The following is a 111,345-nucleotide window of genomic DNA, read 5'->3' as shown; positions in this document are numbered from 1 at the left end:
TCCCTGGCGACTACATCCAGACTGTGACTGCTCTGCTCGATCAGCAAACGCGCCGCTTCCAGGCGCAGGCTCTCTATCGCCTTGGCTGGAGACTGGCCGGTTTCGGCGGTGAACACGCGGGTGAATTGCCGCGGACTCAGGTGCACCACTTCGGCCAGTTCTTCGACGCTCAGCGGGCGATTGAGGTGCTTGCGCGCGTAATCCAGCGCACTCTGAATGCGGTCGGATTTGGGCGACAGCGACAGCAATTCCGAATGCTGCGACTGGCCTCCGGACCTACGCTGATGCATCACCAGTCGATGGGCGACCGAGCGGGCGATTTCGCTGCCCAGGTCCTTCTCGACCATACCCAGCGCCATGTCGACACCAGCGGTCATGCCCGCCGATGTCCACACCGGGCCGTCGATGATGAAGATTCGGTCGTCCTCGACATTCACCGACGGATGCATCCTGCGCAGCGCCGGGGCGAACGCCCAGTGCGTGGTCACGCGGCGGTTATCCAGCACACCGGCCTGCGCCAGTAAGAACGAGCCGGTGCAGATGCCGGCCACGCGGCGTGCGCCGTCGGCGAGCCCGCGCACGCTTTGCAGCACGTCAGCATCGGGCGACGTCAGCGGAGTCAGCGTGCCAGCCACCAGCCAACTGTCGGCCAGCCCCGCCTGCGTCAGTGGCAACGTATCGACGTGCAAGCCCAGCGAGGAGCTGACGATGCCGCCGGCCTGGGAAAAGTTCTGCACCTTGTACACGGCTTTGCCGGTAACGATGTTGGCGAACTCGAACACCGACTGGGTCGCCAGCGCCATGACCTGAAAACCTTCCGTGAGCAGATAGCCGACTCGATGCATGGTCGCGCTCCGGTTGTTGAATGTCCTGAAACACTACCACATACGTCATTCAGGTCGGAGCAGGTTTTCTCCATCATGGCCCACATACCAATCAATCCACTTGCGGGACGCAGCTCATGAAACTTGAAGCCAACACGATCTTCATCACCGGCGGCACTTCCGGCATCGGCCGCGCACTGGCCGAGGCCCTGCATCAGCGCGGCAACAAGGTCATCATCGCTGGTCGTCGCCAGACCCTGCTGGCAGAGATTGCCCAAGCGAATCCGGGCATCGACACCGTGCAGCTGGACATCAACGATGCGCAGCAGATCAAGGACGTCGCCGCCGAAGTTATCCGCCGCCATCCGTCGTTGAACGTAATCATCAACAACGCCGGAATCATGCCCTTCGACAACGCGGGTTCCGGCGACTACGACGATGAGCAGGCAGTAGGTCTGTTGCAGACCAACCTGCTCGGCCCGGTGCGCGTCAGCGCGGCGTTCGTCGAACACCTCAAGCGCCAGTCCGAGGCCTACATCATCAACAACAGCTCGGTGCTGGCCTACCTGCCGCTGGCGACCACGGCGCTGTATTCGGCGACCAAAGCGGCGATCCATTCCTACTCGCTGTCGCAACGTTTCATGCTGCGCGACACCAGCGTCAAGGTCCTGGAAATCGCGCCACCTTGGGTCGATACCGATCTGATTCACAAGAGCGGCGACGAGCGCGCCATGCCGCTGGGCGAGTTTATCGAGGAAACCCTGATCAAGCTGGAAACCGCCACTACCGAAGTGCTGGTTGACCGAGTCTTGCCGCTGCGAGCCAACCAGGGCGCGAACGAGCACGGGTTGATCGAGCAGTTCAACCTGTCGCTGCTGGAAAATCCAATTCCGGTGGCCTGAACTCACCGACAGAAACACCCGGGCTCAATGCCCGGGCAGCCTGGCTGTTGATCATGTTCATTCACAACGCGGCAAGCCAAACACCACCCGCGCCCCGCTCGGCTCATTGCGCTCGGCCCACAATTTGCCGCCGTGTCCTTCAATGATCGTGCGGCAAATCGACAGGCCCATGCCCAGCCCGGTGGATTTGGTCGTGTAGAACGCCGTGAACACTTGCTCCGCCCGCTCGCAGGCAAAGCCCGGCCCTGAATCGCTGACACTGATGTGCACGTTATCACCCAGCGCCTCACTGCGAATCAGCAGACGTCGCTGCCCCTCTGCCATGATCGTCATGGCTTCGAGGCTGTTGATGATCAGGTTAAGCAGCACCTGTTGCAGTTCGACCCGGTCCGCCACTACGAAAGGCAAATCTGCCGCCAGCTCAACGCTGACTTCGGCGCCGTGCTTGAGCGCTTCGCCACGGCTGAAACCGACCATTTCTTCAATCAGCAGATTGAGGCTGACAGGCTGACGCTGCGGTGGCGTTTTGTGAATCAGCGCGCGGATGCGCCCGAGTACGTCGGCGGCGCGGTTGCCGTCGAGAATGATATGCCGCAGGCCCTGCTCGACTTCGTTGATATTTGGTGGCTTTGCACCGAGCCAGCGCAACGCGGCATTGGCATGGGTCACCGTGGCGGCGATCGGCTGATTGACTTCGTGGGCAATCGATGCGGCCAACTGGCCCATGGTTGCCACACGATTGGCGTGGGCCAGTTCCGTTTGCACCTGACGATAACGACGCTCGCCTTCGCGCACTTGCTCTTCAGCCAGCTTGCGTTCGCTGATATCCAGCACAAAGGCAAGGCCCTGTTGCTGACTCGCTTCGAAGGCGGCCAGACCGACAATCACCGGCAGCCGACTGCCGTCCTTGCGGATGTACTCCTTTTCGGATGGCTGGGCCCGGCCGGTGTGGATCGCCGTTGCCAGTGCAATATCGCTGTTAGCGCGCATCGCCGGCGGGGTCATGTCACGCCAATGGACATTGCCCGAAAGCAACTCATCACGGGTGTAACCGACCATGCGCAGGAACGCGTCGTTGGCCTCGATGATTTCCCCTTCCACGCCCCAGACGATGATGCCGATGATGTTGGCGTCGACCAGCCGACGGATCTTCGCTTCTCGCTCGGCGAGGTCGCGGTACAGGCGCGCGTTGTCCAGCGAGATCGCTGCCTGCGACGCCACCAGGCGCAACACGGCGAGACGCGTCGGGCTGAACACCCCGGCGGACAGGTTGTTTTCCAGATACAGCGCCCCGGCGACCCGCGCTTGATTCATCAATGCCAGGCAAAGGATCGAGCGCGCGCCTCGTTGCTGAACGTATGGATCAGCGGCGAACAGCGGATCGGCAACCGCGTCGTCCAGGCACAGGTTTTCGCCGGTGCGCAGCGTCTGGTAGAGCACCGACTCTGCCAGCGCCACCGTGTGCAGCGGCGCGTTGCACAACTGCGTGGCACCGTCGCCGATACGGGTTCGCGCAGCGACATAGGGAACGTCGGCGTTCAACAAAATAAGCAGGCCATGCTCGGCCCCGGCCTGTTCGATCGCGGTGCGCATCACCGTTTCGATCAAACGGTCCAGGACGATCTCGCCGGAGACTGCTTGAGAGACCTTGAGCACCGTTGCCAGGTCGAGATGTTCAACTGGCGTAATGAGCGTGGTGACCGGATTCGGTTGCGCCTCTTCGGCACGCAGAAAACGATGACGTCGCTCCAGCTCCCGCACCTTGCCAGCAGCCCCCCAACGCAGATAGGCATAACGTGCGTCGCGCAGGTAGACGCGGGATATCCTGGCCAGACCGCGAGCGCTGTAGAACCGTGCGGCCAGTTCGTTGGCCAGCGCTTCGATATGGAGCAAACCATTGTCCTGAGCCAATTGAATGGCTTGCTCGTACTGCAATTCGGCTTCGAGCAACTGCCCGGTGACGCGCGCCATTTCCGCGCCGACCAGCGCCACCTGACTGGCGAAGGTCTCTGCACACAAGCGCGCCCACGTCTGCAACTGTTCATGATGTTGACCCAGACGCTGCAAAGCTCCGGCGTCAGTTTCGCCGTGGGCCGCCAAGGTCAACGCCGCGTAGAAATGGTATTCGGCCTCCTCGAAAAACGCCGAAACCACCCACAAAAGTCCCTGCGCCTTGGCCGCGCACTCAGCGGCCGCCGCGTAATCCCCGGCCAGATAGCGCGCCTGCAACTTGCGTACCCAGTACTTGCCGCGCGCCAGCGCCAGATCCGCCGAACCGGCCAGATGTGCCTCGACAGCTGTTTCATCGAACCCCTCATCGTCGAAACAGCCGAACGTCGGCGTCTGCCCGCGCAGCATGCGGATCAGCGTCAACTGGCAGCGCATGAAATCCGCCACCAGACCGAAACCGACCTTTTGTGCATAGACCAGCCCTGATTCCGCTTGCGCCTGCACCTCGGCCAGCGGCTCGCCGATGAATAACAGATCGGAAATCAGGCTGTTTCCAGCGAACGCCGCATACGGCAGATCGCCGCTGCGATGGGCCGCGTTGAGCGCACGGCGCAACAGTTCGCGGCACTCGCGCACTGGCCGCATCCAGCGCACCACGAAGATCGAGAAGCACAGCCAGGTGCTCGCCTCATAACGCGTGAGCCCGCGCCGATCAACCAGATCGCAGCCCAGACGGCCAAATCGATAACCAGCGGCATAGTCGCCAAAACGCGGCCCCGACACGCGCCCGAAGTTGGCATAGAGCAGGCAGGAGGCGTCGCAGTTGCCATATTGCAGGCTCAGGCTGATCGCTTTGCAAATGGTCAGGCTGGCGAGGTTCAGATCCGACTGCACCGCCGGCGCGAAGAGTTTGCCCAGCGCATCGAGGGTGGCCCGCGCGGCAGGATCCTCCATCAGCGGCAAGTCGATCATCTGCTCGATACTGCGCCCGCGCAGGTTGGTCCAGACCTGCTGGTATTCGTCGCGCACCTGGCTATCGTCCGGACGCGCTGGCCAATCGATGCCGACCTGACGCAGAAAGGCCAGACACACCGTCACCGCCCGGTCACTGCGATCAAGCAGCAAGTAGACATCCATCTGCAGGCACGCCACCGCCGCGCGCTCGACGGTGGTCACGGCGCGCTCGGCCAATGTCGCCAGGCGCGAGTCGGCAAGCTGCAGTTGGCCGGTGAGAAATTCGCACTCGGCACGGTTCAGCTCCAGAGCGAAACCCAGTTCATGCCGACTGTCATAACCCTGCTCGCCCAACAGTTCTGCGCCGGCGCCCAGATAGGTCAGTGCTGAGGTATAAGCGGTCGAGGCCTTCGCTCGCTGGCCGGCGAGCAGGTTGAACTCGGCCAGCTGCTCGCGCTCGGCACGCAGGCTGATCAGATGCGCACCGCGATTGAGCTGGCCGACAATCTCGAAGATCGCCTCCTCGCGCCGCTCCCCCTGGGTTTGCAGTGCCAGCAGCCGGCCGATGCGCAGGTGCATTTGCGCCCGTTCGGTTTCAGTGATCAGCGAATACGCCGCCTCATGGATGCGATCATGCACAAACCTGTAGGCACCGTCCTGACGCTCGACCAACTCCAGCCGCACCGCCGGCCACAATGCGGAGTGAGCGTGAGGCACCGGCACATCAAGGACTGTGGCCAGCGTGTCGAGACGTGCGACGTTGCCCAGGCAGGCCAGTTGTTGCAGCGCCTGGCGGGTTTCCTGGGGCAGCCGCGCCAGTTTGCCGACCATCAAATCGACGACATTGTCGGTGTAGTCCTTGCCGTTGATCAGGTGCACATCCCAACGCCAGCGCTGGCGCGCAGGCTCGTATGTCAGCAGCTTCTCCTCGGCCAGGGCGTGCAGAAACTGGATGACGAAGAACGGATTGCCAGCGGTCTTGTCCAGTACCAGCCGCGCCAGCCCGACAATGCTCGCCGGCGGGCAGCGCAGTGATTCGCTGATCAGTTGTTCGATGTGCGCGCCAGCCAGTGGAGCCAGACGAATTTCGTCAATGTGTACGCCGGCGTGACGCAGGGTCTTGAGTGTGCGGCTGAGTGGGTGATCGCCATCTACCTCGTTGTCGCGATAAGCACCGACCAGCAGCAGATGAGGAGTCTCTGCGCGACTGAGCAAATCTTCGAGCAGATCAAGGGTGGCCGCGTCGAGCCATTGCAGGTCGTCAAGAAACAGCGCCAACGGATGCTCGGCCTGAGCGAACACGCCGATAAAACGCTGCAAGACCTGAAGGAACCGCTGCTGCGCCTGTTGCGGCTCCAACTCAGGCACGGGCGGCGGCTCGCCGATGATCAGCTTGAGTTCGGGGATCAGATCGGTGATCAACCGCGCATTCGCTTCCAGTGCCCGCAACAGTGCTTCGCGCCAGCCCGCCAGTACGTCGGTGCGCTTGCCCAACAGCGTCCGCACCAGCCCCTGAAATGCTTGAACCAGGGTCGAATAAGGCACGTCGCGCTGGTACTGGTCGAACTTGCCGGCGGCGAACAAGCCACGCGACGGCACCAGCACCTTGTGCAGTTCACTGACCACCGACGATTTGCCGATGCCGGAATAGCCGGATACCAGCACCAGTGTCGGCGCGCCTGTCTGCACCACATTGGCGAAGGCATCGATCAACGTTTGCACTTCGTGTTCGCGGCCGTAGAGTTTTTCCGGAATCAGCAAGCGCTCGCAGGCGCCCTGCTCGTTCAACGTGAACGTCTCGATCTGCCGCATACGGCGCCAGTCATCGAGGCAACGGCGCAAGTCATGCTCGACACCGGCTGCGCTCTGATAGCGTTCCTCGGCCGTTTTCGCCAGCAGTTTCATGACCAGTCGCGAGAACATCGGCGGCACCGTCGCCACCCGTTCACACACGGGCATTGGCAGCCGCGCGATATGGCAATGCACCCACTCCGTCGGGTCATTTGCACTGAACGGCAGCGAGCCGGTGAGCATCTGGTAAAGCGTCACGCCAAAGGCATACAGATCACTACGCGAATCGATCGAACGATTCATCCGCCCGGTTTGTTCCGGCGCCATGTAAGCCAGCGTCCCGGCGATAGATTCCGGTGGCGTGGGCGCTTGCCGCTCCCGTGGCAAACGCGTGGCCAGGCCGAAGCCGGTCAGCCGCGCCTGCCCATCATGGCAATGGACAAAGACATGCTGCGGTCTCAGGTCTTTGTGCACCAGGCCACGCTGATGCATATGGCCCAGTGCCTTGGCGATGTTCGTGGCCAATTCCAGGCAGGTTTCGATATCCAGCGGGGCGACCAGCAACCGCGACAACGGCTCGCCGCCCGGATCGTCGAACAGCAGACGAACTCGGGTGCCCGTACGCTCCAAAGCTGTCGGCTGCAACGCCCAGGCAGGATTGAGGTCGTCCCTGAGGCTGTATTCATGCGCAAGACGCTCCAGGGTGCTCGGCAATGGCTGGCCCAGCGCCGGACGCACCGCCAGTAAGCTGCCATCATTCGAACCGCGCTCACGGGACAGCACCCGCTCGCCGTCGTCCCACAAAATCTGTTTTCTGCTGGCCATCTGCGTCGACACTGCTCAGGTTTTTGCCGCACGGTGAGTTGCACTTCGCCAGCGCTCAGGGGTTGCGCTGGACAGGCTCGATGCCCAGCGCTTCTGCGATACGCACCAGATCGGCCACTGAACGTGCGGCCATTTTGCGCATGACCTGGCCACGGTGGACCTTGACCGTGACCTCGCTGAGGTTGAGCTGTCCGGCAATCTGCTTGTTCATCAGCCCGGCAATGACGAAGCCGAGCACTTCGCGCTCACGTGCGGTCAGGGTTTGGTAAGCCCGACACAAAACGGCGCCGGAGTGTTCGGCTGCCAGCCGCGTACGGTCGCGAGCCAACGCATTGGCCACGGCGTCGAGCATGTCCTGATCACGGAACGGCTTGGCCAGAAAATCCACCGCGCCGGCCTTCATCGCCTTGACGCTCATGGCGATGTCGCCGTGGCCGGTCATGAACACCACGGGGATGCGCAAGCCGTTTTTTTCCATCTGTTCCTGAAACGTCAGGCCACTTTCGCCGCGCAGGCGCACGTCGAGTACCAGGCAACCGGGTACGTCACGTTGCGCTTGCGCGAGAAAATCTCCGGCGCTGTCGAAGGTTTGCACCTGCAGGCCGATCGAGCGCAGCAAGCTGTCGAGGGCCTGGCGCATCGAGGCATCGTCATCGACCACGTACACCACTGGCTCGCCCAGCACGCCGGGACTTTGCGCAGGGCTGGAATGCGACCACAAGGTCATTGTGTCTCCTCGGCGAGATCGCAGCACGCATTGGGCTGGTCAATAAATCTAGTTCAGGATGGCCACCGCATCCAGCAACCGGCCGGCCGGACGTTCAGCGATCAGGCTAACAGTCAGCGCCATTGCCGGCCGGCCAGAAACCCCTGAAAATCGGCCAGGCCGAGGCAGTCCCGCCTTTAGCGATGCAAACAGGCAGGCCCGCGATGTCCAACCATTCCTCTTTTCCATCGGCCCCGCGCGACGTGGTGTTTATCGCCTACCCACGCCTGAGCCTGCTCGATCTCAGCGGTGCGCAGACCGTGTTCTGGGCCGCGAGCAAAGCCATGGCCGAGCGCGGGCAGCCCGGTTATCAACTGCACACCGCCAGCCTCAGCGGCGGCTTGATCCAGACCGTCGAAGGGCTGGCCATCGACACCCAAGCGCTAACCACGCTCGACACCGCCGCGCTGGACACGCTGGTCGTGCCCGGCGCCCCTGACATCTGCCAGACCCTTGAGGAGCACCGCGAACTGAGCGACTGGCTGCAGGACCATGCTCACCTCGCCCGCCGCGTGGTCTCGGTGTGCAGTGGTGCGTTTCTGCTGGCTCAGGCCGGATTGCTCGACGCCCGCCGCGCTGCCACTCACTGGGCGATGTGCGACGCTTTGCGCGATCGCTTTCCAGCGGTCGAGGTAGATGCCGACGCGATCTTCATTCAGCAAGGCAAGGTCTGGACCTCGGCCGGAGTCACCGCCGGGATCGATCTGGCGCTGGCGCTCGTCGAGGCCGATTACGGCCGTGAAGTGACGTTGCAAGTCGCGCGGGAATTGGTGGTGTACATCAAACGCCCCGGCGGCCAGGCGCAATACAGCACGCTGCTGCAATCGCAGGCGCAGGACGCTGCGATGTTCGATGATCTGCACCTTTGGCTCATGGAGCGCCTCGGCGATCCGAATCTGACGGTGGAGCGCCTCGCCGAGCAAGCCGCAATGAGCCTGCGCAACTTCACGCGGGTCTATAAAGCGCGCACCGGGCGCACACCGTCGAAAGCGCTCGAGCTGTTCCGACTCGAAGCGGCCAAACGCCTACTGGAAAACTCCCCGCACAAAATCGAACGAATCGCCCGCATCTGCGGCTTCAACGATGAAGAACGCCTGCGCGCCTGCTTCCAGCGCCACCTGTCGATCTCCCCGCGCGACTACCGCAGTCGCTTCAGCCGCAATGGCTGAACCGCTATACCTACGTATAGTTTTGCCCGCTGGCCATCAGCGTATGGTGCAAGAACGACAGGAGTCACCAAGCTCGGCCGCCCGGCCCGGGAGCGTTATGTACAAGACGCATGTCATTGCGGTAGTGGACGACGACGAGGCAATGCGCACATCGCTGAGCAGCCTGCTGCGAGCGTCGGGGTATCAGGTGTTCTGCTATGCGGCGCCAGCGGACTACCTTGACTCGGACGGGCCGGCGCAGACTGATTGTCTGATTTCCGATATGCAGATGCCGGGCATGAGTGGTTTGCAGATGCTGGATGCACTGCGGGCGCAAGGCTGGAGGATGCCGGTGATTTTCGTGTCGGCGCATCACGGAGATTTGCCTTGCGACAAGTCCCGAGCGACTGATGTCGTTGCCTGCCTGCGTAAACCCTTTGCGGCGGACGAGTTAGTTGCCTGGGTTGAGGTTGCACTGCGTAGATCCGGAAATACTTGATGAGGCCGTCAGCGGATTGAATTGCGTGTCGCCTGGATTTATCCCATTGACCCACCACAACCCTATGCAGGAGTGAGCCTGCTCGCGATTGCCCAAGCCGCAGCACCGTTTTCATCAAGCCCAACGCAAAGGTGTGTTCAATGATTCACCCCAAAAAACATGACATTGCAAAGGAATCAGTTGTTAGCGCGAACGTGCGGGATGATCGACAAATTGGATATGCTTTTCTTGAATAACGCTTCGAATGAAAACGACTTAAAAACTAGTAGTTATTACAGTTCCAGAGTTACCGGTTCTTCACCATACTCAAAAACAGCCACGCTGCAATTCGAACGGAGTCGACCTCATGCCTAATCCAGATCTTTTGCCGAGCCTACTTTTTAAAATCAACGAAAACCAGTTAGCGCTAGAAGCGGCGATACTGGAGCTTTCAAAATGGGTAGAGCAACGCGGTAGTGCAGAAGTAGCTAATAACGTTAGGGATGTATTGGACACGTGTGATAGGAATGAAGGGTTTATCAAAATAACTCTGGCCTTACTGATGGCACCCGATTGATGGTTCCAATACGAATATCAATGGCATCGGTAAGGCTCGGTGACGTTCAGCATCAAGGCCCTTACCGAGTTGCCAATTTCCAAGCACGCTCCCCATGGCTGCATCCGAAATGCAAGTTCAGGACCTCCATCCTCACGGTCGAAATTAAGCAACAAACCCTCCACCAATTCGAAGACGCCATCGGGGATCTAACCCGCACGCGCATTGATATGATGGGCCGCGATGCGGACGGCAACATCTCCTGCGTCGAATGCAAATCTTCGGAAACAGCGCCACTGACGCGCAATCAGAAATTGGGCTTTCCAGAAATAGAAAAGACCGGCGCAACCGTCGTCGGCAAAGGTAAACCCGGCTTCACCGGAGGCACCCGAATCCCACCTACCAGAGTCGACATCATTCGACCTGACCCGACCCTCTGAGGGAGCAGACATGTCCATCACCGAAACAAAAGTCGTCGACATCATCGCAGTGCCCGAGTGGGAACCCGACAATGTCGTACTCGTCATCACTGATCACTTGGAATGGGGCGACAAAGCCCAACAGGGTGAACACCTGTTGTTGCTACAGGAGAAGATCAATACCTACATCGCCTTCATCGAGAGCGGCGAACTGCTGGAAAGCTATCCGCCAGCCAAGGGCAAGAATCCGAAAATTCGCATCAATGGTTTATATGAGCTACCTGAGCAAGGTGAAACCTTTGTCGACCGCGTGACCGAGGTACTCAAAGGCGTAGGCATCGGAATGGAATTTGTGCTTAAGGACGACTTTGCTGTTCGACACTAGGCGTGTGAGCTAGTAGAGCTAAAGCAAAGCAAAGGGCGGCAAGCCACAGAGCTGTAGCTCGGTTCCCTCAGAGGGATTGAACAAACCGGCTGGAGGCCAAGGATCCGCAGTGTCCTTAACAGACCCGAACATTATCGATATGTGGGGAATCCCCAAATCGGACAGTGGCGCCATCATCCTGGGCATCGCTGACCACCTAGAATGGGGCAATAAGACCCTACAAGCCGAGCACCTGCTCGCGCTACAACGGAAGATAAACGGCTACATCGCTTTCATCGAAAGCGGTGAGATCTATAACAAGATTCCCGCTGCACTCGGCAAGTCACTTGTAATCCGTACGGCGCAACGGCCTTGAGATCGGCCTAAACAGATTCGGGTCTCCGATATTTTGAAAAGGTGAGATGAGCAGGCACGTACAGCGCATAAACACGACTTGGCAAGCACGTTTAAATTACACCGATTTCTCCTCCAAAAAGCCTACAACGCCTTGCGCCGCTGCCTACGGGTACTTCAGAATCCGCCGGCTTGTGCGTCTAGGCTGCGGGTCCTATCGTTTGTCGGTCACTGAAATAGGTGATCGGGTTTGGTAGCCCGCAGTGTTAGATATACAAATCTGCCGTCGAGATTTCTGTCTCGGATTTGCGGTGGCCATGTATAGGGCGTCCTAGGGCGCGCCGGATCCTAACACCCGGTCTACCAACCTGTGCATGGCCGCCACCCTTCGTTTGGTAGCGAAAGGGTGAAGCCTCCCTTAAATGTGTTAGGAGCTTCATCAATGTTCAAAGTAACCCCAAACCCGCCGGAAGCCGATTCAATCCCGTACGACCCTGCTCTGGAACCTCAGCGGATAAAAGATGCGGCCGCTCGCGCCATCAACTTTTACCTCGACCCTCAGACGCTCAAAACCACCATTCCCAAGCGCCAGCCAGGCAGGATCTTTCTCATTGACCCGACGGTGGATAAGGAAACGCTGCTCGTCGAAGCCTCTGAATCGCTGACAGCCGCCAATGACATGGCCCGCGAAATCGGCGGCGTGATTGATCACCCACAGCGTCGATCGCTGCTGATGTTGCAACAGGTGATCATGTTGAGTGAGCTGATCGTCAATCGCGTGCTCGACAGCCGACGCGTGTCGAACTAGCTGGCAACCCAGGCACGAGGGGGCATGCTCCCTCACTGCCAGCGGACGCGCCACTGCTGTGGCGCGGCATCCTCTTATCCAGACGCTCAAGCCGCTCTCATCGGAGTTTCAGCTGATGTCACAGACACCGCCCCATCCGCCGGTCACCGACCCGGTATCGCCTTACGAATCCTTCCATTCAAAAAAACTTCATGACGCCGCCGAGCGCGCGCTCGACCATTACCTCGCGCCGGCCAAGGTCAACGCCACGCCTTACAGTCCCAACACGCTGTTTATGGTCAACCCGGAATCCGACACCGAATCCTTGCTGGTCAATGCGTGCGAATCCCTGGCGTCCGCCACGGTGATGCTCGGTGATTTCGCCGGGATGCTGGAAGGCTCACGGCGCAATACGCTGTTAGGCATTGCACAGGTGGTCATGCTGGGGGAATTGGCCGTCAACAAAGCGTTGGATAACGTAGTGCCCACCGACTGAACAACGGCATCGGCCGTGCAGGCGTGCTGGCGCCCTGCGCGGCGATGTTCGTTTCGAACAACACCTCGCCCGGTATTCCCACCTCGCCCCCCCATACCTTCGTATACCCCTCTTCCACCCATGCGTACCCCACGCACACCGATGGACAACTGCGCCCGCATCCTCCCCGCCCTAGCATGACTCTCGACGGCGAACGATTGAGCGCCAGGTAGTACGGCAAGCAGTTGCGGCGGCCACTGATCGTCACGCCAGAGTCCGCGCCGGGCTCGGGTGTCATCCATCCATCAGCGTCAGGGAGCACATTATGAAACAGCAATTATTGGTGATCGGTGCAGGGTTCGGCGGGCTGTGGAGCGCGCTGAGCGCTGCGCGTTTGCTGGATATGCATGCCCGTCAGGATGTCGAGATCACGCTGCTCGCCCCGCAAGCCGAATTGCGTATTCGCCCGCGCTTCTACGAGCCGGACGTGCACAGCATGTACGCGCCGCTCGACGCGCTGTTCGATGCGGTGGGTGTGCGCTTCGTCAAAGGCACCGCTGAAAGCATCGACGCCCGGGCGCGCCGAGTCGGTTACCGCGACGAGGCCGGGCGTCCGGGTGAACTGGCCTACGATCGGCTGGTTCTCGCCAGCGGCAGCCAGCTCGCTCGGCCTCCGGTGCCTGGCCTCAAGGAGCATGCGTTCGATGTCGATCAGATCGAATCCTCGGCGCGTCTGGAACGCCATCTCATCGCCCTCGGCAACCAACCGCCCAGTGTTGCGCGCAACACCGTGGTGGTCGCCGGTGGCGGTTTCACCGGGATTGAAACTGCGACGGAAATGCCGGCGCGCCTGCGTGCGATCATCGGTGAGGATCAAGACCTGCGCGTGATCATTGTCGATCGCAGCAAGGACATCGCCGCGACCATGGGTGATGGCATTCGCCCGTCGATCATCGAGGCGTCCAATGACCTGGGTATCGAATGGATCGTCGATGCCAGCGTTGCCGCTGTGGATGCCAATGGCGTCACCCTCGCCGATGGCCGCCACATCGAAAGCCACACCGTGATCTGGACCGTAGGTTTCCGCGCCAGCCCGCTCACCGAACAACTCGACGCCGAACGCGATGGCCAGGGCCGCCTGCACGTCGATGGCAACCTCAAGGTGCAAGGCATCGATCACGTCTTTGCCGCTGGTGATGTCGCTCGCGCCGCCACAGACGACCTCGGCAACTATGCCGCGATGTCTTGCCAGCACGCGATCAGCTTGGGTCGCTACGCCGGCAACAACGCCGCCGCCGATCTCCTCGGCGTCGCTCCGACAATGTATCGCCAGCCCAAGTACGTGACTTGCCTGGATCTGGGCGCCTGGGGCGCGGTGTACACGGAAGGCTGGGATCGTCAGCTGAAACTGGTGAAGGCCGAAGCCAAAGAGCTGAAGACGCAGATCAACACGGTGTGGATCTACCCGCCCGCCGCCGATCGTCGCGCTGCCCTCGCGGCCGCCGATCCGCTGATCCCTGTAGCCTGATTTCACCCTCCGCTTTAGCCCTGAAAACAAGGAGAACACCATGACCCTGCATCTGGATTCCTTCACCGCCAACCGCGCGGTGGCCCTGCAAACCCAAAGCGAAGAACTGGTGCCGTCGCGCTACGCCCTGCGCCTGGGCGACATTGACGTGATGGTGATCAGCGACGGCGTGTTGCCGTTGCCGACCCAGACCATGTCAACCAATGCCGACCCCGCCGACCGTGCCGCCTGGTTCAAGGAAATGTATCTGGGCCCTGACGCCTTTGACTGGGCGCTCAACGTGCTGGTGGTGCGTAGCGGCGAACAAGTCATCCTCGTCGACGCCGGCCTCGGTGGCCAATTCCCCGGTTTCCCGCGTGCCGGGCAGTTCCCCAAGCGCCTGGCCGCTGCCGGGGTGGATCTCGCCGACATCACTGATATCGTCATCACGCACATGCACATGGACCATATCGGCGGCCTGCTGGTCGACTCGGTGAAGAGCCGTCTGCGTCAAGACGTACGCATCCACGTCACCGCTGCCGAAGTGAATTTCTGGTCCACGCCAGACTTCACCAGCACCGACATGCCCGCACCAGTACCAGACGTCCTGCGCAGCACCGCCAACGCGTTCATCGACCACTATGAAAGCAAATTGCACATCTTCGAAGACGAATGCCAGGTTGCACCTGGCGTAGTTGCAAAACTCACCGGTGGTCATACGCCAGGGCACTGCGTGGTCTACGTCAACTCCGGTGGCGAGCGCCTGACCTTTGCCGGTGACGCATTGTTCCCGGTGGCGTTCGATCACCCCGACTGGCACAACGGTTTCGAACACGATCCGGCCAAATCGGTGGAAGTGCGCGTGCGCATGCTCAAGGAAGCCGCCGCCAGCGGCGAGCTGTTCGTCGCCACGCATCTGGCCTTCCCTTCGGTGGGTAGGGTCGCGATCAATGGTGCTGCTTTCCGTTGGATACCTGCGATTTGGGATTACTGATTGCGCGCCTGAAATCTTCGCCCGGCTTCTGCCGGGCGAAACCTTTTTCACCGCCATTGCTACGCAGAGCCGTGCGGGCGGTGACCATCCTTCGGTTGCTGTGTACCCTTTCCGTATCAAAAAATCTGTGCAGAGGACAGAGCGTTGGCATATCTGGATTGGGTGCAATGGCCGGCGATGCTGGTCACCGTTCTGGCCGCCTGGCTGATCGGTTCGCAACGACCGCAACGGCGCATGAGCGGTTTCGTTTGTTTCAGTCTGAGCAATTTGCTGTGGGTGATCTGGGGCGTCCATGCCGGGGCTTACGCGCTGATCGTTCTGCAGCTTTGCCTGTTCCTGATGAACCTGCGCGGTTTCATGAAGAACCGCGTTTTAGAGCGCTGAATGACGCTGATCATCCGGCCAGAAAATCCTTTGAATTTTTCTTGTCGGACAAAATCATTTACGTATGAGCGTAAGGAGGAACTCATGCGTAGCACCGATATTTTCGTCATCGAATACAAACATCACGACCAGCCAAAATCATTCGTCATCCGCGCCAAGAGTATGCGCAACGCCGACGCTTGGCATTGGGCGAGCTGTGACGCCGGTATTGCGCCGATTCCGAAACCGGGTAAACCACCGTTGAAAGTGGTTTCCAAACCCCAGGCCGAGCGCTATGGGATTACTGAGGTGAAGTGGCGCGAGACGGCAGCGCTGGACTGGACGGAGGCTTAGGCAAATCGGGTCGCCTGGCTGAGCTTGCACGTCAGCCAGGCGCCCCAGAACAGACTGCTGAAAAACCGTGTTGCATCGCCGAATCCGGCACCATGTAACAAGGCCTGCACCGCCGCCTCCGAGTGCGGCGGATCAGCGCCCTGCAAAATCTTCCCGAGTTTCGCCTGCACCTCGTCAGCGGTTGCGCCCTGCTGTCGCCAGCGCTGGCTCCAGGCTTGCAGCAGCAACGGCTGACTGGCGTAAGCGTAATGATTGCCGGCCACGATCAATGGCGCGCCGGGTTTGAGGCGGACCTGAATGGAGCGCAGTATCTGTTGCTTGGCCTCATCACCGCCCAGGTGATGGAGTACACCGATCAGGGTGGCGGCATCGAAAGATGCGTCGGCCGGCAAGTCTTCGACATGACCGAGATGCACATGGGTTCTGTTCAGCAGATCATTGGCGCGCAGATGTTCGGTCGCAGCATCGAGCATCGGCCCGGAAGGATCGACCGCAGTGAAGTGCCAATCCGGCTCCAGCGCGGCCATGGCGATGATTTCCTGCGCGGTGCCCCCCGCGCCCACCACCAGCACGTTTGCCGGACGCGACTGCCCAAGGCTGGCGGCGAGCATGCAGGCCGACAGGTCGTGACAGGCATCGTAGCCAGCGAGGGCAATGCGGCTTTGCCGGGCATATTCATTGGCGCGGGAGGTGTCGAATTTGCCGGCGGCGTCAGTGGCGGGTTGGGTCATGGCGATTCTCCTTGTCTTTGCGACACGCTACGCGGTGAGCGTGGAGAAGAAAAATCCAATGATTTCATGGGGGGCATTCCGCTGGGGAATGTGTGGATGTCATCCCGGCGAAGTAGAAGTGATGCAGAGCGTCAGCGGATGCGTCCCCATGCAGGAGCGTGGGAACGACCCATAACAACTAAGACCAGAACCCTTTATGCGGTTCAGCCGCCTCTTCCTCCAGCATCGGCCCGAAAACGCTCACCGTGCGCTGCCCTCTGGCAAACACTTCTCGACACGGCAACGAGAACGTCGGGTTCTCCGGATGATCGCCGGTCAGCCCGAGCAAAGCATGTTCCGACAACGCATACACCACTCGCCCGACACCGGTCCAATACACCGCGCCCGCGCACATGCAGCAAGGTTCGGCGCTGGTGTACAGCGTGCACGCCTCGAGCTCCGTGGGTGACAACCGCTTCGCCGCCGCAGCGACCGCGACCAGTTCGGCGTGCTGGGTGGGATCACCTTCCGGCGGCATCGAATTGTTGCCCGCTTCGGCAATGACCTTGCCGTCGCGGTCCGCCACCAGCGCCGCGAACGGGTGCCGGCCACGTTGTTTCGACGCCTGCGACAGGGCGATGGTCTGGCGCAGCAATGCCAGGTCCAGATCGCTGACGCCGGCCGGAACAAGCTGAGTGAATTGATTCATGGGTAACTCCTGGGCAGTGGGAAAAGATAAGGTCAGTCAGCCAGTCCGGCCGCGGATGCGCCGACGGCGTCGGTCGATGGTTTTTGTTTGTTGAGCAGTACATTGAGCAGAATGGCGGTGATCGCACCGAGGAAAATGCCGCTGTCGAGCACCAGTTTCAGCGTCGGGCCGACATGTTCGAACAGGGCCGGAAACGACATTGGCAGGACGCCGACGCTGACCGACACCGCAACAATAATGGCGTTGCGTGTGCCTTCGAACTGCACCCGTGACAGTTCCTGAATGCCCGCCACCGTGGTCATGCCGAACATGACGATCGCGCAGCCGCCCAGCACTGGAGTGGGCACCGCCGCAATCAACGCGCCGAGCTTGGGGAACAAGCCCATCAGCACCATGATCGCGCCAGCGGCCGCGACGACGAAGCGGCTCTTGATGCTCGAAAGTGCAATCAGGCCGGTGTTTTGCGTGAAGGCGTTATAGGGAAAACTGTTGAACAGGCCACCGAGCATGGTCGACAAGCCGTCGGCGCGGAAGGCGTTGCCGAGGGTCTGCTGCGTAGTCGATTTGCCGACCAGTTTGCCGATGGCCAGGCAGTTGCCAGTGGTCTCGGCCATGATCACCAGCATCGCCAGGGTCATGATCAGAATCGGTACCAGAGAAAATTCCGGCGGACCAAACGCCATTGGCGCGCTCAACTCGAACCACGCCGCCTCGCTGACCCGATTGAAGTGCGTCATGCCACAGGCGGCAGCGATCAGGCTGCCGACAAACAAGCCGATGAGCACGCTGAGGTTGCCGATGAAACCGCTGAATTTCGCATAAATCACCAGCGTCACACTGACCGTGGCCAGGCCCAGCAGCAGATTGGCCGGGCGACCGAAGTCAGGCGAATCGGGATTACCACCACCCAGCCAGATTGCCGCCGCCGGCATCAGTGAAATACCGATGATGGTGATCAGGCTGCCAATCACTACGGGCGGAAAGAATCGCAGCAAGCGGCTGAACACCGGCGCCAGTGCGATGGTCAGGAAGCCGGCGGCGATCACCGCCCCAAAGATCTGGCTGAGGCCGAACTCCTTGCCGATCATGATCATCGGCGCCAGCGCAATGAACGAGCAGCCCTGAATCAACGGTAAACGCGCGCCGAACTTCCAGAAACCGAGGGTCTGAATCAGCGTCGCCACACCGGACGTCAGCAGGTTGGCGTTGATCAGTAAAACCACCTGAGCCGACGTCAGCCCCATCGCACTGCCGAGAATCAGCGGCACCGCCACCGCTCCCGCATACATCACCAGAACATGCTGCAGACCGAAGGTGAAAAGCTGCCGCAGGGGCAACACCTCATCGACCGGGTGAACGCGTTGTGTAGTCATGGCACAAGCTCCTGAAGGGGCAGCGTTGGTTGTAATCGCGGGCGCTCAGGGACAGATGCACAGAAAGAATCGGCCCCGGCGTTCGAAGACGCGGGGTCATCCTTGAATGTTTTTAACGATGAAACAAATTGGCAACCATCGCTTTTTTCGATGGCAAAGACGCGGCACAATCGCCGTCTCGCTCAACCTCGGAGTACACCGTGTGCGCTTCTCACTCGATCAGTTGCTGATGTTCGTCCAGGTGGTGAAAAGCGGCTCGTTCTCCGCCGCCGGGCGCAAGCTGGGCAAGACGCAATCGACCATCAGCGCAGCGATCGCCAATCTGGAAACCGACCTTGGCGTCGAGCTGTTCGACCGCCGCAATCGCAGCCCTGCCCTCACCGCCAGCGGCCATAAATTGCTGGTCCAGGCAGAGGCGGTACTGGAGCGCTGCATGACCTTCGAGGCCCACGCCGATTGCCTTTCCGATAGCGTCGAACCGAGCCTGACCCTGGCGATTGAAACGCCGTACGGCCCGATCATGCCGGTGCTGCAAGCGTTCGAGCAAGCCTTCCCGTTTGTCGATCTGATCATTCGCCACCCGGTCTACGGCGATGTCAGCGAACTGGTCAGCAGTGGCGAGGCGGTGCTGGGCGTGGCGTTTTCGCAGCCGGGCTATCCTCGGGAACTGGCGTTCCAGCAGCTGGGCAAACTGATCATGCTGCACGTCTGTCATCCCGATCATCCGCTGGCGCAACTGGACAACGTCACCTTCGACGATTTGCACGTGCATCGGCGCCTGGCGTTCAGTGCGCACGCCAGCAAACTGCCGAGCAGTGAATACCTGCGCTCGACGCAACTGTGGCAAGCGGAAAGCTATCTGGCCCTGCTGGAAATGGTCCGCGCCGGCCTCGGCTGGGCGACCTTGCCGCGCCAACTGATCCAGCGTGAACTGGGCAATGGCGAACTGGTCGAGTTGCAGCTGTCGGCGTACCCGCATACCGACTGGCAAATCGGCGTCGACCTGTTATGGGCACGCCAACGGCCGCTGGGCACCGCCGAGCGCTGGCTGAAGGAAAAGCTGCAGGCCACCAAGGTTTATGAACGCGATCGCAACGGCCAGATCACTACGCTGTGATCATTTGGCAAACACCTGACTCATGTCCTTGAACGCCTTGAATTCCAGCGCATTGCCGCAGGGATCGAGCAGAAACATGGTCGCCTGCTCGCCGACCTGACCCTTGAATCGAATGTAGGGCTCGATCACGAATTGCGTGCCGAATGACTTCAGTCGCTCGGCCAGTGCTTCCCATTGCTCCCACTGCAAAATGATGCCGAAGTGCGGGACCGGTACGTCGTGACCGTCTACCGGGTTGCTGTTGACGCTTCGCTGGGCAGCCGTTTTCGGCTGTTCGTGGATGACCAATTGGTGGCCGTAGAAGTTGAAGTCGACCCATTGCGCGCTGGATCGGCCCTCCTCCAGGCCGAACACTTCACCGTAAAAACGCCGGCAAGCGGCAAGATCGTAGACCGGGATGGCGAGGTGGAAAGGTGAAAGGCTCATCAGGCACTCCCGTAGTCGCGTTGCTGGAAATATGGCAACGGCGCACCGCTGCTGATCGAGGATCGAAAACAGCCTAGATCAAAAACCCGGCGGTTGCCGACTCGACTTTTCATGCCATGGAGATAGCGCGGCTGTGAATACACGCCACGGCTAAATGCCCGGCTTCATTGCCGGCGCGTCACCACTTTTCGGTGACAGTCCGCCGGGGCCAGCACCGCGCCCGCTCTGGAGCGCACGACGATTGTCTCAACGGGCTCGGCCCGTTCGTTGTCGAGCAGAATCGAGTGCTCCTCGCCTTCCGCAAACAGAAAGCGCTCGCCCCACTGCCGCAGGCTGACGACGATGGGGAATACCGCGCGGCCCATGTCGGTGAGCACGTATTCCTTGTAGGCACTGCCGTCTGACGCGGGCCGAAGCTCCAGCACGCCCAACTCGACGAGCATTTTCAGTTTGACCGTGAGGATGTTCTTGGCCAGGCCCAGACGCTTCTGGAATTCACTGAAACGGCGCACGTCATCGAACGCGTCGCGAATGATCATCAAGGCCCAGCGATCGCCAATGGCTTCGAGGGTTCGGGCCACCGGGCATTCGCTCTGCGCCAATGTTTGTTGTCGGGCCATTTGGTTCCTGATGGATCGGTTATTGAATGTGGTTGCATTTAACAACCCGAATGAATAAAGATCAACGTATCGGTTTCAATTCAAAACCACACTACGAGGAAGCAAGGATGCCCTGCCAGACGCAAACCCTGGTCAATGCGCAAGCCGCAGCTGACAGCGCAACGACCGGGCTGAGTCGTTTGCAGACTTTTCTCTTTGCGATCACCTGCGCCATGGCGGTGGCCAATGTTTACTTCGCGCAGCCATTGCTGGAATCGATGGCCGCCAGCCTCGGGGTTTCACCCGGTGCAATCGGCGTTGTGGTCACGGCCACGCAAGCCGGATATGCCGTGGGGCTGCTGTTAATTGTGCCGCTGGGTGATCTGCTCGATCGCAAGAAACTCATCGTCAGCCAACTGCTGTTGTCTGCAACGGCGCTATGCGCCGTGGGCCTGTCCGAGAGCTGGGGAGTGTTGCTCGGCGCCATGATGCTGGTGGGATTGCTGGCAGTGGTGGTGCAAGTGGTGGTCGCCTGCACCGCCAGCCTTGCTCGCCCGGAAGAGCGCGGCGCCGCTGTGGGCACCGTCACCAGTGGCGTGGTGCTGGGCATTTTGCTGGCGCGCTTCGTTTCCGGCGTAGTGGCTGATCTGGCCGGATGGCGCGGCGTGTATTTTGTTTCGGCTGTCATGATGGTCGGCATGGCTCTGGTGCTTTGGCGCACCCTGCCCGCCTCGGCAAAACCGCCCGCACAAGGCAGCTACTGGCGACTGCTGCGCTCGGTAATGGAATTGTTTTTGACTGAGCGGGTACTGCGCGTCCGCGGCATCTTCGCCCTGCTGATCTTCGCCGCCTTCAGTGTGTTGTGGACGTCGATGGTGCTGCCGCTCAGCGCCCCGCCCCTGTCGTTGTCCCACACGCAGATCGGCCTGTTTGGTCTGGCCGGAGTGGCGGGCGCGCTCGCCGCCGCACGGGCTGGGCGCCTGGCCGATCGCGGCTTGGGCAATCGCACCACCGGCATCGCCCTGGCGCTGCTGACGCTGTCCTGGCTGCCCATCGCATTTGTCGACAGTTCGCTGCTGGCGATGGCCGTCGGGGTGATCTTGCTCGACTTCGCCGTGCAAGCAGTGCACGTGACCAATCAAAGCCTGATCTTCGCCGCACGGCCCGATGCGCAGAGTCGACTGGTCGGTGCGTATATGTGCTTTTACTCGGTGGGCAGTGGTTTGGGCGCTATCGCGGCGACGTATACCTATGCGCAATCTGGCTGGGTGGCGGTGTGTTTTCTCGGAGGCGGGATCAGTGCTGTGGCTTTACTGTATTGGGCATGGCTGGAATACCGCTACTCGAACTGAACCAGTGCGGGAGCGAGCCTGCTCGCGAAGACGGAGCATCAGTCAGCACAGAGTTGTCTGACCTGACGCCTTGGCGAGCAGGCTCGCTCCCACAGGGATTACTTGCCAGCAGTTACTTGCCCTCCTCAGGCTTCTCGGTCTGCATCTGCACCGACGGTTTGCTTTTGTCACCGTCCTTGTTGGGTGCATCGTTGGAATCGAAGCAGCCGCTCAACAGAAACATCGAGCAGAACCCCAGACATACGCAGATTTTTTTCATGACGATCTCCTGTCAGCAGTGGTATCGCTACCCGGTTCCAGCTTGACCTTGATCCAGCCGGATTGATGTTGATCAAACGCCTTGAACGCCGAAATCGCGTCGGTCAAAGGCTCGTCCTGCGTCAGCACTTTCGCCGGATCGACGCGCCCGGCGAGGGTCATTTCGATCAGCTTGGGAATGTATTTGCGGTGATGACAGTTGCCCATGTTGATACGCACGTTCTTGTTCATCGCTTCGCCGATCGGGAAGCTGTCGAACCCGGCGGGATAGACACCGATGATGGAAATCGTGCCGGCCTTGGCCACGGTCTTGACCGCCCACTCCAGCGCTTGCGAAGGCGCATCGCCCGGTTGCCACTGCGCAGGATGATGATGGCCGTGATGGGAATGGTTGGCGTCGATGCCCACGGCCTCGATCACCCGATCCACGCCAATTTCCGCAGTCAGGCGCGCAATGATTTCAACTGGATCTTCCTTCTCGAAGTTGATGCACTCGGCACCCAAAGCCTGCGCGCGAGCGAGGCGATCTTCCAGGCCATCGATGGCGAACACCCGGCCGGCGCCCATCAGCTTCGCGCTGATAATCGCAAACAGTCCGACCGGTCCGCAGCCGAACACCGCCACCGTGTCGCCGTCCTTGATCCGGGCCATGTCGGCGCCGAACCAGGCAGTGGGAAAGATATCCGACATGGCAATCGCCTGATCGTCGGTGATGGCGTCCGGCAGCTTGATCAGACCAATGTTGGCGAAAGGGATGCGCGCTTTCTCGGCTTGCAGGCCATCGAACGGCCCGGTGGTTTTCGGCCCGCCAAAAAATGACGTGCCAGCGGTTTTGCCGTTGGGGTTGGCCACGTCGCACTGGGCGAAATAGCCGGCGCGGCAGTATGAGCAGTTGCCGCAGGCAATGGTCGAGGGAATGAGCACGCGATCGCCTACCTTGAGGTTGCGCACGTCTTCACCCAGCGCTTCGACAATCCCCACGCCCTCGTGCCCAAGGATCGTGCCGGGCTGCATGTCCGGCGCACTGCCGCGAATGAAATGCAGATCGGTGCCGCAAATGGCCGACGCGGTCAGCCTGACGATGGCATCGGTCGGCGCTTGAATGGTTGGCTCGGGAACATCGTCCAGGCGGATATCGCCGACGCCATGAAATACAACAGCTTTCATCGTTCACCTCCAATTTTCCGGATGTGCGCAAATCAGGGTTCTTAACCCTTACTGTGCTCCGGCGACGAAGGCCCTTCCTTGACGCCGCGCGGGCCGGCGATGCCCCACACGATCAGGCCGAGCACCGGGAATACGATCAGACCGATCGCCCAGGCGGCTTTGACGCCGACGCTTTTGTTGCTGCGAAACACACTGACAATCGCCCACAGGTCGACCAGCAGAATGATCACCGCCACGGCGATGGAAAAATAACTCGCTGCCTCGTTCATTTCGCAATCCTCCGATGACTTGTAAGCATTGGGCTGTGGAGCTTTTTCAGCGTTCAAAAAAATTGCGATCGCGCAGCATTAAAGGCTCAGCCGCCTTCCGGATCCTGACGGATCACAGAGATCTTGCCGTTGCGTTCGATGATTGCGAATTTGATCTGGTCGATGGTTTCTATGCCCTGACTGGAGCGTGCCGCCTCCATGACATCCGCCTCGACCAGCCGCGCATGACGCAGGCGTCGGTGCAACAGCTTGCCATTCTCGACAATGATCGTCGGCTCGCCATCGATCAGCCGCGACACCCAACTGGAACGCTGTTTGAGCAGGGAAAAACCGACATCCACAGCGATCAGCGTAATGATCACCAGAAACGCATTGGTCAGAGAAAAATCATCACCGAGCAGCGCTTGCTGGGTGGCTTCACCGATGATCATCAGCAGGACGAAATCAAACGTCGTCAGCTCGGCCAGCGAACGCCGGCCGGCAATTTTGAACAGCACCATCAGTGCCAGATACATCGCGAGTGCGCGCAACACCGAGTCCATGGGTCACCTATGGATAAATAAATTGAGTGAGCTTCACTTCGCTCGAGCCCGGCACGCGGATATGGCTGCGAAACAGGCCCAATCCGTCACCGCGCAGCGTCACATAGAGCGTCGCCTGGCCCTGGGCATCCGCCTGCAACCACAAGCGCATGCCCTGTTTTGAGCTGCGCATACGCACCGGGGCCGGTTGCATGGTTTCGACGCTGAAGCCATCGAGCATCTCGCCACCGATGTCGAGTTCGACAGTGGCTTCAGGCGCCGCGTGCACGCTGAGTTTCAGCGGATTGGTCGAGCCGTTGCGGTGGAACATCTCGTAGCCGACCTGGACTTTGCCGTCGTCGCTGCGGGCGTCCTGCGAACTGAGCACGCCCCGGGAAAACAGCCCCAACAGACCGAGCAGCATGCACAGCACCAGCAGGTACCAACCAATGTGCTCGAAGCGCCAGACCTTCAACTGATAGGCCATGTCCTCCTGCACCGGGAATCGTCGGCTTTGCAGATCGGGATGGTCAGCGTCGTGCTTCATCGGTGCCATCCTCCTTCGCCGCGCAAGGCGCGACGGTGATAGTCCGGCAACTGCTGCAGGGCGAATTCAGAAGCGATGGTCTGCACTTCACTGCGCGATCCGGGAAACCATTGCTGGCTGCTGAAAAGAAAATGTCGGTCATCGAACTGAAACGCCCAGGCGAAGCACACCGTACCGGCCTTGATGCCATCCATATCGTCGGGTCCGAGAATGCCGGTGGTGGCGACGGCGACGTTGGCGGTGCTGTCGCGCAATGCACCGATGGCCATTTCACTGGCCACTTCCACGCTGGTCAGATTGAAGGTTTCCATGGTCGCCGGGCTGACGTGCAGCAGGCGCTGCTTGGCTTGCGGCGAATAGACCACATAGCCGCACTCGATCAACTCGCCGCTGCCGGGCACCTCCGACAGCAACATGACGATTTCCCCGGCCGTGCAGGATTCGGCGGTGGTGATGATCAGTGAATGTTGGCGCAGGTATTCAATCGTTTCCTTGGCAATGGACATGGCATGCTCTCGAAGCTGTTATTGCCGGTTGACCGCTCGCCGCGCGGATCATTCCGCCGGATTTGATGAGCGTGTAAGCGCCTCTTGCAGAGAAAGTTTTCCGCCCCGTTCGGCGCGATCACCTACCCTCATAGACTGTGTGATCCACTCGAGCTCGCCGCCCCCATGTGCTGTTCATTCAAGTCGTTGTTTTTCATTCTGTTCCTACTGCTGATGCCGGGCAGCGCTGCACTGTGGGCGGCGGACCTTGGCGCGCCGGCAAACTCCGGCGCAGCGCCAATGCCGGTGATTTCGCAAAGCGATCTGCAAGCCCTGCAACAACGCCTGGACGGGCTCAAGCAGCAGATTTCGGCGGCAAACAATTACAACCAGCTCGAAGGCCCGCAGGATCGGGTGCAGGCGTTCATTCTCGATATCGATCGGTTGTCGGCAGCGCTTTTGCCGCAACAGGCGCAACTGGCAGTGCAACTGGGCGTGCTCGGCACCGCTCCAGACGCCGAGGTGGCCGCCGAGCAAGCCGATATCGTCGCGCAGCGGGCGGCGCTGGCGGAGCAGAAAAGCAAGATCGATGGCACCCTGAAAAGCCTCGCCGCACTGAAACAGAACGCCGCCGATCTGATCACGCAAATCGCCGGCATCCGCCGCACCCTGCTGGAAAGCGAACTGACCCTGAGCACGCGCAGCGTATTGAGCCCGTATTTCTGGGCACCGCTGGTCAATCCAAGCGAAGACGACCGCCAGCGCCTGCGACTGTTCGTCGAGCAGGTGGCTGACGTATGGGCGACGGTCTGGGCGCCGGGCGAACGTTTTTATACTTGCGTACTGGTGCTGTTGGCACTGCTGATCTGGACCTTTGGCCGACGTCTGGCTGAGCGCGGGCTGACCTGGTTCTGCATTCATCGCGTGGCGGAGGGCCGCTTGCGCCGCAGTGCCTTGGCCTTCGCCTCAGCTATCGCGACCTTCATCACCACCGCCATCGCCCTGAGGCTGTTGTTCTACGCCTGCACCCGCCACGACGCACTGCCTCCGGTGCTGGAAACCTTCTCCGAAGAATTCGAGAAAGTCGTCTATGCCTGCGTGCTGATCACCGGGCTCAGCCGCGCATTGCTCTCCACCGCGCACCCGTCCTGGCGCCTGCCGGCGATTGCCGATCCAGTGGCGCTGGCCCTCAAGCCTTATCCGCGGATTCTCGCCTGCTCGTTGCTGGTGTTGGTGACGCTGGTGCAAGTCGCCAATGCCACAGGCATGAGCAGCCACATCGTGATGGCCGGGCGCGGCGTGATTTCCATGGTGGTGCTGGCGATCATCGGCACGATGCTTCTGCGTGTGGGCAAAGTGCGCAAGGCATTGATCGCGGCCAATGACGCGTCGGCTGCCAACAGCGTGTTCGCCGGGCTGATCTACAGCGTCGCCAGTCTCTCGATGTTGGTGACGGCCATCGCCCTGCTGGCCGGCTATGTTTCGCTGGCGCGATTCATCAGTTATGAATTGGTGTGGGGCTATGTCGTGCTGTCGGGCTTCTACTTGCTGATTCAGTTGGTCAAGGACGCCTGTGAGCACCTGTTTTCGCCGAAACACGCGAGCGGCCAGGCGCTCAAGCAATTGCTCGGCGTCAGCGATCGGCGCCTCGAGCAGACGTCGATCCTGTTGTCCGGCGTCAGCCGCGCCGGCCTGATGCTGATGGCGCTGATTTCGTTGTTTGTCGGCGGCATCGGCACCACCCTCGGCCAACTGGTCACCAACATCATGTCGATCCTCGGCGGCGCCGGTTTGCGCAAGCTGAATATCGTCCCGGCGCATCTGCTCAACGCGCTGCTGGCACTGCTGATCGGTATCTGGCTGATCCGTGCATTGAGCCGCTGGCTCGACAACGAGTTCCTGCCCAAGACCGACATGGACCCGGGCATGTGCGCGTCACTAAGCACGCTGTTTTCCAACATCGGCTACGCCTTTGTGATTCTGCTGACGCTATCGTCGTTGGGCGTGCAGTGGACCAATCTGGCGTGGATCGTCAGTGCGCTATCCGTAGGTATCGGCTTTGGCTTGCAGGAGATCGTCAAGAACTTCGTCTCCGGCCTGATCCTGCTCACCGAGCGCCCGGTGAAAGTCGGCGATCTGATCAGCATCAGCGGCGTCGAGGGCGACATCCGCAGGATTAACGTGCGTGCTACGGAAATCCAGCTCAGCGACCGCTCGATCGTGATCGTGCCCAACTCGCAGCTGATCTCGCAGAACCTGCGCAACGTTACCCTCGGCGGCAGTGCTCAGGGCGTGGCATCCCTGGAGCTGGTGTTTCCGCTTGATATCGACCCTGAAGAGGTCAAACAACTGCTGCTGGATGCTTATCACGAGAACGAAACCATCCTCGATAAACCAGCGCCGTTCGTGCGTTTCAGCAAATTGTCGCCGGACGGCATAACCCTCACGGTCACCGGCTATGTGGGCAGCCCGAGGATTGTCGGGCTGACCAAGAGCGATTTGTTGTTTGAGGTGTTGAAGCGGTTGGGTGCGGCGGGGATTGCGCTGGCGAAACCGCCAGCGGCGTGATTTGGTTAGCGCTTGCCCGTGTTGTCGATGCGGGCCGTGCTGCTGCGTGGCGTCAGCTCGAACGGCAAGACGACATGTCGCTCTGTCAGCGGCTGCTTTTCGATCAGCGCAATCAGCATCTCGACCGCCCTGGCCCCGAAGGCTTCGGCTGGTTGCGAGATGGTGGTCAGCGGCGGATCGCAGTACGCAGCCATGGGAATGTCATCGAAACCCACCAGGGAAATGTCCTCGGGCACACGCAGCCCGGCCTGCCGGATGCGCTTGAGCGCACCAATGGCCATTTCATCGTTTTCGCAGAATAGCGCGCTCGGCCGCTCGGCCAAGCCGAGCATCTTTTGCGCGCCTGCATAACCGGCCTCGAGGCTGAAATTGCCATGGCAGATCAGCGCTTCATCGAAGGCAATCCCGGCCTCGCGCAATGCGGCTTCGTAGCCTGCCAGTCGATCACGGGTCAGCGGGCTGTTTTTCGAGCCTTTGATCAGGCCGATGCGTCGGTGTCCCAATCCGATCAGGTGTTCGGTCATGGCTTTGGCGGCGGCGACGTTGTCGAGACTGATGGTTGGATAACGCCCGGCCTTGAGCACTTCGCAGGCGTTGACGATCGGCGGCACATCGGCATCGGCCGGGGCATTTTCGAACGGATCGTAGGCGCGCAACTGGATCACCCCGTCGGCCTGATAGGCGTACACCAGCTCGGCGAATTGTCGCTCCAGTTCTTCCCGGCCCTGGGTGTCGCACAGCAGCAGGCGATAACCGGCCGCCTGCGCCGCTTGCTGCGCGCCGCTGATGACGCGGGCGAAGAAGGTATTGGCGATGGTCGGCACCAGAATCACCAGATTGCCGGTGCGCCGCGAACGAAACTGCACGGCCATCAGGTTCGGCCGATAGCCGGCCTGCTCCACCGCAGCCATCACCCGCTCACGGGTTGGCGCGAGCACGCGCTCGGGCGATTTCAAAGTCCTCGAAACCGTCGCCACGGAAACCCCGGCCAGCCGAGCCACTTCGCGAATATTGGACAAAAACACCTCGTTGATTCATGCCGATCAGGCGCGGAGCTTACCGCAGGCGACGAGCGATCGAAACGCTGTCGATCATCCGCTGGCATTTGACACTCGGCTAATTCAAGCCTAGATTTCGCCCATGATGTAACCGGTTACATCGCTCATCAACATTGCATCCAGCTACCGAGACGACTGCCATGTACGCTGCCGCAAAAATAAGAATGGGTTTTGTTGGAGGCGGTGAAGGTTCATTCATTGCCCGTGCCCACCGGCAAGCCGCCGGCCTCGACGGACGCTTCGACCTGGTCTGTGGCGCGTTCAGCCGCGACCCGGAGAATAATCAGCGCACCGCTGCGTCCTTGGGTGTCGCGGCTGAGCGTTGTTACGGCGACTGGCAAACCCTGCTCGCCCGCGAGGCCGCCCTGCCCGCCGAGCAGCGCATGCAACTGCTGGTCATCGTCACTCCCAATCATCTGCACGCACCAATTGCCCGTGAGGCATTGAGCGCCGGTTTTCATGTGTTCAGCGAGAAACCCGCGGCGCTGAACCTCGCCGAGGTGCAGGCGCTGCGCTCGGTGGTCATCAACAGCCAGCGAATTTACGGGCTGGCGCACACCTACCTCGGTTACGCGATGGTCTGGCAGGCCCGCGAAATGGTCGCCAGCGGCGTGCTCGGGCGCGTGCGCAAAGTCCTCGTCGAGTACCCGCAAGGCTGGCTCAGCACCGATGTCGCCGGGCAAGGCAACAAGCAGGCCGGCTGGCGCGACGACCCGACGCAATCCGGGATCGGCGGCTGCATCGGCGACATCGGCACCCATGCGTTTTCCCTCGCCGAGTTCGTCACCGGCCAGTCGATTCAGTTCATCAGCGCAATGCTCGGCTCGCATGTCGAGGGTCGGCAACTGGATGACGATGTGGCGATGCTGTTCAAAATGCGCGACGGCGCCAGTGGTGTATTGCTCGCCAGTCAGGTCTGCGCCGGTGAGGAAAACCCGCTGAAGATCCGCGTCTACGGTGACAAGGGTGGGCTGGAGTGGCGCCAAGAGGACCCGGCCAGCCTGATTCATCGACCGTTGAACGAGCCGATGCGCATTCTGCGCTCCGGGGTCGGTCAGCCGTGGCTGTGTGCCGCCGCAACCCGACGCATGCGCCTGCCTGCGGGGCATCCCGAAGGTTATCTGGAAGCCATGGCCAACCTGTACGGCGATCTCGCCGAAGCGATTGTGCATGGCGTCGAGGGCCATCAGGCTCCGGGAGTACCCGGCATCGAGACCGGCCTGCGCGGCATGGCCTTCATTGAAACCGCGATCGCCAATCACCTTGGCAATGAAAAGTGGAGCGAGATCCCCGGCCCACTGACAGGAGCCCAGCACAATGAACAGTGATCAGCAAAATTCGGCTGGCCTGAAAGGTCCGGGGATTTTCCTCGCGCAATTCATCGCCGACGAAGCGCCTTTCGACTCCCTCGCCAACATTGCCGAGTGGGCCGCTTCGCAAGGCTACAAAGCCATTCAGGTACCGACCCTCGGCACGCGGCTCATCGATTTGCAGCGCGCCGCTGAGAGCCAGGATTACTGCGACGAACTCATCGCCGTCTGCGCCCGCGCCGGTGTGGTGATCAGCGAGTTGTCGACGCACCTGCAAGGGCAATTGGTCGCTGTGCATCCGGCGTTCGACAGCCTGTTCGACGACTTCGCCCCACCAGCACTGCGCGGCAAGCCGCAGGAGCGCACCGAATGGGCCATTGAGCAATTGAAACTGGCCGCCCGCGCCAGCCAGCGCCTCGGACTCAAGGCCCATGCGACCTTCTCCGGCGCCCTGCTCTGGCCTTATGTCTATCCGTGGCCACAGCGTCCGGCCGGTTTGGTCGAGCAAGGTTTCGCCGAACTGGGCAAGCGCTGGCTGCCGATTCTCGACTGCTTCGAAGAGGCTGGCGTTGATCTGTGCTACGAAATCCATCCCGGCGAAGACTTGCATGACGGCGCGTCGTTCGAGCAGTTTCTTGAAGCGGTGAATCATCACCCCCGCGCCGCAATTCTGTATGACCCGAGCCACCTGCTGCTGCAGCAAATGGACTACCTCGGCTTCATTGACCGTTACCACCAACGCATCCGCATGTTTCACGTCAAGGATGCCGAGTTCCGCCCCGATGCGCGCTCAGGCGTCTATGGCGGCTATCAGGGCTGGGTCGAGCGTCCCGGGCGCTTTCGCTCGCTGGGCGACGGCCAGATCGATTTCAAATCGATTTTCAGCAAATTGTGCCAATACGACTTCAACGGCTGGGCCGTGCTGGAGTGGGAGTGCTGCCTGAAAGACTCCGCACAGGGCGCGGCGGAGGGCGCGGCGTTCATCGAGCGACACATGATCCGCAGGACCGCCAAGGCCTTCGACGATTTTGCCGGAGTCAGCGCTGACGCTGCTTCCAACCGACGCCTGCTCGGCCTGACTGACGATTGATTCATCCGCGTTACCGACATAAAAACAATACGGTGATCTGAAATGAACGTAATGAATGCGCGACTCAGCGTGATGATGTTTTTGCAGTTCTTTATCTGGGGCGGCTGGTTCGTCACCCTCGGCACTTTTCTGGCGACAACGCTGGCCGCCAGCGGTGGTCAGGTCGGCATGGCCTTCGCCACGCAATCCTGGGGCGCGATTCTGGCGCCGTTTGTCATTGGCTTGATTGCCGACCGTTTCTTCAATGCCGAACGCATTCTGGCGGTGCTGCATCTGCTCGGCGCGGTGCTGCTCTATCAGCTCTATCGCGCGGCAGACTTCAGCGCGTTTTATCCCTATGTGCTCGCCTACATGATGGTCTACATGCCGACATTGGCACTGGTGAACGCCGTGGCGTTCCGCCAGATCAAAGACCCGGCGCTGGAGTTCTCGCGCATTCGCGTGTGGGGCACGGTGGGCTGGATCGTCGCCGGCGTGGTGATCAGCTTCGTGTTCGCCTGGGACTCGCAACAAAGCATCGCGACCGGAGGCTTGCGCAATACGTTCCTGATGTCCGCCGTGGCGTCGCTGTTGTTGGGGCTTTACAGCTTCAGTCTGCCGAACACCGCGCCGCTGAAAAGCGCAGCCGGCTCATCAAGCCTCAAGCAGATGCTCGGCGTCGATGCGCTGGGTTTGCTCAAGGATCGCAGCTATCTGGCGTTCTTCCTCGCCTCGATCCTGATCTGTATTCCGCTGGCCTTCTATTACCAGAATGCCAATCCGTTTCTGGCCGAGATAGGCGTGACCAACCCGACAGCGAAGATGGCCATCGGTCAGGTGTCGGAAGTGCTGTTCATGTTGCTGTTGCCGCTGTTCATCCATCGCTTCGGCATCAAGATCGCTCTGCTGGTCGGCATGGCAGCGTGGGCATTGCGTTACGGGCTGTTTGCCTTCGGTAATAACGACGATCAGGCATTCATGCTGCTGATCGGCATTGCTCTGCACGGTGTGTGCTATGACTTCTTCTTCGTGTCCGGGCAGATCTACACCGATGCCAAGGCACCGGAACGCTTCCGGAGCTCGGCGCAAGGTTTGATCACCTTGGCTACGTACGGATTGGGCATGTTGATTGGTTTCTGGATCGCAGGACGGATTACCGACCACTTCACATCAAGCGCGGGGCATGACTGGAGAAGCATCTGGCTGTTCCCCGCCGGTTTTTCCGTGGCGGTGCTGCTGTGTTTCTGGGCGACATTCAAGAGCCGCGATCGCGACAAGGCTGTGCTGCCGAGTGCGGTTAAGAGCAGAGCTGTAATGCATGAATAGAACGAATGCCGCCTGTGGTCGAGGCGGCATTCGTTATCGATGCTCATCGTTGCGCTCAAGCGGTGCGACGTTCGAGCAGACGGTCAGCGCCACCTTCGGCGACCCGATTGCCTTGCAGATGATCGGAACCGTCAGAAGCTACTGCATCGCTGAACAGTGGGTCAGTTTCGGTTGCGGCTACTGCGTCGCTGAACAGCGGGTCGGTTTCGGTTGCGGCTACTGCATCGCTGAACAAGCGGTCTGTTTGAGTGGCAGCGACTGCGTCGCTGAACAGTGGATCGGTTTCGGTGGCGGCGAAGGCATTCAGTGCAAAAACCGAGAAAGCGATACCGAGGATAGTCTGGCGTTTCATGATGATGTGCTCCGAGTTGCAGTGGTTGGGTATGGAGCCGATCTTACGCCGCACCGTGGATATGAGAACTTCATTGACTTAATGGTTGTTATTGACGCGATCAATAGCTGGTCGAGCATGAGCTGCTATTGGATTGATCTTTATGCTGTTGCTTACGTCATTAAGCGAAACGCCCTACAAAGTCGAAAGCATAAACCGACAATCTCATTTTTGACAGCATTATCCACACAAAAAAAGACCCGTATCAGTCGAAACCGAAACGGGTCTTTCCCCACTCAGACGACCCTTATTTCAAGTCGTCAAAGTGGTCTCGCAGGAACTCGTAAAAGCGCAAGGCTTTCAACAATCTCCATACAAGGCTCAGCGTACGCAGCAAAAGCTTCATACGTTTTGGCCTCCAGGGCTGGCGGCCAAACCTCCAGCAAACTTACCGGACCATGCGTGCCTTCAGCCGACTGGTTAGGGTGGCTGGTGAGGCGGCCGGTTGAAATCCCTTCGAGACATCATTCCGGCACGGGTGCGAATCCGTGTCGAAGGGCGTAAAACCTTTCGCGCCCCCGGCCAAACCTCTCAGCCGCTCTATCAGTTGAGCGCGGGCATATTAACCTGAAAACCCCAAGACAAAAGTGCCGCGCATACCGTTATCCATCAAACAACGACCCGCCTTTGTTAAATGTTATTTCTGCCAGACAATCTTCAACAAACATAAACATATAAATTTTTCGCAGGGCTGTAGACGCGCTTGTTTCGAACGGCTGTTCAACCGTTGCAAGGCGCGGTAAAACTCCATACCATGGCAACCCTGGTTAGGGTGGCTGGTGAAGCACATGGCTTCGATCGTAAATCGATGCCCATAAAAAACCGCCCCGCGAAGGCGGTTTTTTTTCGTCTGCGTTTTCTGGTCCCCTCCCATCCAAGGCACATTGCCTGACGCGATCCCCCTGCGCATCTGCACAAATCTTCTAAACACTCTCCTCCCCCACGCGGTATTTTAGAAACGCCCCTGCTCAACCGCCCTATGGAGTCCTCCCATGGACAAACGCAACTGGATCTCTCTTTCCCAGGATGTCGATACCGGGATCGAGTCAATTCGGGCGCATTTCCGTGGGCATGCCTACGATCCGCACTGGCATGACAGTTTTCTCGTGGGCGTTACCGAACAAGGCGTGCAGCAATTCAACTGCCGCCGCGTGCGTCATCGCAGTACGCCGGGGCATGTGTTTCTGCTTGAGCCGGGAGAAATCCACGATGGCCATGCGCCGACCGAGGATGGCTTTACCTACTCGATGCTGTACCTCGATCCGCACTGGCTGGAGCGCGAACTGCACGCGCTGTTCGAAGAGGCGCCCGCCGACAGTCAGCCAGGCTTTGCCGACACACTGAGCCACGATCCGCGCCTTTCGACTGCGATCGTGCAAGCCTTCCACGTGTTACATGACGGCGATCTGCGCATCGTCCGGCAGACTGCGCTGGATGGCCTGCTGGCGTCCCTCACCCGCCACCTCGACTGGCGCAAGCGTCAGGACTTCGATCCGCGCCTGCCACTGGTTGCGCAGGTTGCGCGCGACTATCTGCATGCCCACACCTACGAAGACATCGGTCTCGAAGACCTAGCGCAAGCCTGTGGTGTCGATCGTTTTCGCCTGACCCGCGCGTTCAAGGCCGCTTTCGGTCTGGCACCCCACGCTTATCTGATCCAGTTGCGCCTGGCCAAGGCGCGACAATTGCTCGCGCGCGGCGAGACGCCAGCGCAGGTGGCCAGCGTGCTTGGTTTTGCCGATCAGAGTCACCTCGGTCGCTGGTTCCGCCGCGCCTATCAACTGACCCCGGCGGACTACCGCAAACGCTGCTCAAATCTTCCAGACTGAGGCCCGCCCGCTGACGATCATGGTGTCCTGTTTCGACTCTCAGGAATTTGCACCATGGCTTCTTTACTGCCCTTTCTGCTGTTTGCTTTCGTCGCCTCGATCACTCCGGGGCCGACCAATATTCTGGTGCTGAGCCACAGTTCGCGGCGCGGATTGATTGCCACGTTGCCGATCATTTTTGGCGCCTGTGCGGCGGCGGCGCTGATTGTGCTGGTGGTCGGGCTCGGTGCTGGCGAGACCCTGTTGCGCTTTCCGCGCGTGCAGCAAGCGATGGCCTGGGGCGGCGTGCTCTGGTTGAGCTGGCTGGCGTGGCAGATCTTTTGCAGCCCGCCGCCGTCGCTGGACCCGAATGCCGCCCAGGAACAAGGCTTGAGCGTATTCGGCGCGGCGCTGCTGCAACTGGTCAACCCGAAGGTGTGGATGATGGCTGTGGCGGTGGTCAGCGTATTCGTCGGTGGCGGCGACAAGACGCTGCGCCTGCTGGTGTTGTCGCTGGCGTTTCTGCTGGTATCGCTGCCGTGCATGACGCTCTGGGCATTGCTCGGCGTTGGCAGCGCACGGTTGCTCAGCTCACCGCAAGCGTTCAAGCGAATGAACGCGGCACTGGCCCTTCTTCTGCTGCTCTCGGCCTGGCTGGCCGTGTTGGTCTAATGCCCGGTGGCTTGCCGGTATTCGCGTGGTGTGAACCCGGTCGAGGCCTTGAACTGACGGGTGAAAGCGCTGTGATCGGTGTAGCCGCATTGCAGCGCAACCTCGGTAATCGGCAAGTCGCTGTGCAGCAATCGATGCGCGTGTTCCAGGCGGACTTTCTGAATCATCTGCCGTGGTGTCAGGTGGAAAACGCGTTTGCAATAGCGCTCCAGTTGCGCCACGGATATCCCGGCGATCCGCGTCAGTTCACCCAGCGTCACCCGCCGGTTGAAGTTGCCGCGAATGTATTCATCGACCGCCGCCAGGCGCTCGAACGCCGGGTGGGTTTCGCTGGCTGACTGCAGATCCACCGAAATCCCCACCAGGCCGATGATCGTCCCGTCACGGCTGTAGATCGGCCGCTTGTAGGTCAGGCACCAGCCCGGTTCGCGACTGCCATACAGATGCAGTTCAAGCTGATCCTCCAACACGAAACCTTGCTCCAGCACTTTGCGATCCTGCTCGGTGTAACCCGGGCCCAACTGCGCCGGGAATACCTGCGCACTGGTTTTGCCGAGCAACGGGCGCAGGTCCTTCAAGCCGCAGCGCTGCACCAGCGTACGGTTGGCCAGCACATAGCGCGCTTGCAGATCCTTGATGAAGATCGCCGCATTGGGGATGACATCGAGTATCGGCAACAACTGCGCGGCACCGGCGACCATCTCTTCGAGGGTCTGCGCACGCAAGCCTTCATTGCCTTGGCACAGGATCGAAAACGCTGATTGCATCAAAGACTTCCCCTCGAGCTGAACCACCGCAAATGTCACTCGCCAGCAGATTGCAGCAACGTCGCGGCCCTGTCGAGGCCGCGGATTCATCGGCGCCATTGTGCTGAATTCGTCATCGATCCCGGCGTAAAACATCAATCGCCGCCACTGCCGAGCGGTGCAAAGTCTGCTCGTCCACGTGACACAACTGCCTATCCAATAACTCACAAGAAGGCGATGCCATGTCAGGCCAAGGCAAGTTCAAAAAACAGCTTTCATTGATCGACCTCACCTTTATCGGACTCGGCGCGATCTTCGGCTCCGGCTGGTTGTTCGCCGCCAGCCATGTCTCGGCGATTGCCGGTCCGGCGGGGATTTTCTCCTGGTTGCTGGGCGGTTTTGCCGTGTTGCTGCTGGGCATCGTCTACTGCGAACTGGGCGCGGCATTGCCCCGTGCCGGCGGTGTGGTGCGCTACCCGGTTTATTCCCACGGCCCGCTGCTCGGCTACCTGATGGGCTTCATTACTCTGATTGCGTTTTCCAGTCTGGTGGCGATCGAAGTGGTCGCCTCGCGCCAATACGCGGCGGCGTGGTTTCCTGGCCTGACCAAGGCTGGCAGCGGCGATCCGACCATCCTCGGCTGGCTGGTGCAGTTCGGCCTGCTCTGCGTGTTCTTCCTGCTCAACTACCGCAGCGTGAAGACGTTCGCCAAGGCCAACAATCTGGTCAGCGTGTTCAAATTCATCGTGCCGCTGCTGGTGATCGGCGTGCTGTTCACCTTCTTCAAACCGGAAAATTTCCAGGTTCAAGGCTTTGCTCCGTTCGGTCTGTCGGGCGTGGAGATGGCGGTCTCTGCCGGCGGGATCATCTTTGCCTACCTGGGCCTGACGCCAATCATTTCCGTGGCCAGCGAAGTGAAGAATCCACAGCGCACCATTCCCATCGCGCTGATTCTCTCGGTGCTGCTGTCGACCCTGATTTACGTGCTGCTGCAAATGGCCTTTCTCGGCAGCATCCCGACGGAAATGCTCGCCAACGGCTGGGCCGGTATCAGCAAGGAATTCGCCCTGCCCTATCGCGACATCGCCCTGGCGCTCGGTGTCGGCTGGCTGGCCTATCTGGTGGTCGCCGATGCGGTGATCTCGCCGAGCGGCTGCGGCAACATCTACATGAACGCCACCCCGCGCGTGATCTACGGCTGGGCGCAGACCGGCACCTTCTTCAAGGTTTTCACGCACATCGATGAAAAGTCCGGCATCCCGCGTCCGGCGCTGTGGCTGACCTTCGCCCTGTCGGTGTTCTGGACCCTGCCATTCCCGTCGTGGGAAGCGCTGATCAACGTGGTCTCCGCTGCGCTGGTGTTGAGCTATGCGGTGGCGCCCGTATCGGTTGCGGCGTTGCGGCGCAATGCGCCGGACATGCCGCGCCCGTTCCGGGTCAAGAGCATGGGCCTGCTCGGGCCGGTGTCGTTCATCATCGCCGCGCTGATCGTCTACTGGTCGGGCTGGAACACCGTGTCGTGGCTGCTCGGCCTGCAAATCCTGATGTTTGTCATCTACCTGTTCTGTGGCCGCTTTGTGCCCACCGCTCATTTGAGCCTGGCGCGTCAGGTGCGTTCATCGGCGTGGCTGATCGCCTTCTACGCGGTGACCATCGTGCTGTCGAAACTCGGCAGCTTCGGTGGTCTGGGCATCCTCGCCCATCCGTTCGACACGATCGTCGTCGCCGCTTGCGCCACCGGTATTTACTACTGGGGCGCAGCGACCGGCGTGCCTGCCCATCTGCTGCGCCTGGACGACGAGGACGAAGAAAGCGAAAGCCCTGCGCCCTCGCCCACCGTCAACGCCCGCCCTGCCGGCGCCTACTGAAATCATCCAACGGGATCTCTTCATGAAACGAGTACACGTCATTGATTCCCACACCGGCGGCGAGCCGACGCGGCTGGTGATGAGCGGCTTCCCCGAGCTGTCCGGCAACAGCATGGTCGAGAAACGCGACGCCCTGCGCAGCCAGCACGATCAGTGGCGCCGCGCCTGTCTGCTCGAGCCGCGTGGCAACGATGTGCTGGTCGGCGCCCTGTATTGCCCGCCGGTGTCGCCTGATGCCACCTGCGGGGTGATCTTCTTCAACAACGCTGGCTACCTGGGCATGTGCGGCCACGGCACCATCGGCCTGATCAATTCGTTGCAGCATCTGGGGAAAATCCAGCCAGGCGTGCACAAGATCGACACCCCGGTGGGGCAAGTCAGCGCGACGCTGCACGACGATGGCTCGGTCACCCTGGGCAACGTGCCCGCTTACCGTTATCGCAAACAGGTGCCGGTGGACGTTCCCGGTTTTGGCCGCGTGGTCGGCGATATCGCCTATGGCGGCAACTGGTTTTATCTGGTCTCCGAGCATGGCCAGACGTTGACGATGGACAACGTCGAACACCTGACCGCGTACACCTGGGCCATGCTCAAGGCGCTGGAAGACCAAGGCATTTGTGGCGAAGACGGCGCGGTCATCGACCACATCGAACTGTTCGCCGATGACGATCAGGCCGACAGCCGCAACTTCGTCATGTGCCCCGGCAAAGCCTACGACCGCTCGCCGTGCGGCACTGGCACCAGCGCCAAACTTGCCTGCCTGGCCGCCGACGACAAGCTGCAAGCCGGCGCGCCGTGGATCCAGGCGAGCATTACCGGCAGCCAGTTCGAAGGGCGCTTCGAATGGGAGGGCGAGCGCATTCGCCCGTTCATCACCGGCCGCGCCTACATGACCGCCGACAGCACCTTGCTGATCGACGACAGCGACCCGTTCGCGTGGGGCATCTGAGCCGCCACGCCGTTTTTTCACCTCGAATCAAACGAAATGCCAAGGAGTTGAACCATGAGCGACAACATCTTCACCGGCTGCATGCCGGCCCTGATGACCCCGTGCACCGCCCAGCGCAAACCGGACTTCGATGCGCTGGTGGCCAAGGGGCGCGAGCTGATTGATGTCGGCATGAGCGCCGTGGTCTATTGCGGCTCGATGGGCGACTGGCCGCTGCTCACCGAAGCCGAGCGTCAGGAAGGCGTGGCGCGCCTGGTCGCTGCCGGGGTGCCGACCATCGTCGGCACCGGCGCGGTGAATACCCGGGAAGCGGTTTCCCACGCAGCGCATGCGGCGAAAGTCGGCGCGCAAGGCTTGATGGTGATCCCGCGCGTGCTGTCCCGTGGTGCCTCGGCTGCCGCGCAAAAAGCGCACTTCGCCGCCATCCTGCAAGCCGCGCCGAACTTGCCGGCGGTGATTTACAACAGCCCTTACTACGGCTTCGCCACCCGCGCCGATCTGTTTTTCGAACTGCGCCGCGAGCACCCGAACCTGATCGGCTTCAAGGAATTCGGCGGCGGCGCGGACCTGCGCTACGCGGCCGAGAACATCACCTCCAAGGATAACGACGTGACGCTGATGGTCGGCGTCGACACGCAAGTGGTGCACGGCTTCGTCAACTGCAACGCCACCGGCGCCATTACCGGCATCGGCAACGCCCTGCCCCGCGAAGTGCTGCAACTGGTGGCGCTGAGCAAGCAGGCCGCGCAAGGCGATGCCAAGGCCCGGCGTCAGGCGCGGGAGCTGGAGTCGGCGCTGGCGGTGCTGTCCTCGTTCGACGAAGGTTGCGATCTGGTGCTGTATTACAAGCATCTGATGGTGCTCAACGGCGACAACGAATACACCCTGCACTTCAATGAAACTGATGTGCTGAGCGACTCGCAACGGCGCTATGCCGAGAAGCAGTATTCGCTCTTCCGTCACTGGTACGAAAACTGGTCCGCCGAGCAGAACTTCGCCTGACCACCACCTGCCGCGAGTCATCACGATTCGCGGCAGGCCTCGCTCATTTCACAGGAAGACACCATGACTCTGACGGGCAACATGCTGATCGGGCAACACTCCGTGGCGGGCCATCGTCCGGCCTTTCGCGGGATCGATCCGGCGACCAACCAGGCACTTGAACCGCAGTACGCCGGGGCGTCAGCCGAACAGGTGGAACAGGCCTGCGCCTTGGCTTGGGCGGCGCAAGACGCGTACCGCGAAACCAGCCTGAGCACCCGTGCGGCATTTCTCGAAAGCATTGCCGAACACATCGAAAACCTTGGCGACGAACTGATCGAACGCGCCCACGCCGAAACCGGTCTGCCGCCTGCGCGCCTTCAGGGCGAACGTGGCCGCACCTGCTCGCAATTGCGCCTGTTCGCCCGTACCGTGCGCGCGGGTGAATGGCTGGACGTGCGCGTCGACAGTGCGCAACCACAACGCCAACCGCTGCCGCGCTCCGACCTGCGCCAGCGGCAGATTGCCCTGGGGCCGGTCGCGGTGTTTGGTGCGAGCAACTTTCCGCTGGCATTTTCCGTGGCCGGTGGCGACACCGCCGCAGCACTGGCGGCCGGTTGCCCGGTGATCGTCAAGGCGCACAGCGCCCATCCGGGCACCAGCGAACTGGTCGGCCGCGCAGTCGCGCAAGCGGTCAAAGCCTGCGCTCTGCCCGAGGGCGTGTTTTCCTTGTTGTTCGATTCTGGCTACGAAGTCGGCATCGCATTGGTCAGCGACTGGCGCATCAAAGCTGCTGGTTTCACCGGCTCGCGCACTGGCGGTCTGGCCTTGATGAAAGCTGCGCAAGCGCGGCCCGAGCCGATCCCGGTGTATGCGGAAATGAGCTCGATCAACCCGGTTTTGCTATTTCTCGCCGCGCTGGAAAATCGCGCGCAGGCGCTGGCCGAAGGGTTTGTCGCGTCGCTGACACTGGGCGCCGGGCAGTTCTGCACCAACCCGGGACTGCTGATTGCCCGCAAAGGCCCGGCGCTCGACGGGTTCCTCAGCGCAGTGGCTGAACTGATCCCGCGCAGTGCGGCGCAAACCATGCTCACGCCCGGCATCTTCGGCGCCTATCAAGCAGGCGTGACGGCTCTACAAGACAATCCCCGTGCACGCGCGATAGCGGTTGGCCAAGCGGGCAGCGGTCCGAATCAGTGTCAGGCGCATGTCTTCAGCACCGATGCAGCGGATTTCCTCGACGATCACCGTTTGCAGGCTGAGGTGTTCGGCGCGACATCGCTGATCGTGCAATGCAGCAGTGACGAGGAAATCCGCCAGGTCTGCGCACATCTGGAAGGTCAACTGACCGCGACCCTGCACATCGACGACACCGACCTTGCGCTGGCGCGCGCGTTGCTGCCAACGCTCGAGCGCAAGGCCGGGCGCTTGCTGGTCAATGGCTGGCCGACCGGCGTGGAAGTCTGCGATGCGATGGTGCATGGCGGGCCTTACCCGGCGACCTCGGATGCGCGCAGCACCTCGGTGGGCACTGCGGCGATCCTGCGTTTCCTGCGGCCGGTGTGCTATCAGGATTTCCCCGACAGCTTGCTGCCGACGGCGCTGCAACAGGCCAATCCGCTCAACCTTCGGCGCTTGCTTGATGGCCAACGGGAAGCGACACGCCATGGCGAATAATCCTTCGCACGACATCGCCGTGGTCGGCGCCGGAATCATTGGCGTTGCTTGCGCACTGCGCCTGGCCCGCCAGGGTTTGCGGGTGGTGGTCATCGATCAGCAGGAACCGGGGCATGGCGCTTCGTTCGGCAACGCCGGACATCTGGCCACCGAGCAGGTATTTCCGATTGCAGACGTGTCGATCCTCAAGCGCTTGCCAGCCATGCTCATGGACCCGATGGGGCCGCTGCGTCTGGACTGGAAATACCTGCCGCGCGCCCTGCCGTGGTTCACCCGCTTGCTGCTGAATCTGCGGCCCGAGCCTTTTCAAAAAACCGTCGCCGGCTTGCGCGCGCTGAATGAGAGCAGCCTCGACGCGTGGCAGCGCTTGCTCAGCGAAATCCAGCGTCCGGATCTGCTCAAGGTTGACGGCTCGTTACTGGTCTTCGAAAAACCTGAATCCCGACAGGCCATCGAGGCTTTGCATGCGCGCCTGAATCAGCAGCAGGTGCCAGTGGACTATTGGCAGGCCGGGGCAATTCGCGAGACGGCGCCGCAGCTCAGCGAACAGATACAGGGCGGACTGTTTTTCCCGCGCACCGGGCATTTCCTCGACCCGTACCGCGTAGTGTGTGCACTGGTCGAGGCGGCTCGCAGCAGCGGCGTGAGTTTTCTAAAGCAGCAGGTCCAAGGCGGCTACGTGCAGGAAAACGGGGTCTTGTTGGTCACCGGCAACGGCGGAGTAACGGCCAGCCGAGTGTTACTGGCCTGCGGTGCGCATTCGGCGAAACTCACCGCCGCGCTGACCGGCAAGCATGTCCCGTTGGACACCGAACGTGGCTATCACCTGATGCTGCCCCACGAGCATGATCGCCTGCCCTTCCCCGTCACCTCGCTGGAACGCAAATTCATCATGACGCCGATGCGCGAGGGCCTGCGCCTGGCCGGCACCGTCGAGTTCGCCGGGCTGGAGCGACCAGCGAACATGGCGCGCGCCTGGCAGTTGCAGCGCTTGAGCCAAGGCCTTTTTCGCAAGGATCTGAACGCTGATGGCGCGACACCGTGGATGGGCTTTCGCCCGTCGCTGCCGGATTCGCTGCCGGTGATCGATCAGGTTTGCGCCGGCAAGGTCTTGCTTGCCTTCGGTCATCAGCATCTGGGCCTGACTCAAGCGGCGCTGACGGCGGAATTGATCGGGCAGATGGTCTCAGGCGCGGCTCTCGCGCTGCCGAGTGTCGACGCCTACCGACTGGCACGTTTCTAAGCGTGCTTCAGCGCGTCGCCGTGATGCATGGCCAGGTGGCCAGTCTTGTCGCTCTTGACCTCGTACTGCGGCGCGTCTTTCGATGCCGGGCGGTGGCGGCCCATGAACTCGGTATCGCGAGTGTGCACCTTGACCACTTTGCCGTGGATCTCGCCGGCCTCGGAATTCCAGCGCACCGCATCGCCGACTTTGAATGAACTGCTCATCACTGCGTCCTCGCTCTGGCTTGTTGGTTTATGGAGCCGCGCGCGTTGCAGAAATTCCGCATTTTTGCGAGGCGACCGAAGGCAGGCAAAAAAATCGAACGGCGAAAATCGCCCGCACCTCCAACTTGCACAAGCCATAGAAAACGGCCATTGCGAGGTGTCAGATGAACAACGATCAAGGCAAGCAAGGTGACGATCCGCTTCCAACCACCCCCGACCCGCTGAGTCCGGGGCGAACCGAGGTCGATCCGATGAAGGAGCGCGGCATCGACGAACTGCCCGACAACGAAGGCGAAATCCCGCTGGATGATGACGATACCGGCCTGGATCCGGAGCGCGTACGTCAGGAAACCGATAACGCCGAGATGGACGACCAGCCCAATCCGCGTTGAGCCTGAAACGGCAGCCATACGGCTGCCTTTCGGTTGCGCAATCAACAGCAGAATCAGGCAAGCATTTCACAGAAATGCACTACTTCGCGCTCGGACCCAGGCGCAACAATGGGCGTCCGACAACCCCATGGAGGATGCTCACATGCTCGTACAAGCCTACGGCGCCCACGCTGGCGACAAACCTCTTGAGCCGATGCAGATCAACCGACGTGCCCCGGCGGCGCACGACGTACAGATCGATATCGCCTTCTGCGGCATCTGCCATTCCGACCTGCATCAGGTGCGCGCCGAATGGGCTGGCACGCAATTCCCTTGCGTGCCCGGCCATGAAATCGTCGGCCGCGTCTCGGCGGTTGGCGATCACGTCAAAGCCTACAAGGTTGGCGATCTGGTCGGTGTCGGTTGCATCGTCGACAGCTGCCAGCACTGCGATGACTGCGAATCCGGTCTGGAAAATTACTGCGACGGCATGATCGGCACCTACAATTTCCCGACCCCGGACGCACCGGGCTGGACCCTCGGCGGCTATTCGCAAAACATCGTCGTGCACGAGCGCTATGTGTTGCGCATCCGTCATCCCGAGGCGCAATTGGCCGCCGTCGCGCCGCTACTCTGCGCCGGCATTACCACCTACTCGCCGCTGCGTCAGTGGCACGCTGGCCCCGGCAAGAAAGTCGGCGTGGTCGGCATCGGTGGCTTGGGTCACATGGGCATCAAACTGGCCCACGCCATGGGCGCCCACGTGGTCGCGTTCACCACCTCCGAATCCAAGCGCGAAGCGGCCAAGGCGCTGGGTGCGGACGAAGTGGTGGTGTCGCGCAATGCCGAAGAAATGGCGGCACACACCAAGAGTTTCGACTTCATCCTCAATACCGTCGCAGCGCCGCACGATCTCGACGCCTTCCTCGTCCTGCTCAAGCGCGATGGCGCGTTGACTCTGGTCGGTGCGCCTGCCTCGCCGCATCCGTCGCCGAACGTGTTCAACCTGATCACCAAGCGCCGCACCATTGCCGGTTCGATGATCGGCGGCATTCCCGAGACTCAGGAAATGCTGGATTTCTGCGCCGAGCACGGCATCGTTTCCGACATCGAGTTGATCCGCGCCGACCAGATCAACGAGTCCTATGAGCGCATGCTCAAGGGCGACGTGAAATACCGCTTCGTCATCGACAACGCAACGCTCGCCGGCTAAGCGCAAGCGCCCATCGGCAGCGCAAGGCTGCCGATGGATCGAGGAATTGCACCTGCACAATTGACAGCGCCCGCGTTGCTCGCCAGAGTCGCACCCCTTTTTCCACCGCTGGGTGAACAGGGGTCGCCGTTGAACCAACAGACATTGTCCATGCGCCTTGAACGCGTCGCGGCTCACGTGCCGGTCGGCGCACGACTGGCCGATATCGGTTCCGATCACGCCTATTTGCCGGTTGCCCTGATGCGCCGAGGCCTGATTACAGCGGCGGTGGCTGGCGAGGTCGCGCGCACGCCGTTCCACGCAGCGCAACGCACCGTCAATGACAACGACCTGCACGGCCAGATCAGCGTGCGTCTGGCCGATGGCCTGGCGGCGGTCAGGCCTGACGACGGCATCAGCGCCATCACCCTGTGCGGGATGGGCGGCGAAACCATTCGCGATATTTTCGAATCCGGCAAAGCCCATCTCAGTGGCCACGAAAGACTGATCCTGCAACCCAACGGCGGCGAGCAAGCGCTGCGCCAGTGGTTGATGGATAACGGCTACCGCATCGTTTGCGAAGAAGTGCTGCACGAGAATCGCTTCGACTATGAAATCATCGTTGCCGAGCGCGGCTCTGATCCGGTGACTTACGATGCCAGGGAACTGTTTTTCGGACCGCTGCATCTGCAGGCGCGCTGCCCGGCATTTCTGCACAAATGGCAACGCAGGCTGAAGCAGCGGCAGAAGACGTTGGGGCAGTTTACGAGAGCGCAACAGACGTTGCCGGAGGACAAAATTCTTGCGCTGAAGCAAGAGATGCAGTGGATCAGCGAATTGCTCGGGTGACTGTGCGGCCGTCTACGCGAGCAGGCTCGCTCCCACAGGAAATTGCATTTCTCTTGAGGAAACACGGTCAACTGTGGGAGCGAGCCTGCTCGCGAAAGCGGTGTGGCAAGCTACACAGCAACCAAATTGGTCGCAGCCGTCGGAAAAACAAAAAGCCTGCTGTTAAAAGCAGGCTTTTTCGTGGGTCGTGAACTTACTTCTGCTGCGTCAGCGCCGAGTAGCTGTTCATCAGGTTGCGGTAGTTGGGGATGCGCTGCGACAGCAGATTGCCCAGGCCTTCGATGTCGTTGCGCCAGTCGCGGTGCAGCTCACAGGCCACCGAAAACCAGTTCATCATCTGCGCGCCGGCCTGAGTCATGCGGTTCCATGCGGCTTGCTGCACGGTGGTGTTGAAGGTGCCGGACGCATCGGTGACCACGAACACATCAAAGCCTTCCGCCAGTGCGGACAGGGTCGGGAACGCTACACAGACATCCGTTACCACACCGGCAATGATGATCTGCTTGCGCCCGGTGGCTTTGATCGCCTTGACGAAGTCCTCGTTGTCCCAGGCATTGATCTGGCCTGGACGAGCGATGTATGGCGCATCCGGGAACATTTCTTTCAGCTCCGGTACCAGCGGGCCGTTCGGGCCTTGCTCGAAGCTGGTGGTGAGGATTGTCGGCAGGTCGAAGAACTTGGCCAGATCCGCCAGCGCCAGCACGTTGTTCTTGAACTCGTTCGGCGAGAAGTCCTGCACCAGCGAAATCAGACCGGTCTGGTGATCCACCAGCAGCACGATAGCGTCGTCTTTGTTCAGGCGGTTGTAGGTTGGAGTGGTCATGGTGTGCGTCCCTTTTCAAGTTTGGAATTTGTTGTTGCGTTCAAGTTGGGTACAGATTACTGACGCACAGCAAAGGGATAAATCGGCTGAAAAGGGTTTCACCGTCCACTCAAACGGGACAATCATTCGAGGCCCACTCTGATTAGATACACCACAGTACAAATGATGTACCTCAGCCCCCATTTATCAACTCGGCGCAACTTCCTAAAGTCTCCTCCAACAGCCACCCGCCATCCTGACGGGCCAGCGACAGAGGAAATCATCATGAGCACATCGAAAAAAGTAGTTGTCATCACCGGCGCCTCGCAAGGCATTGGTGCAGGTCTGGTCGAAGGCTTTCGCGCCCTTGGCCATCAAGTGGTCGCCACCTCGCGCTCGATCAAAGAGTCGAGTGACCCGGATGTCCTGACCGTCGCCGGCGACATTGCCGATCCGCAAACCGCCGAGCGCGTGATTCGCGCCGCTGTTGCCCGCTTCGGTCGCGTCGATACGCTGGTCAACAATGCCGGGATCTTTCTGGCCAAGCCGTTCACCGCTTACAGCCAGGCGGACTATGCCCAGGTCGTGGCGACCAACATGAGCGGCTTCTTCTACATCTCGCAACTGGCCATCGCCGAGATGGAAAAACACGGCAGCGGCCACGTCGTCAGCGTGACCACCAGCCTGGTCGATCATGCAATCGACGGCGTGCCTTCGGTATTGGCGTCGCTGACCAAGGGTGGCATCAACGCCGCGACCAAATCCCTGGCCATCGAGTACGCCAAGCGTGGCATTCGGGTCAACGCCGTGTCGCCGGGCATCATCAAAACGCCGATGCACGCCGAGGAAACCCATCAGGCGCTGGGCAGCCTGCACCCGGTCGGCCACATGGGCGAAATCGACGACATCGTGCAAGCGATCCTCTACCTCGACGGGGCAAATTTCGTCACTGGCGAGATCCTGCATGTCGACGGTGGCCAGAGCGCCGGCCATTGATCGAAACCCTGCAACGCCGCCGGTGGATACCGGCGGCGTCGTTGGTTGTGGTACACAGAGGATGAACGTCCGTCGATCCTCGGTGCGAGCCACAATGAAACGCCATTTTGAAGATTTGCAGTTAGGCAGTATCGAACTGTTCTGCCTGGCCGCCGAAGCCGGCAGCTTCACCGCCGCCGCGCAACTCGCCGGGGTCACGCCCGCTGCGGTGAGCCGGTCGATTCTGCGTCTGGAGCAACGCCTGGGTTCGCGACTGTTTGCCCGCACCACGCGCAGCATTCGCCTCACCGACGCCGGCCGGAGCTTCTTCGAACAATGCAGCCAGGCGCTGACGCAACTGGTCGAAGCGCAGCAGGAAGTCATGGGCGCGCAGACTTCGCCCTCGGGTCGACTGCGCATCAGCCTGCCGACCACCTACGGGCATCACCGCATCCTGCCACTGCTGCCGAAATTTCGCGCGTTGTACCCCGAGGTCACGGTCGACGTGCACTTGGGTAACCGCAATATCGACTTCGTCGAAGAGGGCTACGACCTGGCGATACGCGTACGCGCACAACCGGACTCGACCCTGATCGCGCGCCTGCTGGAAGACGCCGCCCTAGTGGTGGTCGCCTCCCCCGAATATCTGCACAAGGCTGGCACGCCGCTGGCCCTCGACGACCTGATCGCGCATGAGTGCATCCAGTTCGAATTGCCCAGCAGTGGGCGGCGGATTTCCTGGCTGTTTCAGGAAAACGGCCGGGATCGGGAAGTGATTTCCGACGGTGGCTATTCCTGTTCCGATGACGTGCTCGGCGGTGTGACGCTGGCCAAGCACGGCGCCGGGCTGTTTCAGACTTACCGTTTCATCGTCGAGCAGGAGCTTGCCGATGGCCGCCTGATTGAAGTGCTGCAGCCGTACGCCGGACGTTCGCGCCCCTACACCCTGCTCTACCCGCACGGCCGCTACGTGCCGCAGCGGGTGCGGGCGTTTGTGGATTTTCTGCTGGGGTTTCGTGATGAATGGGCGGGACCCGCGCGGTAATCAGCCGGTCTGACGCAGGCGGCTGAGTTCCTTGGACGGCGGGCAGCCGAACTGGCGGTTGTATTCGCGGCTGAATTGCGAAGCGCTTTCGTAGCCGACGCGGTAACAGGCGCTGGACACGTCCAGCCCTTCATTGATGATCAGCCGCCGTGCCTCTTGCAGGCGCAGCTGTTTTTGATATTGCAGCGGGCTCATGGCGGTGACGGCTTTGAAGCGGTGATGCAGCGCCGAGTTGCTCAGGTTGGCCACCTGCGCCAGCGCGTCGATACGCAGCGGCTCGGTGAAATTCTTGTTCAGCCAGTCGATAGCGCGCGTGACCCGGTGGGTCTGCGAATCGTTGACGGCGATTTCATACAGCAGATGCCCGTGCTGGCCGCGCAGCAGGCGGTAATACACCTCGCGCAACGCCATCGGCGCGAGCATGCCGATGTCGCGCGGATTATCCAGCAGGCGCACCAGACGCAGCATGGTGTCGAGCAGGGTCACGTCGATCTTGTCGAGAAACATCCCGCGCCCGGCGTCCTGCGGCATGCCGGTCAGTGGCGACTCGGCAATCAGTTGCGTCAGTTGCGCCGGATCGAAATCCAGCCGTACGCAAAAATACGGCGCCTCGGGCGAGGCTTCGATCACTCGTCCGGACACCGGCAATGTCACCGACACCACCAGATAATTCAGCGGGTCGTAGAGGAAGCGTTCGTCACCCAGCCCGACTTCCTTGCGCCCCTGCACGATCAGGCACAGCGCCGGCCGGTGCACCACGTGAATCAGCTCGGACGGCCCATCGAGACGGATCACGTGCAGCGGCGCAATCGCCGTTTCGTAGGTGCCTGGCGCATCGAAGCGTTGAGTCAGCAGGCGCACCAGTTCGGCGCGATACACCGCCGTGTCGTGAAGAATGGAAGCGTCGTGGTTATCCATGCAAAGGGCCTCGAAAGCAGACGAAGGTGGGTCAACCGCGGAGGAAGATTAGCCAGTTTTATCCAGCGGCGACTAGATCAAAGATGCTACAGATTTGCCTGATTCTGCGTGCTCGTCTTACTGGCAAAGCCATGGGCGCGTTATCACACGCGCCCTTGGCTTCTCACGCCACTATCAACCCGCCGTTACCGTCATGCCGCCATCGGCCATGACCACCGAGCCGACCATGAAACTGGCGCGGTCGGAGGCCAGAAAGGTCACGATCTCGGCGATCTCTTCCGGCTGCGCCGCCCGACCGATCGGCGCAGCTTCGCCGTGCTGCGCGAGGAAGCCAGGGCCGTCCTCGACCACGTCATTGAGGATATTAGTCACCACATCGCCGACGCCGATGGCGTTGACGCGAATGCCGTGCTCGATGACTTCCAGGGCCAGCGTACGGGTCAGTTGTGCCAGCGCGCCTTTGGAAGCGGTGTAGGCGGCAATGGTCGGAAAGGCAAAGTACGACGCATAGGAAGCGATATTGACGATCGCGCCGGACTTGTTCGGGATCATCGCCTTCACCGCTTCGCGGCAGTGCAGGAAGGCGGCCGTGGCATTCACTGCCTGGATCTTTTCCCAGTCGTCGCGGCTCATGTCGATCACGGTTTTGTTGATGATGATCCCGGCGTTGTTGACCAGAATATCCAGGCGCCCGAACTGCTCGACGGCAAGGCCTACTGCGCGTTCGGCGGCGCCGTCCTCGGTGATGTCCGCCACCAGCGGCACCAGATCGGGACGGGCCAGTTCTTCGACAGCCGGATTGAGGTCTTCGGCAATGACCTTGGCGCCGCGAGAGTGCAGCATCAGCGCAATCGCCTTGCCGATGCCACTGGCCGCGCCAGTGACCAGTGCAACTTTACCGGCGACTTCTTGTGGCAGGGTGTGGTTGAAATCAGTCATGGTTTTAACTCCTCGATAGCGAATCGGTGTTGCGCCTGATGGCGCGGTCGTAAACACGGCTTCACTGTCGCGCACTGTCCGCCGCCGGGCTTTCGGGCGATTGCCGGGGCTGTCGGAGTTTTGCGCTGGAATTTCTCATTCGCCCGCCCTAACCTTCAAAATCATTCGCAGCCAAAGCTTTTGATGGAGCGTCCTGTGCCCTCTGCCAGCCCCGCTACACCGACAATCAGCCAGCCCGCGCGCATCGCCGCCGAAGCCATGCCGGAGCATCTGCCCGGTATTGCGGAAACGACCACGCCGCGGCCGCAGATCAAGGATGCAGTGGTGCAGCTCTTCCGCCATCAGACCCTGCTCGAGCCGATCCGCGTGCCGTGCGTGGCCGAACCGCTGCTGGTGCTGGTATTGGCCGGCACTGCCCGGGTCGAAGAACGTTCGTTGGGCGGAGAATGGCAGGCGAGCCAGGTCACGGCGGGCGACTTCTTCCTGACCAACACCCGCGAACCCTACGAGATGCGCTGGCAGACCGAAGGCTGCGAGGTGTTCGAAGTCATGCACCTCTACCTCGGCCTAGGCCTGATCGAACAAGCGGCCCGCGAAGCGTTCGGCGAACAGGCCGGTGCAGTGACGTTTGTCGATGTGTCCGGTGCGCGTGACGAGCAGGTCAGCTTCATCCTTGAGCAACTGCGCATCGAACTGACCGAACAGCGCCAACCCAGCGCACTGCTGGTGCACAGCCTGGCTCAGGCGTTGGCGATCCATCTGCTGCGTCATTACCTCGACCCCGACAGCAACCCGCGCCGCGACAACGCCCTGCCCGCCTACAAACTGCGCCGGGTGATCGAAGCCATGAATGCGAATCTGGCGGAAGATTTCAGCCTCGGTCATCTAGCCCGGATTGCCGAACTGAGCGACTACCATTTCAGCCGTACCTTCAAGCGCGCCACCGGCTTGTCGCCCTCGCAATACTTCATCCGCCTGCGCATGAGCCGCGCGCGCCATCTGTTGCTGGAGACTGCGCACAGCGTTATCGACATTGGTCTGGAGGTTGGCTATTCCAGCCCCAGCCACTTTTCCCAAGTGTTCCGCCGCGAAGTTGGCGTCACTCCGAGCGCCTACCGCGATGCGCCGCGCGGCGGGTGAAAAACCGCTCGAAAAGCGATGCAGCAGAATTGGGCAAATCCCGTGGAGGAATCGATTAATAGCCCATGAGCCCCCGCACTTAATCTTCTTCCAAGCCCACTCACGGGCACACAGAAGAGGACGACATCATGCTGAACATTCAAGACAAAGTGATCGCGATTACCGGCGCCAGCAGCGGCATCGGCGAAGCCACCGCACGCCTGCTCGCCGAACGTGGCGCCAAAGTGGTGTTGGGTGCACGGCGCACCGAGCGTCTGGCCGTGATTGCCGAAGAGATCAACGGCGCCGGTGGCCACGCGCAGTTCCGCGCACTGGACGTCACCGATCAGCAGGATGTGCAGCGCTTCGTCGATTTTGCCGTGGAGCATTACGGCCGCGTCGATGTGCTGGTCAACAACGCCGGGGTCATGCCGTTGTCGCGGCTGGACGCGCTGAAGGTTGATGAGTGGAACCGCATGATCGACGTCAACATCCGTGGCGTACTCCACGGCATCGCCGCCAGCCTGCCGTTGATGCAGCGCCAGCGCGCCGGGCAGATCATCAACATCGCCTCGATCGGCGCTTACGCGGTCAGCCCGACTGCGGCGGTGTACTGCGCGACCAAATACGCCGTACGGGCGATTTCCGAAGGCTTGCGTCAGGAGGTGGGCGGCGATATCCGCGTCACCGTCATCGCACCGGGCGTGACCGAATCGGAACTGGCCGAGAGCATTTCCGATGAAGGCGGCCGCGCCGAGATGAAGTCATTCCGCAAGATCGCCATCCCCGCCGAAGCCATCGCCCGCGCGATTGCGTACGCCGTTGAACAACCGGCAGATGTCGACGTCAGCGAACTGATCGTCCGCCCAACGGCGAGCCCTTACTGAGACCCGGAGTCAATCTGTGGCAGCTAGCCTGCTCGCGAAAGCGCAGGGTCAGGCGAACATGATGTTGAATGTACCGCCGTCTTCGCGGGCAAGCCCGCTTCCACAGGGGGTTGTGGCACCACCAAATCATTGGTCAACACGGAACATTGTGGGAGCGAGCCTGCTCGCGAAAGCGCTGGGTCAGCCGGCAAAGATGTTGAATGTGCCGCCGCCTTCTCGAGCAGGCTCGCTCCCACAGAGGTTGTAGCACCACCAAATCATTGGTCAACACGGAACATTGTGGGAGCGAGCTTGCTCGCGAAAGCGGTGGATCAGCCGGCAAAGATTTTGGATGTACCGCCGTCTTCGCGGGCAAGCCCGCTGCCACAGGGTTTGGTTGCACCACCAAATCAATGGTCAACACGGAACATTGTGGGAGCGAGCCTGCTCGCGAAAGCGCTGGATCAGCCGGCAAAGAGGTTGAATGTGCCGCCGTCTTCGCGAGCAGGCCCGCTCCCACAGAGGTTGTAGCACCACCAAATCATTGGTCAACACGGAACACTGTGGGAGCGAGCTTGCTCGCGAAAGCGGTGGATCAGCCGGCAAAGATGTTGAATGTGCCGCCGCCTTCTCGAGCAGGCTCCCACAGGGAATCGCGGTGCCGCTGACGAAACGGGCTGGCACTCATATCCAACCTAACGCGCCCCCGGCCCGATCAACATGCTTTCGATCTCGGCGCCGGGCATCATTTGCTGCAATCCTTCGATGAGCTTGTCGCCCGCCTCGGTCAGCGCTTCCAGCGGCATCGTCGGCAGGCTTTCGAGGATGAACCACATGTGCTGCGCCTGCGCATCGAGGCGGGTTCGCACGCCTTGGCGCCAGTTCCAGCGCCGGCAGGTCACGCCTTGGTCATCGCGCCAGACCACTTCGCCGGCATCCGGAAACTCGTGCGCGGGCAGGCCCTCCTTCATCGTGTCGAACGGCTCGCTGCCGTCGGCGACGACCAGACGCGGTGAGCCGACGTAGGCCTCGGCATTCTCGCCCCCCACGGGAATCGCGTATTCCAGACTGATGGCGTTGTACAGATCGACAACCGGATCAATGCTCGGCAAGTCGCCGTCGCGCAACACACGCTTGCGCAGTGCCTCGGCCGAGCAAGGCGTGCGCTGCGGTTTGGCGCCGAACTGGCGAAACACGTCAGCCCAGGCCTGAAGATGCGCATGCGCCCACGCCGGACCACCGTTGGCGACGATCTGGCAGGCTTTTGCCAGTGCTTCACCCGCCACGTATGCATGAATAATCGGCGCCGCTTGCACGACAATACTCAGCGCTCTGAAGCCCGGCGCGAGTTGCGCAACAGCCGGATCGATTGACGGCACGACAGACAGCATCCCAGAATCCCCCCCATACCCGAATTTCAAACGATGCTAGCGATCAATGACCAAGAAAGTCAATATATCGACCGAAGCCGGCGCCGATGTCGAGACCGTCAGCGCGGCGGTGTCGCGCACGCTCAAACAGGCGCGCAAACAACAGGGCATCACGCTCGACGAACTGTCCCGACGCTCGGGCGTGAGCAAAGGCATGGTGGTCGAGATCGAGAAAGGCTCGGCCAATCCGAGCATCGCAACGCTGTGCAAGATCGCTGCGGCGCTGGGCTTGTCCGTGGCGGACTTCGTCAATGTCGCCGCCACCCCGACGGCGCATCTTATCGACAGTGATGACATCCCCACGCTATGGACCGGTGAACTGGGCGGATCGGCGCGCCTGCTGGCCGGCACCAGCGGCCCGAACATGCTGGAGTTGTGGCGCTGGGAGCTGTTTCCTGGCGAGTCGTTTTCTTCAGCTGGTCACCCGAATGGCACCACCGAGTTGTTTCATGTCGAAAAAGGCACGTTGCATCTGCAAGTTGGCGATGCCGAGCTGATTGTCGGGCCTGGGTGTTCGGCGGTGGCGCGGACCGATGTGGCGCATGGGTATGCCAACCATGGGCGAGCGAAACTGGTCTTCACGATGTCAGTGACTGAACTGCATCAGGGTGCCAGGGAAAGCCCCTCACCCTAGCCCTCTCCCCGAGGAGAGGGAACTGTCCGGGTTGACCATCATAGGGAGCGTTCCCCTTCAAACAGCACGGTCAGCGTGACGGCGGATGCTCCGTCGAAACCGAATTGGCCGCATCCACATCCGACATGTCTTCTTCCACAGGTGCCTCGTCGTCCGGCGGCAAAGGCACCTCGGGGTTTTCGCGCTGGGGATCGTGCCCGGTCTCGTTGTCGGTGGTGCGCGTCACGGCCTGTTGCGACTGGTTGCCCGGTGCGTTTTCATCAATGTCCATGTCGGTCTCCGAGGTGATCAAAAGATGTGTACCTGAGCGTGTGAAATGCCCTTGCGTGACAAGTGCCCGGCAATGGACGAACGGCGTTCTGTAGAAAACGCAAAAAGCCTGCTTTCGAGGCAGGCTTTTGCTTTGGATTTAACGCTTACTTCTGCTGCGTCAACGCCGAGTAGCTGTTCATCAGGTTGCGGTAGTTGGGAATGCGCTGCGACAACAGATTGCCCAGGCCTTCAATGTCGTTGCGCCAGTCGCGGTGCAGCTCACAGGCCACCGAGAACCAGTTCATCATCTGTGCGCCGGCCTGAGTCATGCGGCTCCATGCGGCTTGCTGCACGGTGGTGTTGAAGGTGCCGGACGCATCGGTGACCACAAACACGTCAAAGCCTTCCGCCAGTGCCGACAGGGTCGGGAACGCTACACAGACATCCGTTACCACACCGGCAATGATGATCTGCTTGCGCCCGGTGGCCTTGATCGCCTTGACGAAGTCCTCGTTGTCCCAGGCATTGATCTGGCCTGGACGAGCGATGTATGGCGCGTCCGGGAACATCTCTTTCAGCTCTGGTACCAGCGGGCCGTTCGGGCCTTGCTCGAAGCTGGTGGTGAGGATCGTCGGCAAGTCGAAAAACCTGGCCAGATCCGCCAGCGCCAGCACGTTGTTCTTGAACTCGTTCGGCGAGAAGTCCTGCACCAGCGAGATCAGACCGGTCTGGTGATCCACCAGCAGCACGATAGCGTCGTCTTTGTTCAGGCGGTTGTAGGTTGGAGTGGTCATGGCGTGCGTCCCTTTTCAAGTTTGAAGTTTTGTTGTTGCGTTCAAGTTGGGTACAGATTACTGACGCACAGCAAAGGGATAAATCGGCTGAAAAGCGTTTCACCGTCCACTCAAAGAGGACAATGCCAAGAGTCGAAATGCTAGACGGCTAATCCGCCGGAACGGCGCCATGCTATGCTCCGACAGAGAAAACGAGGGGTTAACAATGAGCGAATCAGCCACTGACAGCGTCGCGAGCGAAGTATGCACGCTTGCGGAAAAACACCGCATTGGCGCCGAGCGTGACGGCCTGAGCCGCATGGCGGCAACGATAACGCAACTGGCTGGTGATACCGTCGAGCTGGATAATGTTGAGCAGTTGCTGGTTAATCTGAAGCGAAAGGGTGTGTTGAACAAGGCAGAAATCATGGCCTTGCAAGGACGTTACCTTCAGGAAAAAAGGCGTTCGAAAAAGCAGCTCAGCGCATGACGTTCGACCCCTTCGGCGATTTCGAAACTGAAGGCTACCTTCGCAACTCGCTCAAGCTGAAAGACCCGGTTGAAGTAAAGGAATCGGAACATCTCTCTTTCGAAGCCAGTATCGAAGACGCCCTTGCTCATCTGGCAAAAAAGAGATCCATCAACTATCAAGCGATACTCAAAACTCATGAAATCCTGTTTGCCGGTTTCTACCCATGGTCAGGCAAAGACAGGAATGAGCTTGTTCCCCACCTCGCGGTTTTCAAAGGATCAAAAGAAGATCCGCATCACACACCTTTCGAGCGACCTGAGCTGATCAAAAGATCCGTCGAATATGCGCTGGAGCTCGCCACAAACAAAAAACGATTCCGCGAGCGCCCCGGCGAGGTGATGGGCCAATTGGCTTTCGCTCATCCGTTTCTGGATGGTAATGGGCGGACTATCCTGCTCGTTCACATGGAACTGTGCTATCGAGCCAAGTTCGCCATCGATTTGTCGAAGACCAACAAAGATGCGTATTTACGGGCGCTCAGCGACGAGATCCGCGATCCTTCCAGAGGCCACCTGGACGACTATCTGAAGCCCCACGTCGTAGACATCTCAAGCCGTGAGGAATGGCCCGAAGTGATTGGCGGTATCAAAGGGTTGGACGGTTTGGATAAGGAAGGAATCGTCTACGCGAATCTGGACAATCCCGACATTCAGCAACTGTATGAAACCTACAGAACGCAGCCAATAAAGTGACCAAGAAGCCTGCTGTTAAAAGCAGGCTTTATTTGTCTGGCGGTCTGCGCGACGCAGACCTGCTTACGCGCCCTGACGACTCAAGCTGAAATTCACTCAATCGTAAAACGGCTCAACCAACGCCCGGCTGCCCACAAAGAAGCTGTCCGCTACCAAGCGCAACGGTTGCAGATCGAGGTCGCTGGCCTTGTCGCTGATCAATTGCTGGAAGTGGCGATAGACCGCAGCGTACTCGCCCTCCTCCGACACGCTTTGCTTCACGCCGTCGATGCTTAGCACGGCGCCGCCATTGTCCAGACGCAGGACGCCTTCGATGCAGCGAATTTCGATGCTCCACAGTTCGTCGTGGCCATGGTCGAAATCGAACTCGGCGCGAACGTCCAACTGCTGCGCATCGGACATCTTGATCGAGGCGGCAATCGGCGACTGGCAGTTGCTCGGCACGCGCAGTTCGGCGGCTTCGACAAACAGCGGCAGCGCCAGCAGGTGGGTGACGATCGACAAGGCGTTGATGCCCGGGTCGAAGACGCCGAGGCCGCCCGGTTGCCAGATCCACGCCTGGCCCGGATGCCACTTGCGCACGTCTTCCTTCCAGTCGATCTGCACGCTTTGCAGGGTGCGGCTGGCAAGCCAGTCGCGGGCGGCGGCGATGCCCGGTGCGTAGCGTGAATGCCAGGCGAACAAAGCGCTGACGCCTTGTTCCGCGACTTGATCGACCAAGGCCATGGCTTCGCCCAATGTTGCACAAGGCGGCTTTTCCACCAGCACGTGCTTGCCGACCGCCAATGCCTGTTGCACCAGCGCGAAGCGCCCTTGTGGCGGCGTGCAGAACGCAATTGCGTCGACAGTCGGGCCGTTTTCGAGCAGTTCGCCCAGCGACTGGAAGTTCTCCACCCCGGCGCAAGGTTTGCCTTGGGTTGCGACCGCCACCAACTGGAACGCAGGGTTGGCGAGGATGGCGGGGACGTGTTGATCCTGGGCAATTTTGCCGTAGCCCACCAGGCCGAGACGAATCGGTTGCATTACAGACTCCTGTTGTTGTTTTGGTCGTTGCAGCGCAGCGGCAAGAGTACGTGTTTCTGCGCTCGCCTCCAATCGTCATACTATTTAAATCAAGTTTGCTCGCGGCGAACGCATGGCTTATTCGTCATTTCTTCTTACACCTTTTGTCGTCCGATCCCGCACTGCGCGGCGATCGGCAGCCGGCGATCAGCCTCAATTTGCTATCATGCGGCGCTTTTACGGTTAACCCCCCGCCAGTCCTGCCGACTCGCGGGCTGCAAAAGGCGGTATTAGATGACGGCTTTGTTGACTCGCCGCAAGGTACTTGCGGGAATGGGCGTGCTCGGGCTCGGCCTGCTCGCCGGTTGCGATACCCGTGGCCAACTGTCCTACAAGTACGGCAAGGATCTAAGTGACAAGATCCTCGGACGCACCTTCAAGCTGAAAAACCCCGAAGGCGAAACCATGTCGCTGTCGAGCTTTCGCGGAATGATGCCGATGATCTTCTTCGGCTTCACCCAGTGCCCGGCCGTTTGCCCCACCACCTTGGCCCGCGCCGCACAGATCAAGAAACTGATGGGCCGCGACGGCGACCGTTTGCAAGTGGTGTTCATCACCCTCGACCCTGAGCGCGACACGCCGCAGATCCTCGACGCCTACGTCAAAGCCTTCGACCCGAGCTTCGTCGCGCTGTACGGCACGCTTGAGGAAACCAAGGCCACCGCCAAGGAATTCGACGTGTTCTACGAGAAAGTCCCCGCCGGCGACACCTACACCATCTCCCATACGTCCACCAGCTACGTCTACGACTCGCGTGGTGAGTTGCGCCTGGGCCTGTCCACTTCGCTGACAGCCCAAGAGTGCACGGAAGATTTGCTTACTGTTATGGAGGTCTGCTGATGCATCCCGTTCTGAATCACCTCAAACGCACCGTATGTGCACTGTCCCTGCTCGGCCTGGCCTTTCAGGCGTCGGCGCAGACCAAAGTCGACGACGCCTGGGTCCGTGCAACGGTGCCGACCCAGTCTGCCAGCGGCGCGTTCATGACCGTCACTGCCGACAGCGACAGCAAACTGCTCAGCGTCGCCTCGCCAGTGGCCAAGGACGTACAGATTCACGAAATGAGCATGAAGAACGATGTGATGACCATGGGCCCGGTAAAGTCGGTTGAGCTGCCTGCCGGCAAAGCCGTCAGCTTCGATCCGAACGGCTACCACGTCATGCTGATGGGCCTGACCGGTCAGTTGAAGGAAGGCGACAGCGTGCCGCTGACCCTGACCGTGGAAAACGCCAAGGGCGAGAAAGAAACCATCGAAGTCAAGGCACCGGTCCGCGCGCTGACCAACATGGGCGGCCACGATCACAGCAAGATGCATTGATCGCTGACTGAAAGACTGTTCGCCTGACAGAAAAACGGGGCGGCCTGATCGATGATCAGGCCGCCCCGTTTTTTTGATGTGTGCAGAATTAACGCTTGCGGGCCAATGCGTTGCGCACGCTTTCCGGTGACATCCCTGAGCTGGAACGGGTCATGGGTTCAACGACGGTCGCCTTGGCCAACTGTTCCTTGCGCTTCGTGACCTGACGCCAGTGGTAAGCGAAATATCCGACTGCTACCACGATCCCCAACCAACCGAACACCGAACTCACGAAGAACCACAGCGCCAGTGTGACCCACACGGTTTTCGAGTTGAACAACTTCAAACTGTCGTCGGCAGGCACCGGTTCGACCGGCGTCTGTGGCGCCTTCGGTACTTTCTGCATCCCCTGCAGATCAAAGCGCAGCGCGAAGTCCGCCCCGGGCACAGGCACCTCGATCTGATTGCCTTCAGCACGATGCACGCGAATTTCGCCATCGACGAGCGAGACGGAGCTGAAACTGATCTGGGTGTCACAGCGAATCTCGCCGTTGACCAGGGACACGACCGTTCGTTGTGAGTCAGCGGGAGTGTTGCGCATGTCGATTCCTTGAGCGTTCCACGTCGGACGACGTGCGAAGGGAAAATCCGTTGGAGGCAAATGCTACTGAGTGGCTACTACGCTGTCCAGAAGCGTGAACCCGGCTGCAAGTTATCCGGCTCGAGCGTGTTCGAAGTAACCAGCCTGATGGAAAGCGTGCTTTACATCTGAAACAACATCAGCAACCATGTAAAGGGTCTTTTACATAGGAAGTGAAGAATGAACCGGTACCACCTCGAATTGGGCGCAGCATTAATCCTCTACATGCTGGTGCTGACAGCATCATTGATTGCCTCGCAATACCTGATGGATGCGCACCTCGTGCTGCGCTCGGCCGTCGCACTGACGCCGATCATTCCGGCGGCCCTGATGTGCTGGGCCATCGTGCGGAACATGCGGCGCATGGACGAAATGCATCTGCGCATCCAGTTCGAAGCCTTGGGGTTCGCCTTTGCCGCCTCGGCATTGGTGACCTTCAGCTACGGTTTTCTGGAAAACGTCGGCGCCCCGCATATCCCGTGGACGTGTGTGTGGCCGGTAATGGGGCTGATGTGGATTGTCGGCCTGCACATTGCGCGACGCCGCTACCAATGAAAAACCGTCTCAAGGAATTGCGCGCCGAGCGCAAGTGGTCGCAGGTCGATCTGGCCGAACGCCTGAAAGTGTCGCGCCAGACGATCAACGCCATCGAAAACGAACGCTACGATCCGAGCCTGCCATTGGCGTTTCAGATTGCCCGGGCGTTTGAGCTGCCGATTGAGAGCATTTTTGATGATGGCGAATCTTGAATGGCAAAAGGGGCAACACACGTTGCCCCTGTTCGATCAACTCCCCGCACCACCATGCGCCTCTTCAAAGAAGTAATCCTTCCAGCTCCCCGCCTTGTTTTTCAACACACCCAGTTCCTGCAATTTCTCGGCGTAGATGAACGTGCGTTGCGGTACGACGGTGAAGTCGATTTCCGGGTCTTTGACGATTTGCTCGACCAGTGCCAGCGGCAGTTTCGATTGCTCTACGCGGATGTAGGCCTGGGCAGCGGCGGGCTTGTCGGCTTTGATGATCTGCTCGGCTTCGGCCAGTGCGTCGTAGAACGCCTTGTAGGTTTTCGGGTTGTCGTCGTGGAATTTTTCTGTGGTGTAGAGCACGTTGAACGTCCCCGGGCCGCCGAGGATGTCGTAGGAGCTCAGCACTTTATGCACGTTGGGGTTTTGCAGCGCCTGGTATTGAAACGGTGGGCTGGAGAAATGCGAGTTGATTTCCGAGCCGCCAGCGATCAGCGCAGCGGTGGCGTCCGGGTGCGGCAGGCTGACCGAAATGTTATCGAACTTCTTGAACTGCTCGTCTCCGAATTCCCTGGCGGTTTCAATCTGCAGGGTGCGCGACTGGAAGCCTACGCCTGCGGCTGGCACGGCGATGCGATCCTTGTCGCTGAAGTCCTTGAGGGTTTTGATGTTCGGGTTGTTGGTCAGCAGGTAATTGGGCATCGAGCCCAGCGCGGCGATGGCTTTGACGTTCTGTTTGCCCTTGGTGCGGTCCCACACAGTAAGCATCGGCGGCACGCCGGCCGAGACCACGTCCAGCGCTCCGGTCAGCAGCGCCTCGTTCATCGCCGTGGCGCCAGAAATGCTGTTCCAGTCGACCTTGATCTCCAGGCCCTGGGCCTTGCCGTGTTTCTCGATCAATTGTTGATCGCGCACGACGTCGAGAATCAGGTAACCAATGCCGAATTGCTGGGCGATGCTGATTTTGCCCTCGGCCCGGGCGCCGCTGCTGAACAGCGCGCCCGCTGCCAGAGTTGCGGCCAACAGAGTCAGCGCAGAACGTTTGAACGGTGTGGCCATGACAACCTCGCAGCATGGGGATGGGCTGAAAAGCCTGACTTTATAGCTATAAAAAATTGAAATTAAATATCTTTATCGCATATCGATAGCACTGAGCGATTTGACGTCTGCTGCTGGAATTCAGGAGCAGTGGATGGACCTACAACAGTCTGAAACAAAAAACTGCCCCTCCGAAAAACGGCCATACGTCCCACAACCCACGCCCGCTATGGGCACGCGCCGTTCCAGCGATCGCCAGCCGCAGGTTTAAAAAGCCGATCAGCCTTCTTGCCCTTGGTATCATCACCCACACTTTTTTGACCCTTTGATGACATGCAGGCCTTTTTTGTGAGTGCTCTTTCCAACTGGCTGCGGCGGCCGAATGCCCGCCTTTTTTCTCTCATCGTTCTGGTATTGATCGTGCCGGTGTGCCTGCGTGCAGCGTTGGGCTGGTCGACACCGCTGGGCTTTCTGTCGGACTTGGCCGTGGGCAGTTTGCTGGTGGTGACGCTGCATCGCCGCGCATGGTGGCTGGCATTGCCGGTGCTGATGTTCTGGGCGCTGCTGGCGGTCGCCACGGCAGAATTGGTCAGCGCCGTCGGCCGCCTGCCGACGCCTTCGGATATTCACTATCTGATCGACCCGCAGTTCGTCGAGAATTCCACTGGCGGCGGACTTGCGCACCCTGCCCTGGCCATGGCTTTGCTGGGTGCCCTGGCTTTCTGGCTGCTGACTCAGCTTGTTGGTCGCGGCTTGTCTCGCCCTGCTCTGCCTCGCTCTGTCTGGGCCGCGCCAATCGTGTTGTTCGCCGCACATTGGGGTGCGCAGAACCTGTGGCCGAATGACGGCGACGCCTGGCGCCTGTACAACCTGCCGCATCAGTTGCTCGCCAGTGAAGTCGCCGACCTGCAGATCCAGGCCGAGGAATGGCTCGACGGCGACGTTGAAGAACCCACACCGGCGATGGCCGGGCTCACCGACGTCGATCTCAATGGCCAGAAGCTGCTCGCCGCGCCGGGCCAGGCGCGCAATGTATTGATCATCGCGCTCGAAGGCATCCCCGGCGCCTACATCCGTGCCAACCGTGAGGCGATCGGCAGTCATTATCAGGAAGACCTGATGCCCAACCTCAGCCGCTGGGCCGAGCGCGGCATGAACACCCCGGATTACGTGCTGCACACCCATCAGACCATTCGCGGTCTGTACGCCATGCTGTGCGGTGACTACGACAAGCTCAACAATGGCACGCCCAAAGGCGTGGAAATGCTCACCCTCAACGAACGCAATCAGGCCTGCCTGCCGGCACAATTGCGCGAGCACGGCTTCAGCACGCATTACTTGCAGGGCGCGGGCCTGCGCTTCATGGCCAAAGACAAGATCATGCCGCACATCGGTTTCGATGCGACCCACGGTCTGGAATGGTTCAGCAACAGCAACTACCTGGAATTCCCCTGGGGCAAGGATGACAAGGCGTTTTTCGAAGGCGCGCTGGATTACGTCGGCCAACTGAAGAAGCAAAAACAGCCATGGATGCTCACGCTGCTGACGGTCGGTACCCACCAGCCCTACTCCGCACCGGACGATTATCTGCAGCGTTATGAAACGCCAAAGCAGGCTGCTGTGGGTTATCTCGACGATGCGCTGGATGAATTTCTTTCGGGGCTGGAGCGCCAAGGCTTTCTCAAGGACACGTTGGTGGTGATCACCTCGGATGAATCCCACGGCATCGACGGCGTGCGGCTGGCCTCCTCGTGGGGTTTCAATCTGACGCTGGCGCCGGAGCAGGCGCAACTGCCGCGCCTGAATGCCGGGGTCTATGGTCACGTCGATCTGAGCACCTCGATCCTCGACTATTTCGACCTGCCGGTGCCGACTGCGCTGAGCGGCCGCTCGCTGTTTCGCGACTACGATTCCGGGCGCGAGATCATGTCGTTCACCAACGGCAAGCTGCGCTATCACGACGGCCAGGGCATCTTCTCCGAATGCGACCTGCCGCGCCGCTGCCGCTACTACCAAAGCACCGGTTTCATTGCTGACAGTGCCACCTACAAAGGCACCTACAGCGGCCACCCGGCCCGGCAGATCGCCGCGCGCGCCGATGCGCTGGACCTGTCCCTGCTGCGCACACCACTCAATCATCGCTACCAGTTCGGCAGCAACAACATCATCCCTCTGCAAGCGCAGATCAAGGATGACTGGGCCGACAACCTTATCGGCGCGCAATACCTGGAAATGCCCAAAGGCTCGCACACCCGCGTGCGCCTGACCGTGCGCTCGGTCGATCCGCAGCAGGCGGCGTACATTCAGCTCAAGGCCAAGGAATTTGAACAGGACGTCCAACTGGGCCTGCCAACAGAAATGATCGCCACGGCGGACCAGCCGCTGGAGATGGATTTCAGCTTTGAAAACCCGCAGCCGCGCAAAGCCTTCTCGTTTCATTTGTTGGGTTATGGGCAAGGCGCAGTAGAAGTCAGCGACTTCAGCGTCATCACCGAATTGCCCGGCCAGGAAGACATCCTCGACGACGTGCCGGAGGACGACACCGCACAATCGAGCTAACCCCTGTAGGAGCTGCCGAAGGCTGCGATCTTTGCTTTTGATTTTTTGATGAACAAAGATCAAAAGATCGCAGCCTTCGGCAGCTCCTACCTGTGCGGTGAAAGAGTTTGCCTATCGGTATCCAATAGTCGGGCTATTAGCCGACTTGCCAACTCGGGTCTAGCCTTACCAGTCCGAAGTCGGCACGAGCCGGCCGCAGACCTGATAGGGATACGAACATGGCAAACGAATCGAAATGCCCGTTCAACCACGCCGCCGGCGGCGGTACGACGAACCGTGACTGGTGGCCGAATCAACTCAATCTGAAAATCCTCAGCCAGCATTCACCCAAGTCCGATCCGCTGGGCCAGGACTTCGACTACGCCAAAGCCTTCAAAAGCCTCGACTTCCAGGCGCTGAAACAAGACATCAAAGCACTGATGACTGATTCTCAGGACTGGTGGCCGGCCGACTTCGGCCATTACGGCCCGCTGTTCGTGCGCATGGCCTGGCACAGCGCCGGGACCTATCGCACCGCCGATGGCCGTGGTGGCGCCGGCTCCGGGCAGCAACGCTTCGCCCCGCTCAACAGCTGGCCGGACAACGTCAGCCTCGACAAGGCCCGCCGTCTGCTGTGGCCGATCAAGCAGAAGTACGGACGCAACATCTCCTGGGCCGACCTGATCGTGCTCACCGGCAATGTCGCGCTGGAATCCATGGGCTTCAAGACCTTCGGTTTTTCCGGGGGCCGCGCCGACGTCTGGGAACCGGATGAAGACGTGTACTGGGGTTCGGAAACCGAGTGGCTCGGTGGCGACAACCGTTACGGCAAGAGCAATGGCCCGGTGCAGGAGCCCGGCGACGGCACGCTGGTGGCTGAGCCCGATCTGCATGGCCGTGAAGAAAGCCGCACCGATCAGGGCGAACGCAATCTGGAAAATCCCCTCGCCGCCGTGCAGATGGGCCTGATCTACGTCAACCCGGAAGGCCCGGAAGGCAACCCGGACCCGGTGGCCTCGGCCAAGGACATTCGCGAAACCTTCGGCCGCATGGCCATGAACGACGAAGAAACCGTGGCGCTGATCGCCGGCGGCCACGCGTTCGGCAAGACCCACGGCGCCGGCCCGGCCGACAATGTCGGCCCAGAGCCGGAAGCGGCCGGTCTGGAGCAACAGGGTCTGGGCTGGAAAAACGCCTTCGGCACCGGTAAAGGCGCCGACACCATCACCAGTGGTCTGGAAGTGACCTGGACCACCACACCAACGCAGTGGAGCAACAACTATCTGGAAAACCTGTTCGGCTTCGAGTGGGAGCTGACCAAAAGCCCGGCGGGCGCCAATCAGTGGCAACCGAAAAACGGCGCGGGTGCAGGCACCGTTCCCCACGCTCACGATCCGAACAAGAAGCTCTCGCCGACCATGCTCACCTCCGACCTGGCGCTGCGCTTCGATCCTGCTTATGAACAGATCTCGCGGCGCTTTCTGGCCAATCCCGATCAGCTCGCCGACGCGTTCGCCCGCGCCTGGTACAAGCTGATCCATCGCGACATGGGTCCGCTCTCCCGCTACCTCGGCCCGGAAATGCCACAAGAGGAATTGCTATGGCAAGACCCGCTGCCCGACGTGACGCACCCGCTGATCGATGACAGCGACGCCACTGCGCTGAAAAACAAGGTGCTGGCTTCAGGGTTGTCAGTGTCGCAACTGGTTTCGACCGCGTGGGCTGCAGCATCGACCTTTCGCGGTTCGGACAAGCGCGGTGGCGCCAACGGCGGACGCTTGCGTCTGGCCCCGCAGAAGTTCTGGCAGGCCAACCAGCCCGAGCAATTGGACAAGGTGCTGAGCACCTTGGAAGGCATTCAGAACGAGTTCAACGGTTCTGCTGCCAATGGCAAGAAGATCTCGCTGGCGGACCTGATCGTCTTGGCCGGTAATGCCGGAGTGGAAAAAGCCGCGCAAAACGCCGGGCATTCGGTGTCGGTGCCGTTTTCACCGGGCCGCGTCGATGCTTCGCAGGAGCAGACCGATGTCGAATCGTTCGGCTTCCTCGAACCGATCGCCGATGGCTTCCGCAATTACAGCAAAGGCAAATACACGGTTGCGGCGGAAACCCTGCTGATCGACAAGGCACAGTTGCTGACGCTCACGGCACCGGAAATGACCGTGCTGCTGGGTGGTTTGCGGGTATTGAACACCAATGTCGGGCAGACAAAGCATGGCGTGTTCACCGACAAGCCCGAAGCGCTGAGCAATGACTTTTTCACCCACCTGCTGGACATGGGTGTGGAGTGGACGCCGACCTCGCGGGATGCCGATGAGTTTGAAGGCCGTGACCGCAAGACCGGGGCGGCGAAATGGACGGCGACTCGGGTGGATCTGGTGTTCGGCTCGAATGCACAATTGCGCGCGTTGGCCGAGGTCTATGCCAGTTCCGACGCGAAGGCGCAGTTCGTCAATGATTTCGTCAAGGCATGGACGAAGGTGATGAATCTGGATCGGTTTGACCTGCGTAAATAGTTGTTTCTTGTGCAAATGAAAATGCCGCTCGTTGAGCGGCATTTTTTTTACTTGGGATTATGTGGTGCTGGAGATAACCAGCCCCTCACCCCAGCCCTCTCCCAATGGGAGAGGGGGAAAGGGAGCCGATCTCTGTTGGTTTCAAGACCTTAGTTCGATGCCAGAATTTCAGGTCGGTGTAACTCGAATATTCACCTGGTCAGTCCCCTCTCCCTCTGGGAGAGGGTTAGGGTGAGGGGCGGTCTGAAGCTGGAATACCGACCTTTATGATCATCAAAATCAAAAGATCGCAGCCTCGTTTCCCTCGACAGCTCCTAAATGATCGGGTTACGCGAGGCTTTTGCTTACCACTTCATACACGTCGCTGGACAACGACCCCGAAGCGAGAATCCGCTCCAGCTCAGCCTTCATCAATGCCTGACGCGCGCTGTCGTATTTGCGCCAGCGGGTCAGCGGGGCCAGTTGGCGCGAGGCGATCTGTGGGTTGAAGCCGTTCAGTTCGATCACCAGATCGGCAAGGAAGCGATAACCGGATCCGTCCGCCGCGTGGAAGTTGATCAGGTTCTGCCCGGCGAACGCGCCGATCAGTGCCCGCACCTTGTTCGGGTTCTTGATGTTGAACGCCGGGTGCTGCATCAACGCCTTCACCCGCTCCAAACCGCCCGGCAAGGTGCTGCCGGCCTGCACGCTGAACCACTGGTCCATGACCAGCGGATTGTCCTTGAAGTGCTCGGCGAAGCTCGCCAAAGCCAAAGCCTTCTGCTCTTCGAACGGCGAGTTGACCAGCACCGCCAGCGCAGTCAGGCGCTCGGTCATGTTGTCGGCGGTCTCGAACTGCTCGAGCGCCGCCGCCAGCACTTCCGGCTTGCCGCTGAGCATCAGGTACGACAGGGCGATGTTCTGCAAGGCGCGACGGGCGAAGTGCTCGGCCTCGGCCACGTACGGAGTCTTTTTCGACAAGTCGCGGTTGGCCTGATAACGCAGCCACAGCGCTTCGAACAAGCCTTCGGCGAGTTGCTTGCGGGCAAATTCGCGAGCGACATGAATCGCCTCGACGTCAGCCACTTCGCTGATCTCGGTGAGATAGGCCTCACCCGGCAGCGAGAGCATTTCGGCAACCATCGCCTGATCCAGCGACTCGTCGGACAGCACCGTGCGCAGCGCCGACACCAAACGCGGATCGAGCTTCAGGCTCTCGCCTTTCTGATGTTGGCCGATCAACTCTTGAAGCACTTGCACCGACAATTGCTGACCGGCATCCCAGCGATTGAAACCGTCGCTGTCGTGCTGCATCAGGAACATCAGTTGATCGCGGTTGTACGGGAAGTTCAGCTTCACTGGCGCCGAGAAGCCGCGCAGCAGCGACGGCAACGGCTGTGCGTTGATGTCGACGAAAGTGAAGGTCTGCTCGGCTTCGGTCACCGAGATCACCCGAGTGGTGCCTTGTGCCGAGGCTTCGCCAGCCAGACGCAGAGCGATTTCATTGCCCTGGCTGTCGAGCAGGCCGAGCTCGACCGGGATCACGAACGGCAGTTTTTCCACCTTGTCCGGGGTCGGCGGGCAGCTCTGGCGGAAGGTCAGGCTGTAGGTTTTCGCCGCAGCGTCGTAGGACTCGCTGACGGCCAGACGCGGTGTGCCGGCCTGGCTGTACCAGCGTTTGAACTGACTGAGATCAACGCCATTGGCATCTTCCATGGCCTTGACGAAGTCGTCGCAGGTCACGGCCTGGCCGTCGTGGCGCTCGAAGTACAGATCGCTGCCCTTGCGGAAGCCGTCGGCGCCCAGCAGGGTGTGGATCATGCCGACCACTTCCGAGCCCTTTTCGTACACGGTCAGAGTGTAGAAGTTGGAAATCTCGATGAAGCTGTCCGGGCGCACGGCGTGGGCCATGGGACCTGCATCTTCGGCGAACTGGTGGGTACGCAGGTACGCCACGTCCTGAATGCGCTTGACCGTCGCCGAGTTCATGTCCGAGGAGAAACCGGCATCGCGGAACACCGTGAAACCTTCCTTGAGCGACAGCTGGAACCAGTCGCGGCAGGTCACGCGGTTGCCCGACCAGTTGTGGAAGTATTCGTGGGCGACGATCGCCTCGACCCGCTGGTGCGCAGCGTCGGTGGCAGTTTCGGCGCGGGCCAGCACGGCGCTGGAGTTGAAGATATTGAGGCCCTTGTTCTCCATCGCGCCCATGTTGAAATCGTTGACGGCGACGATCATGAAGATGTCCAGATCGTACTCGCGACCGTAGACCTCTTCGTCCCAGCGCATGGATTTCTTCAGGCTGTTCATCGCGTGCTGGCACTTGTCGATGTTTTCCGGCTCGACATAAATGCGCAGCGCGACGTTGCGCTGGCTCATCGTGGTGAAGGTGTCTTCGACGCACCACAGATCACCGGCGACCAGCGCGAACAGGTACGCCGGTTTCTTGAACGGATCTTCCCAGGTCGCCCAGTGCCGGCCGTCTTCGCCGGGGCCGGAAGCGATCGGGTTACCGTTGGAGAGCAGCACCGGGTAGCTGTGCTGTTCGGCCACGACGGTGGTGGTGAACTTGCTCATCACGTCCGGGCGATCGAGGTAATAGGTGATCTTGCGAAAGCCTTCGGCCTCGCACTGGGTGCAGAACATCGTGCCGGACTTGTACAGGCCTTCCAGCGCGGTATTGGTTTCCGGATGGATGCGCACGCTGGTGTCGAGGGTGAAGGTTTCACTGGTTGGCTGCAGAGTCAGGTGGCTGTCGGAGACTTGATAGTCAGCGGCGCTCAGCTCCTGGTCCGCCAGCGTCACCGACAGCAGCTCGAGTTGCTGGCCGTCGAGCACCAGCGGCGGCAGGCCGGCGCCACGTTCAGGATTACGGCGCATCACCAGTTGCGCGTGAACCAGGCTGTGGTCCTCGAACAACTCGAAGGTCAGGTGCGTTTCGTCAATCAGGTACTCGGGCGCCTGATAGTCCTTGAGATAGATCATCTTCGGTTGTTCGGTGCGCATGCTGGAATCCTTATTGATGCACGGCGAGCTGGTACGCCGTGTATTTACGAATGTTGATCACGCCGGTGTCGAAGATCAGGTACTGACCCTTGATCCCCAGCAGCGTGCCTTCGGCAATCGGGTTCTTGTCCAGGTTGAAGCTGACGATTTTCGCCGGGTATTGCTCGACGGGATAGCGGATTTCCAGCGGTTCGACATCGGCAATCGTCTGAATCGCCTGTAGGCCGAATCGCTCCTGCAACCCTTGCAGGCCTTCGGCGCAGCTTTCGAACAACTGATCGCGCACCTGCGCCAGATCCACCGCCGCCGCATCACCTTTGAGCAGCGCGCGCCAGTTGGTCTTGTCCGCCACCTGGCTGCGGAACAGGTCCTCGACAAACCCCGATTGCTGGCGTGTCGATACACGCATGATCGGCAACGCCTGACTCGCACCCTGATCCAGCCAGCGGGTCGGCAACTGCGTGGCACGGGTGATGCCAACCTTGATCCCCGACGAGTTGGCCAGGTAGACCACATGATCAGTCATGCAGAACTGCTGGCCCCACACCGGATCACGGCAGGTGCCGGCGTCGAAGTGGCAACGCTCCGGACTCATGATGCACAGGTCGCACTGCGCCAGTTTGGTCATGCACGGGTAGCAATAACCCTGACTGAAACTGGTCTTGGTCTTGCGCCCGCAATGGGTGCAGTGGATCGCCCCCAGGAATTCCAGACGCAACGTGCTGCCGATCAACGGATTGACCGGCACCTCGACGTCATCCAGACGAAACGCGTACTGCACGTTCGACCCGTCCAGACGGGCCGACATTTTGCTGATTGCACCGCGGCCAATCTCGATCAATGGATGGCATCCGACTTGAACAGGATGTTCGGCACTTCGATCGACTTCGACGCACATTCTTGCGGTCCCATGTAACCGGTGCGCTGGTCTTCCGGCAGGTTCTGGATTTCCCAGGCAATCATCGCCTGCAACGACAGCTCGCGCTGTTCGGCGGTGAGTTTGTTACCGTCGGACCACTTGCCGATTTCCACGGCCAGTTTCAGGCTTTCGTAGATGTCCGGGGTGATGTTGCTGATCATGTCGTTGAAAGAGGACATCAGGGTCTCCGTGCTCTTTGCTGAACCAAAAATTTTAGACGGCCAGTTTACGGCGGTTATACAAACCGCCCAACAAACCGGTGAAGCATCCGATGAGTAACCCGCTCAGGTGCGCGGCGTTGGCGATCTGGCCGAAACCGATCAGCGAGATCAGCCCGGACATGCACACCACCAGCCACACCAGCATCATCACCAGCACGCCGCGCGGCAAACGATAGGCCGGGTTCGGCGCCAGCAGCTGGAAGATCCAGCAATGCCCGAGCAAGCCGTAAAGCACGCCGGACAGCCCGCCAAACAGGCTCGGGCCGCTCCAGACAAACTGGGCGTAGTTGGACACCAGGCTGAACAGCAGCGTCAGACCGATCAGGTTGATGCTGCCCTGGCGCGACTCGATGCGCCGCCCCAGCTCCCAGTACCACATGCCGTTCATGGCCAGATGAAGGATGCCGAAGTGGATCAGCATCGGCGTGACCAGCCGCCACCACTGCCCTGCCGCCAGACTGTCGGCCAGTGGCGTGAAGTGGATGTACTCGCCGATCACGCGAAAATCGAGGAAGGTCAGCCAGCGCAGGGTCTCAAGGTTTTCGCCGAGGAAAGTCAGACCGCCAACGATCAGGCTCAACAGCAGAATCAATCCCGTGGCCCTGGCGTGTTTCAGCTGTTCGGCGAAACCTGGCCGTTTAAAGGTCTGGCCCACGGGAATGTCCAGTTGCTGATCCGGGTCGCCGGCCGGGAAGCGCTCGTACAGCGAACGCACGTCCTCGCTGATTTCCTCCGGCGCCCATAGCACCTGCTCGCCCGCCTCTTCACTGACACGATGGGGCACTTGCATGCGTTGCAGCAGTTTGACAAAACCGCTCAAATCCACCGCCAACGGCAGGCGCAATACCGCTACCGCACTCATTGCAGGACCTCCGGCCGCTCGACATCGACCCAGACGAATTTTTGCGGATCCAGGCGCGTTTCCTGGTCCAGACGATAGGCCACCAGTTTGCCGTAGAGCACGGCGCTGTAATCCAGGCACGCGAGGTTCGGGCGGATCGGCGCCGGTTTGCCGCTGCGCCAGTAGTGGCCGACGAACAGCAACGGCTCGTCGACGCCATAGCGCAGCAGGGAATTCTTTTCAGTGGACGTCAGCGGCGTCTGCGCGACAGGTTCCGGCAGTGCATCGGGCTGGAAGACGATATCGCCGTAGGTTTTGGGATCGTCTTCCCAGAACTTGGTGCGGAAGAACGAACGCACCAGACCGTCGCCGCTGGTCATGGTCAAGCCGCCCGGCAGGCGCATGTCGGTGCCGCGCAGCAGGCGATCGAACACGGTGCAGGCGAAGCTGCCGGGCACCGCCGAGGCCTGGAGGAAATGCTCATCGACGCAGCCATTGGGGAACAACGCCCGCAGCGGCTCGATCATACCGGCGTCCCAGCACGCATGGACGACGCGAAACCGCCCGGCATCGACGAACAGCGGCAGCTCGTAGAACCACTGCTGGAAGTCATGCCAGTCGCCGGGATGGTCTTCAAATTGAGTCAGGGTTTCCTGCAACAGCCGCGCATGGCGCTTGGTGTGTTCGCGCACGAACTGCTTGCCGCTGCCCGGTGGCGCCGGGGTGACCCAGCCGAGCGCGTTGAATTCGTGGTTGCCCATGATGCACAGCGCCTGCCCCGCCTCGACCATGTCGTGAACGATGTGCAGCGCCTCGCGAATGCGCGGGCCACGGTCGATGATGTCGCCGACGAACACCGCCATGCGTGACGGATGCCGCCAGACCCCGCCCTGCTTGTGATAACCGAGACGGTCCAGCAAGTGTTCGAGGGTCATGGCGCATCCGTGCACGTCACCGATCAGGTCGTAACTGCGCGCGGGATCGAGCATCAGTCGCCTCCGCCCCCCAGCTTGCTGCCCCAGCCAAGCTTGGTGCGGCACACCTCGTAGTAATTGTGATCGAGCGGATGAATCAGGCGCAGCTTCTGCGCTTTCTTGCTCACGGTAATGGTGTCGCCCGGTGCGCAGGTGAAATGGTTCTGGCCGTCGCAGGACACCTGCGGATAGATCTGCATATCTTTGGACACGACGATTTTCAGCTCACTGTTGCCATCGACCACGATCGGCCGTCCCGACAAGGTATGGGGGTACATCGGCACAATCACAATAGCGTCGAGCTTGGGATGCATGATCGGCCCGCCAGCAGACAACGCGTAGGCGGTGGAGCCGGTGGGCGTGGCGACGATCAGGCCGTCGGCCTTCTGGCTGCAGACGAACTGGCCGTCGATGTACAGCTCGAATTCGATCATCCGCGTCGATTTGCCCGGGTGCAGCACCACGTCGTTGAGCGCATCGCCCTGGCCGATGGCCTCGCCATGGCGACGCACTTCGGCTTGCAGCAGGAAGCGGTTTTCCACCAGATAGTGGCCGTCGAGCACTTCGGCGACCTTGATTTCCAACTCGTCCGGGCGAATATCGGTGAGGAAGCCGAGGCTGCCACGGTTGATGCCGAGCACCGGAATATTGTGTTTGGCCAGCGCCCGCGCAGCGCCGAGCAGGCTGCCGTCACCGCCGACGACGATGACCATGTCGCAGACTTCGCCGAGCATCTTGCGCGACGAGGTTTGCAGGCCGTGGCCGGGCAGGACTTCAGCGATGGTGTCTTCGAGGATCACATGCAGGTGACGGTCGAGCAGAAAGCGTTTCAGTCGGCGGACGGTATCCAGCACCTGGGAACTGCCCAGGCGACCGATGATGCCGATATTACGAAATTGCTCCATGGGACCTCTGCGGACAATCGAAAACGCGAAAACCCGATTATGGGCGAAAGCGCCAGATAGACAAAATCCTTTCAGCCTCAAGGGTGCGCTCAGGTTTAAGGCTATGCTCGCAAGATGATCCTGTTTCCCGATTTGTTGCAATTGCCCCATCAGTTACGCCATCCCGAAGTGCGGGACCTGGCGTGGGTGATCCTCGCGCCGCCGATGCTCGCCGCCACGCCGTGGCCGCAGCGCAATCCGCTGGCCGGCAGCGACTGGGTGCACGACCCGCAGCGCCTCGAGCATTGGCTGCGCCAGCTCGACCGCGACAGTTATGACCTGCTGCAATGGTTGTCCCAGGCACGCACGCGGCGTCTGGGCCTGTATTACGAGCGCCTGTGGCAGTTCGCCGTCTCGCATGCGCCGGGCATCGAACTGATCGCCGCCAACCTGCCAATCCGCCGCGCCGGGCACACCCTTGGCGAGCTGGACATGCTGCTGCGTGACCGCGACGGCGTGCATCATCTGGAACTGGCGATCAAGCTCTACCTTGGCCCGCAGGATGGCGATGGACGCGATCCGGCGCAATGGTTGGGGCCGGGTTGTCATGATCGGCTGGATCGTAAGCTGGCGCATCTGGCCGAGCATCAATTGCCGATCTCGGCGCGCCCGGAAAGCCGCGAAGTGCTCGCGGCGCTGGATATCGAAACCTTCAGCGCGCAGTTGTGGCTGGGCGGTTATCTGTTGTACCCGTGGCCCGGGCAGGCGGACTCACCGCACGGCGCGCATCCGCAACATTTGCGTGGCAGCTGGCTGCATCAGAAGGACTGGCCGGCGTTTGTCGCGCGACGCCCGCCGGGCCGCTGGCAACCCCTGCCCCGTCACGCATGGCTGGCGCCGGCGCACTACCCGGCGGATCAGGTCTGGACGAATGAGCATCTGCGTTTGTGGCTGCAGGACCTGCCAGCACTGGCCCCGGCGCAGTTGATGGTGCGCCTGACCGAGAATGCCCTGGGCGAATGGGAAGAGGCGGAGCGGTTGTTTCTGGTGGCGGATCTTTGGCCGAATGTGCCCGGCCAAACCTGAGATTTGTGGTGCCTGACCCAATTCGCGAGCAGGCTCGCTCCCACAGAGAATGCATTTCAAATGTGGAATGCGATCCCCTGTGGGAGCGAGCCTGCTCGCGAAAAGAGCAACTCGATCTATAGGGATAACCGCACGGCCAACGCCGCCAACGTCACCAGCAACACCGGCACCGTCAGCACAATCCCGACGCGGAAGTAATAGCCCCAGCCAATGTGAATGCCCTTGCGTTCCAGCACATGCAGCCATAACAACGTTGCCAGACTGCCGATCGGGGTGATTTTCGGCCCAAGGTCGCTGCCAATCACGTTGGCGTAGATCATCGCTTCTTTGATCACGCCGCTGGCCTGACTGGCGTCGATCGACAGCAAGCCGATCAACACCGTCGGCAAGTTGTTCATGATCGACGACAGCAGCGCCGTCAGCACCCCAGTGCCCATGGCCGCGCCCCATACACCGTGCTCGGCGAACACGTCCAGCCATCCGGCGAGGTAACCAGTGAGCCCGGCGTTGCGCAGGCCGTACACCACCAGGTACATGCCCAGCGAGAAAATGACGATCTGCCACGGCGCTTCTTTCATCACTTTGCGCGTGGAGATTTTGTGCCCATGCGCGGCGATGGCCAGCAGCAGCGCGGCGCACACCGCCGAAATTGCGCTGATTGGAATGCCCAGCGGTTCCAAAGCGAAGCAGCCGATCAACAGGATCACCAGCACCGCCCAACCGGCGTAGAACGTCGCCTTGTCGTGGATCGCGGTGTGCGGGTTTTCCAGTTGTTCAGGGTCGTAAGACGCAGGAATGTCGCGGCGAAAGAACCACAGCAACATGCCCAATGTCGCCGCTACGCTGACGAAGTTGACCGGCACCATCACCGCTGCATAGCGGTTGAAGCCGATGTGGAAGAAGTCCGCCGAAACGATGTTGACCAGGTTCGATACCACCAGTGGCAGGCTGGCCGTGTCGGCAATGAACCCGGCGCCCATGACGAATGCCAGCGTCGCCGCCGGTGAGAATCGCAGCGCCAGCAGCATTGAAATCACGATCGGCGTGAGAATCAGCGCCGCACCGTCATTGGCGAACAGCGCCGAGACCAGCGCGCCGAGCAGCACCATGAAGGCAAACAGTTTGCGCCCACTGCCCCGCCCCCAACGCGCCACGTGCAGCGCCGCCCAGTTGAAAAAGCCAGCCTCGTCGAGCAACAGGCTGATGATGATCAGCGCCACGAAGGTGCCGGTGGCGTTCCAGATGATCTGCCAGACCAGTGGGATATCCGTGAGGTGGACGACGCCGAAAATCAACGCCAGCACGGCGCCCAGCGTTGCACTCCAGCCGACGCCGAGACCTTTGGGTTGCCAGATGACGAGGGTGATGGTCAGCAGGAAAATCAGTGACGCAGCGAGCATTCGCAGGAGCCTTCAAATATCGAAACGGGTGGAAATCGAACAAATGTGGGAGCGAGCCTGCTCGCGAAGGCGGTGTGCCAGACATGAAATTATTATCTGACACACAGCCTTCGCGAGCAGGCTCGCTCCCACAGTGAGTTTCGGTAAGTTTATTTCTTGTGTTGCTCGACGAACTGGCCGTAGGCATCAATGAATTTTTGCAGGAACGGCTTCACCGAGTCGCTCAGTTTGCCCGCTTCGTCAAACGCGTTACCGGCGCCGCCCAGGTAGGCTTCCGGCTGTTGCAGGCAATGGATATCGAGGAAAACAAAGGTCTGGCGCAGGTGCTGGTTGGCGCCGAAGCCACCGATGGCGCCTGGCGATACGCTGATAACCGCGCCGGGTTTGCCACTCCACGCGCTCTGGCCATAAGGGCGTGAACCGACGTCGATCGCGTTCTTCAGCGGTGCCGGGATCGAGCGGTTGTACTCGGGGGTAACAAACAGCACCGCGTCGGATGACGCCACTTTCTGACGGAAAGTGCTGTAGGCTGCCGGCGGAGAATCGCCGTCGATGTCTTCGTTGTACAGCGGCAGTTCACCGATCTCGACAATCTCCAGCTTGAGATTGGCCGGTGCCAGTTCGGCGAGGGCCAGTGCGACTTTGCGATTGATCGATGCTTTGCGCAGGCTACCGACCATTACAGCGACGTTGTAGACATTGCTCATGGAAGACTCTCGATGGTCCGTGGGAAGAGTCGCTAGTTATAGATGATCCAGTGGCGCTTTCACCAGTGGTCATTGGTTTTTCCTGCGCGGCGAATATTTTTTTCCTGTAGGAAAACTTACCGAGCTTGGTGACGGTCTACAAAGCCGCAAATCAAGCGTTTTATCTCCAGAGGTTCTAAGCAGATGGCAGCAGTACTCGTCGGTCAGTTTCATGCAAGAGATGCGGAAGGCCGCGTTTATTCCGTGCATGAATTCCAGGAATCGAACCCGTCTGCAGACGGATCCACTGGCTCGGAGCCCATTTACAGACTGGCCATTGGCGATCGGGTCAACAAGGTCAGTGACAGCGAGTTTCTCCTGGTTCAATCAGGCATTACCCTGATTCGCGAACCTGAGCCAACCGTCGCTCAATAACCCAGCGTTATGAGCAGAAGTCATGCGAGCGGACTTGGGGTAGGATTCAGCGTCTGACCCCACCTGCTGAACATGGACTTCACGCATGCGTTTACGCCACATCGAAGTGATTCAGGCGCTCTTGCAGACCGGTCACATGGGCACCGCCGCCGAATGGCTGCAACTGCCGGTGACCGAAGTCGAAGAGCGTTTGCGCGAAGCCGAAAGTCAGCTGGGGTTCATGTTGTTCGCCAGCGTTCGCGGGCGCCTGCAATCGACCCCTGAAGCGCGCGCCCTGCAGGTGGAAATCGCGCACATCTATGAAGCGCTGGAGCCGGTGCAGCGTCTGGCCGGCAGCCTCAAGCAGTACCTCGCCCCGCCCTTGCGCATCATCGGCACCCCGCCGCTGGCCCAGCAATTACTGCCACAAAGCCTTGCGACCCTGCGTCGGCGCTTGCCGGACGCACCTTGCAGCCTGCTCAGCGCGCCGACTCGCGACATCGTTCGCAGCCTGTTACTGCGCGAAAGCGATCTGGGCCTGAGCCTGCACGATCCCGAACACCCCGATATCCACTGCCAGCCGCTGGCCCAGGGCAAGCTGCAATTGCTCGCTCCGCACGGCTGGCTGCAACCGAAACAGAAATACATTTCCCTCGCGGATCTGGCCGGTCAGGCCATGGTCGGTCTCGAAGGTCAGGATCCGCTGAGCCCGGCACTGGAAAACAAACTCCAGGCCTTGCGTCCGGCGCCAAGCATTCAGACCCGTGTGCAGACCCATCAGATGATGCGCAGCATGGTCGAGGCCGGCGAAGGTCTGGCGATCGTCGACCCCTTCACCGCGTTGGGCGCCCGCGCCGGTGGCCTGGACGTCTGTCCGTTGTCACCGGCGGTGCCGATCAGCCTCTATGCCCTGACCTTCAAGCATGCCACGCCGTCGGCGGCGATTCAGACACTGCTGACTATCGTCACGGAACAAGCCGAGGCGATGTTGTCGAGCTGAGTGGTTTTTCCAGCGGATTGTCGAACAGGCGATACCAGAACAAGGCGACTTCGGCGGTGTGCGCATCAATGCCGCGATAGCGCAACTGGTCGATGCCGCCGATCACATAACCGCAGCGCTCATACAGCCGACAGGCGCCGAGGTTGTTGTTCTGGGTTTCGAGCATGATGCCCGGCAGCTTCTTCTTGCGACTCCAGAACTGCGCGACATCGAGCAACGCCTTGGCCACGCCGTGGCGACGGGCCGGGGCATGCACCGCCAGTTCATCGATGTGGGCAAAGCCGTTCCAGTTGGTGCTGATCACCAGGTGACCGACCGGCTCGTCGTCCAGGTACGCCATGAAAATCGCACTGTCGGGCGCGTTGTGAAAGGCGCTGAACTCTTCCGGATCGATGCCGTAGCACTTGCGATACGGCACGATCGGCGTCACCGGCCACTGCTCGACCGGTTTGCCGATCACGGCGGCGCCATAGGCGGCGACCTCGAAACTGAAGTCGCTGCCCCAGATATACGGCGCAAAACCTTCGTCGGCGACCCGTACCGACAACCCTGGGTATTTCGGATTCATGACCGGTTGCATACTGGGAAAAGTCCTCATTCCTTGACGCAGCCGACGGTGTCGACCTTGCTGTCGCGATGGATGATTGCCAGCGCAAATTTCAACTCTTTGTACATGAGGCTCAGTGTCCTGAGGCGGCAGATTTGCACCTGACCAGTGCACTCAGGGTAGAGGGTTGCAGCGAATGTGGCGAGGGTGGCAACTTGGCTCCATGTCGCCAAACGCAAAAAATCGCTGCCTCCTCGTCTTCTACTATGGAATGCAATCCCTATAGGAGCTGCCGAAGGCTGCGATCTTTTGATCTTTTGATCTTTTGATCTTTTGATCTTTTGATCTTCAGATTTTTCAGGCCTGCGCATCAGCCTCGGCAATCTGCGTCCACAACGCCGGCGCTCCCGCCGATTTGGCGATGATTTCCAGCCGCACCAGATGCGCCGCCAGTTCTTCTTCAGTCGCGCGGATGATGCGTGCTGGCTGGCGATCAGCCGGCAGACGACGGATTTCCGTGGCCGAGTTATCCGCGCCCTCGCCCGTACCATTGCCGTCGGAGGCGTTGCCAGCCAGCGACAGGCTGGTCTGGCCGCCGGTCATGGTCAGATAGACGTCGGCGAGAATCTCCGAGTCGAGCAAAGCGCCGTGCAGTTCACGGCCGGAGTTGTCGACGCCGTAACGTTTGCACAATGCATCGAGGCTGTTGCGCTGCCCCGGGTGACGTTCCCGGGCCATCATCAGGGTGTCGAGGATGGTGCAATGCTGGGTGATATCGGCGCGATCGTGCTGGCCCATCAAGGCGAATTCGTTGTTGATGAAGCCAACGTCGAACGCCGCGTTGTGGATGATCAGCTGTGCGCCCTGGATGAACTCGAAGAACTCGTCGGCGACTTCGGCAAAGCGCGGCTTGCCGACGAGGAATTCGTTGGTAATACCGTGCACACCGATCGCACCTTCGTCGCTCTCGCGATCCGGTTGCAGATAAACGTGAAAATGCCGGCCCGTCAGGCGCCGACCGATCAGTTCGACGCAACCGATTTCAATGATCCGGTGACCATCGGTCACCGGCATGCCGGTGGTTTCGGTATCGAGTACAACGGATCTGGTGGCCATCAGTGCTCAGCTCTCAACGGGTCAATCGTGCAAAGGCGCGGATGTTAACACGCTCGGCGGGGTGTTTCAGTCACACCGTGGCGGGTCCTTCGCGAGCAGGCTCGCTCCCACATTGGAATGCATTCCAATTCAAGGCCCGGAATACATTCCCCTGTGGGAGCGAGCCTGCTCGCGAATGGCAGCGCCACGGCTCACAAGCGAAATCAGCTCTGCTTGTAACCGCGAACTTCATCCACCCCACGGTTAGCCAACTGGTCAGCCCGCTCGTTACCGTGATGCCCGATGTGCCCGCGCACCCATTTCCAGGTGACTTTGTGGCGATTGACCTGCTCGTCCAGCTCTTTCCACAGGTCGGCATTCTTCACCGGCTCTTTCGCGGCGGTTTTCCAGCCGCGCTTCTTCCAATTGGCCATCCACTCGTTGATGCCTTTCATCACGTATTGCGAGTCGGTGACCAGCAGCACGTCGCAGGGACGCTTGAGTGCTTCGAGGCCACGAATCGCGCCGAGCAGCTCCATGCGGTTGTTGGTGGTGTTGGCCTCGCCGCCCCACAGTTCCTTTTCGACGCCCTTGCACACCAGCAGCGCGCCCCAGCCGCCGGGGCCGGGGTTGCCCTTGCAGGCGCCGTCGGTGAACAGTTCTACGGTGTCGACGCTTTCCACGCTTTCGCTCATGCCAGTCTTTCCAGAAAAATGCCTGTCCTGCCAATCACGGATCGACAATGACCGCGGCCGGGACAAGCCCGGCCACAAATAAAAGAAGATTTACGGTTCGATGCGGCGGCGGTTGACCTTGGCCATCGGCAGCGGAATCAGCTTGCCCATCGGCTCGCGGCGTTCCTGGCGCAACGGCCTGAGCCCCACCACGATCTTGCGCGCCACCAGCAGATAGAAGCCACCGCCGGACAGCTGCCAGTCACCGGCCTTGCGTTCCCAGCCGGCCAGACGGTTCTGCCACTTGGGCGACGCGAGCGGCGGACGATAGCACCCGAAGCGGCGTTTCTCCAGCGCGAAGCCGAGCAGATTGAGCCAGTCGGCGACCCGCGACGGGGAGATGCAGCGCGCCTTGCGCAGGGCGTCATTGGCGAAGAAATGCCGCAGGCCCCAAGTGCTCCAGGGATTGATGCCGATGATCAGCAGATGCCCGCCGGGACGCACGCTGCTCGCCGCTTCACGCAGTAAACCGTGGGGCGACAGGCAGAAATCCAGGCCATGCTGCATCACCACCACGTCGGCGGCGTGCTCGCTCAACGGCCAGGCCTGCTCTTCGCAAACGATCTCGACCCCGGGCAACGGCGCGCCGAGACGCACATTGCGCTGCACTTGCGGCGCGGCCGGCGGGGTTTCGGCGGACGGGCCGTAATGCACCAGATAACCGCCGAAGAAGCGACCGAGCTCGTCGTCGAGCATGCGCCGCTCTTCATCCAGCAGAAATTGCCCGAGCGGCCCCGACAGCCATTCGCGGGCGGCGCTGATCAATGCCAGCCAGTCGGGATCGGCCTGAGCGAACGCTTTATCGGTCATGTCATTCTCCAACGCGCCAGGAACTACTAAGATGCGCCAATGTTTTCCGCTTGGCGAATTCCGACGATGATACAGATCAGTGCCCTGCCCGCGTTCACCGACAACTACATCTGGTTGTTACAGGATCACCGCACCCAGCGCTGCGCGGTGGTGGATCCGGGCGATGCCGCGCCAGTGCAGGCGTGGCTCGATGCGCATCCGGGCTGGGTGCTCAGCGATATTCTGATCACTCACCATCACCATGACCATGTCGGCGGCGTCGAGCGCCTGAAAGCCGCGACCGGTGCCAAGGTCTACGGTCCGGCCAGCGAAAGCATTCCGGCGCGTGACATAGCGCTCAAGGACAACGACAGCGTCAGCGTGCTCGGCTGGGACTTCGACGTTTATGCGGTGCCCGGTCATACCCTGGGGCACATCGCCTATTACCACCATGGCCTGCTGTTCTGCGGCGACACCCTGTTCGCCGCCGGTTGCGGCCGGGTGTTCGAAGGCACACCCGAGCAGATGTACCACTCGCTCAGCCGTCTCGCGGCCCTGCCGGAAGATACGCTGGTTTACTGCACCCATGAATACACCTTGAGCAATCTGAAATTTGCCGCCGCCGTCGAGCCGGGCAATCCGGAAGTCGCCGCCCGTCTGGAAAAGGTCACGCAGCAACGGCAGAACGGTGTGATGACATTGCCGTCGACTTTGGCCCTGGAAAAGCTTACCAATCCGTTTTTACGCACTTCTGAAACATTGGTTACACAAAAAGTGGACGAACGGGAAGGCGCTCAAAACCGGGAGCCGAGCGAGGTATTTGCGGCTCTGCGGGCATGGAAAGACAAGTTCTGACGACCGCGCCGGCCGGGGCAAAAATTCTCAATGGTTGACCGCAGGGGGTGCGCTTTCTAGAATCGCCCGACATTTTTGCCCGGAACTTACTTCCAGCCAATGTCGTCATCCATACGTAAGTCCGTCAATTCAGATGCTTTGACCCGCCTGGCGCAAGCCATCGCGGTGGCTGTGTCCGCCACGCTGGCGGGTTGCTCCAGCCACGCTCCGCAGACTGAAGCGACGCACACGCCGAACATTGCTGCGCGAGCCAAGCAGAAGCCAATCTGGCTGACCGAGAAGCCCACTCCCGTGGCGCCCCAGGACATCTGGGAACGCATGCGTCAGGGCTTCCAGTTGCAGGAAGGCCTTGGCGTCAATCCGCGCATCGAGCAACAGCGCCTGTGGTTCGCCAGTAATCCCTCTTTTCTCGAGAATGCCGGCGAACGCGGCAGCCTCTACATTCATTACATTGTCGAACGCCTCGAAGAACGCAACATGCCGTTGGAACTGGCCCTGCTGCCGGTGATCGAGAGCGCGTACAACCCGATGGCCTACTCCCGCGCCGATGCGGTGGGCCTGTGGCAATTCATTCCGTCCACCGGGCGCTACTTCAACCTGCGCCAGACGCGTTTCTACGATGGTCGCCGCGACATCACCGCTTCGACTACGGCGGCGATGGATTACCTGACTCGCCTGCACGACATGTTCAACGGCGACTGGCTGCTGGCTCTGGCGGCCTACAACGCCGGTGAAGGCACCGTCAGCCGCGCGATCGAACGCAACGAAAAGCTTGGCCTGCCCACCGACTACTGGAACCTGCCGCTGCCGGCGGAAACCCAGGCCTATGTGCCGAAGTTGCTGGCGCTGTCGCAAGTGGTGCTGGCGCCGGAAGCCTACGGCGTCAACCTCAACCCGATCGCCAACGAGCCGTACTTCCAGGTCGTCGAAATCAACCAGCGCATGGACCTGTCCAAGGTCGCTGCAGTGGCCAACATCGACGAAGACGAACTGTTCCAGCTCAACCCCGCGTTCAAACAGCGCACCACCATCGACGGCCCGCAGCATCTGCTGGTGCCGACGTCCAAGGCGCAACTGCTGACCGCCAGTCTGCAGACCATGCGCCCGGACGAACTGATCAGCCCGCGCTCGCTGAAACCGGTGTTCGAAGGCGCCGATCCGTCGGAAGTCGCGCAGCTCAAGCGCGCTTATCGGGTCAAGCGTGGCGACAACCTCGGCTCCATCGCCAAGGCCAACAAGGTCGAAGTCAAGGATCTGCAGCGCTGGAACAAGCTGACCGGCAAGAACCTCAAGGTCGGCCAGACCCTGGTCATGCAGGACAACACCAAGCGTGCACCGGCGCGCAAGTCCGGCCGAGTCAACACCGTGGTTGCGGCGAATACCAAAACCAAAGGCAAGGACGAGAGCAAGCAGCAGACCCAGTACAAGGTCAAGCGCGGCGACACCCTGTACGTGGTGGCCAAGCGCTTCAACGTTGAGATGCAACATCTAAAGCGCTGGAATCCGGGTGCTGGCAAGGCGTTGAAGCCGGGGCAAATGCTCACGGTTTATCAGCCGCACTGACAGAAGAGCCCCTGAATTCAGGGGCTTTTTTTGGATGACGTTTTTGGTGTGCTTTAGATCCATCCCCCTCACCCCAGCCCTCTCCCCCAGGGGGAGAGGGGGAAAGGGAGCCGATCGGGGGCTTTTCAGAAACCGAGTTCGACTCGGTATCGCACCTCGGTGCAATTCGCCCAGACACCACGATCAGTCCCCTCTCCCTCCGGGAGAGGGTTAGGGTGAGGGGCTCTTTAACCCGCATCTTTTTCCTGCCCAGACAAGCTGTTACTGTACGGCCCACAAAGCCCAAGCCGCTGGATCGGATCTGACTTGAAGCGTGCCCTCTCCCTGCTCCTGATCAGCCTGGCCTTGAGCTCACCCGCGAGCGCGACGATTACCGAAAGTCATGGTTATGCGCAGTTCGGCACGCTCAAGTACCCGGCCAGATTTACCCACTTCGACTGGGTCAACCCGCAAGCGCCCAAGGGCGGTACGTTGCGGGTGATGGCGTTCGGCACCTTCGATACGGTCAATCCGTACACTTTCAAGGGCACCAGCCCGGTCACCACCGCCAATTTTCTCCAGTACGGCATCAACGAGCTCAACGAGCCGCTGATGGTTGGCACCGGGCAGTATTCGCCGTCCGGCGACGAACCCGCGTCGAGTTACGGGTTGATCGCACAATCGGTGGAGTACAGCGAAGATCGCAGCTGGGTCGTCTTCAATTTGCGCCCCGAAGCGCGCTTTCACGACGGCGCGCCTGTCACCGCCTACGACGTGGCGTTCTCCTATCGAACGCTGCTCAAGGACGGTCATCCGCTGTATCGCACGGCCCTGCAGGAAGTGCTGCGGGTCGACATCCTCAACAAGCAGCGCATTCGTTTCGTGTTCAAGCGCTCGGGCAATCCGCTGTTGATCCTGCGCCTGGGCGAATTGCCGGTACTGCCGCAGCATTACTGGAAAGACCGCGACTTCAAAGCCACCACCTTCGAGCCGCCGCTGGGTAGCGGGCCGTACCGCATCACCTCGGTCACGCCGGGTCGGCAGCTGATTTTCGAGCGGGTCAAGGATTACTGGGGCAAGGACTTACCGGTCAATCGCGGCAAGTACAATTTCGATCGCATGGAAGTCGAGTTCTACCGCGACAGCGATGTCGCCTTCGAAGCGTTCAAGGCCGGCGAGTTCGACATCTACATCGAGCATCAGGCGAAGAACTGGGTCAACGGTTACAACTTCCCTGCTGTACGTCGTGGCGAAGTGATCAAGGTGCAGATCCCGCATCAGATCCCGACCCAGACTCAGGGCCTGTTCATGAACAGCCGCCGCGCGACCTTCGCCGATGTCAGGACGCGCGAAGCGTTGGGTCTGATGTTCGACTTCGAATGGACCAACCGCGCGCTGTTCAGCGATGCCTATAAACGCACCACCAGCTACTATCCCAACAGCGAATTCACCGCGTCTGGTTTGCCGGTCGGGCATGAATGGCTGATGCTCAAGCCTTACAAGGAGCAGTTGCCAGCCCGGCTGTTCACCGAGCCGTTCAGCCTGCCGAAAACCGACGGCCGTGGCATCCCGCGCGAGACCATGCGTAAAGCCCTCGCCCTGCTCGCCGAGGCCGGTTGGAAGCTCCATGGCCAGCGCCTGCAAAATAAGGACGGCCAACCGCTGCGTTTCGAACTGCTGCTGGTCAATCCGAGCCTGGAGCGGCTTTATCAGCCGTACATCGAGAATCTCAACAGCATCGGCATCGACGCGCGCCTGCGTACCGTCGATCGCGCCCAGTACAAACAGCGCCTCGACCAATTCGATTTCGACATGATCTCGATGACCCTCGGCCAGACCCTGAGCCCGGGCCTTGAGCAGTGGCAGTACTTCCACTCCAGCCAGGTAAACGTCAAGGGCAGCAAGAATTACGCGGGCATCGCCAACCCGGTGGTCGATCACCTGCTCGAACAATTGCTCGCCGCGCGCACCCGCGACGAGCAGGTCGCCGCCGGCAAGGCGCTCGACCGCGTGCTGCTCTGGCAGCACTACAGCATTCCCAACTGGTATCTCAATTATCACCGTCTGGCCTACCGCAACCGGTTGGCCTTTGTCACCACGCCGCCCTACACCCTGGGCCTGAGCGCATGGTGGCTGAAGTCTTCGGAGAAAGATCGATGAACGCTGTTCGCACCCTGCTCGTGCAGGCTGGCGGCTTGCTGTTCGCCGGGCTGGCCTGGGCCGCCCCGCAACATGCCGTGACCCTGTACAACGAGCCGCCGAAATACCCGGCCGATTTCAAGCACTTCGATTACGTGAACCCTGATGCGCCCAAGGGCGGCGTGTTTCGTCAGGCCGGGTTCGGTGGCTTCGACAGCCTCAACCCGTTCATCAACAAAGGCGTGCCGGCCGATGACATCGGCCAGATCTACGACACCCTGACCAAACACAGCCTCGACGAGCCGTTCACCGAGTACGGCCTGATTGCCAGCAAGATCGAAAAAGCCGACGACAACAGTTGGGTGCGTTTCTACCTGCGCCCGGAAGCACGCTTCCATGACGGCCACCCGGTGCGCGCCGAAGACGTGGTGTTCAGCTTCGAGACGTTGACCAAGGAAGGCTCGCCGATGTTTCGCGGCTACTACAACGACGTCGCCGAAGCCATCGCCGAAGACCCGCTGAAAGTGCTGTTCAAGTTCAAGCACAGCAACAACCGCGAGCTGCCGCTGATCCTCGGCCAGTTGCCGGTCCTCCCTAAACACTGGTGGGCCAGTCGCGACTTCAACAAGGGCAATCTGGAAATCCCGCTGGGCAGCGGCCCGTACAAGGTCACCCAAGTGAAGGCCGGCCGTTCGGTACGTTACGAGCGGGTCAAGGATTACTGGGGCAAGGACTTGCCGGTCAACCGTGGCTTCTACAACTTCGACACGATGACCACCGACTATTACCGCGACAACACCGTCGCCCTCGAAGCGCTGAAGGCCGGGCAGTTCGATTATTGGCTGGAGATGACCGCGAAGAACTGGGCCAGCGCCTATAACGTTCCGGCGGTCACCGAGGGCCGTTTGATCAAGGAACTGATCCCCAACAGCAACCCGACCGGCATGCAGGGCTTCGTCTTCAACCTGCGCCGCCCGGTGTTCCAGGATGTGCGCGTGCGTCAGGCGCTGGGGCTGCTGTTCGATTTCGAATGGACCAACAAGCAGTTGTTCAACGGCGCTTACGCGCGCACTCGCAGCTACTTCGAAAACTCTGAAATGGCCGCCACCGGCCTGCCCGACGCAGAGCAACGGACGATCCTCGAACCGTTCCGCAGCCAACTGCCGGCTCAAGTATTCAGCGAAGCCTTCGAAAATCCCAGGACCGACGCCAGCGGCATGATCCGCACCCAGCAGCGCGAGGCGTATCAACTGCTGCAAGAGGCCGGCTGGAAAATCGTCGATGACAAAATGGTCGACGCCACCGGCAAACCGGTGGTGATCGAATTCCTCCTCGCCCAGACCGAATTCGAACGCGTGCTGCTGCCGTTCAAGCGCAACCTCAGCGACCTCGGCATCGATCTGGTGATCCGCCGCGTCGACGTCTCGCAGTACATCAACCGCGTGCGCTCGCGGGATTTCGACATGATGGTCGGCAGCTTTCCGCAGTCCAACTCGCCGGGCAACGAGCAGCGCGAATACTGGATGAGCGCCGACGCCGACAAACCGAGCAGCCGCAACAGCATGGGCCTCAAAGACCCGACCGTTGACCAACTGGTGGAAAGTCTGATCAACGCCGACTCGCGCAAGAGCCTGGTGGCCCACGCCCGCGCGCTGGATCGCGTACTGCAATGGGGCTACTACGTGGTGCCCAACTGGCACATCAAGAGCTGGCGCGTGGCCTACTGGAACCACATCGGCCACCCGAAAACCTCGCCCAAGTACGACATCGGCATCAACACCTGGTGGGTCAAGCCTGACGCCAAGCCTGCCGTAGAAGTCGAAACCCAACTGCAAGCCGACCCTGCGGGCACGGAGTAATCAGATGCTGGCGTATATCTTTCGGCGACTGCTGCTGATCATCCCGACCCTGTTCGGCATTCTGCTGATCAACTTCGTGATCATCCAGGCCGCGCCCGGCGGGCCGGTCGAGCAGATGATCGCCAAGCTCGAAGGTTTCGAAGGCGCCACCAGCCGGATTGCCGGCGGCGGTGCCGAGGTCGCGGTGGCCGGTTCGTCCTACCGTGGCGCGCAGGGGCTGGACCCGGCGCTGATCAAGGAAATCGAGCACATGTACGGGTTCGACAAATCGGCCCCGGAACGCCTGTGGATCATGGTCAAGAACTACGCGCAGCTGGATTTCGGCGACAGTTTCTTCCGCGACGCCAAGGTCATCGACCTGATCAAGGAAAAGATGCCGGTGTCGATCTCGCTGGGGCTGTGGAGCACGCTGATCATGTACTTGGTGTCGATCCCGCTGGGCATCGCCAAGGCCACGCGGCACGGCAGCCACTTCGATGTCTGGACCAGTTCGGCGATCATCGTCGGCTATGCGATCCCGGCGTTTCTGTTTGCGATCCTGCTGATCGTGGTATTTGCCGGCGGCAGTTATCTGGACTGGTTCCCCCTGCGCGGGCTGACTTCGAACAACTTCGATGAGCTGAGCCTGGGCGGCAAGATCCTCGATTATTTCTGGCACCTGGCATTGCCAGTCACGGCGCTGGTGATCGGCAACTTCGCGACCATGACTCTGCTGACAAAAAACAGCTTTCTCGACGAGATCAACAAACAGTACGTGGTCACCGCCAAAGCCAAAGGCCTGACTCGCCATCGCGTGCTCTACGGCCATGTATTCCGCAATGCCATGCTGCTGGTGATTGCCGGTTTTCCGTCGGCGTTCATCGGCATTTTCTTCACCGGCTCGCTGCTGGTGGAAGTGATTTTCTCCCTCGATGGCCTCGGCCTGATGAGTTTCGAAGCGGCGATCAATCGCGATTACCCGGTGGTGTTCGGCACGCTGTTCATCTTCACCCTGCTCGGGCTGGTGGTGAAACTGATCGGCGACCTGACCTACACCTTTGTCGATCCGCGCATCGACTTTGCAAGCAGAGAGCATTGAGATGAACCTGTCCCCTCTCAACCGCCGGCGCTTCGAACTGTTCAAGGCCAACAAGCGTGGCTGGTGGTCGCTGTGGCTGTTTCTGATCCTGTTCGGCCTGAGTCTGGGCGCCGAGCTGATTGCCAACGACAAGCCGCTGGTCGTGCATTACGACAACAACTGGTATTTCCCGGCGATCAAGCGCTACCCGGAAACCGCGTTCGGCGGCGAATTCCCGCTGGAAGCCAACTACAAGAGTCCGTACATCCGCGAGCTGCTCAAGGCCAAGGACGCGTGGATTCTGTGGGCGCCGATCCCCTACAGCTACCAGAGCATCAACTACGACCTGAAAGTCCCGGCGCCGGCGCCGCCCTCGGCGGACAACCTGCTGGGCACCGACGATCAGGGCCGCGACGTGTTGGCGCGGGTGATCTACGGTTTCCGCATTTCCGTGCTGTTTGCGCTGACGCTGACCGTGCTGAGCTCGATCATCGGCGTGATTGCCGGGGCGCTACAGGGGTTCTACGGCGGCTGGGTCGATCTCGCCGGGCAACGTTTTCTCGAGATCTGGTCGGGGCTGCCGGTGCTGTATCTGCTGATCATCCTCGCCAGTTTCGTCCAGCCGAATTTCTGGTGGCTGCTGGGCATCATGCTGCTGTTCTCGTGGATGAGCCTGGTCGATGTGGTGCGCGCCGAGTTCCTGCGCGGGCGCAATCTGGAATACGTGCGCGCCGCGCGGGCGCTGGGCATGCAGAACGGCGCGATCATGTTCCGCCACATCCTGCCCAACGCCATGGTTTCGACCATGACCTTCATGCCGTTCATCCTCACCGGCGCCATCGGCACCCTGACTGCGCTGGACTTCCTCGGCTTCGGCCTGCCGGCCGGCAGTCCGTCGCTGGGCGAACTGGTCGCCCAAGGCAAATCCAATTTGCAGGCGCCGTGGCTGGGCATGAGTGCGTTTGCCGTGCTGGCGCTGATGTTGAGCCTGCTGGTGTTTATCGGCGAGTCCGCTCGCGATGCCTTCGACCCGAGGAAGTGAAATGAATCAGGACAATCTGATCGAAGTGCGCGACCTCGCCGTCGAGTTCGGTTTCGGCGAGCGCGTCCACCGCGTGGTCGAGGGCGTGAGCTTCGACATCAAGCGCGGCGAAACCCTGGCGCTGGTCGGTGAATCGGGCTCGGGCAAATCGGTCACGGCGCATTCAATCCTGCGCCTGCTGCCCTACCCCATGGCGCGGCATCCGGCCGGCAGCATCAATTACGCCGGGCAGAACCTGCTGGATTTGAGCGAGAAGACCATCCGCCATATTCGTGGCAACCGCATCGCGATGATCTTTCAGGAGCCGATGACCTCGCTCAATCCGCTGCACTCGATCGAGAAGCAGATCAATGAAGTGCTCGGCATCCACAAGGGCCTGAGCGGCAAAGTCGCGACCAAGCGCACTTTGGAGCTGCTGGAGATGGTCGGCATTCCCGAGCCGCACAAGCGTCTCAAGGCCCTGCCCCATGAATTGTCCGGCGGCCAGCGCCAGCGGGTGATGATTGCCATGGCCCTGGCCAACGAGCCGGAATTGCTGATTGCCGACGAACCGACCACCGCGCTGGACGTGACCGTTCAGCTGAAAATCCTCGATTTGCTCAAGGATCTTCAGGCTCGATTGGGCATGTCACTGTTACTGATCAGTCACGATTTGAACCTGGTGCGAAGAATTGCGCATCGCGTATGTGTCATGCAGCGCGGTTGCATCGTCGAACAGGCATCGTGCGCAGAGCTGTTCCGTTCGCCGCAGCATCCGTACACTCGGGAATTGCTCGGCGCGGAGCCCAGCGGCGGCCCGGCGAGCAATGAAGTCGGCGCGCCGCTGCTCGAAGTCGAGGACCTCAAAGTCTGGTTCCCGATCAAGAAAGGCCTGCTCAAGCGCACGGTGGATTACGTCAAGGCAGTGGACGGCATCAATTTCAGCCTGCCGCAGGGTCAGACCCTGGGGATCGTCGGCGAAAGCGGTTCCGGCAAATCCACCCTCGGTCTGGCGATTTTGCGGCTGATCGGCAGCAAAGGCGCGATCCGCTTTGAAGGCAAGCAGCTAGACTGCCTGACGCAGAGCGAGGTTCGTCCGCTGCGGCGGGAGATGCAGGTGGTGTTTCAGGACCCGTTTGGCAGCCTGAGCCCGCGCATGTGCGTCAATGACATCGTTGGCGAAGGCCTGCGGATACACAAGATGGGCACCGCGACCGAGCAGGAAGCGGCGATCATTGCGGCATTGAAGGAGGTAGGTCTGGATCCGGAAACCCGGCACCGCTACCCCCACGAATTTTCCGGTGGGCAACGGCAGCGAATCGCCATTGCCCGGGCCTTGGTGCTGAAACCGGCGCTGATCCTGCTGGACGAGCCGACTTCGGCGCTCGACCGGACGGTGCAGCGGCAAGTGGTGGAGCTGTTGCGTTCACTGCAAGCCAAGTACAACCTGACGTATTTGTTCATCAGCCATGACCTGGCTGTCGTCAAAGCGCTGAGCCACCAACTGATGGTGGTCAAGCATGGCCAAGTGGTCGAACAGGGAGACGCGCAAAGTATCTTTGCCGCCCCCCAACATCCGTATACACAGCAGTTGCTGGAAGCCGCTTTTCTGGCACCAGCCACTGCGCAATAACCTGAAAGAGGAGCAACACATGGGTTTTCTCGCCGGTAAGCGCGTACTGATCGTCGGTGTCGCCAGCAAGCTGTCCATCGCATCCGGCATCGCTGCCGCCATGCATCGCGAGGGCGCTGAGCTTGCCTTCACTTATCAGAACGACAAACTCAAGGGTCGCGTCGAAGAGTTCGCACAAGGCTGGGGTTCGAGCCCTGAGCTGTGCTTCCCGTGCGACGTGGCCAGCGATGAAGAAATCGCCAAGGTCTTCGAAGAACTGAGCAAGAAGTGGGACGGCCTGGACTGCATCGTGCACTCCGTCGGCTTCGCCCCGGGTGACCAACTGGACGGCGACTTCACCGAAGCCACCACCCGTGAAGGTTTCCGCATCGCTCACGACATCAGCGCCTACAGCTTCGTGGCGCTGGCCAAGGCCGGTCGCGAAATGATGAAAGGCCGCAACGGCAGCCTGCTGACCCTGTCGTACCTGGGCGCCGAGCGCACCATGCCGAACTACAACGTGATGGGCATGGCCAAGGCTTCGCTGGAAGCCGGCGTCCGTTACCTGGCCGGTTCCCTCGGTCCGGACGGCACCCGCGTCAACTGCGTTTCGGCCGGTCCGATCCGCACTCTCGCCGCTTCCGGCATCAAGAACTTCCGCAAGATGCTGGCCGCCAACGAAGCGCAGACTCCGCTGCGCCGCAACGTCACCATCGAAGAAGTCGGCAACGCCGGCGCCTTCCTGTGCTCCGACCTGGCGTCGGGCATCAGCGGTGAAATCATGTACGTTGACGGCGGTTTCAACACCACCGCCATGGGCAACATCGAAGAGTGATCTTCGTGTAGCCAATAAAAAACCTGCCGAATATGGCGGGTTTTTTTATGTCCCTGGAAAACGTCGCGCAGTAAATATCTACCGCCCGCCAGCCAGCCCTCCCCGCGATACTCGGCATTCAATGCTTATCAACCGCCAGGGAGGCACACATGAGCGACACACCGGTACCTGAACAGAAGCTGATCCAGAACCTCATTGCCGAATTGACTGCCAAACCGGTAATCACTGCCGCTGATCCGGCGCGTACGCTGGACGTTCCCCGGCCATGCCTGCTGCGCGAATGGATGGAGCTCTACTGGAACGCCCTCGAACGCCCCGAATTTCTCGACTGGGCCAGTCGCTTCCATATTGATCTGGATACGTTGCAGATCAAGGGTGACACCCTGCAAGCACAGATCCCCTCGAACGGCTCCGCCGGGCTGCGCCTCTTCACGCTGGAGGATGACTCAGGCTGGTGGCAGATGGCGCCGCTGCTGCTGTCGATTTCCCAGCGTATCGATCCTGCGGGGCTGGGCCTGCCTTACATCGGTGGTACATCCGCCAACCCGCTCTACCGGTTTCCGCGGCAAGTCGTGCTGGCGTTCTACGGTTATCCGGAACCGCAAAACCAGATTCAGGCCCGGGTCATCGTCGCCGAGTGGAAGGCCCGCGGTCTGGCTGCCATCGATGAAAACGGCCACACCACGTCGGCTGTGGTGAAGGAGCGCAACGCGCAACTGGAGGACTTCCGGGCCATCGCCGATCGAATCGATGAGGTACTGCTGACCAGCAACCCGTTCGAGCAGCGAGGCTTTGCCGACACTGCGGTCACGCTCACTTCGGCTTCTGTTACCGCACCAGTCAGAGGGCCGCGGCTGAAAATGGGCGAGCTTCTGAGTCGCTATGAATTTGCGTTGCCGCAAGATGCTGGCGAAGCCAAAGAACTTGTGCAACGCCTGCGCCAGCAGCGCTGGCCTGAGCTGCCCTACGTCAGCGATTACGTGCAAACCAGCGCCCCCATCCGCAGTTATCGCGAAGAGTTTGGCGATCTGGAAGATGTCCGGCACATCGTGCGACGCCTTGAAGCGCTGTGCTGGAACATGGAGCCGAAGGCCAAAATCGATTACAAGGAACTCAGCGAGACTCATCCGGATTCCACGCTTGCGCATTGGATGAAGTATGGTCAGCGTCATTTGCGCAAACTCAGCGCCGATGTGGATTTTCAAGCCATTTTGAAGCAGCAGGGACTGCCCGCCGACAGTCAGTTGCTGATTACCGAATCCGGCCATGTCGGTACCCCAAGCGCCAAAGGCTGGGTAACCCTGACGGCGCAGGTGGAAAGATATGCTGATCTGAAACTCTTCCGCGACCAGCTCAAAGCCAAGGCAAGCAAAGCCGGCGGAGCCATGCGCTCGAGCGGTAAAGTCACCCTTGGGCAGATGCTGCGCTTCTACAAGCTGCCCACCCCGACGTCTGTCGAGCAAGCTCTCGCGCTGGTCAAGTGGTACAGGATCAATCTGCACACCCACCCCGCCCACATGAACCACTGGTATCTGTTAGGTCAGCCCTGGACCCAAAGCGATCGGTTCACGGAGCAACAGCGCCAGCGCATCATCGACACCACACAGACGTTCTTGCCCGAAGGCACGACGTCATTGCTCGACTATCTCAGTGAAGGCGTCGATACCGATCTGCCACCCAAAACGCTCAAGGCAAAAGCCGACTTCCTTATCAGCCGTATCCTGATCACGCCACGGGCGCAAACACTGGGCAATCTGCTGGTGAAGAACCTGGGGGCTCCGGCGCAGAAGAAACGCCTTTTGGCGACCAACCGCGAGCGCCTGTTGCTCGCCGCATTGATTCTCAGTCTGGAGCCAAGCGCCGGCGAAGATCTGAACCGAATCGTCACCCATCGGCTGGAGGGCAGCGACCTGTGGGGCGAGAGTTACGACGAAGTACGTCGACTCATCGATACACAGCCGCATCTTGGACGAACCAGGAACAGGGCGTTGGCAACGCATTTGTTATTGTCCGGTATGGCACCGGAGTTTCTGACCCGGGATATTCCCGCATCACTCTCCTACATGAGTTCTCTGCGCTGGGTAAGGTTGAAGCAGGTCGTGCTGTATATCGAAAGCCAAATGCCGGGCGTTGCACGCATGATGAGCTACGAGCAGCTCAACCAACTGACAAAAGGCCCCGCCCCCCTGCATTTCTACAAGTTCCTGCGCGAAGATTCATGTGCCTCGCTGGTAGTCGACTGGGCGGTTGCAAGAGGACTGATCCAGCGCGACGCCGAATTCCCGGTGACGGTGTACGACGCCGCCACGCTGAAGAAGGCCGATGTCCTGTTTCGCAATCACAATCGCCTGGTAAACGACCTGTATCGCCGGGGCTTCCTCACTGCACCGCCCACCCCCACCACCGTTGCGCTGATGGATCTGCGCAAGGTTTTCGCCGATAACCTGTACCTGACGGAAAAGGCGCTGTTTGTTCCAGTCTCGGACACTGAGACGCCGCCCGCGCATTACTCTCTGAGCGAACTGCATATCGCCGGCAAACTGGCGGGCAACATGCAGGGATGGCAATCGAGCAATGCGCAGTTGCAACTGGCGCCGATGATTGCCTCGTTGCCCAGACTGCACAATGTGGCAACGTTCTTCCATGTGGCACTGGCCGCCCGTCTCAAGCAGATGAAGGAGGCGCATATCGCATTAATCAAGGAAGCGTTCTGTCGCTTGCCAATTACGCAACGGTTCGACGTCGAAACCCGCACGTTTGATTTGTTTGCCCTGCGACCGGTATCCGCTGCCACGGACAAGCTTGCCGCCGCCCACACTGCGCCTTTTGGCATCATTGCGCGGTTGCTCGGGACGCCAGCCACGGTGTTCGAGATTTTCCCCTGCAGATCGAAAGTGGTTCTGCGGCGCGATCTGGACCTCAGCCTGCTGCTGCCTTTTGCCGAGAACGAAGCAGCGCGAGTGCTGCCGGTCGACGCCCAGGCTTACCAACACGGAACCCCGCCCGCGGCAAACGCCACCTGCCATGCCTTCGTCACTCCTCTCGACACTGATGGAGCCCCTCTTTTGTATAAGGTGCCGCTCGCCGTACCCGACACTTTTGCATCGGAGAGAGTCAACGCCATTGCCAGCACTGCTGTCAGGCATCTGTTTGCAGCCCATGAAGCGCAAGCCTTGCGAGAAGCGCTGCTCGTGCCCGAGCTCGAGGATGCTGCAGCCTGCCATGAGAAATGGCTGGCGTTTTACCAGAAGCTGAGCCCGCCAAAAAGCTGAATCCTGGCGGGCATTGCGCAAACTGAGCACCACCCAACCCTGTAGGAGTGAGCCTGCTCGCGATAGCTGTCTGTGACTACGACACTGCCTGACACACCGCTATCGCGAGCAGGCTCGCTCCTACACAGGATTTACGCCAGGACTAGCAGCCTTTCAGAGCTTGCTTGTGCGCATACATCGCGCCGTCCGCATCCGCCAGAAGGCGATCCACGGTGTCATGGCGTTTGGGGTCGTATTCGATCTGGCCGACGCTGAAGCGAATGGCGTAACCGCGGTGCAGCGTGGCGTTGCGCTCTTCGAGGATTTCCTTGAGCCGCGCCATGATCCGCGTGGTTTCGACGTGGCTGGAACCGGTCAGCAATGCGACGAACTCATCGCCGCCCAAGCGCCCGACCACGTCGCTTTCACGAAAGGCAATGCGCAATACGTCGGCAAAGGTCTTCAGCGCGCTGTCACCTTCGGCATGACCGTACAGATCATTGATCTGCTTGAAGTCGTTGAGGTCGAAAAACAGCAACGTCGCCGGCCGGCTCAAGCGCGCGCACGCATCCAGCGCATGCTGGGCCAGTTGCTTGAACCCGCGGCGATTGGACAGCAGCGTCAGTTCGTCCATGCTTGCCATCTGCACCGCCATCAGCTCTTGCTCGGCCATCTGCGCAAGATCACGCAGCAGCGCGCGCTCTTCGTCGTCGAGATGGCGGGGTTTGGTATCGATCAGGCACAAGGTGCCCATTTTGTTGCCGTCCGGCACCGTCAGTGGATAGCCGGCATAAAAGCGAATATTCGGCGCGCCGGTGACCAACGGGTTGTCGTGGAAGCGCAGATCTTCCAGCGCATCGGGGACCAGCATCAGCTCGTTCTGCAAAATCGCATGGCCGCAGAAAGAGACGTCGCGCGATGTCTCGCTGACATCCAGACCCACACAGGATTTGAACCACTGGCGATCCTTGTCGACCAGCGTGACCAAGGCGATCGGCACGTTGAACAAGCGCTTGGCCAGACGCGTCAGGCGATCGAAACGCTCTTCGGGAGCCGAGTCGAGCTTCAAGCCATGCAGCGCGTCAATTCGGGCAGCTTCGTTGGCAGGTTTTCCGGGCACCAGCATGCGCACACTCCGTAGACAGTCATGCGTTGAGCGTAGCGCTAAATCGCCGAGGCTTCACATCTGCGCCAGCGGACACGGTCCGCCGGCGTCGGCCCAGAGTTTGAATTGCGCAACGAAAATGTCGTGCGGCACCGGCACTGGCGCGCGCCCTGCCCCGGGATTCCAGCCCCATAGCACCAGTTTGTCTTCGCTGACGTGTTTTAACAGCGCAGCGAAATCCCGATCGCCGTTGCTTGCGCGGTCCTTGATCATCGCGCAGAGCTTGTCCGAGGGCAGACCGATCCAGGCCATTTTGTGCGCCGCCGGTGGCAGGCTCCAGTGCGGCGCACCCGGCGGCGCGTGAGGGCCGTAACTGGCCGGCGGGTTGCTTTCGGCGTGGCACGTGGCGCAGGGCAAACCGGCGGCGCCCTTGCCGTCCATGCCGCGCACCACATTCATCGCGTGGGGGATGCCGGCGTCGAACTGCAACGGCGAATCGCCGGGAATGTGGCAGTTCTGGCAGCGCGGGCTCTGAAAGACTTTCTGCACCGTGCCAAAGGCTTTCAGAGCTTCCTGATCTTCGGCAAACAGGTCCGAAGCGTAGCCACCGAGACCAAGCAAAACGACGGTGCCCAACACAAGATGTCGTTTCATTTCACACCCCCGACAGTTGCAGTGGCAGTTCGCGCAGGCGTTGCCCGGTCAAGGCGAACACGGCGTTGGCCACGGCCGGCGCGGTCGGTGGCACGCCGGGCTCACCGATGCCGCCGGGTTTTTCGCTGCTGGGGACGATGTGCACTTCCACCACCGGCATTTCGTTGAGCCGCAACACCTGATAATCGTGATAGTTGGACTGCACGACGCCGCCGTCCTTGACGGTGAGCTTGCTGTGCAACGCCATGCCAAGACCGAAGGTGATGCACGATTCCATCTGCGCGGCGATGCTCTGCGGATTCACCGCAATGCCGCAGTCCACCGCGCAGACCACCCGATGCACACGGATCGCCAGGTTGTCCTGCGACACCTCGGCGACCTGCGCCACGTAGCTGCCGAACGACTCGTGTACCGCCACGCCCAGAGCATGCCCGTCCGGCAACGGTGCGCCCCAGTTGGCCTTCTCCACCGCCAGATTGAGCACGCCGAGGTGGCGCGGGTGCGCCTTGAGCAGCGTTCGCCGGTACTCCACCGGATCCTTGCCCGCCGCCGTCGCCAGTTCATCGATCAGCGATTCCATGACAAAACCCGTGTGGGTATGGCCGACCGAACGCAGCCACAACACATTGATGCCGGTCTGCGGCGAATGCAGGTCGACCTGATGGTGAGGCAGATCCTTGATATACGGACTGTCAGCCACGCCCTCGACCGAGGTGGCATCGATGCCGTTCTTGACCATCGCTGCCTCGAGCATCGTCCCGGCCATGATCGACTGACCGACCAGCACATGCTGCCAGCTCATCGGCAAGCCATCAGCGCCCAGCCCGACCTGCGCCTTGTGCAGATACATCGAGCGGTAGTAGCCGCCGCGAATGTCATCTTCGCGCGCCCACACGGTTTTCACCGGCAGGCCCGCCGCTTTCGCCACTTGCACGGCTTCGGCGACGAAATCCGAGGTCGGATTGGCGCGGCGACCAAAACCACCGCCGAGGAATTCGGTGTGAATTTCGACCTGCTCGGGCTTGAGCCCGGTGATCTTGCTGGCGACCATTTGGTCCAGCGTCTGAAATTGCGTGCCGGTCCAGATTTCACATTTGCCGGCGCTGATTTTCACCGTGCAGTTGAGCGGTTCCATCGGCGCGTGGGCCAGATACGGCACGCTGTACTCGACCTCGATTTTCTTCGCGGCTTTGCCGAAATTGGCCTTGGCGTCTCCAGCCTGAGTGGCAGAGGTGCCCGGCGTCGCCGCCAGTTTGCGGAAACTCTCCAGCAGTTTTTCACTGCTCATGTCGGCCAGCGGCCCGAGATCCCAATCGACCTTCAGAGCATCACGCCCGAGTTTCGCCGCCCAGAAATGCTCGGCCACCACCGCTACTCCGCTGGGCACCTGCACCACCTTGTGCACGCCGGGAATGGCCAGCGCTGCGGCGCCTTCGAAGGATTTCACCGTGGCTCCGAACACCGGGGCGCGGGCGACCATCGCGGTCATCAGGCCCTCGAACTGCACGTCCATGCCGAACTTGGCGCGGCCGGTAATTTTCTCCGGGGTGTCGAGGCGCTTGGTCGGTTTGCCGATGACTTTCCAGTCCTTGGCCTCCTTGAAGGTGATGGTTTTCGGATCCGGCACCGGCAGTTGCCCGGCGGCATCGGCCAGTTCGCCGTAGGTCGCGCGTTGGTCCCCGGCGATGACCACGCCGGACTCCGTGCGAATCGTCGACGGCGCGACATCGAAACGTTTCGCCGCCGCTTCCACGAGCATCTGCCGCGCCGTCGCCCCGGCCAGTCGGTAGCGGTCGAATTCCATCCAGGTCGACGTCGAGCCGCCGGTGATCTGCATGCCGCCAAACGCCGGCAAGCCGTAATCGGCCGCCGAGGCTGGCGAGTGCTCAACGCGGATTTTCGACCAGTCGGCGTCCAGTTCTTCGGCGATCAGCATGGTCAGGCCGGTCCAGATGCCCTGCCCCATCTCCGAATGGCCGAGCAGCATGGTGACGCTGTTGTCCGCCGCAATGCGCAGAAACGCATTGGGCGCGAATGTCTTGTTCTGATCCTCCGCCGCGTGAGCGAAGCGATTGGCCCCCGGCACTACAAACGCCACCATCAGGCCGCCGCCCAGCACGGCGCTGCCTTTGAGAAACCCGCGACGCGATAGCGGACTGTTCATCGTTCATCTCCCAGAGAATGACTCAGCCGATGTCGGCGGCGCGTTTGACCGCCGCGCGTATGCGCGGATAGGTGCCGCAGCGGCAGATATTGCCGGAGAGCGCCTGATCGATATCGCTGTCGGTGGGCTTGGGAATTTTCGCCAGCAACGCGGCAGCGGACATGATCTGCCCGGACTGGCAGTAACCGCACTGCACCACGTCCAGCTCGGCCCAGGCCTGCTGCACCGGGTGCGAGCCATCACTGGACAAGCCCTCGATGGTGAGGATTTTCTGCCCATGGGCAACGGCAGTCGCCGGGGTGATACAGGAGCGCAATGGCGCGCCGTCGACGTGCACGGTGCAGGCGCCGCACTGGGCCATGCCGCAACCGAACTTGGTCCCGGTCAGGTGCGCGACATCGCGCAGAACCCAGAGCAGCGGCATGTCGGCGGGGACATCGAGCTCCTGGTCCTTGCCATTGATATTCAGGGTCAACATCGGATGGTTTCCTCAGACTCACGTGTTGCGAAGGGGCGTCGCTGTGGTCGCAAAAATCTACGGATGCCCGCGCTTATCCCTTTCAGCAAAGCCTAATTTGCGCCTGAAGCCAGACGTTGTGACCAGCGGTCATGCAGACCCCGGCATTGCTCCTACAGTTGATAACGGCTCGAATGAGTCGTCGTACCTCTGCACAAGCGGTCCGCGATGCATCGCGGTTGACCATCCTTTGAGTCAGGAGCAGCACCTATGGGCTTTGTCACCACTCGAGACGGCGTCGATATCTTCTACAAGGACTGGGGCCCGCGCGACGCGCCGGTGATCCACTTCCACCACGGCTGGCCGCTCAGTTCGGATGACTGGGACGCGCAGATGCTGTTTTTCCTGGCACAGGGCTTTCGGGTGATTGCTCATGATCGACGCGGGCACGGGCGCTCAAGCCAGGTCTGGGACGGCCACGACATGGATCACTACGCCGACGATGTGCTGGCCGTGGTCAATCATCTGGGTACGAGCAACGTGGTGCACGTCGGCCATTCCACCGGCGGCGGCGAAGTAATCCATTACATCGCCCGGCATGGCCAGGACAAGGTCAGCAAAGCGGTATTGATCAGCGCCGTGCCGCCATTGATGGTGCAGACCGAAAGCAACCCCGGCGGCTTGCCGAAATCGGTGTTCGATGGCTTTCAAGCGCAGTTGGCGGCGAATCGCGCGCAGTTCTATCGCGATGTGCCGAGCGGACCTTTCTACGGCTACAACCGCCCGGGCGCCGAGCCGGCGGAAGGGATCATCGCCAACTGGTGGCGCCAGGGCATGATCGGCGGCGCAAAGGCGCATTACGACGGCATCGTCGCGTTCTCGCAAACTGACTTCACCGAAGACCTGACAAAAGTCACCGTGCCGGTGCTGGTCATGCACGGCGAGGATGACCAGATCGTGCCGTACGCCAACTCCGGACCGTTGTCAGCGAAACTGCTGCCCAACGGCACACTGAAGTCGTATCCGGGCTTCCCGCATGGCATGCCGACCACGCAAGCGGAAACCATCAATGCGGATTTGTTGGCGTTTATTCGCGGCTGACAGAGCTGAGGATGTACCCATAGCAGCGGACACCATAAAACAAATTGTGGGAGCGAGCCTGCTCGCGAAAGCGTTCGTTCAGCCACCTGCATGTTGACTGACCCAACGCCTTCGCGAGCAGGCTCGCTCCCACAGTTGGAATTGGGTATATCCGCCAGAGACTGGTCGGCTGGAAGGCCGCCATCGCTGGCAAGCCAGCTCCCACAGAGGTCAAGGTAGCTCCGCTATTCATTCGTATCTTTGAGATAGCTATCGCGAGCAGGCTCACTCCTACCAGATCAAGATCAAAAGATCGCAGCCTTCGGCAGCTCCTACAGTCCCACGTTCACCTCTAGGCCGAGTGTCAGCTCGCCTGCGGCTTTTGATCTTGATCCACCGGCGACGTCGGAAGGCTGAGCGCAGGGATCGATCCGGGCGTGGGAGCGCAGCGACCGTCTGGCGCAGCCAGACACAGCGGAAGGAGGTGCAGCGAAGCAAACCGTAGCCGCTGCGCCCGGATCGATCCCGCAGCGAAGGAACCCGAGCCTGCGAGGGCCGAACGTAGGAGCAAGCGTTTTGGGTTACCTTTTTGGCGTTTGAAAAAGGTGACCCGCCGTAAGGGCGGAACCCTAAGCAGCCGTTACCGCAGCAACGGATATGTACTCGGTCAACCGAACAAATCATCGCTCGACAACAAGCCTTCGCGAGCAGCCTCGCCCCCACAGAAATCGCAGGCGTGCTGAAGGCTGAATCAATCCCCTACCCCTCTGCCCGCCCTTTGCCTTCACGATCACCACGGTAATGCCTGGCCAGCGGAAAATCCGGCAACCACGATTCACGCCGCACAATCCAGCTCTCATAAGTCGGCTTCAACTGATCCGGCGCATCCAGCGCGCCGAGGTTCACCTCGACCTCATCACCACTGCGGTTGAACACCGACGAGCCACAACGCGGGCAGAAATGTCGTCCTTGATACTCATGGGTTTCACCACTGATGGTCACAGCGCCCTCAGGAAAAACCGCCGAGGCATGAAACAACGCGCCGTGCACCTTGCGACAGTCCAGGCAATGGCACAGCCCGACCCGGTAAGGCTCGCCAATGGCTTGAAAACGCACGTCGCCGCACAGGCATCCGCCGGTAAATGCAGTCATGGTTTAGCTCCTTTGCGCCCGTGGTGTCGCGCCCCCCAGAGCCTATAACAGTCGGCGCTGCAATGCTGGCGATAGTTCAGATGAAAGAACTCAATGTTGCCGCACTGCAACGGGCATTCGCTGGCCAGAGCTAATACACTCAGACGCTAACCTGCCGGGACGATCACGATGAAACACGCCGCTGCGAAAAACCCCGAGAAAGCCCCGCGCTTCTGGCGCGACGACGCCCTTCCCTTCATCGAGGCGCGGGCCATCGCGGATGGTCGCGAGGTCTGTTATGCGCGGCATTCCCACGCGCACTTTTCCATCGGTGCAATTACCGCCGGGCGCAGCACCTATGTGCATGAGCACGCGCAATATGAGGTGGCGGCGGGCACCGTGGTGCTGATGAATCCCGGCGATGTGCATGCCTGCAATCCGATCGATGATCAGCCTTGGTCGTACGTGATGTTGTATGTCGAAACGCCGTGGCTGACGGATTTGCAGCATCAATTGGGGTTTGCCGGGGAGCTGGAATTTCGCCGATTTTCCGACACGCATCTGACTGATGCCGAACTGTTTGGCAAGTTGATGGGGTTGTATGAGGTTTTGCTCGACGACCAAATGGAGGCGCTGGCGAAACACAGCGCGGCGGTTGAGTTTTTCAGTGATTTGCAGGGGCGCCTGAATCCGGCGGATGAGCCCGTTGCCGAGCCGAATTTCAAGCTGGAGCGCGCCGCTGATTTCATCCGTGGACATTGCACCGAAGTGCTGAGCCTCGAGGCAATTTGCGCGGCGGCGCAACTATCGCCGTCATACCTGATTCGCGCGTTCAAACAGCGCTACGGGATGACGCCGCATGCCTTCCTGGTCAACCAGCGCATCCAGTTCGCCCGCGAGCGCTTGCGCAGTGGGCGGTTGATTGCCGATGTGGCGCTAGAGGCCGGATTTGCCGATCAGGCGCATTTTCAGCGGGCGTTCAAACAGCATCTGGCGGCAACGCCGGGGCAGTATCGCGGCTGATCCCGATCTGCAGCAAACACAGCTCCTACAGAGGGAATGCGGTCAGGAAATCAAGTGAACAACAGATAAAGCGCACTCACCGCCAGTAACAACGCCATCAACCGGTTGAACCAGCGCATCCCGGCGGTATTGCTCAGATACCCGCGCAAGAACGTCCCGGCATACGCCCAGCAGCCTACCGACAAATAACAGATCACCAGATACACCGCTGCAAACTGCCAGACCAGCCGCGCCTCGCCATCAGCGACAAACGCGCCCATGCCGGCTACGCATGCCAACCAGGCCTTGGGGTTGAGCCATTGCATCACCGCGCCATAGAGCATCGAAGGCGCGCGGCCGGACTCGCTGGTGTGCAACTGGCCGTCATCGCTGGCCAGTTTCCAGGCCATGAACAACAGAAACGCCACCCCGGCCCATTGCACCACGCGGGTCATGAACGGCCAAAGTTGCAGCACCTCATGCAGGCCCAGGCCCATCAGCACCAGCAACAGCACAAACCCCAACGTCGCCCCGGCGACGTGTCGCTGACTGGCACGAAAGCCATACTGCGCGCCGGAACTCAAGGCGACGATATTGACCGGCCCGGGGGTGATGGATGCGGCCAGGGCAAACGCCGCCATGGAAAGAATCAGACTCATTGCACACCTGCTTCAAACGAAGAACGAGGTGGCTACGGTAGCTAGGGGCTTATTTCAGGTATTGAAGAAAATGACCCTGAGGATGCGAATCACCTGTGGGAGCGAGCCTGCTCGCGAAAGCGGTGGGTCAGTGAGTGCAGTTGTGGATGACACACCGCATTCGCGAGCAGGCTCGCTCCCACAGGGATCGGCGCTGCACCCGACGTTCTGATCGTTCCCACGCGCAGCAAAGGAATGCCTCAAGGGACGCTCTGCGTCCCAGCAGTGAAGGGACGCGGAGCGTCCCGGGCTGCATTCCCACGCAGAGCGTGGGAACGATCAATCCCCACAAGAACAGTCAGGCCAGGCGCGGCACGGTGAAGCGGAACTCGCTGCCCTGCCCCGGCTCGCTCTCGGCGACGATCTGCCCGCCGTGGGCTTCGACGATGCCCTGGGTGATGTACAAACCCAGGCCCGTACCGGTCGGGTTGCCTTCCTTCACCGTCCAGTAACGATCGAACACATGCGGCAGATGCTCCTTGGGAATGCCTTCACCACTGTCGCGCACGATAAAGACAATCTCATCGCCCACCGACTTGGCGTGGACGCCGACGGTGCCCATGCGCGGAGTGAACTTGATGGCGTTGCCGACCAGGTTCGACAGCACCTGGAACAGCCGCTCGGGGTCAGCGTGGATGCGCAAATCAGGATCGGCCTGGAAGGAAATGCTGATGTCCTTGACCTGAGCCAGCGGCGACAGTAATGCCTGCGCCTCCTCAAAGATAAGCCCGACCTCCAGCGCTTGCGGGGTGATGGAGTAGCGCCCGGCGTCGATTTTCGAGGTATCGAGCAAGTCTTCCAGCAGCGTGTTCATCCGCGCCGTGGCCTGTTGCATGGTGTCGATCGCCGTGGAGATGCGCCGCGAGGTGTGCGCGCCTTCCGAGCTGAAGGCTTTCTGCATCATGCCGCAGAGCATGGAGATCACCGTCATCGGGTTGCGCAGGTCGTGGGAAACCACCGCCACCAGATCGTCGCGCGCCTGCACGGCCGCCTGCTCGCGACGCACCTGGCGGGCCAGATCGTTTTCCAGTGCCGAGCGGCGCAGATCGTTGGCGGCGAACCGATCACCGTGGCTCCACTTGGTGGAGATCCCGGCCATCTCGATTTTCCAGATCTCGAACGAGGTACGCGGACGCAGGCGCATCCCGGCGTCGGAGTTTTCCAGATCCAGCGGCTTGCGCGGGTCGCCGCTCCAGTTGATGTTTTCCTTCACTTCCGGACGGAACCACAGCACGCCGTTGTCCACCGGTTTGGGCAGGCTCATGGCGAGCACACCACTGGCCACCGACTGAAACTGCGCCGCCGGCGGGTAAACGCTGGACAGGTGATGGCTGGCAAACACCGGCTCGCCGCGCGCCTGCAACCATTTGTGCAGCGCGCGAATTTCTTCCGGCGCCGGGCAGTTGCCGTAACGGTGCAACTGTTTGTCTTCGATGATCGCGATACCGCCGGCATTGACCAGCGCCATCAGCGTTGCAGGCTGCTGGGCGAGGCCGTCGAAGACGTTCTGCGGCGAATCGATCATCGCCTGATTGAGCCGCGCCAACGCCTCGACCTTCTCTTCACGCTGACGGGTCAGCTCAAGGGTTTCCATGGCACTGATCTGCAACGACAGGACTTGGCCGATGGTCTGGCAGGCCATGCGCAATTCATGCGGCACGTGCAGCGGCTGGCGGTTGCCGCAGCTGATCAGGCCCCAGAGCTTGTCGCCCTTGAGCAGGGAGATGCTCATCGATGACAGCACGCCCATGTTCTTCATGTACTGGCAGTGAATCGGCGAGACGCTGCGCAGCGTGGCGAAACTGAGGTCCAGCGGCGTCTGCGTGTCCGGGCGCAGCTTCGGCACCAGCGGCACTGGCTGATAATCGGCGTTGGGGATGATCCGCAGCCAATTGGTGCGATACAGCTCGCGCGCCTGCTCGGGAATGTCCGAAGCCGGGAAGAACAGGCCGTTGAACACTTCCATCGATGGATCGGACGCTTCGGCGATGACCTGACCGTGGCCCTCCTCCTCAAAGCGATAGATCAGCACCCGGTCGTAACCGGTCATCGCCTGGATTTCCTTGACGCTGATGTCGTACAGGGCCTGCAGCGTGGTCGCCGCTTGCAGGCGCTGGAGCATGCGGCCCAAATGGGTGTTGACCCCAGCGACGTTGCGCGGCTGGAAATTCTTCACATGAATTTCCAGTTCGAGAATCAGCACACCCTGATGGCGGTGCAGCAAACCTTCGAACTCAGTGCCATTGAGCTCGAAGCGCAGCGGCGCCGCCTCGGAGAACGTCGCCTGTTGCAACGCTTGCAGCACTTGCGCGGTGTGTTCGGCGCCGATCAGGCTGTGCAGCGGCTGGCCGATCAAGGATTCGGGCGCGCGGGCCAGCAGGGTTTCGACGTTGGCGCTGACCTGAATGATCTGCAGCGCAGGCTCGGTCAGGGTCAGCAGCAGACCATGGGGCTGGATCGCGCCAGGAAAGCGGATCGGCTCGTCGGCACAGTTGGCCAGCAGTTCTTCAAAGGCTTGTGGGTCTTGCGGGTTCATGCCAGTACCTCCTGGCGCTCGAGCCATTGCTCGAAACAGCTGAATGTGGTTTGTGCTGCGCTGACCACGGCCGCGCGTTCGCTGGCCGCCATGGGCCGGTTGCTCAGGTATTCGATGAACTCACGCCAGCGCCGCCCGGTGGCCGCGCCGTAGACATCGAGAAACGCGGCGCCGTTGTCGGCGTCCAGATTCAGCCGCGCGGCGATCTCCCGGCGCAGGATCTGCCCGCCGAGGGTCGCGCCTTCGAGCACGTACAGAACGCCAAGGCTGGCAGCGCTGGAGTCGATGACTGGCAGGTCCTCGCACAGCGGCAAATCATTGGCCGTCGCGCCCAGCGCGCGCAGGTCGGCGTGCAAGGTCTCGGCTTTCAGACGAGGCGTCAGATTGAAATCGTCCGGGACCGCGCCACTGGCGAGTAACGCCCGTTCCAGCGGCTGATAAAAACCGTAATAGGCCGCCATCAGGCGCTCGAAAGCGGCGGTATCGAGGGTGTCGGAGAAAAAGGGAAGGCGTTTTTCCAGTGCGATGTGCAGTTCGGCTGTGCCGGCCCGCAGATCCTGCAGCACCGGTGGCACATAAACCTCACGGGCCTTTGCTTGCATGTAGATCGCTCTTGGTGGGACCCGGCAGGGGCCATTCTGGGTGGGCTCGACGTGCGGGGAATTTATCACGCCACGCAGCTTTTTCTGACTGCCGGAGCGTTTTTTCTGTCGAACCGCGACCCTATGACACGTTCAGAGTGGCGCCGGATCAAAAAAGTTCGACCCGCGCCACATCTGCCAGTCTCAGGGCTTGAGATCGGGATCGCTGTCCAGATTCTTCTGCTGCACGGCGTCGATATTGCCCGGCGGGTTTTGCGCCGGGGCCTGATCGATGCCCGGAGGCGGCGTGAGTTGCAGCACTTCGCTGGTGTAGCGCCACTCCTCCATGACCTTGTCCGGGTGTTCGTTCAGGCGCGTGCCATAGCTGGGCACGATCTGCCGCAGCTTGTCCTGCCACGGCGCCGAGGCCAGTTTGTCCTTGAACACCTTGCCCATCAGATCGAGCATGATCGGCGCGGCAGTCGAGGCCCCAGGGGATGCGCCGAGCAGCCCGGCGATGCTGCCATCCTTCGAGGCGACAACTTCGGTGCCGAGTTTGAGCACCCCGCCCTGCTGCTCATCCTTCTTGATGATCTGCACGCGCTGGCCGGCCTGCCACAGCCGCCACTCTTCCTTCTTCGCGTGGGGGAAGTAGGTGCGCAGTGCCTCGAAACGGTCATCATCGGACTGCATCAACTGGCCGGCGAGGTATTGCACAAGATCGAACTCGCGCACGCCGACCCGAACCATCGGCCAGAGATTGTGCAGGGTCGTACTGGCCGGCAGATCAAAATACGAACCCTCTTTCAAGAACTTGGTGGAGAACGTCGCGAACGGGCCAAACAGAATCACCCGTTTGCCATCCAGCACTCGCGTGTCGAGGTGCGGCACCGACATCGGCGGCGCGCCGGTGGAGGCGATGCCGTAAGCCTTGGCCATGTGCCGATGCGCGACTTCGGGGTTGTCGGTCACCAGAAACGAGCCGCCCACCGGGAACCCGGCGTAGTCTTTCGCTTCCTCGATGCCGGACTTCTGCAACAGCGGCAACGCCGCCCCGCCAGCGCCGATAAAGAGGAATTTGGCGTCGGTGGCGGCCGTGGTGCCGTCCTTGAGGTTCTTGTATTCGACGTGCCACGAGCCATCGTCGTTGCGGCTGATGTCGCGCACTTCCGTGGACAGTTTGAGGTTGAAATTATCGCGGCTTTGCAGATGGCTGACGAACTGACGGGTGATCTCGCCGAAATTGACGTCGGTGCCGATCGGCGTCCAGGTGGCGGCGATCTTCTGTGTCGGGTCGCGCCCTTCCATCATCAACGGTACCCATTGTTTGATCTGCTCCGGGTCTTCGGAATACTGCATCGGGCGGAACAGCGGGCTGGCCTGCAACGCCTCGTAGCGTTTCTTCAGGAAACGAATGTTGTCGTCGCCCCAGACAAAACTCATGTGCGGCGTGGAGTTGATGAACGAGCGCGGATTCTTCAGCACGCCGGTTTTCACCTGCCAGGCGAGGAACTGCCGGGTGATCTGGAACGCCTCGTTGATCTCGACAGCCTTGGTGATGTCGATCTTGCCGTCCTTTTCCGGCGTGTAGTTCAGTTCAGCAAGCGCCGAGTGGCCGGTGCCGGCGTTGTTCCAGCCGTTGGAGCTTTCCTCGGCGACCTTGTCCAGACGCTCGACCATTTCCATCGACCAACCCGGCTCCAGCTCACTGAGCCAGACCGCCAGCGTCGAACTCATGATGCCGCCGCCGACCAGCATGACGTCGACTCGATTGGTTTGTTCGGCATACGCCTGGCCAATGCCGACCGAGAGGGTCAAGGCGACCAGTGCGCAGGTGCGCATCGGGTTGTTCATGGGGCCTCCTTGGGCTCTGTCGGCGATAGCGCCAGTTTAGTCGGCGCCGTCGTTCTGCACGGCTGGATCACCATTGGCGGGCACGCTGCTGTCGGGAACCGGTTTCGAAGGGTTGTTCTTTTCCGCGCCGGGATAACCGGGCAGACCGCGAGTATCCTCGGGCGTCATGACATCTTCGTTGTCGCGGCTGACGTCCCAGTCGGTGGTGGCGTTGGGGTCTTCATCACGCCCGGCCGTGCCAATGACGAAACCGTCGTCGTTGGGATTGATGGTTTCGTTGAGCGCCTTGTCGTTGCTGGATGGGTTGTTCATGTCTGCCTCCAGAACACGTTGATCGGACTGTTTGGAAAACCGCAGGCCCTCCAAGTGCAATGGAAAAGACCAACGGTGCATTCGCGGCGCTGGTCGCCTGGCGTGAACCACCGCTGCCACGCGCGGTTCCCATGAGAAACAGTTGCGTGAGCAGCGCCATGACCAGCCCGCGATTTGGCATCGAGGAAGAATATTTCATCACTGACCTGCAAACCCTGCGCATGGTCGGCAGCCCGCCGCCGCAGGCCATCGAGGCATGCCGGGCGGCCATGGGCGCGTGGTTTGCCACGGAGATGTTCCAGGGCCAGATCGAAGTGGCTTCGCCGGTGTTCGGAGATTTCGTGCATGCCGGCGATTTCTTGCGTGGCAGCCGTCAGGCCCTGCGCGCAGCCCTTGAGCCGTTTGGCCTGGGCGTGCTCAGCGCCGGCAGTCATCCGCTGGCCGACTGGCGCGAACAGATTCCGACCGACGAGGACCATTTCCGGTATCTGTTCGAACGCTACGGCCATGTCGCCCGCCGCAGCGTGCTGTCGGGCTTGCATGTGCACGTCGAGGTGGCAGAGCCGCTGGATCGCGTTGAGGTGATGAACGAAGTGCTGCCGTGGACGCCTCTGCTATTGGCGCTGAGCTGCTCCTCGCCGATCTGGGATGGCGCCGCCAGCGGCTTCATGAGCTACCGGCAGACCGCGTGTGACGAGTGGCCACGCATGGGCATTGCGCCGCTGTTTGCCGATCAGCGCCATTACGACGAACACTTGGCGTTTCTCACGCGCATCGGCGCCATCACTCAGCCAGGCGAATGCTGGTGGGGCGTGCGCCCGGCCGCGCGTTTCCCGACTCTCGAACTGCGCATGACCGACGCCTGCCCTCGGGTCGACGATGCGCTGACCCTGGCGGCGTTTTTCCGGGTATTGGTGGCTCATGCCAGTGCACAGCGGCGGCCCGGATTGCTGTACGACCAGACCGCGCGTTCGATGCTGGAAGAAAACCGCTGGCGCGCCAAGCGCCTGGGGCTTAATGCGCGCTTTCTGGTCGAAGGTATCGACGGCGACTGTTCGATCGGGCAATGGCTGGAGCTGGCCGAGCAGCGTTTCGCCGATACGGCGCAGGCATTGGGCGCGGCGCAGTTGTTCGAGCGTGCGCGGGCGATCATCGCCAGCGGCACCAGCGCCGACCGGCAACTGGCGCTGTTGAATCTGGCGTCTGAACAACCGCAAAACGGCCGCTCGGCTCTGGCGCAAGTGACCGAGTTGCTGCTTCAGGAAACCGCTGGCTGATCGCTCTCGGACGGGCCTTTGAGTTCGACCTGATTGCCATCCGGGTCGAAACAGTAAAGCGACAAGCCGTAACCCTCGGCGCCAAAACGCCTGGCGGCTTGTTCAACGGTCAGCCCGAACGATTGCAGGTGAGCGATGAGCGCGGCTTCGTCGAACGGTTCGATGCGCAGGCAGAAGTGGTCGACATTGCGTCGCTGCGCCTGCGCCGCGCCACCGCCCTTGCGCCCGAGTTCGCCGTGCAAGTCGACCAGATCGATCATCGACGTGCCAGCGCGCAAATGCACCAGCCCCAGCGGCTGGTTATGCCTGACCACTTCGGCGCCGAACACCCTGGCGTAGAAATCGATGCTGCGTTGCAGGTCGGCGACGCGCAGGACGATATGATCGATGTGCTGAATGGAAAATGGATGCATGGGCTGGCTTCCTCGAAAGCGGCGACCCGCCCATTGTGCTGCACAAGGGAAAAAATTCACTGTCGATTTTTCGGTGGAGCCATCGACAAAGCGGATTTACTCTCACGCCATGAACATACCAGCCGCTGTCCTGCCGCCCCACGCCGAAATGGTTCGCGCCATGCTCGAGCGCGACACTGCCTATGAAGGCGTGTTCTTCACCGCCGTGAAAACCACCGGGATTTTTTGCCGCCCCAGTTGCACGGCGCGCAAGCCGAAACCGGAAAACGTCGAATTCTTCGCCCACGCCGACGAGTGCCTGTGCGCCGGTTACCGCGCCTGCCTGCGCTGCAAACCGCTGGACGCAGCAGCCATCGCCCCGGACTGGGTGCAGCGCCTGCTGAATGCGGTGGACGCCGATCCCGAACGGCGCTGGAGCGATGCGCAGTTGCTCGCCGAAGGCATCGAACCGCTGAAATTGCGGCGCTGGTTCAAGCAGCACTTCGGCATGACCTTCCACGCCTGGCTGCGCACACGACGCCTCGGCATGGCCCTGGGCGGAATCAGGCAAGGCACTTCGATCGATCACGCCGCTTTCGACTCCGGCTATGAATCGCTCAGTGGTTTTCGCGACGCGTTTCAGAAGTCCTTCCATATCACCCCGGGCCGCGCGGCCAATAGTGAACCGTTGCTGTTCACTCGCCTGACCACGCCGCTGGGGCCGATGATCGCCATGGCCGAGCGCCGTGGGCTGGTGCTGCTGGAATTTCTCGACCGCCCGGCGCTGACCCGGGAAGTCGAAGCCCTGCAAAACCGTTACGGCTACGCGATTGCACCGGGGCATAACGCCCACTTGCAGCAGATCGAGGTGCAACTGGCGGATTATTTCGCCGGCAAACTCACTCGGTTCAACGTG

108 protein-coding genes and 1 pseudogene (2 of these 109 cut by a window edge) are annotated in these 111,345 nt (G+C 60.8%); 58 read left to right on the top strand and 51 right to left on the bottom strand.

Translation table 11 applies throughout. From position 1 onward, the window contains the following. A protein-coding gene (locus tag PS14A_RS10095; RefSeq protein WP_212616056.1) for a GlxA family transcriptional regulator crosses the window boundary here: on the bottom strand, window positions 1-845 show its 5' portion. 100 nt of this gene lie to the left of the window's left edge; 845 of the gene's 945 nt are visible here — the first part of the coding sequence; its start codon is at window positions 843-845; its stop codon lies off the left edge, out of view. A gap of 116 nt (window positions 846-961) precedes the next feature. On the opposite strand from PS14A_RS10095, the gene PS14A_RS10090 reads away from it, so the two are divergent. Next, window positions 962-1,726 carry an SDR family NAD(P)-dependent oxidoreductase gene (locus tag PS14A_RS10090; protein WP_137213281.1) on the top strand — a complete coding sequence of 255 codons (765 nt, stop codon included), beginning with the start codon at window positions 962-964 and terminating at the stop codon, window positions 1,724-1,726. 57 nt (window positions 1,727-1,783) lie between these two features. Here the strand turns inward: PS14A_RS10090 and PS14A_RS10085 are convergent, their stop codons facing one another. Then, entirely contained in the window at window positions 1,784-7,246 is a 5,463-nt protein-coding gene (locus PS14A_RS10085) for an ATP-binding sensor histidine kinase (RefSeq protein WP_212616055.1), read from the bottom strand. Between the two features lie 55 nt (window positions 7,247-7,301). After that, window positions 7,302-7,973 carry a response regulator transcription factor gene (locus PS14A_RS10080; protein ID WP_212616054.1) on the bottom strand — a complete coding sequence of 224 codons (672 nt, stop codon included), beginning with the start codon at window positions 7,971-7,973 and terminating at the stop codon, window positions 7,302-7,304. 203 nt (window positions 7,974-8,176) lie between these two features. Here PS14A_RS10080 and PS14A_RS10075 point away from each other — a divergent pair, with 203 nt between their 5' ends. The 12 genes and pseudogenes from PS14A_RS10075 to PS14A_RS10020 all read left to right on the top strand — a co-directional run bounded on the left by PS14A_RS10075 (window position 8,177) and on the right by PS14A_RS10020 (window position 15,811). After that, window positions 8,177-9,181 carry a GlxA family transcriptional regulator gene (locus PS14A_RS10075; RefSeq protein WP_212616053.1) on the top strand — a complete coding sequence of 335 codons (1,005 nt, stop codon included), beginning with the start codon at window positions 8,177-8,179 and terminating at the stop codon, window positions 9,179-9,181. A gap of 97 nt (window positions 9,182-9,278) precedes the next feature. Further along, entirely contained in the window at window positions 9,279-9,659 is a 381-nt protein-coding gene (locus tag PS14A_RS10070; protein ID WP_137213276.1) for a response regulator, read from the top strand. Between the two features lie 346 nt (window positions 9,660-10,005). Beyond that, window positions 10,006-10,215: a hypothetical protein gene (locus tag PS14A_RS10065; RefSeq protein WP_130910827.1), complete on the top strand. Its 210-nt coding sequence runs from the start codon at window positions 10,006-10,008 to the stop codon at window positions 10,213-10,215. A 191-nt stretch (window positions 10,216-10,406) separates the two neighbouring features. After that, window positions 10,407-10,634: pseudogene (locus PS14A_RS10060) on the top strand (pyocin); the annotation flags it as partial. A 10-nt stretch (window positions 10,635-10,644) separates the two neighbouring features. Next, complete coding sequence (locus tag PS14A_RS10055; protein WP_016774273.1) at window positions 10,645-10,998, top strand: DUF6572 domain-containing protein; 354 nt, start codon at window positions 10,645-10,647, stop codon at window positions 10,996-10,998. Between the two features lie 109 nt (window positions 10,999-11,107). Continuing rightward, window positions 11,108-11,353: a DUF6572 domain-containing protein gene (locus PS14A_RS10050; protein ID WP_241669475.1), complete on the top strand. Its 246-nt coding sequence runs from the start codon at window positions 11,108-11,110 to the stop codon at window positions 11,351-11,353. A gap of 420 nt (window positions 11,354-11,773) precedes the next feature. Then, window positions 11,774-12,139 (top strand): hypothetical protein, encoded by a 366-nt coding sequence (locus tag PS14A_RS10045; protein WP_212616052.1) that lies wholly within the window; start codon window positions 11,774-11,776, stop codon window positions 12,137-12,139. A 115-nt stretch (window positions 12,140-12,254) separates the two neighbouring features. Further along, window positions 12,255-12,614: a DUF6124 family protein gene (locus tag PS14A_RS10040; RefSeq protein ID WP_125926071.1), complete on the top strand. Its 360-nt coding sequence runs from the start codon at window positions 12,255-12,257 to the stop codon at window positions 12,612-12,614. Window positions 12,615-12,918: 304 nt separating this feature from the next. Next, the gene (locus PS14A_RS10035) at window positions 12,919-14,121 is read left to right on the top strand and encodes an NAD(P)/FAD-dependent oxidoreductase (protein ID WP_136493634.1); all 1,203 of its coding nucleotides are present in this window, start codon (window positions 12,919-12,921) and stop codon (window positions 14,119-14,121) included. Window positions 14,122-14,161: 40 nt separating this feature from the next. Next, window positions 14,162-15,094 (top strand): MBL fold metallo-hydrolase, encoded by a 933-nt coding sequence (locus PS14A_RS10030; RefSeq protein ID WP_130912844.1) that lies wholly within the window; start codon window positions 14,162-14,164, stop codon window positions 15,092-15,094. Between the two features lie 144 nt (window positions 15,095-15,238). After that, the gene (locus PS14A_RS10025) at window positions 15,239-15,478 is read left to right on the top strand and encodes a hypothetical protein (RefSeq protein ID WP_016774268.1); all 240 of its coding nucleotides are present in this window, start codon (window positions 15,239-15,241) and stop codon (window positions 15,476-15,478) included. A gap of 84 nt (window positions 15,479-15,562) precedes the next feature. Beyond that, a complete protein-coding gene (locus tag PS14A_RS10020; RefSeq protein WP_041480580.1) occupies window positions 15,563-15,811 on the top strand; it encodes a DUF6555 family protein in 249 nt (82 codons plus the stop codon). Here the strand turns inward: PS14A_RS10020 and PS14A_RS10015 are convergent. The 3 genes from PS14A_RS10015 to PS14A_RS10005 form a co-directional block, all read right to left on the bottom strand. Next, window positions 15,808-16,542, bottom strand: a complete 735-nt coding sequence (locus PS14A_RS10015; protein ID WP_212616051.1) for a class I SAM-dependent methyltransferase — start codon at window positions 16,540-16,542, stop codon at window positions 15,808-15,810. The genes PS14A_RS10020 and PS14A_RS10015 overlap by 4 nt on opposite strands. 178 nt (window positions 16,543-16,720) lie before the next feature. Then, a complete protein-coding gene (locus PS14A_RS10010; RefSeq protein WP_041480581.1) occupies window positions 16,721-17,230 on the bottom strand; it encodes a nucleoside deaminase in 510 nt (169 codons plus the stop codon). Window positions 17,231-17,262: 32 nt separating this feature from the next. After that, window positions 17,263-18,603, bottom strand: a complete 1,341-nt coding sequence (locus tag PS14A_RS10005) for a nucleobase:cation symporter-2 family protein (RefSeq protein WP_212616050.1) — start codon at window positions 18,601-18,603, stop codon at window positions 17,263-17,265. Between the two features lie 202 nt (window positions 18,604-18,805). On the opposite strand from PS14A_RS10005, the gene PS14A_RS10000 reads away from it, so the two are divergent. Then, window positions 18,806-19,720: a LysR family transcriptional regulator gene (locus tag PS14A_RS10000; RefSeq protein WP_071172027.1), complete on the top strand. Its 915-nt coding sequence runs from the start codon at window positions 18,806-18,808 to the stop codon at window positions 19,718-19,720. On the opposite strand, the gene PS14A_RS09995 is transcribed toward PS14A_RS10000, so the two are convergent. Continuing rightward, window positions 19,721-20,146, bottom strand: coding sequence for a VOC family protein (locus PS14A_RS09995; RefSeq protein ID WP_130912840.1), 426 nt, complete (start codon window positions 20,144-20,146; stop codon window positions 19,721-19,723). Window positions 20,147-20,310: 164 nt separating this feature from the next. Next, the gene (locus PS14A_RS09990; protein WP_130912839.1) at window positions 20,311-20,766 is read right to left on the bottom strand and encodes a helix-turn-helix domain-containing protein; all 456 of its coding nucleotides are present in this window, start codon (window positions 20,764-20,766) and stop codon (window positions 20,311-20,313) included. Window positions 20,767-20,873: 107 nt separating this feature from the next. On the opposite strand from PS14A_RS09990, the gene PS14A_RS09985 reads away from it, so the two are divergent. Next, complete coding sequence (locus PS14A_RS09985; RefSeq protein WP_212616049.1) at window positions 20,874-22,097, top strand: MFS transporter; 1,224 nt, start codon at window positions 20,874-20,876, stop codon at window positions 22,095-22,097. A gap of 112 nt (window positions 22,098-22,209) precedes the next feature. Here PS14A_RS09985 and PS14A_RS09980 read toward each other — a convergent pair whose 3' ends face one another. The 6 genes from PS14A_RS09980 to PS14A_RS09955 all read right to left on the bottom strand — a co-directional run bounded on the left by PS14A_RS09980 (window position 22,210) and on the right by PS14A_RS09955 (window position 25,365). After that, window positions 22,210-22,356 (bottom strand): hypothetical protein, encoded by a 147-nt coding sequence (locus PS14A_RS09980; protein WP_016774259.1) that lies wholly within the window; start codon window positions 22,354-22,356, stop codon window positions 22,210-22,212. Then, window positions 22,353-23,522, bottom strand: coding sequence for a zinc-dependent alcohol dehydrogenase (locus PS14A_RS09975; protein WP_130912837.1), 1,170 nt, complete (start codon window positions 23,520-23,522; stop codon window positions 22,353-22,355). Before PS14A_RS09975 ends, PS14A_RS09980 begins: the two co-directional genes overlap by 4 nt. A gap of 41 nt (window positions 23,523-23,563) precedes the next feature. Beyond that, a complete protein-coding gene (locus PS14A_RS09970; RefSeq protein WP_024012535.1) occupies window positions 23,564-23,791 on the bottom strand; it encodes a PLD nuclease N-terminal domain-containing protein in 228 nt (75 codons plus the stop codon). Between the two features lie 86 nt (window positions 23,792-23,877). Continuing rightward, on the bottom strand, window positions 23,878-24,333 hold the full coding sequence (locus tag PS14A_RS09965; protein WP_024012534.1) for a YetF domain-containing protein: 456 nt from the start codon (window positions 24,331-24,333) through the stop codon (window positions 23,878-23,880). A gap of 7 nt (window positions 24,334-24,340) precedes the next feature. After that, window positions 24,341-24,859, bottom strand: a complete 519-nt coding sequence (locus PS14A_RS09960; protein WP_212616048.1) for a hypothetical protein — start codon at window positions 24,857-24,859, stop codon at window positions 24,341-24,343. Then, a complete protein-coding gene (locus PS14A_RS09955; RefSeq protein WP_212616047.1) occupies window positions 24,856-25,365 on the bottom strand; it encodes a CinA family protein in 510 nt (169 codons plus the stop codon). Before PS14A_RS09955 ends, PS14A_RS09960 begins: the two co-directional genes overlap by 4 nt. A gap of 165 nt (window positions 25,366-25,530) precedes the next feature. Here PS14A_RS09955 and PS14A_RS09950 point away from each other — a divergent pair, with 165 nt between their 5' ends. Next, window positions 25,531-27,912 (top strand): DUF3772 domain-containing protein, encoded by a 2,382-nt coding sequence (locus PS14A_RS09950; protein ID WP_212616046.1) that lies wholly within the window; start codon window positions 25,531-25,533, stop codon window positions 27,910-27,912. A gap of 5 nt (window positions 27,913-27,917) precedes the next feature. On the opposite strand, the gene PS14A_RS09945 is transcribed toward PS14A_RS09950, so the two are convergent. Then, window positions 27,918-28,931, bottom strand: a complete 1,014-nt coding sequence (locus PS14A_RS09945) for a LacI family DNA-binding transcriptional regulator (RefSeq protein WP_212616045.1) — start codon at window positions 28,929-28,931, stop codon at window positions 27,918-27,920. A gap of 203 nt (window positions 28,932-29,134) precedes the next feature. Here PS14A_RS09945 and PS14A_RS09940 point away from each other — a divergent pair, with 203 nt between their 5' ends. Genes PS14A_RS09940 through PS14A_RS09930 form a run of 3 tightly spaced genes read left to right on the top strand, consistent with a single transcriptional unit; the run spans window position 29,135 to window position 32,675 of the window. After that, window positions 29,135-30,298 carry a Gfo/Idh/MocA family oxidoreductase gene (locus PS14A_RS09940; protein ID WP_212616044.1) on the top strand — a complete coding sequence of 388 codons (1,164 nt, stop codon included), beginning with the start codon at window positions 29,135-29,137 and terminating at the stop codon, window positions 30,296-30,298. Next, entirely contained in the window at window positions 30,288-31,370 is a 1,083-nt protein-coding gene (locus tag PS14A_RS09935; RefSeq protein ID WP_212616043.1) for a sugar phosphate isomerase/epimerase family protein, read from the top strand. Before PS14A_RS09940 ends, PS14A_RS09935 begins: the two co-directional genes overlap by 11 nt. Before the next feature lie 42 nt (window positions 31,371-31,412). Continuing rightward, a complete protein-coding gene (locus tag PS14A_RS09930; RefSeq protein WP_212616042.1) occupies window positions 31,413-32,675 on the top strand; it encodes a nucleoside permease in 1,263 nt (420 codons plus the stop codon). A 55-nt stretch (window positions 32,676-32,730) separates the two neighbouring features. Here PS14A_RS09930 and PS14A_RS09925 read toward each other — a convergent pair whose 3' ends face one another. Further along, entirely contained in the window at window positions 32,731-33,027 is a 297-nt protein-coding gene (locus tag PS14A_RS09925) for a hypothetical protein (protein WP_042609596.1), read from the bottom strand. 1,031 nt (window positions 33,028-34,058) lie between these two features. On the opposite strand from PS14A_RS09925, the gene PS14A_RS09920 reads away from it, so the two are divergent. Beyond that, window positions 34,059-34,895 (top strand): AraC family transcriptional regulator, encoded by an 837-nt coding sequence (locus PS14A_RS09920; RefSeq protein WP_212616041.1) that lies wholly within the window; start codon window positions 34,059-34,061, stop codon window positions 34,893-34,895. A gap of 54 nt (window positions 34,896-34,949) precedes the next feature. Next, complete coding sequence (locus PS14A_RS09915) at window positions 34,950-35,546, top strand: LysE family translocator (RefSeq protein WP_212616040.1); 597 nt, start codon at window positions 34,950-34,952, stop codon at window positions 35,544-35,546. Here the strand turns inward: PS14A_RS09915 and PS14A_RS09910 are convergent. Then, window positions 35,543-36,313, bottom strand: coding sequence for an AraC family transcriptional regulator (locus PS14A_RS09910; protein WP_212616039.1), 771 nt, complete (start codon window positions 36,311-36,313; stop codon window positions 35,543-35,545). The genes PS14A_RS09915 and PS14A_RS09910 overlap by 4 nt on opposite strands. A gap of 221 nt (window positions 36,314-36,534) precedes the next feature. Between PS14A_RS09910 and PS14A_RS09905 the strand changes: the two genes are divergently transcribed. From PS14A_RS09905 to PS14A_RS09885, 5 genes are all read left to right on the top strand, one after another. Beyond that, the gene (locus PS14A_RS09905) at window positions 36,535-38,160 is read left to right on the top strand and encodes an APC family permease (protein WP_212616038.1); all 1,626 of its coding nucleotides are present in this window, start codon (window positions 36,535-36,537) and stop codon (window positions 38,158-38,160) included. A gap of 22 nt (window positions 38,161-38,182) precedes the next feature. Continuing rightward, complete coding sequence (locus PS14A_RS09900) at window positions 38,183-39,109, top strand: 4-hydroxyproline epimerase (RefSeq protein WP_130912825.1); 927 nt, start codon at window positions 38,183-38,185, stop codon at window positions 39,107-39,109. Window positions 39,110-39,163: 54 nt separating this feature from the next. Beyond that, window positions 39,164-40,111, top strand: a complete 948-nt coding sequence (locus PS14A_RS09895; protein ID WP_212616037.1) for a dihydrodipicolinate synthase family protein — start codon at window positions 39,164-39,166, stop codon at window positions 40,109-40,111. Between the two features lie 63 nt (window positions 40,112-40,174). Beyond that, window positions 40,175-41,767, top strand: coding sequence for an aldehyde dehydrogenase (NADP(+)) (locus PS14A_RS09890; protein WP_212616036.1), 1,593 nt, complete (start codon window positions 40,175-40,177; stop codon window positions 41,765-41,767). Next, window positions 41,757-43,010, top strand: a complete 1,254-nt coding sequence (locus tag PS14A_RS09885) for an FAD-dependent oxidoreductase (RefSeq protein WP_212616035.1) — start codon at window positions 41,757-41,759, stop codon at window positions 43,008-43,010. Before PS14A_RS09890 ends, PS14A_RS09885 begins: the two co-directional genes overlap by 11 nt. Here the strand turns inward: PS14A_RS09885 and PS14A_RS09880 are convergent. Continuing rightward, the gene (locus PS14A_RS09880) at window positions 43,007-43,216 is read right to left on the bottom strand and encodes a DUF2945 domain-containing protein (RefSeq protein ID WP_051600414.1); all 210 of its coding nucleotides are present in this window, start codon (window positions 43,214-43,216) and stop codon (window positions 43,007-43,009) included. The genes PS14A_RS09885 and PS14A_RS09880 overlap by 4 nt on opposite strands. Before the next feature lie 164 nt (window positions 43,217-43,380). Here PS14A_RS09880 and PS14A_RS09875 point away from each other — a divergent pair, with 164 nt between their 5' ends. The 3 genes from PS14A_RS09875 to PS14A_RS09865 all read left to right on the top strand — a co-directional run bounded on the left by PS14A_RS09875 (window position 43,381) and on the right by PS14A_RS09865 (window position 45,628). Continuing rightward, window positions 43,381-43,608, top strand: a complete 228-nt coding sequence (locus tag PS14A_RS09875; RefSeq protein WP_110645810.1) for a hypothetical protein — start codon at window positions 43,381-43,383, stop codon at window positions 43,606-43,608. 142 nt (window positions 43,609-43,750) lie between these two features. Next, window positions 43,751-44,800, top strand: coding sequence for an NAD(P)-dependent alcohol dehydrogenase (locus PS14A_RS09870; protein WP_212616034.1), 1,050 nt, complete (start codon window positions 43,751-43,753; stop codon window positions 44,798-44,800). 129 nt (window positions 44,801-44,929) lie between these two features. Next, a complete protein-coding gene (locus tag PS14A_RS09865; protein WP_282961464.1) occupies window positions 44,930-45,628 on the top strand; it encodes a tRNA (adenine(22)-N(1))-methyltransferase TrmK in 699 nt (232 codons plus the stop codon). A gap of 193 nt (window positions 45,629-45,821) precedes the next feature. Here PS14A_RS09865 and ycaC (PS14A_RS09860) read toward each other — a convergent pair whose 3' ends face one another. Continuing rightward, complete coding sequence (gene ycaC, locus PS14A_RS09860; protein ID WP_212616032.1) at window positions 45,822-46,451, bottom strand: isochorismate family cysteine hydrolase YcaC; 630 nt, start codon at window positions 46,449-46,451, stop codon at window positions 45,822-45,824. 264 nt (window positions 46,452-46,715) lie between these two features. On the opposite strand from ycaC (PS14A_RS09860), the gene PS14A_RS09855 reads away from it, so the two are divergent. Together PS14A_RS09855 and PS14A_RS09850 are read left to right on the top strand one after the other, a co-directional pair. Continuing rightward, window positions 46,716-47,426, top strand: coding sequence for an SDR family NAD(P)-dependent oxidoreductase (locus PS14A_RS09855; RefSeq protein ID WP_016774234.1), 711 nt, complete (start codon window positions 46,716-46,718; stop codon window positions 47,424-47,426). Window positions 47,427-47,520: 94 nt separating this feature from the next. Next, on the top strand, window positions 47,521-48,450 hold the full coding sequence (locus tag PS14A_RS09850) for a LysR family transcriptional regulator (protein WP_212616031.1): 930 nt from the start codon (window positions 47,521-47,523) through the stop codon (window positions 48,448-48,450). On the opposite strand, the gene PS14A_RS09845 is transcribed toward PS14A_RS09850, so the two are convergent. Together PS14A_RS09845 and PS14A_RS09840 are read right to left on the bottom strand one after the other, a co-directional pair. After that, window positions 48,451-49,368: an AraC family transcriptional regulator gene (locus tag PS14A_RS09845; protein WP_130912257.1), complete on the bottom strand. Its 918-nt coding sequence runs from the start codon at window positions 49,366-49,368 to the stop codon at window positions 48,451-48,453. It lies immediately after the preceding gene. Window positions 49,369-49,542: 174 nt separating this feature from the next. Continuing rightward, the gene (locus PS14A_RS09840; RefSeq protein ID WP_137213237.1) at window positions 49,543-50,307 is read right to left on the bottom strand and encodes an SDR family oxidoreductase; all 765 of its coding nucleotides are present in this window, start codon (window positions 50,305-50,307) and stop codon (window positions 49,543-49,545) included. 258 nt (window positions 50,308-50,565) lie between these two features. Between PS14A_RS09840 and PS14A_RS09835 the strand changes: the two genes are divergently transcribed. Both PS14A_RS09835 and PS14A_RS09830 read left to right on the top strand, forming a co-directional pair. Further along, the gene (locus PS14A_RS09835; RefSeq protein WP_212616075.1) at window positions 50,566-51,447 is read left to right on the top strand and encodes an AraC family transcriptional regulator; all 882 of its coding nucleotides are present in this window, start codon (window positions 50,566-50,568) and stop codon (window positions 51,445-51,447) included. Between the two features lie 128 nt (window positions 51,448-51,575). Beyond that, window positions 51,576-52,313, top strand: coding sequence for an SDR family oxidoreductase (locus PS14A_RS09830; RefSeq protein ID WP_212616030.1), 738 nt, complete (start codon window positions 51,576-51,578; stop codon window positions 52,311-52,313). Between the two features lie 674 nt (window positions 52,314-52,987). Here PS14A_RS09830 and PS14A_RS09825 read toward each other — a convergent pair. Next, a complete protein-coding gene (locus tag PS14A_RS09825) occupies window positions 52,988-53,683 on the bottom strand; it encodes a B3/4 domain-containing protein (RefSeq protein ID WP_212616029.1) in 696 nt (231 codons plus the stop codon). A 46-nt stretch (window positions 53,684-53,729) separates the two neighbouring features. On the opposite strand from PS14A_RS09825, the gene PS14A_RS09820 reads away from it, so the two are divergent. Beyond that, window positions 53,730-54,356 carry a helix-turn-helix domain-containing protein gene (locus PS14A_RS09820; protein WP_137213234.1) on the top strand — a complete coding sequence of 209 codons (627 nt, stop codon included), beginning with the start codon at window positions 53,730-53,732 and terminating at the stop codon, window positions 54,354-54,356. Between the two features lie 70 nt (window positions 54,357-54,426). On the opposite strand, the gene PS14A_RS09815 is transcribed toward PS14A_RS09820, so the two are convergent. Together PS14A_RS09815 and ycaC (PS14A_RS09810) are read right to left on the bottom strand one after the other, a co-directional pair. Further along, the gene (locus tag PS14A_RS09815; protein ID WP_130912486.1) at window positions 54,427-54,627 is read right to left on the bottom strand and encodes a hypothetical protein; all 201 of its coding nucleotides are present in this window, start codon (window positions 54,625-54,627) and stop codon (window positions 54,427-54,429) included. A 145-nt stretch (window positions 54,628-54,772) separates the two neighbouring features. Further along, window positions 54,773-55,402 carry an isochorismate family cysteine hydrolase YcaC gene (gene ycaC, locus PS14A_RS09810; RefSeq protein WP_137213233.1) on the bottom strand — a complete coding sequence of 210 codons (630 nt, stop codon included), beginning with the start codon at window positions 55,400-55,402 and terminating at the stop codon, window positions 54,773-54,775. A gap of 205 nt (window positions 55,403-55,607) precedes the next feature. Here ycaC (PS14A_RS09810) and PS14A_RS09805 point away from each other — a divergent pair, with 205 nt between their 5' ends. Together PS14A_RS09805 and PS14A_RS09800 are read left to right on the top strand one after the other, a co-directional pair. Continuing rightward, window positions 55,608-55,871, top strand: coding sequence for a hypothetical protein (locus PS14A_RS09805; RefSeq protein ID WP_212616022.1), 264 nt, complete (start codon window positions 55,608-55,610; stop codon window positions 55,869-55,871). Further along, on the top strand, window positions 55,868-56,605 hold the full coding sequence (locus tag PS14A_RS09800) for a Fic family protein (protein ID WP_212616020.1): 738 nt from the start codon (window positions 55,868-55,870) through the stop codon (window positions 56,603-56,605). Before PS14A_RS09805 ends, PS14A_RS09800 begins: the two co-directional genes overlap by 4 nt. Window positions 56,606-56,701: 96 nt before the next feature. Here the strand turns inward: PS14A_RS09800 and PS14A_RS09795 are convergent, their stop codons facing one another. Further along, window positions 56,702-57,628 carry a Gfo/Idh/MocA family oxidoreductase gene (locus PS14A_RS09795; RefSeq protein ID WP_212616019.1) on the bottom strand — a complete coding sequence of 309 codons (927 nt, stop codon included), beginning with the start codon at window positions 57,626-57,628 and terminating at the stop codon, window positions 56,702-56,704. Window positions 57,629-57,901: 273 nt separating this feature from the next. Here PS14A_RS09795 and PS14A_RS09790 point away from each other — a divergent pair, with 273 nt between their 5' ends. After that, window positions 57,902-58,507 carry an SCO family protein gene (locus tag PS14A_RS09790; RefSeq protein WP_016774221.1) on the top strand — a complete coding sequence of 202 codons (606 nt, stop codon included), beginning with the start codon at window positions 57,902-57,904 and terminating at the stop codon, window positions 58,505-58,507. Beyond that, complete coding sequence (locus tag PS14A_RS09785) at window positions 58,507-58,986, top strand: copper chaperone PCu(A)C (RefSeq protein ID WP_073475275.1); 480 nt, start codon at window positions 58,507-58,509, stop codon at window positions 58,984-58,986. Before PS14A_RS09790 ends, PS14A_RS09785 begins: the two co-directional genes overlap by 1 nt. Window positions 58,987-59,074: 88 nt before the next feature. Here the strand turns inward: PS14A_RS09785 and PS14A_RS09780 are convergent, their stop codons facing one another. Continuing rightward, window positions 59,075-59,566 (bottom strand): hypothetical protein, encoded by a 492-nt coding sequence (locus PS14A_RS09780; RefSeq protein WP_212616017.1) that lies wholly within the window; start codon window positions 59,564-59,566, stop codon window positions 59,075-59,077. A 219-nt stretch (window positions 59,567-59,785) separates the two neighbouring features. On the opposite strand from PS14A_RS09780, the gene PS14A_RS09775 reads away from it, so the two are divergent. Next, window positions 59,786-60,160, top strand: coding sequence for a hypothetical protein (locus tag PS14A_RS09775; protein WP_130899769.1), 375 nt, complete (start codon window positions 59,786-59,788; stop codon window positions 60,158-60,160). Further along, window positions 60,157-60,354 carry a helix-turn-helix transcriptional regulator gene (locus tag PS14A_RS09770; protein ID WP_137213231.1) on the top strand — a complete coding sequence of 66 codons (198 nt, stop codon included), beginning with the start codon at window positions 60,157-60,159 and terminating at the stop codon, window positions 60,352-60,354. Before PS14A_RS09775 ends, PS14A_RS09770 begins: the two co-directional genes overlap by 4 nt. 36 nt (window positions 60,355-60,390) lie before the next feature. Here PS14A_RS09770 and PS14A_RS09765 read toward each other — a convergent pair whose 3' ends face one another. Further along, window positions 60,391-61,407: an ABC transporter substrate-binding protein gene (locus PS14A_RS09765; protein ID WP_212616015.1), complete on the bottom strand. Its 1,017-nt coding sequence runs from the start codon at window positions 61,405-61,407 to the stop codon at window positions 60,391-60,393. A gap of 327 nt (window positions 61,408-61,734) precedes the next feature. Between PS14A_RS09765 and PS14A_RS09760 the strand changes: the two genes are divergently transcribed. Continuing rightward, window positions 61,735-63,945 (top strand): LTA synthase family protein, encoded by a 2,211-nt coding sequence (locus tag PS14A_RS09760; RefSeq protein ID WP_212616013.1) that lies wholly within the window; start codon window positions 61,735-61,737, stop codon window positions 63,943-63,945. Between the two features lie 218 nt (window positions 63,946-64,163). Further along, entirely contained in the window at window positions 64,164-66,440 is a 2,277-nt protein-coding gene (katG, locus tag PS14A_RS09755; RefSeq protein WP_212616011.1) for a catalase/peroxidase HPI, read from the top strand. Between the two features lie 327 nt (window positions 66,441-66,767). Here the strand turns inward: katG and pepN are convergent, their stop codons facing one another. From pepN to PS14A_RS09725, 6 genes are read right to left on the bottom strand one after another with little or no spacing between them, the layout of a single operon-like run. Then, entirely contained in the window at window positions 66,768-69,425 is a 2,658-nt protein-coding gene (pepN, locus tag PS14A_RS09750) for an aminopeptidase N (RefSeq protein ID WP_212616002.1), read from the bottom strand. A 10-nt stretch (window positions 69,426-69,435) separates the two neighbouring features. Then, window positions 69,436-70,266, bottom strand: a complete 831-nt coding sequence (locus PS14A_RS09745; protein WP_016774216.1) for a DUF2797 domain-containing protein — start codon at window positions 70,264-70,266, stop codon at window positions 69,436-69,438. Next, on the bottom strand, window positions 70,263-70,523 hold the full coding sequence (locus PS14A_RS09740) for a DUF1315 family protein (protein ID WP_042609561.1): 261 nt from the start codon (window positions 70,521-70,523) through the stop codon (window positions 70,263-70,265). The genes PS14A_RS09745 and PS14A_RS09740 overlap by 4 nt, the downstream gene beginning before the upstream one ends. A gap of 34 nt (window positions 70,524-70,557) precedes the next feature. After that, window positions 70,558-71,427, bottom strand: coding sequence for a rhomboid family intramembrane serine protease (locus PS14A_RS09735; RefSeq protein WP_073475289.1), 870 nt, complete (start codon window positions 71,425-71,427; stop codon window positions 70,558-70,560). Beyond that, window positions 71,424-72,395 carry a metallophosphoesterase gene (locus PS14A_RS09730; protein WP_212616000.1) on the bottom strand — a complete coding sequence of 324 codons (972 nt, stop codon included), beginning with the start codon at window positions 72,393-72,395 and terminating at the stop codon, window positions 71,424-71,426. The genes PS14A_RS09735 and PS14A_RS09730 overlap by 4 nt, the downstream gene beginning before the upstream one ends. Next, the gene (locus PS14A_RS09725; protein ID WP_016774212.1) at window positions 72,395-73,285 is read right to left on the bottom strand and encodes an NAD(+) kinase; all 891 of its coding nucleotides are present in this window, start codon (window positions 73,283-73,285) and stop codon (window positions 72,395-72,397) included. Before PS14A_RS09725 ends, PS14A_RS09730 begins: the two co-directional genes overlap by 1 nt. A 114-nt stretch (window positions 73,286-73,399) precedes the next feature. Here PS14A_RS09725 and PS14A_RS09720 point away from each other — a divergent pair, with 114 nt between their 5' ends. Beyond that, the gene (locus tag PS14A_RS09720; RefSeq protein WP_212615998.1) at window positions 73,400-74,350 is read left to right on the top strand and encodes a DUF1853 family protein; all 951 of its coding nucleotides are present in this window, start codon (window positions 73,400-73,402) and stop codon (window positions 74,348-74,350) included. Window positions 74,351-74,466: 116 nt separating this feature from the next. Here PS14A_RS09720 and PS14A_RS09715 read toward each other — a convergent pair whose 3' ends face one another. Continuing rightward, window positions 74,467-75,750, bottom strand: coding sequence for an arsenic transporter (locus PS14A_RS09715; protein WP_212615995.1), 1,284 nt, complete (start codon window positions 75,748-75,750; stop codon window positions 74,467-74,469). Window positions 75,751-75,899: 149 nt separating this feature from the next. Then, window positions 75,900-76,457: an NADPH-dependent FMN reductase gene (locus PS14A_RS09710; protein ID WP_212615994.1), complete on the bottom strand. Its 558-nt coding sequence runs from the start codon at window positions 76,455-76,457 to the stop codon at window positions 75,900-75,902. Between the two features lie 183 nt (window positions 76,458-76,640). Here PS14A_RS09710 and PS14A_RS09705 point away from each other — a divergent pair, with 183 nt between their 5' ends. Together PS14A_RS09705 and PS14A_RS09700 are read left to right on the top strand one after the other, a co-directional pair. Next, a complete protein-coding gene (locus PS14A_RS09705) occupies window positions 76,641-76,871 on the top strand; it encodes a hypothetical protein (RefSeq protein ID WP_016774209.1) in 231 nt (76 codons plus the stop codon). A gap of 85 nt (window positions 76,872-76,956) precedes the next feature. Then, entirely contained in the window at window positions 76,957-77,850 is an 894-nt protein-coding gene (locus tag PS14A_RS09700; RefSeq protein ID WP_212615992.1) for a LysR family transcriptional regulator, read from the top strand. Here PS14A_RS09700 and PS14A_RS09695 read toward each other — a convergent pair. The 5 genes from PS14A_RS09695 to PS14A_RS09675 form a co-directional block, all read right to left on the bottom strand. Then, complete coding sequence (locus tag PS14A_RS09695) at window positions 77,816-78,430, bottom strand: GNAT family N-acetyltransferase (protein WP_130909530.1); 615 nt, start codon at window positions 78,428-78,430, stop codon at window positions 77,816-77,818. The two genes, PS14A_RS09700 and PS14A_RS09695, sit on opposite strands and share 35 nt — an antisense overlap. Window positions 78,431-78,444: 14 nt before the next feature. Then, window positions 78,445-78,768, bottom strand: a complete 324-nt coding sequence (locus PS14A_RS09690; protein WP_212615990.1) for a hypothetical protein — start codon at window positions 78,766-78,768, stop codon at window positions 78,445-78,447. Next, window positions 78,755-79,513: a DNA polymerase III subunit epsilon gene (gene dnaQ / locus PS14A_RS09685; RefSeq protein ID WP_130909529.1), complete on the bottom strand. Its 759-nt coding sequence runs from the start codon at window positions 79,511-79,513 to the stop codon at window positions 78,755-78,757. The genes PS14A_RS09690 and dnaQ overlap by 14 nt, the downstream gene beginning before the upstream one ends. 203 nt (window positions 79,514-79,716) lie before the next feature. Further along, window positions 79,717-80,187, bottom strand: a complete 471-nt coding sequence (gene rnhA, locus PS14A_RS09680) for a ribonuclease HI (RefSeq protein ID WP_123441684.1) — start codon at window positions 80,185-80,187, stop codon at window positions 79,717-79,719. A gap of 90 nt (window positions 80,188-80,277) precedes the next feature. Then, on the bottom strand, window positions 80,278-81,036 hold the full coding sequence (locus PS14A_RS09675; protein WP_041480625.1) for a methyltransferase domain-containing protein: 759 nt from the start codon (window positions 81,034-81,036) through the stop codon (window positions 80,278-80,280). Between the two features lie 66 nt (window positions 81,037-81,102). On the opposite strand from PS14A_RS09675, the gene gloB reads away from it, so the two are divergent. The 9 genes from gloB to PS14A_RS09630 all read left to right on the top strand — a co-directional run bounded on the left by gloB (window position 81,103) and on the right by PS14A_RS09630 (window position 95,207). Continuing rightward, window positions 81,103-81,870 carry a hydroxyacylglutathione hydrolase gene (gene gloB, locus PS14A_RS09670; RefSeq protein ID WP_212615988.1) on the top strand — a complete coding sequence of 256 codons (768 nt, stop codon included), beginning with the start codon at window positions 81,103-81,105 and terminating at the stop codon, window positions 81,868-81,870. Between the two features lie 99 nt (window positions 81,871-81,969). Beyond that, window positions 81,970-83,433, top strand: a complete 1,464-nt coding sequence (locus PS14A_RS09665; RefSeq protein WP_041480626.1) for a transglycosylase SLT domain-containing protein — start codon at window positions 81,970-81,972, stop codon at window positions 83,431-83,433. Between the two features lie 306 nt (window positions 83,434-83,739). Then, window positions 83,740-85,572: an extracellular solute-binding protein gene (locus tag PS14A_RS09660; protein ID WP_125915939.1), complete on the top strand. Its 1,833-nt coding sequence runs from the start codon at window positions 83,740-83,742 to the stop codon at window positions 85,570-85,572. After that, complete coding sequence (locus PS14A_RS09655; RefSeq protein ID WP_212615980.1) at window positions 85,569-87,410, top strand: extracellular solute-binding protein; 1,842 nt, start codon at window positions 85,569-85,571, stop codon at window positions 87,408-87,410. The genes PS14A_RS09660 and PS14A_RS09655 overlap by 4 nt, the downstream gene beginning before the upstream one ends. Window positions 87,411-87,414: 4 nt before the next feature. Next, the gene (locus tag PS14A_RS09650; RefSeq protein WP_016774154.1) at window positions 87,415-88,488 is read left to right on the top strand and encodes a microcin C ABC transporter permease YejB; all 1,074 of its coding nucleotides are present in this window, start codon (window positions 87,415-87,417) and stop codon (window positions 88,486-88,488) included. A gap of 1 nt (window position 88,489) precedes the next feature. Then, a complete protein-coding gene (locus tag PS14A_RS09645) occupies window positions 88,490-89,509 on the top strand; it encodes an ABC transporter permease (RefSeq protein ID WP_016774153.1) in 1,020 nt (339 codons plus the stop codon). Window position 89,510: 1 nt separating this feature from the next. Continuing rightward, the gene (locus PS14A_RS09640) at window positions 89,511-91,121 is read left to right on the top strand and encodes an ABC transporter ATP-binding protein (RefSeq protein WP_212615978.1); all 1,611 of its coding nucleotides are present in this window, start codon (window positions 89,511-89,513) and stop codon (window positions 91,119-91,121) included. Window positions 91,122-91,140: 19 nt separating this feature from the next. Next, on the top strand, window positions 91,141-91,935 hold the full coding sequence (gene fabI / locus PS14A_RS09635; RefSeq protein ID WP_003202751.1) for an enoyl-ACP reductase FabI: 795 nt from the start codon (window positions 91,141-91,143) through the stop codon (window positions 91,933-91,935). Window positions 91,936-92,084: 149 nt separating this feature from the next. Next, window positions 92,085-95,207: a hypothetical protein gene (locus PS14A_RS09630; RefSeq protein ID WP_212615976.1), complete on the top strand. Its 3,123-nt coding sequence runs from the start codon at window positions 92,085-92,087 to the stop codon at window positions 95,205-95,207. Between the two features lie 142 nt (window positions 95,208-95,349). Here PS14A_RS09630 and PS14A_RS09625 read toward each other — a convergent pair whose 3' ends face one another. Genes PS14A_RS09625 through PS14A_RS09610 form a run of 4 tightly spaced genes read right to left on the bottom strand, consistent with a single transcriptional unit; the run spans window position 95,350 to window position 99,587 of the window. Further along, window positions 95,350-96,312 (bottom strand): sensor domain-containing diguanylate cyclase, encoded by a 963-nt coding sequence (locus PS14A_RS09625; RefSeq protein ID WP_130909522.1) that lies wholly within the window; start codon window positions 96,310-96,312, stop codon window positions 95,350-95,352. 54 nt (window positions 96,313-96,366) lie between these two features. Next, the gene (locus tag PS14A_RS09620) at window positions 96,367-96,945 is read right to left on the bottom strand and encodes a hypothetical protein (protein WP_212615968.1); all 579 of its coding nucleotides are present in this window, start codon (window positions 96,943-96,945) and stop codon (window positions 96,367-96,369) included. A 1-nt stretch (window position 96,946) separates the two neighbouring features. Further along, window positions 96,947-99,109, bottom strand: coding sequence for a xanthine dehydrogenase family protein molybdopterin-binding subunit (locus tag PS14A_RS09615; RefSeq protein WP_212615966.1), 2,163 nt, complete (start codon window positions 99,107-99,109; stop codon window positions 96,947-96,949). A 22-nt stretch (window positions 99,110-99,131) separates the two neighbouring features. After that, window positions 99,132-99,587 carry a (2Fe-2S)-binding protein gene (locus PS14A_RS09610; protein ID WP_007956954.1) on the bottom strand — a complete coding sequence of 152 codons (456 nt, stop codon included), beginning with the start codon at window positions 99,585-99,587 and terminating at the stop codon, window positions 99,132-99,134. 249 nt (window positions 99,588-99,836) lie between these two features. Here PS14A_RS09610 and PS14A_RS09605 point away from each other — a divergent pair, with 249 nt between their 5' ends. Beyond that, window positions 99,837-100,667 (top strand): alpha/beta hydrolase, encoded by an 831-nt coding sequence (locus tag PS14A_RS09605; RefSeq protein ID WP_212615964.1) that lies wholly within the window; start codon window positions 99,837-99,839, stop codon window positions 100,665-100,667. A gap of 738 nt (window positions 100,668-101,405) precedes the next feature. On the opposite strand, the gene PS14A_RS09600 is transcribed toward PS14A_RS09605, so the two are convergent. After that, window positions 101,406-101,798, bottom strand: coding sequence for a GFA family protein (locus PS14A_RS09600; RefSeq protein WP_212615962.1), 393 nt, complete (start codon window positions 101,796-101,798; stop codon window positions 101,406-101,408). Window positions 101,799-101,966: 168 nt separating this feature from the next. Between PS14A_RS09600 and PS14A_RS09595 the strand changes: the two genes are divergently transcribed. Continuing rightward, window positions 101,967-102,800 carry an AraC family transcriptional regulator gene (locus PS14A_RS09595; protein ID WP_130909517.1) on the top strand — a complete coding sequence of 278 codons (834 nt, stop codon included), beginning with the start codon at window positions 101,967-101,969 and terminating at the stop codon, window positions 102,798-102,800. 50 nt (window positions 102,801-102,850) lie between these two features. On the opposite strand, the gene PS14A_RS09590 is transcribed toward PS14A_RS09595, so the two are convergent. From PS14A_RS09590 to PS14A_RS09570, 5 genes are all read right to left on the bottom strand, one after another. Further along, the gene (locus PS14A_RS09590) at window positions 102,851-103,438 is read right to left on the bottom strand and encodes a LysE family translocator (RefSeq protein WP_130909516.1); all 588 of its coding nucleotides are present in this window, start codon (window positions 103,436-103,438) and stop codon (window positions 102,851-102,853) included. A gap of 337 nt (window positions 103,439-103,775) precedes the next feature. After that, window positions 103,776-106,013, bottom strand: a complete 2,238-nt coding sequence (locus tag PS14A_RS09585; RefSeq protein ID WP_212615960.1) for an ATP-binding protein — start codon at window positions 106,011-106,013, stop codon at window positions 103,776-103,778. Beyond that, a complete protein-coding gene (locus PS14A_RS09580; RefSeq protein ID WP_039763256.1) occupies window positions 106,010-106,615 on the bottom strand; it encodes a biliverdin-producing heme oxygenase in 606 nt (201 codons plus the stop codon). Before PS14A_RS09580 ends, PS14A_RS09585 begins: the two co-directional genes overlap by 4 nt. A gap of 183 nt (window positions 106,616-106,798) precedes the next feature. Continuing rightward, a complete protein-coding gene (gene mqo / locus PS14A_RS09575) occupies window positions 106,799-108,448 on the bottom strand; it encodes a malate dehydrogenase (quinone) (RefSeq protein ID WP_212615958.1) in 1,650 nt (549 codons plus the stop codon). 36 nt (window positions 108,449-108,484) lie between these two features. Continuing rightward, window positions 108,485-108,760 (bottom strand): hypothetical protein, encoded by a 276-nt coding sequence (locus PS14A_RS09570; RefSeq protein WP_130911145.1) that lies wholly within the window; start codon window positions 108,758-108,760, stop codon window positions 108,485-108,487. 158 nt (window positions 108,761-108,918) lie between these two features. On the opposite strand from PS14A_RS09570, the gene PS14A_RS09565 reads away from it, so the two are divergent. Continuing rightward, window positions 108,919-110,037, top strand: a complete 1,119-nt coding sequence (locus tag PS14A_RS09565) for a carboxylate-amine ligase (protein WP_137216140.1) — start codon at window positions 108,919-108,921, stop codon at window positions 110,035-110,037. Here the strand turns inward: PS14A_RS09565 and PS14A_RS09560 are convergent. Beyond that, the gene (locus PS14A_RS09560) at window positions 110,019-110,450 is read right to left on the bottom strand and encodes a VOC family protein (protein WP_016774139.1); all 432 of its coding nucleotides are present in this window, start codon (window positions 110,448-110,450) and stop codon (window positions 110,019-110,021) included. The two genes, PS14A_RS09565 and PS14A_RS09560, sit on opposite strands and share 19 nt — an antisense overlap. 109 nt (window positions 110,451-110,559) lie before the next feature. Between PS14A_RS09560 and PS14A_RS26750 the strand changes: the two genes are divergently transcribed. Continuing rightward, window positions 110,560-111,345: the 5' portion of a trifunctional transcriptional activator/DNA repair protein Ada/methylated-DNA--[protein]-cysteine S-methyltransferase gene (locus tag PS14A_RS26750; protein ID WP_212615956.1), read on the top strand. Its footprint extends 297 nt past the window's final position; only the first 786 of its 1,083 coding nucleotides appear in the window; its start codon is at window positions 110,560-110,562; its stop codon lies beyond the right edge, outside the window.

This window comes from Pseudomonas sp. 14A (assembly GCF_018132745.1).
Lineage (GTDB): Bacteria > Pseudomonadota > Gammaproteobacteria > Pseudomonadales > Pseudomonadaceae > Aquipseudomonas > Aquipseudomonas mercuritolerans.
Note: the sequence above shows the minus strand (reverse complement) of the source record. Positions and strands in the feature narration are given on the sequence as shown.

Excerpts from the sequence above, each read along its gene's own strand:
- PS14A_RS09940 (WP_212616044.1), top strand. The coding sequence starts at position 29,135 with ATGGGTTTTGTTGGAGGCGGTGAAGGTTCATTCATTGCCCGTGCCCAC.
- PS14A_RS09815 (WP_130912486.1), bottom strand. The coding sequence starts at position 54,627 with ATGGACATTGATGAAAACGCACCGGGCAACCAGTCGCAACAGGCCGTG.
- PS14A_RS09765 (WP_212616015.1), bottom strand. The coding sequence starts at position 61,407 with ATGGCCACACCGTTCAAACGTTCTGCGCTGACTCTGTTGGCCGCAACT.
- PS14A_RS09570 (WP_130911145.1), bottom strand. The coding sequence starts at position 108,760 with ATGAACAACCCATCCAGCAACGACAAGGCGCTCAACGAAACCATCAAT.
- PS14A_RS10005 (WP_212616050.1), bottom strand. The coding sequence starts at position 18,603 with ATGACTACACAACGCGTTCACCCGGTCGATGAGGTGTTGCCCCTGCGG.
- PS14A_RS09845 (WP_130912257.1), bottom strand. The coding sequence starts at position 49,368 with ATGGATAACCACGACGCTTCCATTCTTCACGACACGGCGGTGTATCGC.
- ycaC (WP_212616032.1), bottom strand. The coding sequence starts at position 46,451 with ATGACCACTCCAACCTACAACCGCCTGAACAAAGACGACGCTATCGTG.
- mqo (WP_212615958.1), bottom strand. The coding sequence starts at position 108,448 with ATGAACAACCCGATGCGCACCTGCGCACTGGTCGCCTTGACCCTCTCG.
- PS14A_RS09950 (WP_212616046.1), top strand. The coding sequence starts at position 25,531 with ATGTGCTGTTCATTCAAGTCGTTGTTTTTCATTCTGTTCCTACTGCTG.
- PS14A_RS09890 (WP_212616036.1), top strand. The coding sequence starts at position 40,175 with ATGACTCTGACGGGCAACATGCTGATCGGGCAACACTCCGTGGCGGGC.
- PS14A_RS09820 (WP_137213234.1), top strand. The coding sequence starts at position 53,730 with ATGACCAAGAAAGTCAATATATCGACCGAAGCCGGCGCCGATGTCGAG.
- PS14A_RS09935 (WP_212616043.1), top strand. The coding sequence starts at position 30,288 with ATGAACAGTGATCAGCAAAATTCGGCTGGCCTGAAAGGTCCGGGGATT.
- PS14A_RS09580 (WP_039763256.1), bottom strand. The coding sequence starts at position 106,615 with ATGCAAGCAAAGGCCCGTGAGGTTTATGTGCCACCGGTGCTGCAGGAT.
- PS14A_RS09975 (WP_130912837.1), bottom strand. The coding sequence starts at position 23,522 with ATGAAAGCTGTTGTATTTCATGGCGTCGGCGATATCCGCCTGGACGAT.
- PS14A_RS09560 (WP_016774139.1), bottom strand. The coding sequence starts at position 110,450 with ATGCATCCATTTTCCATTCAGCACATCGATCATATCGTCCTGCGCGTC.
- PS14A_RS09980 (WP_016774259.1), bottom strand. The coding sequence starts at position 22,356 with ATGAAAAAAATCTGCGTATGTCTGGGGTTCTGCTCGATGTTTCTGTTG.
- PS14A_RS09585 (WP_212615960.1), bottom strand. The coding sequence starts at position 106,013 with ATGAACCCGCAAGACCCACAAGCCTTTGAAGAACTGCTGGCCAACTGT.
- PS14A_RS09825 (WP_212616029.1), bottom strand. The coding sequence starts at position 53,683 with ATGCTGTCTGTCGTGCCGTCAATCGATCCGGCTGTTGCGCAACTCGCG.
- PS14A_RS09805 (WP_212616022.1), top strand. The coding sequence starts at position 55,608 with ATGAGCGAATCAGCCACTGACAGCGTCGCGAGCGAAGTATGCACGCTT.
- PS14A_RS09785 (WP_073475275.1), top strand. The coding sequence starts at position 58,507 with ATGCATCCCGTTCTGAATCACCTCAAACGCACCGTATGTGCACTGTCC.
- PS14A_RS09875 (WP_110645810.1), top strand. The coding sequence starts at position 43,381 with ATGAACAACGATCAAGGCAAGCAAGGTGACGATCCGCTTCCAACCACC.
- PS14A_RS09970 (WP_024012535.1), bottom strand. The coding sequence starts at position 23,791 with ATGAACGAGGCAGCGAGTTATTTTTCCATCGCCGTGGCGGTGATCATT.
- gloB (WP_212615988.1), top strand. The coding sequence starts at position 81,103 with ATGATACAGATCAGTGCCCTGCCCGCGTTCACCGACAACTACATCTGG.
- PS14A_RS09645 (WP_016774153.1), top strand. The coding sequence starts at position 88,490 with ATGAACCTGTCCCCTCTCAACCGCCGGCGCTTCGAACTGTTCAAGGCC.
- PS14A_RS10075 (WP_212616053.1), top strand. The coding sequence starts at position 8,177 with ATGTCCAACCATTCCTCTTTTCCATCGGCCCCGCGCGACGTGGTGTTT.
- dnaQ (WP_130909529.1), bottom strand. The coding sequence starts at position 79,513 with ATGGCCACCAGATCCGTTGTACTCGATACCGAAACCACCGGCATGCCG.
- PS14A_RS10045 (WP_212616052.1), top strand. The coding sequence starts at position 11,774 with ATGTTCAAAGTAACCCCAAACCCGCCGGAAGCCGATTCAATCCCGTAC.
- pepN (WP_212616002.1), bottom strand. The coding sequence starts at position 69,425 with ATGCGCACCGAACAACCGAAGATGATCTATCTCAAGGACTATCAGGCG.
- katG (WP_212616011.1), top strand. The coding sequence starts at position 64,164 with ATGGCAAACGAATCGAAATGCCCGTTCAACCACGCCGCCGGCGGCGGT.
- PS14A_RS09700 (WP_212615992.1), top strand. The coding sequence starts at position 76,957 with ATGCGTTTACGCCACATCGAAGTGATTCAGGCGCTCTTGCAGACCGGT.
- rnhA (WP_123441684.1), bottom strand. The coding sequence starts at position 80,187 with ATGAGCGAAAGCGTGGAAAGCGTCGACACCGTAGAACTGTTCACCGAC.
- PS14A_RS10070 (WP_137213276.1), top strand. The coding sequence starts at position 9,279 with ATGTACAAGACGCATGTCATTGCGGTAGTGGACGACGACGAGGCAATG.
- PS14A_RS09965 (WP_024012534.1), bottom strand. The coding sequence starts at position 24,333 with ATGGACTCGGTGTTGCGCGCACTCGCGATGTATCTGGCACTGATGGTG.
- PS14A_RS09790 (WP_016774221.1), top strand. The coding sequence starts at position 57,902 with ATGACGGCTTTGTTGACTCGCCGCAAGGTACTTGCGGGAATGGGCGTG.
- PS14A_RS09895 (WP_212616037.1), top strand. The coding sequence starts at position 39,164 with ATGAGCGACAACATCTTCACCGGCTGCATGCCGGCCCTGATGACCCCG.
- PS14A_RS10030 (WP_130912844.1), top strand. The coding sequence starts at position 14,162 with ATGACCCTGCATCTGGATTCCTTCACCGCCAACCGCGCGGTGGCCCTG.
- PS14A_RS09855 (WP_016774234.1), top strand. The coding sequence starts at position 46,716 with ATGAGCACATCGAAAAAAGTAGTTGTCATCACCGGCGCCTCGCAAGGC.
- fabI (WP_003202751.1), top strand. The coding sequence starts at position 91,141 with ATGGGTTTTCTCGCCGGTAAGCGCGTACTGATCGTCGGTGTCGCCAGC.
- PS14A_RS09925 (WP_042609596.1), bottom strand. The coding sequence starts at position 33,027 with ATGAAACGCCAGACTATCCTCGGTATCGCTTTCTCGGTTTTTGCACTG.
- PS14A_RS09640 (WP_212615978.1), top strand. The coding sequence starts at position 89,511 with ATGAATCAGGACAATCTGATCGAAGTGCGCGACCTCGCCGTCGAGTTC.
- PS14A_RS09880 (WP_051600414.1), bottom strand. The coding sequence starts at position 43,216 with ATGAGCAGTTCATTCAAAGTCGGCGATGCGGTGCGCTGGAATTCCGAG.
- PS14A_RS09775 (WP_130899769.1), top strand. The coding sequence starts at position 59,786 with ATGAACCGGTACCACCTCGAATTGGGCGCAGCATTAATCCTCTACATG.
- PS14A_RS09615 (WP_212615966.1), bottom strand. The coding sequence starts at position 99,109 with ATGAACAGTCCGCTATCGCGTCGCGGGTTTCTCAAAGGCAGCGCCGTG.
- PS14A_RS09930 (WP_212616042.1), top strand. The coding sequence starts at position 31,413 with ATGAACGTAATGAATGCGCGACTCAGCGTGATGATGTTTTTGCAGTTC.
- PS14A_RS09915 (WP_212616040.1), top strand. The coding sequence starts at position 34,950 with ATGGCTTCTTTACTGCCCTTTCTGCTGTTTGCTTTCGTCGCCTCGATC.
- PS14A_RS09885 (WP_212616035.1), top strand. The coding sequence starts at position 41,757 with ATGGCGAATAATCCTTCGCACGACATCGCCGTGGTCGGCGCCGGAATC.
- PS14A_RS09710 (WP_212615994.1), bottom strand. The coding sequence starts at position 76,457 with ATGAGCAATGTCTACAACGTCGCTGTAATGGTCGGTAGCCTGCGCAAA.
- PS14A_RS09675 (WP_041480625.1), bottom strand. The coding sequence starts at position 81,036 with ATGACCGATAAAGCGTTCGCTCAGGCCGATCCCGACTGGCTGGCATTG.
- PS14A_RS09625 (WP_130909522.1), bottom strand. The coding sequence starts at position 96,312 with ATGCTGGTGCCCGGAAAACCTGCCAACGAAGCTGCCCGAATTGACGCG.
- PS14A_RS09595 (WP_130909517.1), top strand. The coding sequence starts at position 101,967 with ATGAAACACGCCGCTGCGAAAAACCCCGAGAAAGCCCCGCGCTTCTGG.
- PS14A_RS10010 (WP_041480581.1), bottom strand. The coding sequence starts at position 17,230 with ATGAATCAATTCACTCAGCTTGTTCCGGCCGGCGTCAGCGATCTGGAC.
- PS14A_RS09720 (WP_212615998.1), top strand. The coding sequence starts at position 73,400 with ATGATCCTGTTTCCCGATTTGTTGCAATTGCCCCATCAGTTACGCCAT.
- PS14A_RS10015 (WP_212616051.1), bottom strand. The coding sequence starts at position 16,542 with ATGACCCAACCCGCCACTGACGCCGCCGGCAAATTCGACACCTCCCGC.
- PS14A_RS09985 (WP_212616049.1), top strand. The coding sequence starts at position 20,874 with ATGCCCTGCCAGACGCAAACCCTGGTCAATGCGCAAGCCGCAGCTGAC.
- PS14A_RS09690 (WP_212615990.1), bottom strand. The coding sequence starts at position 78,768 with ATGCGCAGGCCTGAAAAATCTGAAGATCAAAAGATCAAAAGATCAAAA.
- PS14A_RS10035 (WP_136493634.1), top strand. The coding sequence starts at position 12,919 with ATGAAACAGCAATTATTGGTGATCGGTGCAGGGTTCGGCGGGCTGTGG.
- PS14A_RS09620 (WP_212615968.1), bottom strand. The coding sequence starts at position 96,945 with ATGAAACGACATCTTGTGTTGGGCACCGTCGTTTTGCTTGGTCTCGGT.
- PS14A_RS09630 (WP_212615976.1), top strand. The coding sequence starts at position 92,085 with ATGAGCGACACACCGGTACCTGAACAGAAGCTGATCCAGAACCTCATT.
- PS14A_RS09715 (WP_212615995.1), bottom strand. The coding sequence starts at position 75,750 with ATGCTCGCTGCGTCACTGATTTTCCTGCTGACCATCACCCTCGTCATC.
- PS14A_RS09590 (WP_130909516.1), bottom strand. The coding sequence starts at position 103,438 with ATGAGTCTGATTCTTTCCATGGCGGCGTTTGCCCTGGCCGCATCCATC.
- PS14A_RS09665 (WP_041480626.1), top strand. The coding sequence starts at position 81,970 with ATGTCGTCATCCATACGTAAGTCCGTCAATTCAGATGCTTTGACCCGC.
- PS14A_RS09905 (WP_212616038.1), top strand. The coding sequence starts at position 36,535 with ATGTCAGGCCAAGGCAAGTTCAAAAAACAGCTTTCATTGATCGACCTC.
- PS14A_RS09960 (WP_212616048.1), bottom strand. The coding sequence starts at position 24,859 with ATGAAGCACGACGCTGACCATCCCGATCTGCAAAGCCGACGATTCCCG.
- PS14A_RS09780 (WP_212616017.1), bottom strand. The coding sequence starts at position 59,566 with ATGCGCAACACTCCCGCTGACTCACAACGAACGGTCGTGTCCCTGGTC.
- PS14A_RS09955 (WP_212616047.1), bottom strand. The coding sequence starts at position 25,365 with ATGTCCATTGCCAAGGAAACGATTGAATACCTGCGCCAACATTCACTG.
- PS14A_RS09725 (WP_016774212.1), bottom strand. The coding sequence starts at position 73,285 with ATGGAGCAATTTCGTAATATCGGCATCATCGGTCGCCTGGGCAGTTCC.
- PS14A_RS09600 (WP_212615962.1), bottom strand. The coding sequence starts at position 101,798 with ATGACTGCATTTACCGGCGGATGCCTGTGCGGCGACGTGCGTTTTCAA.
- PS14A_RS09830 (WP_212616030.1), top strand. The coding sequence starts at position 51,576 with ATGCTGAACATTCAAGACAAAGTGATCGCGATTACCGGCGCCAGCAGC.
- ycaC (WP_137213233.1), bottom strand. The coding sequence starts at position 55,402 with ATGACCACTCCAACCTACAACCGCCTGAACAAAGACGACGCTATCGTG.
- PS14A_RS10090 (WP_137213281.1), top strand. The coding sequence starts at position 962 with ATGAAACTTGAAGCCAACACGATCTTCATCACCGGCGGCACTTCCGGC.
- PS14A_RS09800 (WP_212616020.1), top strand. The coding sequence starts at position 55,868 with ATGACGTTCGACCCCTTCGGCGATTTCGAAACTGAAGGCTACCTTCGC.
- PS14A_RS09705 (WP_016774209.1), top strand. The coding sequence starts at position 76,641 with ATGGCAGCAGTACTCGTCGGTCAGTTTCATGCAAGAGATGCGGAAGGC.
- PS14A_RS09610 (WP_007956954.1), bottom strand. The coding sequence starts at position 99,587 with ATGTTGACCCTGAATATCAATGGCAAGGACCAGGAGCTCGATGTCCCC.
- PS14A_RS09650 (WP_016774154.1), top strand. The coding sequence starts at position 87,415 with ATGCTGGCGTATATCTTTCGGCGACTGCTGCTGATCATCCCGACCCTG.
- PS14A_RS09695 (WP_130909530.1), bottom strand. The coding sequence starts at position 78,430 with ATGCAACCGGTCATGAATCCGAAATACCCAGGGTTGTCGGTACGGGTC.
- PS14A_RS10040 (WP_125926071.1), top strand. The coding sequence starts at position 12,255 with ATGTCACAGACACCGCCCCATCCGCCGGTCACCGACCCGGTATCGCCT.
- PS14A_RS09730 (WP_212616000.1), bottom strand. The coding sequence starts at position 72,395 with ATGCTCGATCCCGCGCGCAGTTACGACCTGATCGGTGACGTGCACGGA.
- PS14A_RS10080 (WP_212616054.1), bottom strand. The coding sequence starts at position 7,973 with ATGACCTTGTGGTCGCATTCCAGCCCTGCGCAAAGTCCCGGCGTGCTG.
- PS14A_RS09910 (WP_212616039.1), bottom strand. The coding sequence starts at position 36,313 with ATGCAATCAGCGTTTTCGATCCTGTGCCAAGGCAATGAAGGCTTGCGT.
- PS14A_RS09605 (WP_212615964.1), top strand. The coding sequence starts at position 99,837 with ATGGGCTTTGTCACCACTCGAGACGGCGTCGATATCTTCTACAAGGAC.
- PS14A_RS09835 (WP_212616075.1), top strand. The coding sequence starts at position 50,566 with ATGCCGGAGCATCTGCCCGGTATTGCGGAAACGACCACGCCGCGGCCG.
- PS14A_RS09770 (WP_137213231.1), top strand. The coding sequence starts at position 60,157 with ATGAAAAACCGTCTCAAGGAATTGCGCGCCGAGCGCAAGTGGTCGCAG.
- PS14A_RS09920 (WP_212616041.1), top strand. The coding sequence starts at position 34,059 with ATGGACAAACGCAACTGGATCTCTCTTTCCCAGGATGTCGATACCGGG.
- PS14A_RS10020 (WP_041480580.1), top strand. The coding sequence starts at position 15,563 with ATGCGTAGCACCGATATTTTCGTCATCGAATACAAACATCACGACCAG.
- PS14A_RS09840 (WP_137213237.1), bottom strand. The coding sequence starts at position 50,307 with ATGACTGATTTCAACCACACCCTGCCACAAGAAGTCGCCGGTAAAGTT.
- PS14A_RS10065 (WP_130910827.1), top strand. The coding sequence starts at position 10,006 with ATGCCTAATCCAGATCTTTTGCCGAGCCTACTTTTTAAAATCAACGAA.
- PS14A_RS09870 (WP_212616034.1), top strand. The coding sequence starts at position 43,751 with ATGCTCGTACAAGCCTACGGCGCCCACGCTGGCGACAAACCTCTTGAG.
- PS14A_RS09900 (WP_130912825.1), top strand. The coding sequence starts at position 38,183 with ATGAAACGAGTACACGTCATTGATTCCCACACCGGCGGCGAGCCGACG.
- PS14A_RS10055 (WP_016774273.1), top strand. The coding sequence starts at position 10,645 with ATGTCCATCACCGAAACAAAAGTCGTCGACATCATCGCAGTGCCCGAG.
- PS14A_RS09740 (WP_042609561.1), bottom strand. The coding sequence starts at position 70,523 with ATGTCCTCTTTCAACGACATGATCAGCAACATCACCCCGGACATCTAC.
- PS14A_RS09995 (WP_130912840.1), bottom strand. The coding sequence starts at position 20,146 with ATGAGCCTTTCACCTTTCCACCTCGCCATCCCGGTCTACGATCTTGCC.
- PS14A_RS10085 (WP_212616055.1), bottom strand. The coding sequence starts at position 7,246 with ATGGCCAGCAGAAAACAGATTTTGTGGGACGACGGCGAGCGGGTGCTG.
- PS14A_RS09735 (WP_073475289.1), bottom strand. The coding sequence starts at position 71,427 with ATGAGTGCGGTAGCGGTATTGCGCCTGCCGTTGGCGGTGGATTTGAGC.
- PS14A_RS09990 (WP_130912839.1), bottom strand. The coding sequence starts at position 20,766 with ATGGCCCGACAACAAACATTGGCGCAGAGCGAATGCCCGGTGGCCCGA.
- PS14A_RS09795 (WP_212616019.1), bottom strand. The coding sequence starts at position 57,628 with ATGCAACCGATTCGTCTCGGCCTGGTGGGCTACGGCAAAATTGCCCAG.
- PS14A_RS09565 (WP_137216140.1), top strand. The coding sequence starts at position 108,919 with ATGACCAGCCCGCGATTTGGCATCGAGGAAGAATATTTCATCACTGAC.
- PS14A_RS09655 (WP_212615980.1), top strand. The coding sequence starts at position 85,569 with ATGAACGCTGTTCGCACCCTGCTCGTGCAGGCTGGCGGCTTGCTGTTC.
- PS14A_RS09850 (WP_212616031.1), top strand. The coding sequence starts at position 47,521 with ATGAAACGCCATTTTGAAGATTTGCAGTTAGGCAGTATCGAACTGTTC.